This is a genomic window from Streptomyces cavernae (assembly GCF_004023625.1).
Classification (GTDB): Bacteria; Actinomycetota; Actinomycetes; order Streptomycetales; family Streptomycetaceae; genus Streptomyces; species Streptomyces cavernae.
In genome coordinates this window covers 114821-229489 of record NZ_RPDJ01000020.1, presented here as the reverse complement: position 1 = coordinate 229489, position 114669 = coordinate 114821, and the positions used below count along the sequence as shown (strand labels likewise).

The window sequence follows — 114669 nt, the reverse complement described above, 5'->3', positions numbered from 1 at the left end:
CGCGGAGAAGCTGTACGTCGCCAACGAACCGCTGCCGCCGGCCTTCGGGGTCGCGGAGGTCCTCGACGTACTGAACACCAGGCAGGCCATCGGATGATGACTTCGACGAGGTGCGAGCCATGAACAACCCCGCCCTGCTGGCCCTGGGCGCCACGGTCCTGTGCGGCACGCTCGCCGTCGCGGGCGCCCACGCGTACGCCTCCGGCCGGGCCCAGCGCCGGGCGCTGGAGGACCGGCTGGAGGGCAGCCCGCTGCGTGCCGCCGCCGGCCGGGTACGCCGGTTCGCCGCAGTGGACCGCCGGCTGCGCCGCACCCGCCTCGGCCGCGGCATCCAGCTGCGCCTGTCGGCCACCGGACTCGATCTCACGGCGGGCGAGTTCTTCACGTATGTCCTGGCCGTAGTCGTAGCGCTGTGGCTGATCGCGTCGGCCGCGCTGGCCCCCTTCTTCGGCCCGATCGCCGCGCTGATCGGCATCTGGGGGGCCGGAATCTTCCTCAACTGGCAGCGGCAGCGGCGCATCGAGGCCTTCATCAACCAACTCCCGGACGTGGCACGGCTGCTGGCCAACGCGACGGCGGCCGGTCTGGCGCTGCGTACCGCCCTCGCGATGGCGGCGGAGGAGCTGGAGGCCCCGGCCGGGGAGGAACTGGCACGTGTGGCGGACCAGTTGGCGCTGGGTCACTCGATCGACGACGCCCTCGGAGAACTGGCCGACCGGCTCCCCTCTCGAGAACTGGTGGTCCTGGTCACCACGCTGATTCTCTCCAACAAGGCGGGAGGCTCGGTCGTCAGCTCCCTGCGCAACCTCACCACCACCCTGGAGGACCGCAAGGAGACCCGCCGCGAGGTCCGCACGATGCTCTCCGAGGTCAACGCCACCGCCTTCACGGTGCCGCTGCTCGGCCTGGGCTCTCTGCTGCTGATCAACTCGTCGAACGAGGGCGCCCTGGAACGCGTCACCGGCTCCGGCCTCGGCCAGACCCTCGTCCTGATCTCGCTCGGCCTCTACACCGTCGGGTTCTTCGTCATCCGCCGCCTCGGCAAGATCGAAGTGTGAGGGTGAGGGAGCAACGATGACCTCTACGTCCCCTGCCCTGGGCCTGCTCCTCGCGGCAGGCACGGGCCTGGCCGTCGCCGGGATCCTCCTCGGCATCCGGATGTACCGGACCGAGGCGAAACTCCCCGGCGACCTGGCCCTCGCCCTGGAAGTCGGCTCGACCCGCGTCTCCAAGGCCGACTCCGCGATCGACCGCCTGGGCATGCGCTTCGCACCCGCCGTGCTCCGGCTGATGGGCCCGCGCCGGGTGGAGGCCAAACGCCGCCGCATCGACATGGCGGGCAACCCCGGCGGCCTCACTCTGAACCGCTACGCGGCACGCCGCGCGGTCTACGGCATCTTCGGCGTGCTGACCTGCCTGATCTTCCTCACCAACGACAGCCTGCTCTTCGCCCTGCTCGCCCTCGCGTTCGGCCTGCTCGCCGCCGACGCACAGATCTGGCAGGCGATCCGTGAACGCAAGGACGTCATCGACCGCACCCTCCCCGACTTCCTCGACGTCCTCGCAGTCGTCGTCTCGGCGGGGCTCGGCTTCCGGCAGGCCCTGGACCGGGTCGCGGAGAAGTACGAAGGCCCCTGGGCGGACGAACTGCGCATCACCCTCCGCCAGATGGACATGGGCGTCAGCCGCCGCCAGGCCTTCGACGAACTGCGCAAGCGCAACTCCTCCGAACAGGTGGCCCAGTTCGTCTCGGCGCTCCAGCAGGGCGAGGAACTCGGCTCCCCGATCGCGGAGACGCTGATCCAGCTCGCCACGGACATGCGCCGGACGGACGCCCAGAACTCCCGCCGCCGCGCCGCGAAGACGATCCCGAAGGCCACCATGGTGACCCTGGTCTTCATGCTCCCGGCGACCATGATCCTGATCGCGACGGGCATGTTCCTCGGCGCGGGCACCGACTTCGGCTCGATTCTGGGCCGATGAGGCGGGGGACGCCGGTGACGAGGGCGGGGTCGTGGCGTACACGGCTGGGGACAGCCGTGCGGCTGGGGCGGCGCCGCCCGGACGGCGGGCGCCGCGCCCGGGGTGCGCAGACGGATGCGCACGAGCACGCGGCCACCGCAGGGGTCGAGGCTGCCGCCGCCGGGCCCGACCAGGCCGCCGCGGGGCTCGCCCCGGCCACCGACGCGCGCCCCACGGATCCGCGTACAACCGATCCGCGTCCCACGGACCCGCGTCCCACGGACCCGCGTCCCACGGACCCGCGTCCCACGGACCCGCGTCCCACGGACCCGCGCCCGACAGACTCGCGCCCCACGGACCCGCGCCCCACCGACGCCGGTTACCTCGCGGAGGACGCTCCCGCACCCGGCAACGCGCGCCTCCAACTCAGCGCGCTGCAGGCCCTGTGCCGCCAGACCTTCGGCGTGCGCATGGCCACCCTCACCATCGGCACCCCCTTCGCCATGGCCAACGCCACGGACGGCGCGCCCCGCTACACGGTCCTCGCGGTCGCGGTCCTCGCGATCACGGCCTCGCACGCCATGCTCAGGGACTGGGACCGCCTGGGCCCCCAGCTCCTGGCGCACCCGACCCTGATGGCCGTGGACCTCATGTTCGGGGCGGTCCTGCTGATCACGGCGTCCCCGGCCTCACCCCTCGCGTACTCCACCGTCTGCACGCCGCTGCTGTCCGGCCTGCTCTACGGCTGGCGCGGCTCAGGTGTTTTCACCGGCCTCCAACTCGTGGTCCTGGCCATGGCGTTCCGCGCCTGGGAGCACCGCCCCGGAACCGGCACCAGCACACTCCTCATCGCGGGCTTCTGCATCGCCGCCGGCATCATCGGCGTCACCCTGCGCAATCTGATGTTCCGCTTCGGCACGGCCAGCCAGGCCCTGGCGGAGGCCAACTCCCGCCTGGCGGTGGCCGAGGCGATCGAGTCCGAACGCGCCCGCCTGGCCCGCGAGATGCACGACTCGGTGACCAAGACCCTGCACGGCATGGCGCTGGCGGCCGAGGCGCTCGCGGTCTCCACGGACGACGCCGACACGCGCACGCTGAAACACCGGGCAGCACTGGTCGCGGCATCGGCGCGGCGCGCGGCGGCCGAGTCCCGGGACCTGCTGGCGGACCTGCGCCGCCGTACGACACCGAAGGCGCCCACCCCGACGGCGCTGAGCGACCTGAGGTCGGAACTGGCCACGCTGGTCGACGACTTCGCGTCCCGCACGGGCATCCCCACCGTGCTGCACCGCACCGGCCCGGCGGTGGTGCTCCTGCCGTACGAGGCCGCACACCACGTCCTCGCGATCGCCGGGGAGGCGCTGGAGAACGTCCACCGCCATGCGAACGCGGAGGCGGCGTGGCTAGGACTGGACGTCGCGGCGGGCACCCTCCGGCTGACCGTCCGTGATGACGGCACGGGCCTGCCACCCGGCACCACGCTCGACGACCTGGTCGGATCCGGCCACTTCGGTCTGGTGGGCATCACCGAGCGGGCCGAGGCCCTGGGCGCCCGAGTCGCGGTGGGAACCGGAAGCCGGGACCCGGGCACCGAGGTCCGTCTCGAACTGCCCCTGACCAGTCCGACCACCAGCTCGTTCGCCCAGCTCCCGCCCCGAGAGGAGGCCGCTCATGCCGGATGAGACACCCCACGAAACCGCCCGCCCGGCTCCCTTGCGCGTGCTCGTGGCCGACGACAACCCCGTCGTACGGGCGGGTCTGACCGCCCTGCTCGGCGCGCACCCGGACATCCGGGTGGTCGCGGACGCGGCGGACGGCGCGGCGGCCCTCGAGGCCGCGACCCGCACCCGCCCGGACATCGTTCTCCTGGACGTCCGCATGCCGGGCACGGACGGCCTCACCGCCCTGCCTGACCTGGTCCGTTGCGCTCCGGTGCTGATGCTGACGTACAGCCGCGAACCGGAGGTGGTGGCGACGGCCGTACGGCTCGGCGCGGTCGGCTACCTGGTGCACGGCGAGTTCACGGCCGACGAACTGATCGAGGCGGTGCGGGACATGAGGGACGGGAAGGGCACGTTCACCCCTTCGGCGACGCGTTGGGCGCGCCCCGCTGACGCACCGCTTCCGGATGTGTCGGATTCGCTCGTCGTTTCGTACGAACCGAACCATTTATCTTCGCAAATGCAACCAGGTGTGGCACAGTCGTCGGAGAGCCGCACCGGGCACTCCGGGGCGGCTCGTCCGACCGTCCGGGATTTCGGCCTGAGTTCAAGGGAGGTGGAGGTCATGGATCTCATAGCGTCCGGCATGAGCAACCGTCAGATCGCCGCCACCTGCTTCATCACCGAGAAGACCGTGAAGAACCACATCAATCGCATCTTCGCAAAGCTGCACACATCGACACGCAGCGAAGCGATTGCCCACTGGTTGGGGACGGCGCACGGGGGGTGGACCCGATGACCTCCTCGTTCCCGCGACGGGTTCCGCGAAGTTGGGCCCCTGGGCCCACTCGCTGTAGGTGGGGCTTCACGTACGGTGCCCAGGTAGGCAGCCGTACCCGGTGGGAGGGAAGGGAACGCCGTGAAGAAGAGGTTTCTGCGGGGCAGTTGGGCGCGGACCGTGGTCTCCCGGATGCGGGGGCAGGGGCGGGATCGGGGCGCCGGGTTCGTGGAGTATGCGGGGCTGATGATTCTGATCGCGGGGATCTTCGTGATGATCGATGGGTTGGGGCTGGACGGCACGATCTCGGAGGCGATCGGCCAGGCCGTGCAGGATGTGGTCGGCGGAGGCTGATTCGCCGAACCCTGAGCAGTGACCGAGGGCAGACTCTCCCCATCTACATCTGGGTGACGGGGATTCTGCTCTTTGTCGCGTTCGCCTTCTTCGCGTTCGCCCAAGCAGCGTCCGCCCGCAATGGTGCTCAATCCGCGGCGGACGCTGCTGCGTTGGCGGCGGCCCAGAGTGCTCGCGACGACCTGATGGATGGCTTGGAAACAGCCCTCATCGGTGCCGACGACACTTGGCTGGACTGGCTCGACGGCGATCCGGATGTAGGAGACGGGGCCACCGCTGCGGCGCAGGACTTGGCTGCTCAGAACGATGCCACCGTCCTGGGTGGAGCCGTGCCGACGAACCTGGGTGGTTTTCCCGGGTATGAAGTCGCCATCGAGACCAACTACAAAGTGGGCGACACCATCATCCCGGGTACCGAGGACCAGTCGGCCACTGCTGATGCCGCCGCCGTGATCGAGCCACGCTGTGACGTCCCGCCGGGCGCGGATCCGACGCAACTCGTGACGCTGGACTGCAACGGCCAACCCGTCGACATCGACCCCGTAGATTTCAATCCGGCTGACCTCCCGGACGCATCCGTGTTGTTCTCTGTGTATCTGGCTGAGTGAAAGGAAGCCGAACCTATGACCATTCGGCACACCATGAAGGGCCGCACGGTGCTGACCGCAGTGGCGATCACGACTGGGTTGGTCCTCACGGTGGCCGGCTGCGGTGGAGGAGACGGGGGGGACAAGTCGGACAAGGGAGCTTCACCTTCGGCAACAGCCAAGGAATCCCAGAGTTCAGGCGGTAGCCAGGAATCGAAAGCCCCAGAAGAGCAGAAAGTACTCGCCGAGGCCAAGCAGGGCGATATCTCACTGGTCATCACGTCGGCTGTGCGTGACCCGGGTGGCTTTGTGACAATCTCCGGAAAGGTGACGAACGGCGGTTCGCGCCTGTGGGCGGCATCCGACTGGCGTGGTGACGAAAAGGAGTTGTCCAAGAACGCCTCGTCAGTCGCGGGCGCCAGTCTGGTGGACAAGACGGGCAAGAAAAAGTACCTCGTCCTCCGTGACACGGAGGGGCGCTGCCTCTGTACAAGGTTCGAAGGAGGGCTCAAGTCGGGTGAAACCGCCGACTGGTACGCCCAGTTCCCCGCACCTCCAGAAGGCACCACCAACGTTGAGTTCAACGTGGGCTCGATGCCACCCGCTTCCCTCACGCTGACCGAGGGCGAATGACCATGCGCCTCAAGCCTCGTACCGCCACAACGGTCACGGCCCTGGTCGTCCTCGCCACCCTCACCCTGACTCCCGCCTACGCGGACGAGGGCGACCCCAGTGAACCGCCCGGGTCCGTCACCACCTCGGAGCCACCCGAGGTGGACGCCAACAGCCCCAACCTCCAACTGGAGGACGGCGCCACGCTGGCCTCCGCGAAGGTGCTCGACATCAAGTCGGTGGTGGAGGACCTCGGCGGCGAGGAACGCCGTGAGGACACCCCGACGGACGTCACTTTCGCGCTCCAGGCCGAGGTCCTGTTCCCTATCGACAGCTCGAAGCTCAACCCGGAGGCCAAGGCCCGCATCAAGACCATCGCGGACGAGATCGAGGCACAGAAGGCGAAGAAGGTCAGGGTCTTCGGCTTCACGGACAACCTCGGCTCGTACGCGCACGGCCTCACGCTGTCCAAGAACCGGGCCGAGGTGGTCCACGAACAACTGGCGTCCAGTCTGGGCCCCGACATCACCTTCGAGGTGCGTGGCTACAGCGAGGACTACCCCATCGCGGACAACACCTCGGAGCAGGGCCGCAGGAAGAACCGCCGGGTGGAGGTGTCGTTCCAGAAGGGCAGCTGACCCGTGGTCTTCATCGGCGTAGCGCTCACAGCAGGTGGTCGGCCTTGCCTGCCTTGATCTCGCGGATGAAGGCCATGAGGGCTTCATGGCTGTCGGTGAGGTACCGGTCTTCCTGCCCGGCGACGGCGATGTAGGCGTTGCCTTGGTCGTCGGTGCCTATGCGGAAGCAGTTGTTGCCTTCTCCGCAGAAGGGGTTTTCCCAGTTGATGTCGGGCACGGTGGCTCTCCTACAGCTCGCGGGCGACCTTGCGGATGAGCTCGCGGGATGCCCGGGACGGCAGTGCCGCGCGCTCCATCCAGTCCAAGTGAGCACGGTACTTGTTGAGTTGCGCTTCGGCATGAGTGAACTCCGGGCCATGTGCGGAGTCGAGTTGCACCGTGTCGAGTTGGGCCACCACCCCGTCCGCGTACAGCAGGGCGTGCCCGGCCCCGGGGAACCCGCCCACCTGAGTCGGGATGACACGCACTTCGACGCTTTCGCGCTCGGACGCGGCGGCAAGATGCGCCAACTGCTCCCGCATCACGTCGGTGCCTCCGTAGGGCATGCGCAGTGCGGCTTCGTGTACGTACGCGATGTACGGCAGCGGCTCGGGTCGATCGAAGACCTGTTGACGCTCCATGCGGTGGGCGACCCGCAACTCGACCTCAAGTCGTGACAGCGGCGGCAGAACGGCGGCGAAGACCCCGCGAGCGTAGTCCTCCGTCTGCAGCAGGCCCGGTACGTGCATGATCTGCGCGGTCCTGACCCGGGCGGCGTGCCACTCCAACTCGGCGATGTCCAGCAGACCTGCGGGCAAGGTGCCTCGATGGCGTTCCCACCAGCCCTTCTCCGGATTCTTGGCCATGGCGACCAGGGCTGCGACGTACTGTGCGTTCGAGCATGCGTAGTTGCATGCCAGGGTCTGTACGCGCTCGGGCGAGAACGGGCGGATCCCCGATTCCATGTTGGACAGCCGTGTTCGGTCGATCCCGAGCAGGCCGGCCGCGTACTCAGTGCTCGCGCCCGCCGCCGTGCGCATCTTGCGCAACTCGGCGCCCAGCCGTCTTTGCCGCTCGGTCGGCGTGGTCCTCGTCGACATGCTGCCCCTTCTGGTGCTGTGGTTGGTGCTCAGCCCAGCGACACCGTGGGGGTAATTATCTCCACTCGGCTGGACACGTTGACGCTCGCGAGCCTACATTCTGTAGCCATCCGCTTACGTATGGTTTCCGGAAGCGCATCACGCGAGCCTGCCCGCACGCTCCTCCCCCGGGAGGGGTGGGTCCGCGTCGGGGAGACAGGCCACCGGGTCCTGCGAGTACGTACAAGCCCCCACGTCCACCATGGGAGTTGCCAGGCCCGCCACCGGCGCCGCCTGCCTCGTACCCACCCTCGCGGAGACCTCGGTCCCGCCCGGCCCGGAGGAACTGACGTACAGCCTCACTCTCCCGGCAGCCCTGTCGAGCCCGCGCGTCGCCCGTGCGGCGACCCACGCGGTCCTCGCCGTCCACGGCCTGCGGGACATGACGGACGCCGCGGTCCAGGTGGTCGCCGAACTGACGGCCTGCGCCTGCCGGTTCGCGCCGGGAGCGGAACTGTATGTCTCGCTGCGCTACCGGGACGGCACGCTGAGAGTGACCGTCTTCGACACCCACCCGCGCCACATCAACCCGCGCCTCACCGCGGCCTGTGACGCCCGCCGCCGAGCGCACCTGCGCCTGCTCGCCTGCGTCGTACGCGAGGCCGGCGGCGACTGGGGCTTCGAGGAAGCGGCGGAACCGAACACGGGGACCCGGATGTGGGCGACGCTTCCACGGTGAGTGCGTGGGCTCACGGGAGTAGGAGGTTCCAGCACCTCTGTAGGCGTCACGGCCGCCGCCCACGGGAGCACCCTCACCGTTCCGCCGCGCCCGGATTCCCACACTGCGGAACCCGCACTCGCCCCTCAGGGACACCGTTTACGCTGAGCGCCACAACTACCCCTGTGGTACCTGGGATTGGAAAAGGTGACGGCAATGTCGCTGAACTCGGAGGATGGGCAGTCCGTCGGGTCGATAGGCGACTACCAGCTGATCGGCCAGCTGGGCAGTGGCGGCATGGGCGTCGTCTACCTGGGACTCTCGCTCTCGGGCCGGCAGGTCGCGGTCAAGGTGGTGCACGGACAGTTCGCGAAGGACGAGGAGTTCCGGGCCCGTTTCCGACAGGAGGTCGCCGCGGCCCGCCGGGTGAGCGGGGCGTTCACCGCCCCCGTCGTGGACGCCGACCCCGACGCCGAACAGCCGTGGATGGCGACGCTCTTCGTTCCGGGCCGGACGCTGGCGGATCTCGTGGAGGAGCAGGGCCCGTTGAGCGGGTGGAAGCTGCGCTCGCTGGGCCTGGGCCTGGCCGAGGCACTGCGGGACATCCACCAGGCGGGCCTGGTACACCGGGACCTGAAACCCAGCAACGTCCTGATGGCCGAGGACGGACCGCGCGTGATCGACTTCGGCATCTCACGCGCCGCCGACAACGAGACCCTCACCGTCACCGGCCGCCTGATCGGCACCCCGCGCTTCATGTCCCCGGAGCAGTTCGCCGCCCCGCGGGACGTCACCGCCGCCTCGGACGTGTTCTCGCTGGGGTCGGTACTGGTGTTCGCGGCCACCGGCGAGGGCCCGTTCAACGCGGACAGCCCCTACATGATGGGCTACCAGGTGATGTACGAGGCGCCGGTCCTCGACGGCGTCCCGGAACCACTCCGCGGCATCGCCGAACGCTGCCTGGAGAAGGACCCGGCAGACCGGCCCGGACTGGCCGAACTGCAGCGCTTGCTGCAGACACTGCCGGATGACGGCCCGCCGGTCCCACCGGGAGCGGCGCCCGCATCCGCGCCCGCACCCGCATCCGCGCCTGCACCCGTAGCCGAATCCCTCTCAGGGCCGGGTGATCCCCGGGTTTCCCCGCCTCGCCCCGGACCACGACGCGGAGACGCCCACGCGGCGACGGATGACACGGCCTCCGGATCCCGGCCCGGAAGCCGGCGACGGCGGATTCTCATCGCCCTCGCCGCGGCCGTGGCCGTCACCGGGATGAGCATCACGGCGACGAACCTCGCGTCGAGCAGGACCACGGCCTCGAAGGGGCCCTCCGCGTCCGGGCCCCCGTCCGCATCTGCGTCCACATCCGATTCCACCGGCGGCTCGCCCACCGCGGCGCTGCCCGCCGACTGGCGGTCCTGGCGGACACCCCTGGTCCGCGCCGCCGGGGACACCGCCTTCTTCTACGCGGCCTCCTGGTGTGCGACGGGCGGAAACGCTCTGTACTGCGCCGGTTCGAACTTCACGGTCGCCGGGATCGACACCGCCTCGGGCCGTGTCCGGTGGCAGTCCGGCATCGATCTGCAGGCGACGCTGCCCATCGGCGTCCGGGACGGGCTCGTCTACGTCTACCAACTGCCGGATTTCACCGCTGGCACACAGGTCCTGCGGGTGGCGGCACTGGACGCCGAGACCGGGCGACAGCGGTGGTCGCACCGCGTCGGCGGGGAACCGGGTGAGGCGTACCTGTTCAGCCGCGGACTCGTGACGCTGTCGGACTCCGGGAAGGAGTTCGTGGCCTACGGGGCATCGGGCGAGGAACTGTGGAGGTCGTCGGCGTCGGCGCCGGCGGGCTCGTCCTGCGGGCCGGCGGTACTGGGCGACGCCCCGTACGGCCTGTGCATGCCGGACGACGATGCCGGCAAGACCTCGGGCAGCCTGCTGCGGCTCAACGCGACCGACGGCAACCGGCGCGACCTCGCGCAGGTTGCCCCGGCGGCGAAGCCGCTCGGCGTCGTCGGCGGATGGCTCCTGTTCGGCGTTCCCGAGGAACAGAAGGAAGAGACGGGAGCCGGGAGCGTCAAGTACAAGGCACTGCTGCGGGTGCACCCGACCGCAGGCGCCGTCAAGGAGGTGCCGCTGGCGAAAGCACAGGGCGGCACTGCCACCCTGGCCGACGGCGTCGTCTACTTCGTGGAAGAGAACGGAACGGTCACCGCTGTGTCGGCCGCCGACGGCAAACAACTGTGGCGGCAGGTTACGGAGTTGGAGAGCCTGTCGCAGCCGGTGGTGTCGGCGAAGTACGACAGCGTCTACTTCGCCAACCGCTTCGGCCGACTGCTGGCGCTGAACAGCAAGACCGGAGCGGAGCGTTGGCGCACGGCCGCGCTGGACGACCCGGGGGACTCGTCTCAGGATCCGCGTGTGCTGCTCGTCCAGGACGCGATCGTGGCGGTGGCCGGCGACACGGCCTTCTCCGTGAGTCCGGATCGTCCGGAGGCCAAGCCGTCGCCTGCCACCACGAACTGACTGTCTCTGATAGGCGTCACTCAGCTCAGGTGCTGGTGACGGGACGCACCGACGACGCCCGACGCTTGTGGACGGCGCTGACGACCGCGCCCAGGATGCCGGCGTTCACGAGCGCGCCCACCGCGATCCCCAGGTAGAAGGGGGCGTCGGTGGGTATCCAGCCGAGCGCGACCATGAACAGCATGTTCAGCGGGGCGGTCAGCAACAAGGGCACGACATAGGCCATGGAAGCGTCGGTCTGCGCCACGAAAAGGTCCTCGTAGAGCGCGTATCCGGCTGTGAGGACCACTGCGGCCAGGTATCCGCGGGACAGCCAGTTGTTCACGGCGAGAGCGAGGACGGCACGGCTGCGGCTGGAGGAACTCACGTTGTTCTCCGATCTGTTGGTCGAGGATGGGGCCCTTTCCGTGCCGGTGCGCCGGAGGACCGATCACCACTCTGTCGGGGACGCAGGTGACGCGGCATGAGTTGCACTACTCAGATAAGACGGCGGACGCTACTCAGCCCCGGACGAGTGAGGCTGCCCGTCGACCTGCCGTCAACTGAACTGTGCACACGCGAACTTATGGGGCACTTGAGTTCCACGGGAAGGCCGGCGGGTGTGGCGGAACCAGAGGCCTCAGGGATAGCGTCGGGGCCCTTGACGCCACTCTCGTCTCACGGGGAGTCCGTTGTGAAGCGCCGCACTTTGCCCGTTGCTGCCGCACTTGTCGCAACTGCGACCGTGCTACTTGCCGCCTGCGGCGGGAGCGGTGACGGGTCATCGAAGGACAATGACAAGATCGCGGGGGCCGATACGGGGAGCGGGACGTCGAGGTCGGCTTCACCGAGTGCGGGTGGAGCCGCGGAGGCCGGCCGTCCGAAGATCGAGTTGCCGTCGGATCTGAAGTTGACCTTCGAGGACGCGAAGACCGGAGACGAGGTCAAGGACGCCGTGCTGTCGGACAGCGCCGAGCGCATGCGGTCCGTTGACGCCGCTACCACGGGTACCGATCCCAAAGGCGAGGCGATCGCCACCGGCCCGAACTGGACGGCGCCCTCGACTGCGACCTCGGACTGTGCCCGCTCACCAACACCATGCCCGTGCTCCGCCACAGCCTGCACCGCACTCCCGGGGAGCGCGACTTCCTGATGGCCTGGGTGTCCGTCCCCGACCTCACCGTGAGCCCGTCCCCGCAGCGCTACACCCACCTCGCCCCGCACCGCGTCCGCTTCACGTCCCTCGACAGCGACTTCCGCAGCGACCTGACCTTCGATCCGGACGGACTCGTCGTCGACTACCCGGGGCTGGCCCACCGCCTCGGCGACTGATCTCCGTGAGCCGGGCGAAAAGCGGTTGTCCTGCCCGAGCCCCCGGGTTAGGAAGAGTGCATGACTGCCCTCGGTGCCGTGTTCCGGCCGCAACTCCCGCCCGAAAAGCTCCGCGACATCGTGCGTACCGCAGAAGCGGCGGGGCTGGAGGAGCTCTGGCTGTGGGAGGACTGCTTCCTGGAGAGCGGCATCGCCACGGCGTCCACCGCGCTCGCCTGGACCGAGCGGCTGCGGGTCGGCCTCGGACTGGTCCCCGTACCCCTGCGCAACGTCGCCCTCACCGCCATGGAGACCGCCACCCTGGACCGGCTCTTCCCGGGGCGGTTCACGCTCACCGTCGGGCATGGCGTGCAGGACTGGATGGGACAGGTCGGCGCTCGCGCCGCGTCCCCGGTCACCCTCCTGCGCGAGTATCTCGACGCGCTACGGGCCCTGCTGCGCGGTGAACACGTCACCACCGACGGCCGCTATGTGAAGCTCGACGACGTCGCCCTCGACTGGCCGCCCCCCACCGCTCCTGAGGTACTCACCGGCGCCAGGGGCCCGCGCACACTGCGCCTGTCCGGGGAGGCCGCCGACGGCACTCTGCTCGACGCCGTCGCCTCGCCGAACGGCGTATTGGAGGCCCGCCGGATCATCGACGAGGGCCGCGCGGCAGCCGGTCGCACCGATCCCCACCGCGTGGTCGTCTACCTCCTCACCGCCACCGGTCCCGACGCCGCCGCCCGTCTCAGGACCGAACTCGCCGCGATGGGCGTGGACAAGACGCCCGGCCTGGGGGCCGCGGGCGACGCCGGAACGGTCGCCAAGGCCGTCCAGCGCCTGGTCGACGCCGGCGCCGACACCGTGATCCTCCAGCCCACCGCCGACGAACCGGACCCGGAGGGCTTCGTACGTTTCGTGGCTGAGGAGGTCCGCCCCTTGGTGCCCTAGGGGTGTTGTGCGCGACCGGGCGGACCGGCTCAGTGAGGTCCGCCCTGTGGGGCCGGGCGGTGGTCGCCGGTCGAACCGTCGATCAGCTCGCGCAGGATGTCCATGTGGCCGGCGTGCCGCGCCGTCTCCTCCACCATCCGGATGAGGACCCAGCGCAGTGACACCGTGGTCCCGCTCCAGGACGTGCCGACATCGTCCAGCGAGAGTTCGGCGATGGTACGGTCCGCGGCCGCGCGGGCCCGTCCGTAGAAGTCGACTATCCGTGCCGTGGTGTCGCCGGGCCCGGCGCTCATGTCCTCGCTCTTCCACGGGTCGAACCAGAGCGGCTCGGCCTCCCGGCCGAACGTGGTGCAGAGCCACCCGTACTCCACGGACGCGAGGTGCTTGACCAGGCCCAGCAGATTGGTCCCGGACGGCGTCATGCTCCGCCTGACCTGCTCCTCGTCCAGGTCCTCCAGCTTCCACAACACCGTGTCCCGGTGCCGGTCCAGGCTCGCGAGCAGGCTCTCCTTCTCGCCGCCGGTGAACGGGACCTTTCTGACCAGAGGATTCGTCATGACAGGGAACGTAGCAATGGCCACTGACAACAGAGCCGGCGAAGAATCAACGACCGAGACCCCCGCTCGTACCTACCAAGACCTCGTCGCAGAGGCCGAGTCAGAGTCCGTGGACGGCTGGGACTTCTCCTGGTTCGCGGGCCGCGCCACAGAGGAACGGCCGTCGTGGGGGTACGCGCGCGCGATGGGCGAACGCCTGGCGCGGGCCGATGCCGCGCTCGACATCCAGACCGGCGGCGGCGAAGTCCTCGCCTCCGCGCCCCGGCTGCCCCCGCTCACCATCGCCACCGAGGGCTGGCCGCTGAACGTGGCCAAGGCCACCGCCCTGCTGCACCCGCTCGGCGTCGCCGTGGTCGGCACACCCGAGGACGCGCCGCTGCCGTTCGCGGACGAGGCCTTCGACCTGGTGGTCAGCCGCCATCCGGTGTCCACCGACTGGCCGGAGATCGCCCGGGTGCTCCGCCCCGGCGGCACGTACTTCTCCCAGCAGGTCGGCCCGGCCAGCGTCTTCGAACTCACCGAGTACTTCCTCGGCCCGCAGCCGGAGGAGGTACGGCGTGGGCGCGACCCGGAGGCTGCGCGGGCGGCGGCCGAGTCCGCGGGCCTCGAGGTTGTCGACCTGCGCTCCGAGCGGCTGCGCATGGAGTTCCACGACATCGGGGCCGTGATCCACTTCCTGCGCAAGGTGATCTGGATCGTGCCGGACTTCACGGTCGCGGCGCACGAGCCCCGGCTCAGGACCCTGCACGAGCGGATCGAGGCGGACGGGCCCTTCGTCGCGCACAGCGCACGCTTCCTGATCGAGGCCCGCAAACCGGCCCAGGACTGACTAGGCGTGGGGGCCCACCGTCACCGCGCCCAACACCAACTCGGCCCGTGCCTCGAGCACTTCCCCCACCCGCTCGGCCTGCGCCTCCAACTCCCGCCGTCGAGCGCCCGTCAGTTCACCGAAGAGCTCCACGGTCACTGTCGTACGCCGCCCCTGCCGGCGCTGGTGCCACACCCCGGCGACCACCCCGTCCACCAGCACCACCGGATAGTTGCCGGCCTGTCCCCGCGCCAGCGCCCGCTCGTAGGCCACACCGGGGAACAGCGACTCCCGTGGCTGCGCGGCGATCCCGTAGGCGTCGAAGTACGGCAGCAGCCGCACCCCGCGCGGGGCCGACGCGGGGAAGCCGGTGTCGCCCGTGACCACCCACGCCGGCCCGTCGACCGGTGCGAAGTCGACCCGTTCGATCTCCCCGGCGGAGGCGAGCGAGGCGAACACCTCGGCGGCCCAACTCCGCGACGTCCCCAGCCACTTGGCGAAGTGCGCCGGCGTGGCCGGGCCGTAGGACCGCAGATGTTCGCGTACGAGCAGCGAGACGGCCGCGTTCGCGGGCAGCGGGGTGAACCGCGGCGGGCGCGTGTAGGTGACCTTGCGCCCCCGGTTGGGTCCGAAGCACAGCACGCCGGCGTGGCCCGCGAGGTGCATCACCTGTCGCCAGCGCGGCCACATCGTCTGGAACGCCGGCATCACCTCGTCGCCCGCCCAGGGACCGGTGCGTGCCACGACCTCCGCGGTCAGCTCGTCGATCGTCAGCGAAGCCCCCTCCAGCGCGTCACCGATCGCCGCGACCACCTCCTCGGTCTGCCCGGCGGTGAGCCGGATCTCCGGCGCGAACGGGCTCGGCGCCGCCGGAAGCGCGGACAGCGCACCGCTCCAGACGGGGAGCCCGGCGGAGGGCAGGAGGTGGATCGTGCCGCGCGGACCGAACGTCTTCACCAGCGAGCGCTCCTCCCCCAGCGCCGCCCGCACGTCCTGCCGGGTCACCCCGGCGAGGCGTACTCCCACCGAGAGTTCGGCCGCCGACATCACCTGTGCGTGCGCGCCGAGCATCTCCTCGACGACCTCGGCGACCGACACCTTCACCCCCGGGGCGCTCAGGAACTGCCGCTCCAGCCGTCGTGCGCTCGCCTGCTCCCAAGTGATCCTCATGAGGCGCACGCTAACCGCCCAATAGGTCAGTTCCTGACCGCTTTCCCGACGGCTTTCCTGACCGCTTTCCGGTGGCCGGTTCCTCGACCGCTTCCCTGAGCGGTTCCTGGACCGTTTTGGGCGCGACCGTTTTCCGCCGCCCCTCCTGCGCACCCCGGTCCCGCCCCGGCAGCGCAAAAGCCTTCGCGTGCTCCCGCATCGCACCCGTACGGTCGGACCGGACCGTACGGTCCGGTCCAGTAAGTGGCCGACCATGCGACCGACGCCCCGTCAGACGCCATCTTCACTACGGAGCTGACCATGCAAAAGGAAAAAGGGCCCTACAGCTGCGGCCTCGACGCCGCCGTCGACGTCGTCGGAGGCAAGTGGAAGCCGATGATCCTGTGGACCCTGCACGCCGGTGGCACCCTCCGCTTCGGCGAACTGCGCCGTCACATCTCCGGCGTCAGCGAGAAGATGCTGACCCAGCAGCTGCGAGAACTCGAGGCCGACGGGATCGTGCACCGCGAAGTGCACCGCGAGGTACCGCCCCGGGTGGAGTACTCCCTGACCGCGCTCGGCGGGCAGCTCAACGCGGCCCTGGTCCCGCTCGGCGAGTGGGGCGAACGGCATCTGGCCCGGTACATCGCCACCGAGCACGGAGCCGGGCACGGAGCCGAGCACGTACCCGAGCACGGAGATGTCACCGCTGCTCGCTGAGGATCACCCCGGGGCTGGGCCACGAGGGACTGCAAACGATCACAGGGTTTTCACATTGTTATCGAGGGCCCCGCAGACACCCCACAACTCTCACGTAAGCTCTCACCGAGCGAATTCGCTTGGGCAAAGCCGCACGGGCGGCATCGTGCGGTGGAGGGGGCCGCACGGCGTCGCCCCCGGGGCGGCCCGTTCCGTCCGGAGGCCGTCGGCTGCGCCGGGCCCGCCTCACCCGCCCTGCACGGCGATCCGCACTCCCGGCCGAACGCCCCACGAAGTCAGCGCCCCGGCCTCCGCCTCCAGCACGTGCCTGGCCCGTAAGCGGGGCAGCCCAACCCTCCCGGGCCGCATCGTCCGCACGGACAGAACCCGCAAGTCCCGGTCGAGATGGGCGACGTCGATCGCGAAGCGCATTCCCACGGTGTGCACCGAACTCGCCGGGGTCAGCAGCAGTGCCCCCTCCGTGCCCGTGCGTCCGAGCAGTCCACGGCGCCGTGCGCGAGCCGACGCGGCGATTTCCAGGGGGACCGGCTGGGGCCGTTCCGGTGTGGTGAACGTGGCCATGGCCGCGAAGGTAGCGGCCCTCCATTCGAAGGCGTCAAGGACGCGTTCCGCGCCGCGTTCCCTCTTGTGGAGTATTGGCGGGTGCCGCCGACGGTCTCGTGCAGAGGGCTCAAAACGCTCAGTATCTTCCGGAAAGGGAGTGCCGGATCGCCCGAATGGCCTCTGCTGTCCCTCGTATGGCGCTGCGAAACGCCGAGTTCAGGCCATGATCACGTCTCGAGCTGGCCCCGATCGGCCCCTGAAGGGGCCCCTCCGGGCCCATCTGGGTGTCGTCAGGCAACTTCGGAGAGTAGTTGTGGCATGCCGATGCGCGCAGCATCACTTACGAAGGGTTATGGTGGAAACCCCCCCTCGGGCCGGTCCGTCTCCCCCCCACGGACCGGCCCGTTTTCTTTGTCCGTGCGCACCCCGCCCCGCGCCCCTTCCCGCACGGCATCCCGGCCCCGTCACGCACCGCATCCCGCGCCTGTCACGCATCGCCTCCCGGGCCTGCCCCGGTGCCCCGTCCCGAACCCGTCCCCCACCGCACCGCACCGCCCAGCACCGCAAGGAACCCCGAGCTCGTTCCTGTCCACCGTCCGTCCTCCAGCCCTCCCGGCGCACGCACGGGGCGCGCGAAAACCGCACGGGGCGCACACCGGCGACCGCAGCGCACCCCCCGCACGCGGCGAGTGCCCGAGCCGGACAGCGCATCCCCAGCACGCCGTGAGGGCGCGAGTCGGCCCCGGCGCCCGCTGCGAGGCGCCGCCGTCCTCCCGCGGGAATGGGGGGCCGCAGACGGGGAACGCGGCGGTATGAGGGATGAGGCGGGGTACGAACATCTCGGTCGACCCCCGGCCCGCTTCTGCGCTCCACTCGCTCATGTCGAAGGACGCACCCCCGTACAGCGCTTTGCCTGCCGCAACGCCGACCCGCGGGTGGTGTGGGCCGCTCCCGCGAAGTGTCCGGATCGTGGCGGTGCGGGATGCGGTGCGGGATGCGGTGCGGTGCGACACGGGGTGGAGTGGAGGTACGGCGCGGGATGGTGATGGAGGTGCGACGCGGCGTGGGACGGAGGTGCGGCGCGAGGCACGGTACGACGTGCGGCGCGAGACGCGGTACGACGTGCGGCGCGAGACGCGGTACGACGTGCGGCGCGAGGCACGGTACGACGTGCGGCGCGAGACGCGGTACGACGTGCGGCGCGAGACGCGGTACGACGTCTGGCGCGAGGCGCCGTGGAACATGTGGCGCCGGGTGTGGAACCGGCCCGGCGCACCCTCGCCGCGCGGCGACGGCCCAACACCCCAAGGGATGGGGGTCGCCGCACAGCGGTAGGGTGGCGGCCTCGGGACCGCCGTTCGCACGTGCCCAAGGGGCCGACCGCGGACATGTCCGTGAGACCGCGGGGGACCCGGAGACCGCCATCTGCACGGAGAGGCTGACGAACTAGTGAACCTGCGCGACAACCTGCGCCGCTTGCTGGTCAGGTTCTATGCACGCAGGGTGGAAGGCCACCTCGACCACGCCCAGGTGCCCAAGCACGTCGGCGTCATCATGGACGGCAACCGACGCTGGGCGAAGGCCGCCGGCTCCACCACGGTGCAGGGTCACCGGGCCGGTGCGGACAAGATCGAGGAGTTCCTCGGCTGGTGTTCCGAGACCGACGTCGAGGTCGTCACCCTGTGGCTGCTGTCGACCGACAACTTCGACCGCCCGCAGGAGGAACTCGGCCCGCTGCTCGGCATCATCGAGAACGTCGTCAGCTCGCTCGCCGCCGACGGCCGCTGGCGGGTGCACCACGTGGGCACGCTCGACCTGCTGCCCCCCGGCATGCAGACGGTGCTCAAGGAGGCGGAGGAGTCCACCTCCCACGTCGACGGAATACTGGTCAACGTCGCCATCGGTTACGGCGGTCGCCAGGAGATCGCCGACGCGGTGCGCTCGATGCTCCTCGAAGCCCATGAGAAGGGCGCCTCGATGGCGGACCTCGCCGAGAGCCTCGACACCGACATGATCGGCAAGCACCTCTACACGAGTGACCAGCCCGACCCCGACCTCGTCATCCGCACCAGCGGTGAGCAGCGGCTGTCCGGTTTCATGCTGTGGCAGACGGCCCATTCGGAGTACTACTTCTGTGAGGTCTTCTGGCCGGCCTTCCGCAAGGTCGACTTCCTGCGCGCGCTGCGCGACTACGCGGCGCGGCACCGGCGCTACGGCGGCTGACGCCTGCGTCACCCGAACGGCATCCGTACCTCCGATGAGGTGCACGGCACCCCCACTGGGGCGAAAGTAACGCGGAGTTCACCGGCGCGCCGTCATACCGCATGGCATGGCGGCGCTCGTTCGAGGGCATAAGCCAACCAGGTCGACTCCCGAACCACGGGTGTCGTATCTCAGCGGACGGCACGGGGCTGTCCGCCCGGGAGGCCCTTTGCACCAGCCCGACCGTGTGGTCAACACGGACGAGACGGAGGGCCGGTGCTCGGCCCGCGCAGCGTGGTCCGAGCCCGGTCCAGTTCCTCATCGTCGCTCCCCGACCTCATCCGAGGGGGTACGTCCTTCCGTGGTGACCAGCACAAAGCGCCACAAGCCAGACCGGCGCACTTACGTTCTCGACACCAGCGTCCTGCTGGCCGACCCGAACGCCATGAACCGCTTCGACGAGCACGAGGTCGTGCTCCCGATCGTCGTGGTCACGGAACTGGAGGCCAAGCGGCACCATCCCGAACTCGGCTACTTCGCCCGGCAGGCCCTGCGTCTGCTCGACGACTACCGCGTACGGTACGGCCGTCTCGACGCCCCCATCCCGACCGGGGAACTCGGCGGGACCGTCCGGGTCGAGCTCAACCACTCGGACCCCAGCGTGTTGCCCAGCGGCTACCGCCTGGGGGACAACGACTCCCGCATCCTCGCGGTCGCCCGCAACCTGCAGGCCGAGGGGTACGACGTCACGGTCGTCTCCAAGGACCTGCCGCTCAGGATCAAGGCCTCCTCCGTGGGCCTCCTCGCCGAGGAGTACCGCGCGGAGCTCGCCATCACGGACACCTCCGGCTGGACCGGAATGTCCGAACTGACCCTGGCGGCCGAGCAGGTCGACCTCCTGTTCGAGGAGGAGTCGCTGTATGTCCCCGAGGTCGCGGACCTCCCGGTGCACACGGGCCTGATGATCCAGTCCGAGCGCGGCAAGGCACTCGGGCGCGTCACGGCCGACGGGAACGTACGTCTGGTTCGGGGTGACCGGGAGGCGTTCGGCATCAAGGGCCGCAGCGCCGAGCAGCGCATTGCACTCGACCTGCTGCTCGACCCGGACGTGGGGATCGTGTCGATGGGCGGACGGGCCGGCACCGGCAAGTCGGCGCTGGCACTGTGTGCGGGTCTGGAGGCGGTGCTCGAGCGGCGCCAGCACCAGAAGGTGATGGTCTTCCGGCCGCTGTACGCGGTGGGCGGCCAGGAACTGGGCTATCTGCCCGGTTCCGAGGCCGAGAAGATGAGCCCCTGGGCGCAGGCGGTCTTCGACACTCTGTCGGCGGTCACCTCGCGGGAGGTCATCGAGGAGGTCACCGCGCGCGGCATGCTGGAGGTTCTGCCGCTGACGCACATCCGCGGCCGGTCCCTCCACGACGCGTTCGTCATCGTGGACGAGGCCCAGTCGCTGGAGCGAAACGTTCTGCTGACCGTTCTGTCCCGGATCGGGGCGAATTCACGCGTCGTGCTGACCCATGACGTGGCCCAGCGGGACAACCTCAGGGTCGGGCGGTACGACGGAGTGGTCGCCGTCGTGGAGAAACTGAAGGGGCATCCGCTCTTCGCCCATGTCACCCTGACGCGGTCCGAGCGTTCGCAGATCGCCGCGCTGGTGACCGAAATGCTGGAGGACGGCCAGATCTGATCACTTCTGGTCGGGTCTGCTCAACCTCGTAGCGATACGCACCGGTTGGAGGAGCTACCCGACGGTTGGCGCCGTCCGGCAAAGGCAAAGATCTTAGCCGGGCGGCGCCTCTTTGTGTGACCTTTTTGAGGAAACTCCTGGGGCCATCGGGGTGTGAGCTTTCACACCCACCCCAGAATTGCCTTGCGGTCTTTGGTTACGGCAGAGTCTCAGTCCTGTCAGGCCCCGCATACGACACACCTGTATCCCCAGCGGTACGGAACAACAAGAACTTCATAGTGATCGTCGTATGCCGCCCGAGCATCACGCGGCGCTCCCGTACGGGAGTTGCCCACCGGGCCCGTGCTTCCGTGACCCCGCAGTTGGGAAGCCAGCGCCAGGGGCACGATTGCGTCCGCGAGGGTCACCTAAGCGGGCGATGCTGGAAGGAAAACCGTGTGAGCCGGATTTCGGTCCGGGGATTCGCAGTGGCCTCGGCCACGGCGGTCACCACTGTCGGCGCTGTGGTCGGCGTTGCCCAGGGCAGCACCGCACAGCAGGCGAACGATGCCGAGGCGACGGCGAGTGACGCGACCCTCCTCGCGGACATACCGACGGGCCAGCAGGCTCAGGTGCAGACCGCTTCCCTGACGCAGCAGGCCGACGCACAGGCCATCGCCGCGGACGTCACAGCCAAGAAGTCGGCGGAGGAAGCGGCTCGCAAGCAGGCGGCCGAGGACGCGGTGGCCAAGCAGAAGGCCGCCGAGAAGGCCGAGCAGGAGGCCAAGGAGCGCAAGGAGGCGGAGCTGGCGGCCAGCCGCTCCGCGACGCGGGACGCCTCCAGCTTCGCAACGCAGTCGTCGTACACGGCCGCCGAAGTCCAGGCCATGGCACGTCAGATGGTGCCCGCCGATCAGTTCCAGTGCTTCAGCAACATCGTGGAGCGCGAGTCCAGCTGGAACTACCGGGCGGACAACCCCACGTCCGACGCCTACGGCCTCATGCAGGCGCTGCCCGGCTCCAAGATGTCCTCCGCGGGCGCCGACTGGGCGACCAACCCGGCCACGCAGATCAAGTGGGGCCTCAACTACATGGAAAGCCGCTACGGCAGCCCCTGCGGAGCCTGGAACTTCTGGCAGGCCAACAACTGGTACTGAGCCGGCTCGGCCGCGGCCCGTTCAACTCTCTTGACCTGCGATGTCGGAAGGAAACCGTGTGAGCCGGATATCGGCCAGGGGATTCGCCGTGGCCTCGGCCACGGCGGTCACCACTGTCGGCGCCGTGGTCGGTGTCGCGCAGGGCAACACTGCCCAGACCGCGAACGACACCGAGGCGACGGCGAGCGACTCGACTCTCCTCGCTGACTTACCCGCGGGCCAACAGGCTCAGGTGCAGACCGCCTCCCTCACGGAGCAGGCCGACTCGCAAGCCATCGCCGCGGACACCACCGCGAAGAAGTCGGCGGAGGAGGAGGCCCGCAAGCAGGCCGCCAAGGACGCTGTCGCCAAGCAGAAGGCCGCAAAGCAGGCCGAGCAGGACGCCAAGGACCGCCTGGAGGCGCAGCAGAAGTCCAGCCGCGCCGACACACGCGACGCCGGCGACCCCACACCGGAGGCTCCGTCCGCGCCACAGTCCTCGTACACGGTCGCCGAGGTCCAGGCCATCGCGCGCCAGATCGTGCCGGCCGGTCAGTTCCAGTGCTTCAGCAACATCGTGGACCACGAGTCCACCTGGAACTACAAGGCGGTCAACCCCACCTCGGGTGCCTACGGGCTCGTCCAGGCCTACCCCGGCTCCAAGATGTCGTCCGTCGGCGCCGACTGGCAGACCAACCCGGCCACCCAGATCAAGTGGGGCCTCAACTACATGAACGACCGTTACGGCAGCCCTTGCGATGCCTGGGATTTCTGGCAGGCCAACGGTTCCTACTGAGTCGGCCACACCGCGGTCGCTCAACTTTTCGAAGCCCCTCCCCGTCCTAGGGTGAGGGGCTTCGGCCATGTACGGTTCACACCGGACGGCTCCGGGGGAGAGGTTGCGCACGACGGGGGAAGAGGACGGACCATGTCGCGAGTGCCAGAGTGGCTGGGCAGGCTCGGCGCCGGACTGACCGAGTTCAGCAGACGCCTCGAAGCCCGCCGTGCGGAGGTCGAGCGGGAACAGGCAGACGAGGAGGCCGACGCAACCGGCGCCCCCCTCCCCGCGGCGAGCTCCTCCGCCGGCCCCTCGCGTGAGCCCCGTCCCCCACACGAACCCGGTCCTTCGAGCGAGCCCGGCCCTTCGAGCGAGCCTGGCCCTTCCAGCGAGCCCGGTCCCGCGGACACCGCGGAATCCGCCCGCGCCGCCGACTCCGCCGCTCGGGGCGAGGACTCCTCCGCGGAACGCTTCCCGTCCCCCGCCGCCTCGGAACCCCCCAAGGGCCCACCGCCCCCCGGTTACCCGGCCGTCGTACCGGGACCGGCCCGCCCCGATCCGGCCGCCGCCGTTCCGTGGGGCGTACGCGTGGCGGCCGAGGCAGGGTGGCGGATGCTGGTGCTCGCCGGAACCCTCTGGGTGCTGATGCGGGTCATCAGCGCCGTCCAACTGGTCGTCCTCGCCTTCGTCGCCGCGCTGCTCATCACGGCGCTGCTGCAACCCGCGGTGGACCGGCTCAGACGCCACGGCGTGCCGCGCGGACTAGCCACCGCGCTCACCGCCGTCCTCGGGTTCGTCATCATGGGTCTGGTCGGCTGGTTCGTGGTCTGGCAGGTCATGGAGAACCTCGACAACCTCTCGGACCAGATCCAGGACGGCATCGACGAACTACGGCGCTGGCTGCTGAAGAGTCCGTTCCATGTGACCGAGGACCAGATCAACGACATCGCCCAGAACCTGCGCGAGGCGATCGCGGACAACACGGACCAGATCACCTCCGCCGGGCTCGAGGGCGTCACGGTCGTCATCGAGGCGCTGACCGGCATCCTCCTGACGGTCTTCTCGACCCTCTTCCTCCTCTACGACGGCAAGAAGGTCTGGGAGTGGTCGCTGAAGCTGGTACCCGCCGCCGCCCGGCCGGGTGTGGCCGGTGCGGGGCCGCGCGCCTGGGGCACCCTGACGTCATACGTCCGCGGCACGGTGGTCGTGGCTCTGATCGACGCCATCTTCATCGGCCTGGGCATCTTCTTCCTCGGCGTACCGATGGCCGTCCCGCTCGCCGTTCTGATCTTCCTGTTCTCGTTCATCCCGCTGGTGGGTGCGGTGGTCTCGGGCGCCCTCGCGGTCGTGGTCGCCCTGGTGACCCAGGGGGTGTTCACAGCGGTCATGACGCTGGTGGTGGTCCTGGCGGTCCAGCAGATCGAAGGCCACATCCTCCAGCCCTTCATCCTGGGCCGCGCGGTACGAGTCCACCCACTCGCGGTGGTGCTCGCGGTGGCGGCAGGCGGAATGGTGGCCGGAATCGGCGGCGCGGTGGTGGCGGTCCCTCTGGTCGCCGTGACGAACACGGTGGTGTCCTACTTCCAATCCCGCGCGCGGGACTCGCACCCCGGGTAATCCAGCACGATCGCCCACCCCGCAGCCGCGAGGAGCCCACCCGGCAAAGCCGGAGGCCTTTCCTCGTACGACCGTGGCCCGGATCCGGACCCAGGTGCGGTGTTCGGCTACTCGGTCCGCAGGCCCTCCGGACGCATCATCCGCACCAGCGGCGGCAGGCTCAGCAGGGTCACCCCCATGACCACCAGCGCGCCGACACCCGTCATGGACAGCACGCTCATCCAGTCGACGCTCACCGGGATGTCGGACATCTTCAGCAGGACCGTGCCCAGCGTGATGCCCACCACCGCCGCCAGCGTCAGGCCGAGGCCGACCGGGACGGCCGTCTGCCACAGCACCGACATGGTCAGCGTGCGGCGCCGGGTGCCGAAGGCGACCAGCGCCGACAGCAGCTTCCTGCGCTCGCGCAGCTGCTCCAGCTGCGAGACCAGCAGACTCGCACCGATCAGCAGCAGGACGCACGACGCGCCCACGAACAGCCCGACGCGGATGTTCTCGTACTCGTCGCTGCGCTGGCTGGAGGCCCACAGCGAGGGTTCCACGAGCGGATCGATCCTCGCCGCGGTGTTCCGCACCAGATCGCGGACGTCCGGTACGGATTCGTCGAGCTTGAGGTAGAGCTGTCCCGTGACGGCCGGTGCGGCGTGCGCCGGCAGTGCGCTCGGGGTGATCAGGAAGCCGCCGCGCTCGATCCCGGTGGGGTCCATGCGCGGTTGGGCCTGCTTGAGGTCCTTCGGCAGGGTCCAGGCGGCCTCCGTCGACCGCGGCAACCCTGAGTCGGACGGGTCGAGATACAGGGGCCGGCCCAGCTCGACCAGCTTCGCCGTGGCGTCGTCGTCCGCGGCACCCTTGATGGCGAAGACGTCGCCGTCACGGCAGGAGGGCAGCGTCGCCACCTCACGCAGGGACGCACAGTCGCCGACGGTCACCGAGGAGAAGAGCTGGGAGTCCTTGCGCCGCTCGCCGACGTAGCCTTCGGAGTAGGCGATGACCTGCCGTACACCCTTGGTCTCGGTGAACTTCCCGACGGCGGATGCGAGCGGAACGTCCTCCGGCACCGTGAACTGCATCTGCGCCCGCGTGAGGTCGTTCTTCGTGTACTCCGTGTACTCGCCCTCGGCGCCCGTGAACAGCATCTGCAGGGCGATCGCGCCGGCCACCGCCACCGCGATGCCATTGACCATGCGGGCCGCCGTGCCACTGCTCAACTGGAGCCTGCGGATGGCAAGTTGCCAGGAGACGCTGCCGGAGCCGAGCCGGGCGACCACCACCTCGACGGCCCACGGGAGCAGCGCCGTCACACCGATCAGCAGCAGCAGCACGCCACCGGTCACCAGGTACTCGTTGAACTCCCCGTTGTCCCGCCCGTTGCCGATCATCGGGTAGAGCATGGCCAGTCCGCCCAGCGGCAGCAGCAGCCGCCACCACAGCCGGCGCCGCGCGGGCCTGGCGGTCCGCACCACACCGAGCGGCTCGATGACCACGCCGCGCAGCGCGAGCATGGTGACCAGCACGGCGGCCGCCGGGACCGCGACCGCGACCAGGGCGGCGAGCCCGAGCGACGGGTTCAGGTAGTCGGGGAACACACTGATCTCGAAGAGCTCGATATCCGCCGCGAGCTGACGACCTATCAGGAAGAAGCCGGCGCCGAAGCACAGACCGAGCACCGCGCCCGCCAGCGCCTCACCGGTGGCGATCCGCCGGGTCATCCGGCTGTCGGAACCGATCAGCCGGAGCGCCGCGAGCCTGCGGTCGCGCCGCTCGCCGCCGAACCGCACGGCCGCGGCGATGAAGATGGCGACCGGGGTCAACAGCACCACGAAGACGACCAGGACCATCAGCAGAAGCACGGGATCCAACGGGCTGTCCGAGCTGCCGTCGTCCTCCGACCCGAACTTGTCGATGCGGACCACGATGGAGTTCTCGGGATCCAGTACGAGCCCTTCGCCGCCCGCGTAGAAGAGGAGTTCGGCGGGGCCGATGAGCCCGGTGTCGGCGATGGTCCCGACGACGCGGTACCGCAGCCGATCACGCAGGAGCTTCCCCTCGTCCGACCCCAGCAACTCCTTCAGGGCGGGGGAGACCACCATCTCACCGGCGCCGGGGAGCTTGTCGACTCCCACTGGAACCGGTGCCCGGGACCCTTCCGGCTGCAGCAGTGCTCCGCCGACGCTCTCCTCGCGATAGGTGGTCGTGGCGTCGGCGGCCAGGAGGGTGTTGTCGCCCTTGGATACCTCGCGGTCGGTGTAGGTGAAGAGCATGCGGGCAGCCGCGCGCTCGTCCCGCTTCTCCAGCACGTTGGGTATCGCGGCGGTGAGCAACAGCAGCGCCACCCCCAGTCCGACACCGACGGCCGTCAGCAGCAGCCGGCCCCATCCCTCACGCCCGCCGGTGAACGCGAACCTGACCCCCATGGCCAGGTCCCTCGACCACCCCCAAGGTCTCGACTCCGCTCGAGCGGTGGGGTGCCCGCCGCGCGCACTCATACAATGCGCTCCATGTCCCGTGACCTGCCGTCGCGCACCACGATCTCGCGGTCGGAGTAGGCGGCCACCCGCGCCTCGTGCGTGACCAGGACGACGGCGGCGTTCGCGGACCGGGCAGCCTCCGTCAGCAACTCCATCACCCGCTCACCGTTGAGCGAGTCGAGAGCGCCGGTGGGCTCGTCGGCGAAGAGCACCCGCGGGTTGGTGACCAGCGCGCGGGCCACGGCGACCCGCTGACCCTGACCGCCGGAGACCTCGCCGGGCCGCTTGGCCTTGAGGTCGTCGACCTCCAGCCGCTCCATCCACGACAGGGCCGTGCGCTCGGCGTCCTTGCGTCCGGTCCCGTTCAGCCGCAGCGGCAGCGCGACGTTCTCGACGCAGGTCAACTCGGGTACGAGCTGGCCGAACTGGAAGACGAACCCGAACTCGGAGCGGCGCAGCGCGCTGCGCTGGGCGTCGTTCATGGTCGCCATCTCGCGGCCGTCGTACAGGATCGAGCCCGAGTCCGGTGTGACGATGCCGGCGAGGCAGTGCAGCAGGGTCGACTTTCCGGAGCCGGAGGGGCCCATCACGGCGACGACCTCGCCCGGGTGGATGGAGAACTCGGCACCGTCGAGGGCGTTGGTGGGGCCGTACGCCTTGCGCAGGTCGTGGGCCGCGAGCAGGGAGCCTGCAGGAGTCATCGGGTTACCACCTCGGCGAGCTTGTCGAGACGCGCCGCGGTCAGCTCCAGCCACCGCAGGTCGGCCTCCAGATGGAACAGGGCGTGGTCGCAGATCAGTTGGTCCGCGAGGTTGCCCTTGCGCTTACGGTCGGTGAGGATGCGCATCATCCGCAGGTGTTCCGAGCGCTGGGTGTCGAGGATGTCGGACGCGTTGCGGTTCGTCAGCAGCGCGAGGACGACTTTCGTGTACAGGGTCGACTGGAGGTACGGCTCCGGCGCCTCCGGGGTGGCGAGCCACCGCTGGACATCGGTGATGCCCGCGTCGGTGATCGCGTACCGCTTGCGCTCCGGACCGCCGCCCGCCTCGATGCCGTCGACCTCCACGAGGCCGTTCTTCAGCAGCCGGGACATCGTCGAGTAGACCTGACCGTAGTGCAGCGGCCGGTCGTGCCCGAACTTCTCGTCGAAGGCCCGCTTCAGGTCGTAACCGTGCCGGGGCCCGGACTCCAGGAGCCCTAGGAGTGTGTGACCGATGGACATGTCAGGGACTCTACACAGGGCGTATACGCCCCATGTATACGTGTGATTCATAGTCGATCGCGCGGAGATGTGAAGCCCCAGGCCGAGGGTCTTTGTCACGGTTCTGTGACGGCGTCCGGAGCCTCGCCCGCAGCGGTCCAGTCTCCCGCCCGAAACACCTTCCGCGCCCGGGCGCGTGCCTTCCGCCGACGGGCTCGCCTTCCGCCCGAGACGCCTTCCGCGCCCGGGCGCGTGCCTTCCGCCGGCGGGCTCGCCTTCCGCCCGTGGGTTGCCTTCCCGATCCGCAAGGACACCTGCGGTCCGCAGACGCGCTCCGCGAGGACACCTGACCCTCCGTGGTCGGGTTCTGCGAGTACAGCTGGCGTCCTTGGACGGGCTCTGCGGGGACACTTGGCGTCCGTGGACGGCTCGGCTTCCGCCGGTACGTGCCGTCCGTCCGGGGATCCAAGGGTGGACGGCAGGCGCGGCCCCGCGCCGGGTGGAATTGCCGGCGCCCGCCGACCGCGAAGGGGTCGCGCTCGCCCACGAGGGTCGGCGCGGGAGCGGCGGGGTACCCCGGTCGCGTGCGGCGAGGTCCCCCCGGTCGCGCACGGCGGGTTCCCCGGTCGCCCGCCCGCCGCTGCGGGGTTCTCCGGTCGCCCCGCCCGCCGCTGCGGGGTTCTCCGGTCGCCCCGGCCGCCGCTGCGGGTTGCCCGGTCGCCCCGGCCGCCGCTGCGGGCTCCCCGGCCGCCGCTGCGGCGTCCGCAGGGGAGGGGCCGCCCCGAGCTTCGGCCGGGCGGCGCACGAGGGAGAGGCTACGGCTCCGGGTCGCCGGAGGCGGGCGGGCGTCCTCGGCGTGGGATCGGCCCCGCTCCGCCGGGCAGGCGCCCCGCCTCAGCGAGGGCCCTGCGCAGCAGGAACTCGATCTGTGCGTTGGCCGAGCGCAGTTCGTCCCCCGCCCACCGCGCGAGCGCGTCGTACACCAGCGGATCAAGCCGCAACAGCACCTGTTTGCGCTGCTGCGGCCGCCGCTTGGGGTTCTCCCCCGAGGAGGGAGCCGTCACTGGTAGAGCGACCCGGTGTTGAGCACGGGCTGCGGGGCCCGGTCCCCGCACAGCACGACCATCAGATTCGACACCATCGCCGCCTTCCGTTCGGAGTCCAGTTCCACGATGTCCTGCTCGGTGATCCGGGTGAGCGCCGCCTCGACCATCCCGACGGCCCCGTCCACGATCTGCCGCCGCGCTGCCACGACCGCACCCGCCTGCTGGCGCTGCAGCATCGCCGAGGCGATCTCGGGAGCGTAGGCGAGGTGCGTGAACCGCGACTCGATGATCTGTACACCGGCGGCCTCCACGCGCGCGTGGAGCTCCACCGCGAGCTTCTCGGTGATCTCCTCCGCGTTGCCGCGCAGCGACAGTTCCGACTCGTCGTGGGCGTCGTACGGGTACTCGATCGCTATGTGCCGGACGGCGGCCTCGGTCTGGGTGGAGACGAACTCCAGGAAGTCGTCCACCTCGAAGGTCGCCTGGGCGGTGTCCGCGACCTTCCAGACCACGACCGCCGCGAGCTCTATCGGGTTGCCGTAGGCGTCGTTGACCTTGAGTACGGCGGTCTCGTGGTTGCGGACGCGCGTCGAGACGGTGGTGCGCGAGGTGAAGGGGTTCACCCAGCGCAGCCCGTCCTGGCGGATCGTGCCGCGGTAGCGGCCGAAGAGCTGGACCACCCGGGCCTCACCCGGCGAAACCATGTTCAGTCCGCACATCGCGAGGAACGCGGCGAGCCCGACCAGGATGCCGCCGATGATCAGCGCGACCTTGAAGCCGGTCGCCGCGACCAGCGTCCCGCCCACGACCAGGCAGGTGCCGAGCAGCAGTCCGGCCAGGCCCAGCAGTAGGGCGAGACCCCCACCGATGCTGTTCGCGGCGAACTCGCGCACCTGCGGCGAGGGCATCTCAGGGGTTCCGGACGGCATCGCGTCGGAGGGTGCGGTATTGGACATGGGTTCCCCGTTCATGAGTGTGGTCCTGGGTCGTGCGGCAGCGGGCCCAGCACGGCGCGTCCAGGCGGCGCGACCCAGGGTCGGTGTGGCCCGGACCGGGCCTGCCCCCGAGATAACTCGCTGCTTACTAAGTGATATCACAATACCGCGGACTTGGCCCAGGGAAGCAACCTTCTGCCCCTCCCGCTCGTCGGTAATCGGTGGGGAATACTCGTTCCTCTGGGAATTGGGTGCTGATTATCACGTCCGGACAAGTCCGGATTGATGAACTTTTGTCCCCGGCCAGTGGTGTTAGCTTGCAGAGCTGACCTGAACTGCCCGCTGCTGATGACGGGCGAGACGGACGAGGCCGACAAGAGCGAAGCGGAGCGGATCGGATCGATGGGACGAGCGGAAGAGAGACGGGCGCGCCAGCGTGGCGGTCGCAGGGCGGCTCCCAAGCGTTCATCGGGCGGCGGTCGCACGGGCATACGCCGCTTCGTCAACTGGAAGACGATGCTTGGTACGTTCTTCGGCTTCTGCCTGCTCGCGATGGGCGGCTTCATCGCCGTGTACCTGCTGGTGGACGTTCCCAAGGTGGCCAACGCGGACGCCGAGAAGCAGAGCAACGTCTACGAGTACAGCGACGGCACGCTGCTGGCCCGCGTCGGCTTCAACCGCGAGATCGTGGACCTCGACCAGGTGCCCAAGGAGGTCCAGCGGACCTTCGTCGCCGCCGAGAACAAGACTTTCTACACCGACGCCGGCGTCGACCTGAGGGGCACCGCGCGGGGCATCCTCAACACCCTGATGGGCAAGGGTAAGCAGGGCGGCTCGACGATCACCCAGCAGTACGTCAAGAACTACTACCTGACGCAGGATCAGACGGTCACCCGCAAGCTGAAGGAGATCGTCATCTCGCTGAAGGTGGACCAGTCCGAGACCAAGGACGCCATCCTCGCGGGCTACATCAACACCAGCTACTACGGTCAGGGCGCGTCCGGCATCCAGGCCGCCGCGCAGACCTACTACCACAAGGACGCGGTGAAACTGACCGTGGCCGAGGGCGCCTACCTGGCCTCGACTCTCCAGGCCCCGAGCCAGTACGCCTGGTCCACCGCGACACCCACCGGACGGCAGCTGGTGAAGCAGCGCTGGAACTACACGCTGGACAACATGGTCGAGCAGGGCTGGCTGGACAAGTCCGAACGCGACGACATGAAGTTCCCCGTGCCCAAGGCGCCCAAGGCGGCTCCCGGTCTCGAGGGCCAGACCGGCTATCTGGTGGAGGCGGCCAACGACGCGCTGAAGAAGCAGCTCGTCGCGCAGGGTGAGAGCGCGGAGGACGCCGAGGCGCTGGTCCAGAAGGAGCGAGGCTGGACCATCACCCTCAACATCGACAAGAAGAAGCAGAAGAAACTGGCGGCGGCCGTCAAGAACCAGCTGACCAGCAAGCTCAACGCGAAGAAGCGCAAGGTCGACGGCAACGTCCAGGCCGGTGCCGCCTCCGTCGACCCCAGAACCGGCAAGGTGGTCGCCATGTACGGCGGCACGGACTACGTCAAGCACTTCAGGAACAACGCCACGCGCCGCGACTATCAGCCCGCCTCCACCTTCAAGCCGGTGATCCTCGCCGCGGCCCTGGACGAGAAGGCCGAGACGCAGGACGGCGAACCGATCACGGCGGACACCATCTACGACGGCACCAGCAAGCGGCCCGTCGAGCAGAACGGCGAGAAGGTCGGGTTCGCGCCGCCGAACGAGGACGACCAGGACTATGGCGACGTCACCGTCCAGACCGCGATGAACAAGTCCATCAACTCCGTCTTCGCACAGATGGGTGTCGACGTCGGTATGACCGAGGTGATGGCGGTCGCCAAGAAGCTGGGCATGGACACCACGGGCATGGAGGCGGTGCCCGCGCAGACCCTCGGCACCATGGGCGCGAGCCCGCTGGAGATGGCCGGGATCTACGCCACCCTGGACAACCACGGCAAGAAGGTCACCCCGGCGCTCGTCCAGTCGGCCAAGCACAAGGACCGCACGGTCACCTTCCCGGACCCGTTCGGTGCGCAGGTCATCAGCCCCGAGGCGGCCGACACCGTCACCTCGGTGCTGACGGGCGTGGTCGACGACGGTACGGCCAGGGAGTCGGTGCGGAACAACCCCGCCCGCAAGGGGCAGAAGGTCGCCGGAAAGACGGGCACCTCCGACAACAACAAGTCGGCCTGGTTCACCGGGTACACGCCCACTCTGGTCACTTCCGTGGGTCTGTTCGGCGAGGACGCCAAGACCTCCGCGCAGGTCACCCTGCAGGGCGCCACGGGCCGTCTCCCGGGCAAGGGACGCGTCAACGGCGGTGGCTATCCCGCTCAGATCTGGGCGGAGTACACCTTCGGGGTGATGGGCACGGTCACCAAGTTCGACCTGGACACCGAGCAGGGCGCGGCGGTCGCGCCCACCAGCACGCCGACCTCGGCACCGCCCAAGACGTCCGCGCCGCCGAGCAACACGCCCTCGCCGCCTCCGCCGCCGAAGAACGACCCCGCGACGTCCCCACCGCCGAGCAACGACCCCGCGACGTCCCCACCGCCGGACGACGAGCCGGCGAACCCGAGTTCGGAACCCGTCAACACGACGCCGCCGCCCGAGGACGGACCGCCGGAGAATCCCGGCGGCGGGAACGAGCCCAACCAGTAGCCCCCCGCGGCAACGACACAAGGGCGCCCGGAGCCAGACGGCTCCGGGCGCCCTTGTGTGCGGAAGACCCGCAGTCGCCGCTGAGGGTGCCGACGCGGCCGCACCTGCTCGCCGCCGCTGGGGTCGAGGCCGCCGCCGACCAGGAGGACGCGCTCGGCCGCGCGGGCGACCAGGCCGCCGGGGGCGTCGGCCCCCGGCGCCTCATCCCTGGTTCAGCTCGAACCAGACCACCTTCCCGGTGCTGAGCCGGGTCGCGCCCCACCGCCGGGCCAGCTTGTTCACCAGGTACAGCCCGCGCCCGCCCTCATCGGTGGCGCGGGCCTGGCGCAGGCGCGGCAGCTGCGGCACGTCGTCGCCGACCTCGCAGCGCAGCACGTCCGTACGCAGCAGCCGCAGGGTGACCGGCCGCGAGGCGTACCGCACCGCGTTCGTGACCACCTCACTGACGAGCAGCTCCACGGAGTCGCTCAGGTCCTCCATGTCCCAGCGCGACAGCGCCTTGCGGGCCAGCCGGCGGGCCTTGCCGGGTGCCGCGTCCTCCGGCTCCAGGTGCCAGTAGGCCACATCGCTCGGCGCGATCCCGTCGAAGCGGGCGGCGAGCAGCGCGATGTCGTCGTCCCGGTCGCCCGGGCCGAGCATGTCGAGCACCTCGTCGCACAGCGCCTCGAGCGGCGGCGGATGGTCGGCGCCCGTCAGCTGGGCGGTGGCGGCAAGCCGTTCGCGCAGCTGCTCTATGCCCGTCCAGACGTCCCGGAGGCGGGACTCGACCAGGCCGTCGGTGTAGAGCAGCAGCGTGGCCCCGGCGGGCGCGTCCAGCTCCACCGCCTCGAAGTCCACTCCGCCCACGCCGATCGGGGCACCCGGCGGCACCCGCAACACCTCGGCCCGGCCGCCCAGATGCAGCAGCACGGGCGGCGGATGACCGGCGTTGGCGATGGTGATGCGGTGCGAGACCGGGTCATAGACGGCGTACAGGCAGGTCGCCATCCGGTCGGTGCCGAGCCGCTGGGCCTGCTCGTCGAGGTGATGCAGCACCTCCTGCGGCGGCAGGTCCAGTCCGGCCAGCGTCTGCGCGGTGGTGCGCAGCTGACCCATGATCGCGGCGGACGTCATGGAGTGGCCCATGACATCGCCGACGACGAGGGCGACCCGGCTGCCGGGCAGCGGGATCGCGTCGTACCAGTCGCCGCCCACCCGCGCGGTCTCCGCCGCGGGCAGATAACGGGACGCCAGCCGCACGCCCGTGGGGCGCGGCAGCGTCTCCGGCAGCATCGTGCGCTGCAACTCGTCGGCGATATACGCCTCACGGCCGTAGAGCACCGCCTTGTCGATGCCGAGCGCGCTGTGCGTGGCGAGCTGGGCCGCGACCAGCAGGTCGTCCGTCTCGAAGGCCGGACGGTCCGGCCGGCGCAGGAACAGCGCGGCACCGATGACCCGTCTGCGGCCGCGCAGCGGAGCCAGGATGGCCCGCTGACCGCCGGGCACCGCGAAGTCCTCGCCGAGCAGCTCGGGCAGCGCCGCCCGGGCCGTGGGCGCGTCCGCGAAGACGGGCCGTACCCCGCGCAGCACTTCGGCGAGCGCACCGCCGATCCGCACCTCGCACAGATCGGAGCTGACCGCGAGGTCCGGCTCCGGCTGCTGCACCGCGGCCATGAATCCGCCGTCGGTGTCCCGGTCCTCCGGGATCCGGTCCGAGCGGCGCAGCCGCAGCACCATGGGGCCGGTGGGCCGCTCGTCGCCGACCGGCAGCGGATCGCGCAGATAGACCAGGATCGCGTCGGAGAAGGTCGGCACCGTGGCCCGGCACAGCCCCATCACGATCTCGTCGAGGTCTATGCCGCGGGCGATCCGCCTGGTGGCGGCGCCGACGAACCGCAGCCGGTCGCCGTCACGCCGCATCGGCATGGGCCCGGCCGGCAGCGCCTGCCCGGTCCGCCGCTCCAGTCCGCCGGGAGCGTTGCCGTCCGAGTGTTCCGAGTGTTCCGAGTGCTCGGAGTGTCCCGTCTCCGCGCCGGGCTGCACCGGCACTCCGGTGTGCGCGGGCCGCGGCCGGTGCGGGTCGGGTTCGGCGTCCGAGGGCTGGGAGTGCTCCGGGCCGGGCGGCACCGGCACCCCGGACGGGCCCACGGACGCGGGAGCGCCCGACGGGCCGTGGTTGCCGCCTGTGGACGCCCCGGAGGGCGTGTGCCCGCCGGCGGGCACGGCAGCGGCGGCGCCCTGCGCACCGGGCTGGGGGCCCGCCACGACCGGCGTATCGCCCGCGGCGGCCGGTGTGCCGCCCGCGGTGCTCCCGCTCAGCGGCAGCCCCGTGGCGGGGCACTGAGCGGCTTCGGGCGCCGGCTCCCCGGTGCGGGCCTGAGCTGGTAAGGCCGCCGCCGTGGGGGGCATGGGTGGCTCCGGGGTACGCAGGAGCGCCCCGCGGGCGTCCGCGGGGGCGGGGGGCCGCACAGCGCTCGGCTGGCGGTGCTCATGCGGTGTGGGGTGCTCCGTCACGCGTGTCGAATCCATCCGTCCGGGGCTGCGCGCCGTACGCGACTTGTATCAGGTGCGTCGGCAGTTGAGGAACAGCTGGTGCTCAGGAATGGGGTCTCCCCTGCTCACGGGGGTCCCCCCGGTCGAGGGAAGCCGAGAGCTCGGGGAAGCTTGGTTGCTCTCCGGTGCGTAGGCGTACGAGCTCTCCCCGGCGATCTCGAAGCCTGTCTCGCACACGACCCGGCGCAGTTCGTCCCGCAGGAAACCCGATACCCGGACCGTGTGTCCCAGGAACGGAATCTCCGTGTCGTCCAGCTCGGCCTCGACCATCGAGAGCGCGAGCAGTCCTCCGGGCTCGAGCAGCCGGTGGAACTGCCGCAGTGCGTAAGGGATCTCGTCACGGGGCAGCATAAGCAGAGTGAAGAAACAGGTGATGGCGTCGAACCGGCCCAGGCCGCCCGGCCCTTCGGCCCTGAGTGAGGCCACATCGCGGTGCAGCAACTCCGCCTCCGGCACGTTCCTCGCGGCCAGCTCCAGCATGCCGGTGGACAGGTCGACACCCACCACCGAGTGTCCCGTGTCGGTGAGTTGACGAGCCGTCGGCAGTCCCGTGCCGCATCCGACGTCCAGTATGCGCGATCCGGCCGGGAGCGACTCGATGAGCCACCGGCCGGCCGCCAACTGGCCCTCTTTGTGCGGGTATGCCTGGTCGTACCGGGCGCCGATGGCGTCGAAGGCCTCCGCCTGGCCGGTACGGTCCGGTCTCACGCCGTACCCTTCGTACCCCTCGTGCCCGTTGCGCCCCTCGCTCACGTCCCTGCCGCCCCTCGGTGACATTTGGTCAGGCCCAGCGCATGCTCCGGGAGTTGTGCCCTGCAACCCTTTGCGGAGGACGATCCTACGGTTGTACCACGGGGGCGCATCAAGGGTCTCATGAGGCCAGATGCGCCGGTGTGCGATCCCAGTCGTCCGGCAGCGATGGTACAGACCACTCCGGATCGGGACGCCAGTGCTGCCAACCGTCGGAGAACGGCGAGCCCCACGCCTCGATCACCTCGACCGCCGCCAGCCCCGCACGCCGTACCCCCGCCGCGAGCCGGGCGTCCATCAGTCCGGCCCGCTGCGCCTGGTCGAACTCGTCCTCGTCGAGCCACCGCCAGCTGCGGTCCGGGTGCACCGAGATGTCCAGGAAATGGTCCTCGGAGTCCACCCCGCCGGCCCAACGGGCCAACGGCTCCTCGAGGTTGACGTACCAGTTCTTGAACCGCCAGCCCGGTTCCCAGAACAGCCAGACCGACCAGGCGTCGCCCGGCCGGGCCAGCTTCAGCACACCCGCGCCGAACCAGCGGCCGCGCCGCACCGTGCGCGGTTTGGCGTAACGGGACTCCAGCGGCTCCGCCCCCACGGGGGTGCCGTCGGCGAGCACGGGCCTGATGCACTCCGTGCCCGGTGCCATCCACACCGCCAGGAGGTCCGCGGTGTCCTGGACGACGGTCACCGGACGGCAGATGTGGACCTCGGGACCGCCGTTCTCGCGGTACCTCCACAGGATCCGGTCCCCGGGCGCCCAGCGCCCACCCGAATCGGCTCGCTCGCCTTGCGTCACCGTCACCGTCACCGCATCACCGTCCGTCATGACCAGATATTAGGTGCCATGTGCATACGACGCTGCGGTGCACATCGCGGTTGCCCCCTTGGGCCGGAGGGTTTTACGGATGCGTCATCCGCAGGACATCAAGCGCCTCGTCGAGTTGTTCCAGGGTCAGGTCGCCGCGGTCGACGTACCCGGACTCCAGGACCACCTCCCGGATGGTCTTCCGCTCGGCGAGCGACCTCTTGGCGACCTTGGCGGCCTCCTCGTAGCCGATGTACTTGTTGAGCGGTGTGACGACGGACGGCGACGACTCCGCGTACTCGCGGGTCCGCTCCCGGTCCGCGGCGATCCCGTCGACGGTCCGGTCGGCCAGCAGCCGCGAGACGTTCGCGAGCAGCCGGACGGATTCCAGGACGTTCTTCGCGATCACCGGCAGCATCACGTTGAGCTCGAAGTTGCCGGCCGCGCCGGCGGTGGCGACGGTCGTGTCGTTCCCGGTCACCTGCGCGGCGACCATGAGCACCACCTCGGGGATGACGGGGTTGACCTTCCCCGGCATGATCGACGAGCCCGGCTGCAGATCCGGCAGACGGATCTCGGCTAGCCCGGTCCGGGGCCCGGAGGCCATCCACCGCAGATCGTTGGCGATCTTCGTCAGCCCCACGGCGATGGTCCGCAGCTGCCCGCTGGTCTCCACGATCCCGTCCCGGGCGCCCTGTGCCTCGAAGTGGTTGCGGGCCTCGGTGAGCGGCAGCCCGGTGACCCGGGCGACCTCCTCGATCACGGCGGCGGAGAACCCGGGCGGCGTGTTGATGCCCGTGCCCACGGCGGTGCCGCCCAGCGGCAGCTCGGCGAGCCGCGGCAGGGACGCCCGGAGCCGCTCGATCCCGTACCGCACCTGGGCGGCGTATCCCCCGAACTCCTGCCCGAGTGTCACGGGCGTGGCGTCCATCAGATGGGTCCGCCCCGACTTCACCACATCGGCGAACTCCTCCGCCTTGCGCTCCAGGGCGGCGGCGAGGTGCTCCAGGGCCGGGATCAGGTCATGGGTGACGGCGGCGGTGGCGGCGATGTGGATGGACGACGGGAAGACGTCGTTGGACGACTGTGACGCGTTGACGTGGTCGTTGGGGTGGACGTCCCGCCCCAGCCGCTCGGTGGCGAGCGTGGCGAGCACCTCGTTGGTGTTCATGTTGGACGAGGTCCCGGACCCCGTCTGGAACACGTCCACCGGGAAGTGCTCGTCCCACCGCCCGTCGGCGACCTCTGCGGCGGCGTCCGCGATGGCGTCGGCGATGTCCTTGTCGAGCACCCCCAACTCGGCGTTCACCTTGGCCGCGGCTCCCTTGATCCGCGCCAGGGCCTGGATGTGCGCGCGCTCCAGGCGCTGCCCGGAGACGGGGAAGTTCTCCACGGCCCGCTGTGTCTGGGCCCGCCACTTGGCGTGGGCGGGGACCCGGACCTCGCCCATGGAGTCGTGCTCGATGCGGAACTGCTGGTCGCCGTCTTCGGCCTGGGTGGTCATCGTTGTCGTACCTCCGGGGACGTGAGCGCGGTGCTGCCGGGACGTATTCCCCGCTCGGGTTCCCCATCTGTCTTTCCGATACGGAAAATCTTCTGTTGTCGCATCGGAAAGTCAGGGCTAGAGTTTCCGTCATGGAAACCGAAGCGAGCTTTTCCGGCCGTCCCGTCGCTCCGACTCCGGACCAGGCGCGGGCGGCGCTGGCCGACGCGGACCGCGTCCGGGCGTCGACGGCAGCGCTGTCCGCGACGCCGTGGCCGATCTGGTTCGCCACCGTCCTGACCGCCTATCTCGCCGCCTTCCCCTTCGTCTATGGCGGTGTGGTGGCCGAGGGATCATGGCTGCTGCCGCGCTGGGCCTGGGTGACCGCGCTGCTGGTGACCACCGCGGCGTTCTGGGCACTGTTCTCGGTCGCCGCCCACTCCTGGAAACAGCGCACCGGGGTGGCGCTCCGGTTCGACGTGCTGCCCAGGCGGGCTACCGTGCCCCTGATGGCCGGACTGCCCGCCGTGCTCGTGGGCTCGGCCCTGGCGTTCCGTGCCACCGGCCAGGCCTGGCTGCTCGTCGCCGCCTCCGCCGTGGCGGCCGCGGTGTCCGTCGGCTTCCACCTCGCCTTCGTACGACTGCACCGGAAGACCTCGTGACCACCCAGCACACCGACCCGATGGCCGGCTTCGACAACCTCGTCCACGCACCCAACCGGCTGCGCATCTGCGCTCTGCTCGACACCGCGGGCGAAGCGGAGTTCGGCGTACTGCAGGAACAACTCGGCTTGTCCGCATCCGTGTTGAGCAAGCACGCCGGCGCCCTCATCGACGCGGGATACGTCGAACAGCGCAAGGCGGTACGCGACACCCGGCAACGCGTGTGGCTGCGCCTCACCGCACGAGGCAAGGAGGCGTACCACGGCCACCTGGCGGCGTTGCGGGCGATCGTGGGGGAGTGACGGGCAACTCCGTCGTGTGCCAGATGCACCGGGCGGAGCAGATCCCCGGGCTGGTCGCCGAGGCAGGCGGCGTGCTGGTCTCCATGTCGGCTTCCAGCCTGACTGCCAAGAGCCCCCGGCCGACGGCCAGGGGCTCTCCAGCAGGGGTGTCGCTGTGGTGTCAGCCCAGGCCCGGACCCCGTACCGGGATGCTGGTGAACGTCGGTTGCGGCGCCGGGTCCTGGAAGAAGTCGTTGCCCTTGTCGTCGACCACGATGAACGCGGGGAAGTCCTCCACCTCGATCTTCCAGACCGCCTCCATGCCGAGTTCCTCGTACTCGACGACCTCGACCTTCTTGATGCAGTCCTGGGCGAGGCGGGCGGCGGGACCGCCGATGGAGCCGAGGTAGAAACCGCCGTGGGTGTTGCACGCGTCCGTGACCTGCTTGCTCCGGTTGCCCTTCGCCAGCATCACCTTGGAGCCGCCCGCCGCCTGGAACTGCTCGACGTAGGAGTCCATGCGGCCGGCCGTCGTCGGACCGAAGGAACCGGAGGCGTAGCCCTCGGGGGTCTTGGCCGGGCCCGCGTAGTACACGGGGTGGTCCTTCAGGTACTGCGGCATGTCCTCGCCCGCGTCCAGCCGCTCCTTGATCTTGGCGTGGGCGATGTCACGGGCCACGACCAGGGGACCGGAGAGGGACAGCCGGGTCTTCACCGGGTACTTGGTGAGCTCCGCGAGGATGTCGTCCATCGGCTGGTTCAGGTCGATGCGCACGACGTCGCCGTCCTGCTCGAGGTGCTCATCGGTCGTCTCCGGCAGGAAGCGCGCCGGGTCGGTCTCGAGCTGCTCCAGGAAGACGCCCTCCGCCGTGATCTTCGCGACGGCCTGACGGTCCGCCGAGCAGGACACGGCGATCGCGACCGGGCAGGACGCGCCGTGCCGGGGGAGGCGGACGACGCGCACGTCGTGGCAGAAGTACTTGCCGCCGAACTGCGCGCCGATACCGATCTTCTGAGTCAGCTCGAAGACCTTCTCCTCCAGCTCCTTGTCCCGGAAGCCGTGGCCGAGCGGCGAGCCCTCGGCAGGGATCTCGTCCAGGTAGTGCGCGGAGGCGTACTTGGCCGTCTTCAGGGCGTACTCCGCGCTCGTGCCGCCGACCACGATCGCCAGGTGGTACGGCGGGCAGGCGGCCGTACCGAGCGAACGGATCTTCTCCTCCAGGAACTTCATCATGGAGGCCTCGTTCAGGACGGCCTTCGTCTCCTGGTAGAGGAACGACTTGTTGGCCGAGCCGCCGCCCTTGGCCATGAACAGGAACTTGTACGCGCCGCCGTCGGTGGCGTACAGCTCTATCTGGGCCGGGAGGTTGGAGCCGGTGTTCTTCTCCTCCCACATGGTCAGCGGGGCCATCTGGGAGTAGCGCAAATTGAGCTTGGTGTACGCGTCGTAGATACCGCGGCTGAGGGCCTCCTCGTCGCGGCCCTCGGTGAGGACGTTCTGGCCGCGCTTGCCCATGACGATCGCGGTGCCGGTGTCCTGGCACATGGGGAGCACGCCCGCGGCCGCGATGTTCGCGTTCTTCAGGAGGTCGAGGGCGACGAACTTGTCGTTCGCCGACGCCTCCGGGTCGTCGATGATGCGGCGCAGCTGGGCGAGGTGGGCCGGGCGCAGGTAGTGCTGGATGTCGTGGATGGCCTCCTCGGCGAGCTTGCGCAGCGCCTCCGGCTCGACCTTGAGGAACGTCCGCCCGTCGGCCTCGAAGGTGGAGACACCTTCGGCGGTCACCAGCCGGTAGGGGGTGGTGTCCTCTCCCAGTGGGAGCAGATCGGTATACGCGAACTCAGGCATTTCGCCCATTCCTCACTCGACGACGACGGCCGGCCTCCGTTGGCGGCGCGCCCACCAGCGTAGAACCTCACGAGAACGGTCGGCTTGTGAGGTAAGGCTCAGTTCCGCGGGTGGTTGGTGGGGCCGCGGACCGGATGCGGGTTTTCCACAGGGGCGGTCATGGGGTAGTCGCGATCTATCGCGTTTCGGTAGGCTGCTGCCGTGGACCTTCAGAAGCGCACCGACGCCACCCCCGAGCCGACCGCGCCCCGGCCCGCCGCGACGGCCGACGTGCCGCGGTCCGAACTGCGCGCCTCGGACGCCGACCGCGACCGCATCGCGGACATCCTGCGTGACGCCCTCGCGGAGGGCCGTCTCACCGCCGAGGAGCACGCCGAGCGGGTCGAGGGCGTCCTGCGCGCCAAGACCGTCGGCGAACTGGAGCCGTTCATACGCGACTTGCCCGCGGCCACGGCCCCGCCCGCCTACACGCCGCCGCCCACCCGCCCCACGGGCATCCCGGCGGTCGTGGACGACAACGTGGTGGCCGTGTTCAGTTCGGCCAGCCGCAAGGGCCGTTGGCGCGTCGGCCGCCGTACGCATGTGTACTCGATCTTCGGCTCGGTCGAGATCGACCTCAGCGAGGCGATCTTCGAGTACCAACAGGTCGTCATCAAGGCCATCTCCGTTTTCGGCAACGTGGAGATACGCGTCCCGGAGAACGTCACGCTGCGTGGGAACGGCGGGGGAGTGCTCGGTAACTTCGAGGTGGACGCCCTCGATTCGGACCAGCAGGGCGCACCGGTGGTTTATGTGGACGGTATGGCGGTATTGGGCAATATCGAGGCAAAGCCCAAGCGTGGAAAGCTGATAGAGGACCTCCATCGCTACGCGCGGACCCAGATGCGCAAATACCTGAAGCATTGACGACTGCGAATTTCCTGACGGCCGGAGGGGCTTGGTCCGGCGCTGAGCGGCAGCTCCGGGGCGAGAAATCCGGTGCTTCCGAACCCAGTGCATAGGCACGCGCACAGCGGGTAGGCCTTGCTGCATCGTCTCTCGCTCGCGAAGCCGTCGTCAGGAGTAGACCGTGCTGCAACCGCCGCATCAGTCCCTGCAGGTCGCCGCCGTTGTGGCCCAGCGGGTGCCAGTGCGAGACAGGGATCAAGAAGCGCCCTGGCACACCGAAGCCGTGTGCCGGAGGGACGAGGCCGGGCTGTTCTTCGCTCCGTCCAAAGAGCCAACGGCCGCCCGGCTGTCAAGGGAGGAGGCGGCCAAGCGCGTCTGTGCCCGCTGCCCGGTGATGGTCGAGTGCCGCGAGCACGCGCTCCTGCAACCCGAGCCCTACGGTGTCTGGGGTGGTCTCACCGCCGCCGAGCGCCGCGTGGTCCTCGCCCGGCGCCGCCGTCGCGATCTCGAGCTCAAGAAGGCGGCCCGCACGATAGCCGCGGCGGGCTAGTGCCGCAGCAGGCAACGTGCGCCCGGTAAGGAGCGGCGTCCGGTGCGTGCTCTGGGGGTACCCCCTGCTCGAAGAGCTTGGGGGAGTGCCGGCCGGAAGTCCTCGTACTGGATGTACTTGGGCTTTCGGCCGGTGCGGCGAGTGGGGGTCCCCCTGCTCGAAGAGCTTGGGGGAGTGCCGGGCGACGCGACGGGGCGAACGTTGCCTGTTGCGGCACTAGTTCCCGTCCGCGGTGCCGCCGGCGGTACCGGTCGGTCCGTATGCTCACGCGCACGCGAGCTACGCGCGCACACGCGCTGATACGCGTGCCCACGCGCTGATCGCGTGCCCACGCGGATGCGAGCTCACATGGGCGACCACGCGCCGATACGCGGCCTTACGCAAAGGGCGCCCCCTCCGTACAGGGGGCGCCCTTTCGCTGACCGGCGGCACCGTCTGACCGGCGGGACCGCTCGGCGTGCTTGCTACTTGGCGCGCTCGAAGTCGATCGTGCTGTACGCGCGCAGCTTCGACAGCCGGTGCACGGATTCGATGCGCCGGACCGTGCCGGACTTGGAACGCATCACGATGGAGTCGGTCGTGGCCGTCTCGGCGCGGTACCGCACCCCGCGCAGCAGTTCGCCGTCGGTGATGCCGGTGGCCACGAAGAAGACGTTCTCGCCGGAGACCAGGTCGTCGGTGTACAGCACCCGGTCGAGGTCGTGTCCGGCGTCGATGGCGCGCTGCTTCTCCGCGTCGTCCTGCGGCCACAGCTTGCCCTGGATGGTGCCGCCCAGGCACTTCACGGCACAGGCCGAGATGATGCCCTCCGGGGTGCCGCCGACGCCGAGCAGCAGGTCGATGCCGGTGCCCTCGCGCAGCGCCAGGATCGAGCCCGCGACGTCGCCGTCCGAGATCAGCTTGATCCGGGCACCCGTCTCCCGGATCTCCTTGATGACACCCTCGTGGCGCGGCCGGTCGAGAATGACGACCGTGACGTCCTCGGGGGAGGAGTTCTTCGCCTTGGCGACCCGGCGGATGTTCACCGAGATGGGCGCGTTGATGTCCACGAAGTCCGCGGCCTCGGGGCCGGTGACCAGCTTGTCCATGTAGAAGACCGCGGACGGGTCGAACATGGTGCCGCGGTCGGCGGCGGCCAGCACGGCGATCGCGTTCGTCATGCCCTTGGCGGTCAGGGTGGTGCCGTCGATCGGGTCGACGGCAATGTCGCACTCCGGCCCGGTGCCGTCGCCGACGCGCTCACCGTTGAAGAGCATCGGGGCCTCGTCCTTCTCGCCCTCCCCGATGACCACGACGCCGTTCATCGACACGGTGCTGACGAGGGTCCGCATGGCACGTACGGCGGCGCCGTCGGCGCCGTTCTTGTCCCCGCGGCCCACCCAGCGACCGGCGGCCATCGCGGCCGCTTCGGTGACCCGGACCAGCTCGAGGGCGAGGTTGCGGTCGGGAGCCTCGGAAGGGACCTCGAGTTCGGAGGGGAGATGGTGCTCGGTCATCGGAGCGCACCTTTCTGATACGACGACGGCCGGATGAGGGTCTGCGGCCGACTCTATCGTCAGTCCGACAAAATGAGCAGGGGGCCCCACGGATGAGCAGGCCAGTGCACCTGCGACGATAGGGGCGTGGCAGGTACCAAAGGCTTCCAGTCGGTCCGGGACATGATCATCTCTCTGGCGGTGATCGGACTCGTCGTGGGGTTCATCTACATGTTCATTCCTCACGACGACTCGCAGCCTCCCGTGAAGCGGGTGGACTACCGGATCGAGCTGCTCACGGCGCGCCGTGCGGCGGCCTACCCGGTGGCCGCGCCCGAGGGTCTCCCTTCGGCGTGGAAGGCGACCTCGGTGCGCTTCCAGGGCGCCGAGTCCGACCGCTGGCACCTCGGTTTCCACGACCCGGACGGTGAGTACGTGGCGATCGAGCAGTCCACCCAGAAGCCCGCCCGGTTCATCGACGAGGCGAGCCAGGGTGCCACGGAGACCAAGGGCACCGAGCAGATCGGTGGCCGGACGTGGCAGCGCTACGAGGGTGAGAAGTACGACGCCCTGGTCCTGAAGGACGAGGGGTCCACGACGGTGGTGACGGGCACGGCGTCCTTCGAGCGGCTGACGGCGATGGCGAAGGCGCTGCGGACGTCCTGAGTGGTCCGTGCACCGTGCACACGAGCGAGGCCCCGGCGTTGCGCCGGGGCCTCCGTCCGTTCTGCACCGGGTGCTCGGGCCGGGCCATGGTGCTCGGACCGGGGAGACCGTGGGTGCTCGGACCGTGGTGCTCAGACTCAGGGTGCTCGGACTGTGGGTGCTCAGACCGTGGTGACGACCTGGTCGAACGCCAGGCGCGGGGAGCGCGGGAACCAGGCGTCCTCGCCCGGCTTGCCGATGTTGACGACCATCAGCGGGGTGTGGTCGTCGTCCAGGAACTCCTTCTGGACACCCGCGAAGTCCAGGCCGGTCATCGGGCCGGCGGCGAGACCCGCGGCGCGGACGCCGATGATGAAGTACGCGGCCTGCAGGGCGGCGTTCAGGCCGGCCGCGCTCTCGCGGGACGGGCGCTCCGCGAAGAAGGCGTCCTTGGCCTGCGGGAAGTGCGGGAAGAGCTCGGGAAGCTCCTCGTGGAACTCGTTGTCCGCGGAGAGGATCGCGACCAGCGGGGCGGTGGCGGTCTTCGCCTGGTTGCCCTCGGCCATGTGCTGCACCAGACGCTCCCGCGCCTCGGCGGAGCGGACCAGGGTGATCCGCAGCGGCGACTGGTTGAAGGCGGTCGGTCCGTACTTGACGAGGTCGTAGATGGCCTGCACCTGCTCGTCGGTCACCGGCTCGTCGGTGAAGGTGTTGGCGGTGCGGGCCTCACGGAACAGCAGGTCCTGGGCGGCAGGATCAAGAACGAGGGACATGGGACAAACCTTCTGTGTCTTCGCGTTGGATCCCGTGGTGCGCCGGTGGACGCCGGGATCAGCTGGCGACATCGACAGTACGTCGATGAAGTTCAACGTTCAATCAAAACGGGAGTGAAGTGATCCACTTCACAGTGCTCCAGTTTTGAAGCTTCTCCGCCCTGCAGCCGCGAGCCGACTACCCGCGACGGACTCCGGTCGGCCTCAGCCCTACCGGGGCAGGACTCTCCCGCATCGTCGCCGCCGGCCTCGGCCTTACCCGCTCGGCTCTACCGGCCGGACCTGCCCCGTCCTCCTCGCCGCCGACCTTCGGCCCTACCGGCCGGGCCCGCCCCCGTCCTCGCCGGGCCCCGGTTCGTCGTCGTCCTCCGCGAGCGCCGCGTCCAGTCGTTTGCGGGCGCCCTCCAGCCAGGTGCGGCAGACCTTCGCCAGCTCCTCGCCCCGCTCCCACAGCGCGAGCGACTCCTCGAGCGTCGTACCGCCCGCCTCCAGGCGACGCACCACCTCGATCAGCTCGTCCCGCGCCTGCTCGTACCCGAGCGCTTCCTCCACCTTGCTGGTCATCCCCTCACCCTAAGTGTCGACTCGCACCGTGAACTCACCCTCGGCCACCCGTGCCCGCAACGCTTCCCCGTCCGCCACCTCGGCCGGGTCGCGGACCACGTGCCCGTCGGACCTCTGCAGCACCGCGTACCCGCGCTGCAGGGTCGCGGCGGGGGACAGGGCCACCACCCGCGCGTGCGTGTGCGTCAGCTCCGACACGGCTCGGTCGAGGAGATGGCCCAGCGTGCGCCGGCCCCGGTCGAGCAGCGCGGTGACCTGGTCCGCCCGCTCCTCGATCATCCGGTGCGGGTCCTGTATCGAGGGCCTGGCCAGCGCGTTCGCGAGTCCCCGCTCCTCCCGCTCGACCAAGGCCCGGACACAGCGCCGCGCCCGGTCCCGCAGCACCCGCACCCGCTCCAGCTCCTCGCCCACGTCCGGCACGACCTTCTTGGCGGCGTCGGTCGGGGTGGAGGCCCGCAGATCGGCCACGTAGTCCAGCAGCGGGTTGTCCGGCTCGTGGCCGATGGCCGAGACGACGGGCGTACGGCACGCGGACACGGTCCGCACGAGCTGCTCGTCCGAGAACGGAAGCAGGTCCTCGACGCTGCCACCGCCCCGCGCCACGATGATCACGTCCACCTCGTCGAGCGCGTCCAGCTCCTTCACCGCCTGGACCACCTGTGGCACCGCGTGCACGCCCTGGACGGCGACGTTGCGCACCTCGAAACGGACGGCGGGCCAGCGGTGCCTGGCGTTCTCCAGCACATCCCGCTCGGCCGCCGAGGCGCGCCCGCAGACCAGCCCCACGAGCTGCGGCAGAAAGGGCAACGGCTTCTTCCGCTCCGGGGAGAACAGCCCCTCCGCGGCCAGGGACTTCTTCAGCAGCTCCAGCCGGGCGAGCAGTTCACCGATCCCCACCGGCCTTATCTCGGCGGCCCGCAGCGACAGCTGCCCCCGCGGCGCGTACCACTCCGGCTTGGCGCGCACGACGACCCGCGCGCCCTCGCTCACCACGTCGGCGACCGCGTCGAACACCTGCCGGTAGCAGGTCACGCTCAGCGAGATGTCCTGTGAGGGATCGCGCAGCGTCATGAAGACGACGCCCGCCCCCGGCCGGCGCGACAACTGGGTGATCTGCCCCTCCACCCAGACGGCACCGAGCCGGTCGATCCATCCCCCGATGAGCCGCGACACCTCCCCGACCGGCAGCGGGGCTTCAGCGGACGTGTTGAGAGCCATGCGCCCGAGGGTAGTGGTCGCCACCGACAGCGGCCCGGCGCTCGCGCGGGCCGGCAGGTATCGGGCGTCGGCGGGCCCGGGGACCGTGCCGCGGGTGCATGCTGGACGCGGGGGCACCCCGAAGGACGACAGGGGCAGCCCGCGAAGAAGTGATCGAGAATGACCGAGAACCCGCACACCATCCGCAGGATCGCCCATCACCTGGGGCTGCCGGTACGCCGCGACGAGCAGGAAGCCCGGATGCTCGCCCATGAGGCGCGTGCGGCGGCCGAGGACAACCTCACCCCCGAGCAGGCCGACCGGTTCGAGCAGGAGGCCTACGCCATCGTGACACGGCGTGTCTGGCACCGCCCCTATCTCAGGTCCTGACCCTCAGTACCTGGCCGCCCTCAGGTCCAACAGGTCGAAGCTCAGCACAGAATCAGCACGGGCAACAAGATCGCCGTTCATGCCCCCGCGACCAGTCAGCTGCCCGGGACATCAATAAGCTGACCTGCGGCGGCGAACTCGACGTCCACGTGCGGCGCAGCGACCCCACAGCTCACCCTCGCACCGCGCTGTCGTCCCGCCCGCATCAGAACGCCGGCGCAGCTTGCTCCTGCCGCGGTCCCTGACTGCGTGCCTTGAGCAGCGCGTCCCGGAGGCGGTTGTGGGTCATTGCCAGGCAGGCGTGCACCGCGCCGCGTGCCACCGAGAGTCCCAGCACCTGGGAGACGGCGGTGATCCGGGGGATGGCCGGCAAGGTCTGTTCGAGTCGATTGCGTACCTCGGGGAGCACCTGGTCCACCAAGGGGCGCAACCGGCCGACGAAGTAGACGGATTCGGGATCGAGTGTCACGGCGACGATGCTCACGGCGGTCGTGACCGCCGTCGTGAACGCCTTGAGTGTCTCCGCATGGGCTCGATGCTCCTGAGGTGCCAGCCACAGGTCCTCGACGCGTTCGATGTCCAGTCCGTGTTCACGAGCGAGCTTCACAAGACCCGCGGTGCTCAGCAGCCCGTTGAGGGTGCGGTCGTCGATCCCCGAGGGGAGGGAACCGATGTCGCCGAACGCAGGAGTACGTCCCCGAGCCAGTCCCTGGTCCCCGCAGGTGGCGAAACTCAGGGTGCTGCTGACGCTGAACAGGGCAGCGTCATGGATGCTCGCGTCGTCCGTGAGCACCTGGAGCAAGGACGCGTTCGCGTCACTGTCGAAGGTCACTGGGGCATCGACGAGCTTTTCGACGGTTCGGTGGAGGTCTCTGCCGGAGAAGATTTTCATCGCATCGGCAGGCCGAAAGATCTCGGCGCCGTCGCGGACATGGGCGGGCAGTGCCACGACGACCTGGCGCAGTGGCCCTCGTGCGGATGCGCTGGTCTGCGCGATCAGGTCGACCAGCCACCGGCCGGCGGCGGGGACGTCGTGGTGCTCGACCGTCGGAAGGATCACGTGCCCGAGCTCACGGCCGCGTAGGTCGGTCACCAGCACGCCGGTGGTCACGGCGCCGAAGCCGACCCCCACGACATGTCCGGCCGTCTCGGGCACATCAAGGTACGTCGACGGACGGCCACGCCCGGCGACGGCGTCGACGCCCCCGTCCACGACGAACCCGTCGGAGCGCAGTTCCTCCACGGCCCGCGACACCGTCGCCTTGCTCAACCCCGTGAGCTCGATGAGCTTGTTCCGGGTCAACGGCGCATGGGAGAGAACAACGTCAAGGACCCTTGCCTTGTTGTAGTCGCGTGGTGTGGGGTTGATGCTGCTCACCTCATGACCTTAGCGAGACCATGCGCAGCCCGAACCAGTGGTCTCTGCCTGACCTGCCGAACTGCCCTTCGGCGTCGGCGAAGTCGCGGTCGCCGGGGTGACGATCTCGTCGAGTGAGGCCAGGTCGGCCGTGTCGGACGCCGACGAGTGTCGCCTCGTTGGCGCCGCTCAAGGCGTGTCATGGCGGGTGCTCAGCAAGCGGGCCACGACCTCCTCCGTGGCGACGGCCATGGCCCGCTCCACGTTGACCCAGTCGTCTCTGGCGTGCTCGAGCAGGTAGTCGCGACGCTCCGGCACTCGTTCCGCGCGCCAATGGGTGACCAGCGCGCGAAGTGTGAGGCGTGCCAGTGCGGCGACAGGCAGGAGCGGGAGTTCGGTGTCCTTGATCGGCCGGGCCCGCTCGTATCCCGCGACGAAGCTGCATGCCTCACCCCAGGGATCCCGCGGTGTCCGGCCGAGAAGGTTCGCGACAGACACAGCGGGATCGAAGATCAAAGCACTGCGCATGCTGTCACCGAAGTCGATCACTCCTGTGACGAAGCTGTCCGTCCGCGGATCCACCAGCACGTTGTAGGGGCTGTAGTCACCATGGATCACCTGGGTCTCGAGATCACCCAGCCTCGGAACAACGGCCTCGTGGAAGAGGCGGAACACTTCCCGTGCCAGCCGACGGTGCGCGGCGCTGGGCGCGTACTCGATGAGCTCCCGCAGCTGGTCGAAGTGTCGAAGGTCCCACACAAGGCGCCGCTCGTCCGCTGGATGCCTGAATGACCGCAGAGCCAGATCCACTCGCCCGAGCATCTGCCCGGCCTTGGCGAGCTGGTGGGGATCGGGGTTCGTCCGCGCCAGGACGGCACCTTCGACGAAGTCGAAGACGCGCAGGACTCGAACTCCGCCGTTTTTCGTCTCGATCGGTACGTTGTCGCCGCCTTCGGTGGTCTCCTTGACCCGCTGGACGGGGAGATGAGGAGCTTCGGTTTCGAGGTGGCGCATCACAGCCGTTTGCAGAGCTACGACGGATACCGCCTCGTCGGGCGTGGAAACCTTGACGAGATGGTCGGCTGTGCCGGTCCGCAGCCGGAACGTGTCGTCCTTCTCGGTTGCCAGCCGCTCGAGATGGCCGCTCAGCCGGTAGTGCCGGGCGAGGAGGGCGTCCACCACGTTCGTCTCGATGGGCTCGTGGGACGATGCCAGGCCGCTCTCCTCGAACAACTGCTGGGCGATACGTGCGGGGGGCGAGGTGTTCACCGTTCGGTCCCTTCGGCTTTCGGCCTGCTACAGGCGCAACTCGGCGATCTCCGCGAAGGTCTCGAGGAATCGCGTCACGTCGGCCGAGTCGAAGGCCAGCGGCGGTCGGATCTTGAGCACATTGACTGCTTCCCCGGTGCCACTGATGAGGACGCGACGCTCTCGCATGTCGTTGATGACGTGGTCGGCGCGGACACGATCGGGCTCCAGCGACTCCCGGTCCTTCACGAGTTCGACGCCCACGTACAGACCACTGCCGCGGACCTCCGCGACGTGGGGAGACTCCCGAGTGATCTCCTCAAGGCCGGCTCGAAGCGCCCTGCCGTTGTCGAGAACTCGCTGCCGCACGTTCTCCGCTTCGAAGACGTCCAGAACCGCGGCACCGGCGGCAACCGCGATGGAACTGCCCGCAAAGGTGTTGAAATAGCGGACATTCTGTCCGAACTCGTCGCACACCTCGGGCCTGAACACCACACCGGAGATCGGCATGCCATTGCCCATGGGCTTGCCCATCGTGACGATGTCCGGAAGCACCCCATGGCGGCTGAACCCCCACATCGACTCTCCGAGCCGGGCGAATCCCGACTGGACCTCGTCGGCGATGTACACGCCGCCCGCGGCGTGCACCTCCTCGACCATGTCACGCAGGTAACCGACGGGATCGGTGAAGACGCCGTCGCTGGAGTGCGCGCAGTCGGTGATCAGCGCCGCAAGCCTGTAGCCGTGGCGCTCGAGGTCGTTGATCGCGCCGCGCACCTGGCTTCGCATGTAGTCGGGAAGCGATGAACCCGGCGGGACGAGTCGCGGATCAGGCGCATCGATGAGCCGCACGTTCGGCCCGAGCGGTGAGCCCGCGCCGAGCGTCGGCGAGAAGCTCGCAACCTCGCGAGTGAGACCGTGGTAAGCCCAGCGAGTCACTACGATTCCCTCGCCGCCCGTGTGGAAGCGAGCCACGCGCACGGCCAGGTCGTTCGCCTCCGACCCGCTGCACGCGAAGCTGACCCTCGAGAGCGCTTCGGGCATGGTCGCGACAAGGCGCTCGGCGTAGTCGACGAGTGATTCCTGCACATAGCGCGTGTTGGTGTTGACCGCCGCCATCTGGCGGGACACGGCCTCGACAACGTGCGGGTGTGCGTGACCGACGCACGGCACATTGTTGTAGGCGTCAAGGTAGTCATTGCCATCCCGGTCGAACAGGTGAGCGCCTCGGCCGGAGATGAACTCGACCGGCTCCCGGTAGTTCAGCGCGTAACCAGGGCCCAGCACGTTGTTTCGCCGCTTGACGGTGGACTGCAATCGCTCAGGCAGTTCACCGAGCGCTGTGGGGTCGAACCTGTTGGGGTAGTTGGCCAGCGCTCGACCCAGCGTGGAAGTCATCAGCAGCTCCCCTCTTTCATGGCTTGCATCTCGTCGCGGCTGCTTCGGCGGCAGCATAGCAGCTTTTGTTTCAGTTCCAACCTGAAACTTATTCTCCAGGACGGGTCCGGCAGCCCGCGACGGCGGAGAGTGCTGGATGCGGCGCGACCAGGAGGACAGGACTGGCTCGGAACTTCGACCAGCTGATCGTCGATGCCGAGACCAAGCAGGCCATGCGTCCGTAGCGTTCCAGTGAGCGGACGGAGGCGCGGCTCCGGTCGGTCCTGGTTCCGCTGAAGACGGCCCTCGGCTTCCTGCTCGGCGCGCCGGCCGCGCTCGCGGGGAGCGGGCCGGCGCTCGGGGGGGAGCGGGCCGGCGCTCGGGGGGAGCGGGCCGGCAGCAGCCCAGATCCGGCATTCACTTCGGCAGCCCAGGTGGAGTGAACTCATCCCATCAAGACGGCCACCGAGACCCAGGTCTACCGGTACATCGCCGCTGAGCTGGGCCTGGACGCTGACACCGTGGCCACCGCCTGAGGCCTCTCCTGCGGTCCGCACCGCAGCACAGGCCGACCTCCACGAGTGCGCCGTCCCGGAGTCGAGGGCTACTCGACCCTGCTGCTCTACACGTTGAAGCGGAACTCCACCACGTCCCCGTCCTGCATCACGTAGTCCTTGCCCTCCATACGGGCCTTGCCCTTGGCCCGTGCCTCGGCCACGGAGCCGGTCTCCACCAGGTCCTCGAAGGAGATGACCTCCGCCTTGATGAAGCCCTTCTGGAAGTCGGTGTGGATGACCCCGGCGGCCTCGGGGGCGGTGGCGCCCCTCTTGATGGTCCAGGCCCGGGATTCCTTCGGGCCGGCCGTGAGGTAGGTCTGCAGGCCGAGGGTGTTGAAGCCGACGCGGGCCAGGGTCGCGAGGCCCGGCTCCGTGGCGCCCACCGACTCCAGGAGCTCCATCGCGTCCTCCTCGTCCAGCTCGGCGAGGTCCGCCTCCAGCTTGGCGTTGAGGAAGATCGCCTCGGCGGGGGCGACCAGGGCGCGCTGCTCGTTCTTGAAGTCCTCGTCCGTCAGTTCCTCCTCGTCGACGTTGAAGACGTACAGGAACGGCTTGGTGGTGAGCAGGTGCAGGTCGTGGAGCGGCTCGGCCCGCTCCGTGCCCTGGACGATGCCCTGCGAGAACAGCGTGTCGCCCTTCTCCAGGATCTCCTTGGCCTCCTCGACGGCCTTCACCTTCGGGGCGATGTCCTTCTTGATCCGCGACTCCTTCTGCAGCCGCGGCAGGACCTTCTCGATCGTCTGGAGGTCCGCGAGGATCAGCTCCGTGTTGATCGTCTCGATGTCGTTCTTCGGGGAGACCTTGCCGTCCACGTGGACCACGTTCTCGTCCTGGAAGGCCCGGATCACCTGACAGATCGCGTCGGACTCACGGATGTTCGCGAGGAACTTGTTGCCCAGGCCCTCGCCCTCGCTGGCGCCCCGCACGATGCCCGCGATGTCCACGAAGTCGACGGTGGCCGGCAGGACGCGCTGCGAACCGAAGATCTCGGCCAGTTTGCCGAGGCGGGAGTCGGGAACGCCAACGACACCGACGTTCGGCTCGATCGTGGCGAACGGGTAGTTGGCCGCGAGCACGTCGTTCTTGGTCAGGGCGTTGAAAAGGGTCGACTTGCCGACGTTGGGCAGACCGACGATTCCGATCGTGAGCGACACGTTGCGACTTCCCGTACGTGAGGGCTGGGGCTGGGGCTGGGGCTGGGCTGGGCTGCAGTGCGGGTCCGGGTCCGGCGCTTTGTCGCTTGGTGCTCGGTGCGTGTCGTGCGCCGGGGGCGCGGACCGTTCGGCGGCGCTCGGGGTGTTCACCGCCGTACGCCGATCCACCAGTCTACGGTGTGCGCGCCCCGGCCCGGCGGCCCGTCGAATGCTTGGCCAAGCTCTGCCCAAAGTGCGTGTCTCTGGGACGGTTCACCACATAACCAGCTCTAAGTTTGTCCAGTGGAGCAACACAGGAACCGTTCCTCTCAGTACGCGCTTCGGCGCGGAGCATCCCGTCCCCCGCAGGACGGGCCGAGACGACCTGTGCCGCGCCCCGCTGCGGCACCGTCGGCCCAGGCGGTACGACGCCTGCCGAACCCGCGGTTCACCGGGCTCGGCGGGGGGCTGTTCAGCTGCGCGGTGATGTTCGTCCTGGCCTGCCTCGACCGGTGGCTGTTCGACGGCTCGATGGTGGTGTACGGGGTACTGTTCCTGCCCGTGAGCGCCCTCACGGCGCTCTGGGTGCGCCCCGCCGACCTGGTCACCGCGCCGGTCGCCGTACCGATCGCCTTCGCCGTGGGCCTGCTGCCCATCGCCGACAGCGACGGCGGTTTCGGCGGCCGGGTGATGGGGCTGATCACCGCTCTCGCCCTGCACGCCGGCTGGCTTTACGGGGGCACCCTGATCGCCGGGTTCATCGCCAGTGTCCGCAAGATCAGACAGATGAAACGCCAGGTGGTGGAGCGCCGGAACGCCCGGTTGCCCCAGCCGCCCCAGCCGCGACGGCGGCCCTGAGCAGATCCCGGCTCCCGCCAACAGGGCCCCGTCGCGGGCTGACACAAGGTGGCTGGACACGCCGCGCCGCCGGGCCTGCCCCTTCGCCGCCGCCTCCTCGCCGCCGAGGCCTACCCCTTCGCGCCGCCGAGGCCTACCCCTGCTGCGCCGCCCGCATCGCCGCTCCCACGATCCCCGCGTTGTTCTGGAGCTCCGCGGGGACGATCTCGGCCTTGATGCCCTCGATCAGGGGCAGGAACTTGTGGGACTTGCGGCTCACCCCGCCGCCGATGATGAACAGATCGGGGGAGAACAGCATCTCCACGTGGGCCAGGTACTTCTGGACCCGGTGCGCCCAGTGCTCCCAGCTCAGGTCGTGGTCGTCCTTGGCCTTGGTGGAGGCGTGCTTCTCGGCGTCGTGACCGTTCAGCTCCAGGTGGCCCAGCTCCGAGTTGGGGACCAGTTCGCCCGCGGTGAAGACGGCGCTGCCGATGCCCGTGCCGAAGGTGAGGAGGATGACCGTGCCCCGGCGGTCGCGGCCCGCGCCGAACGTCATCTCGGCCACGCCCGCGGCGTCCGCGTCATTCAGGACCGTCACCGGCAGCCCGCCCAGCCGATCGCTCAGCAGTGCGCGCGCGTCGACGTCGATCCAGCGCTTGTCGACGTTGGCCGCCGTACGAATCGTCGACCCGCCGGTGACCACCCCCGGGAACGTGATGCCGACCGGGCCCGTCCAGCCGAAGTGGGCCACGACCTCCCTGACCCCGTCGGCCACGGAGTCGGGGGTCGAGGGATGCGGAGTGAGGACCTTGAAACGCTCCTCCGCCAAATCGCCGCGGTCCAGGTCCACAGGGGCGCCCTTGATCCCGGATCCGCCGATGTCCACGCCGAAGATGTGCATGACCACCACGTTACGGCGTGCGACGCACCCGTCACTTGCCAGGGCCGGACATGCTCCGCGTGACCTTCACTTCTCCGTGGAACCCGCGGCTCCCGTGCGCTCCGCCACCAGCGCCGCCGCCTCCGCCCGCAGATCGCGGCGCAGCTCCTTCGGCAGCGAGAACGTGATCGACTCCTCGGCGGCCTTCACCAGCTCGACGTCCTCGAAGCCGCGCTCCGACAACCACTGCAGCACCTGCTCGACGAGCAGCTCGGGGACCGAGGCGCCGGAGGTCACACCGACCGTCGAGACGCCTTCCAGCCAGGCCTCGTCGATCTCGTCGGCGAAGTCCACCAGGTACGCCTCCCGCGCCCCCGCCAGCTTCGCGACCTCCACCAGCCGCTTGGAGTTGGAGGAATTCCGGGAGCCGACCACGATCACCAGCTCCGCCTCCGCGCCCATCTGCTTCACCGCGAGCTGACGGTTCTGCGTCGCGTAGCAGATGTCGTCGCTCGGCGGGGAGAGAAGCTGCGGGAACTTCTCCTTCAGGGCGTCCACGGTCTCCATGGTCTCGTCGACCGAGAGTGTGGTCTGGGACAGCCAGACGACCTTCGACGGGTCGCGGACCTCCACCTTGGCGACGTCCTCCGGGCCGTCGACCAGGGTGATGTGGTCGGGCGCCTCGCCGGAGGTGCCGATGACCTCCTCGTGGCCCTCGTGACCGATCAGGAGGATGTCGAAGTCGTCGCTCGCGTACCGGATCGCTTCCTTGTGGACCTTGGTGACCAGCGGGCAGGTGGCGTCGATGGTGGCGAGCCGGCCACGGTCGGCCTCTTCGTGCACGGTGGGTGCCACGCCGTGCGCGGAGAACATCACGATGTTCCCCGGGGGGACCTCCTCCGTCTGCTCGACGAAGATGGCGCCCTTCTTCTCCAGGGTCTGCACGACGTATTTGTTGTGGACGATCTCATGGCGGACGTAGATCGGGGCCCCGTACTGCTCCAGGGCCTTCTCGACGGCGATCACGGCGCGGTCCACACCCGCGCAGTAGCCCCGGGGGGCGGCGAGCAGGACACGGCGGCCAGACGAAGCAGTCATGCGACCCATCGTAAGGCCGCCTCCTGACCGTCGACGGACCAGCAACTCCTCGTCGTCCAGGTCCGTGGTCACGGGGCCTCCGTCTCCCCGACCGCTGTTCGGCGGTCCCCCTTCGGCGGTCCCCCATCCCCACTTGTCGACGAACGGCGAAAGCGTTCGCGGAGCCGTTGCGCGAGACCGACGGCCCGGCCACGCGGGGTGCCGTGTGAGACCCCCTAGGGTTTCGACAGTCCGCTCTTCAGTCCGGCTCCGCACAGGGGCACGACGGCCGTACGGTCCCCGAGGGCGCCGTCCCGCACGGCCGCCCAGGACACGACGCCGGTCGACTCGACGTACAGACCACGCGACGCCAGGTCCCGCTGGGCGTCGGCGATCTGGTCCTCGGTCACGGTGCGGAAGCAGCCTCCCGAGTCGCGTACCGCCCGCAGGATCTGGCGGGCTCGGGGCGGGTGCGGCACGGCGATGCCCTCGGCGAGGGTGGGCGCCGCGGGCACCCGGCCGATGAGGTCGTCCGCGCCCTCGCGCCACGCTGATGCCAGGGGGGCGACCGCGGCGGACTGCACCGCGTACAGCGCGGGCCGCCGGTCGATCAGCCCGGCCGCGTGCAGCTCGGCGACCGCGAGGGCCGCGCCCAGCAGCAGGGTGCCGTTGCCGACCGGCAGCACCAGGACCTCGGGCAGCCGGCCGCCGAGGTCCTCCCACAACTCGTGCACATAGGTCTTCGTACCGTGCAGGAAGTACGGGTTGAAGACGTGGCTGGCGTAGAAGGTGCCGCCCGCGTCCGCTGCCTCACGGGCCGCCCGTGCCGCCGCCTCCCGGTCGCCGGGGACGACCTCCAGCCGGGCTCCGTACGCGGCGATCTGCTCCAGCTTCTTCGGCGACGTGCCGTCGGGAACGTAGACCGTGCACGGTAGTTGCGCGCGGGCGCAGTACGCCGCGAGTGCCGCGCCCGCGTTGCCGCTGCTGTCCGCCACCACCCTTCCGCGGACCTGGTCCCGCTCGCCGGGGGGTGTCTGAGCCGGCAGCAGTCGCAGCGCCAGCTCGACCAGGAGTACGGCACCGCGATCCTTGAAGGAGAGCGTGGGCATCAGGAAGTCCAGCTTGGCCGAGACCCGGTCCGTCAGCGGGACCAGCGGCGTCCGACCCTCACCCATGGTGACCGTCGAACCGGACAACGGCAGTGTCTCCGCGTACCGCCACAGCGAATTGACCCGCCCGGCGAGGGACTTGAGCGGGGCGGGCGTCGGCACGAAGTCCAGGTCGAGGGGCCCGCGGCAGGCCGGGCAGCACCAGGCGAGCGAGGCGGTGGCGACGCGGGTGCCGTCGGTCGGGCAGAAGCGGTCCGGCAGAGGTGTCATGCGCGCAGCGTAGGCGCGGGGTGCGGCGGGGCCGGGAGATCACCACGCCGTCGTTGAGCGGCGGACTCAGGACGTCCCGGGGTACGGCGTCGGCTCCGTCACCCAGCCCGCCGCCAGGGCCAGACCGGACTCGCGGTGGACGCAGAGAAAGCCGAAGGGACGGTCGAAGGTCGCGTGTATTCGGGTAGTCGTGTACCGCTTCTGCTGCCGGGACGGAGCCGCCCCGGCCGCCGCGATCATGATCGCGGTCACCGCCGCCGCCTTGAAGCCGTGCTCCGTGAACGACGCGGTCGCGGACTGCTGTGCGGAGCCGACGGCGAGCGGCTGCGCGCTGATGCCGGGGAAGTGACCGGTGTCACGCACGGTCGCGGACCTGAGACCGAACAGTTCGGCGTGCGCCAGCAGGTCGTGCCGGGCCGACACGTCGAAGGCGACCGTGGTGACGTGGAGGGTCGGTGGGGTGGGCGCGAGGCAGGGCACCGTGAGCACTTCCAGGCCGGGCCCGGTGTCCCGCTCCGTCAGCCGGTCGCCCGGCACGGTCGGGAGCAGCCCGGCGAGCAGGTCGACGCCCGCGGCCAGCACCTGGCCGGGCGTCATCCCCTCATCACCGAGCAGGAGATGCACGGCCAGACCACCCAAACCGGTCACCTTGCACTCGGTGACCGAACCTTCGGGCGCACGGGCGAGGCAGCTCTGTTCGACACGGGGCGTGCTGCGGCCCAGCCCGGCCAGCTGCCTGCCCCGCCAGGGACCCGTATGGGGGCGCACCCACCGCGGCTCGAAGGGGTGCACCCAGTCCGTCTCGAGCGCCAGCGCGCTCGCCATCACCAACTCGGTGTCGTCCTCGAGCAGTACGGGCATCTCGCGGATCCGGCCGCCGGTCCGCTCGGCCGCCCAGGCGTCCAACGCCTGCTTGTCCTTGGCGGCCGAGCCGGTGAGCGCTCCGTGCGCGTGCGGCGGCAGTCCGCCCACCCACTGCCGCCGGAGCTCCAGCGTCCGCTTGCTCCACAGGCCCATGGCCGCGTCGACACCCGGCAGTTCGTCCAGCACGCTGAGCACCTCACGCGCCGTGGCCGCCGCCCGCTCGGCCGGCAGACCGATCGCCTCGGCCAGTTCGGCACGGGCCGCACCGCCGGCCCCGTCGGCGAGGAAGCCGAGCAACGGCCAGAGCCCGGCGGCGGAGAAGACCGTGCCCGTGGACGAGTCGCCGTCAGGGCTGGGAGAGGAGGTGGGTCGGTCGGTGGTACTGCCGGTGGCGGGGGCGGTGGAGGGGCCGGTGCCAGGGCCGGCGGACGAGCCGATGGTCTTCTCGGTGTCGGTGCCGGTGTTGGTGCCCGTGTTGGTGCCCGTGTTGGTTACGGTTCCGGGTCCTGTTCCGGTTCCTGTTCCGAGTCCTGTGCTGGTGCCGGTGGCCGCGACGGCCGCCCATCGGGCGGTCAGCTCGTTGACCGCCCGTACCCCGCTCGTCTCCGAACCGACATCCGTGAATCGCATTCCGCCCCCGTTCCGGCGCACTTACGATGCGCGCTGTCGTGCGTCGGTCCTGTGCCAGCCGTGGGGAGCACGCTACTCGTGGACGAACCTCCTCAACCGGGGCCCCACGATCATGCGGGCGGCGAGGTGGTTCTTCGGGGCTGCGGATGTGAGTTGGGTCCGTAGACGGGGAAACCGCCTGCGTAAAGCCCCCCGACAGCAGAAGTCATCACTTCGAGTGATTCCTTGGCCCTCACTTGCATGGGACAACCCACGGTTGCGAGGCTGTTGCTGTCTGTACAACCTGATGGGAGAGCGGCCAGTGACATTCGGTGAGCAGCCGGCATATCTGCGAGTCGCCGGTGATCTCCGCAAAAAGATCGTCGACGGTTCGCTGCCCCCGCACACCCGCCTCCCGTCCCAGGCCCGTATCCGCCAGGAGTACGGCGTCTCCGACACGGTCGCGCTGGAAGCGCGCAAGGTGCTGATGGCCGAGGGCCTGGTCGAGGGCCGCTCCGGGTCGGGCACGTACGTACGGGAGCGGCCGGTGCCGCGCCGGGTGGCCCGTTCCGGGTACCGGCCGGAGACGGGGGCGACGCCCTTCCGCCAGGAGCAGGCCGACGCGACCGTCCGCGGCACCTGGGAATCACGCAGCGAGCAGACCGACGCCGGTGCGGCGATCGCGGAGCGGCTCGGAATCGAGCCCGGGGAACGGGTGATGCGCACGAAGTACGTGTTCCGGGACGCGGGCGAGGCGATGATGCTCTCCACGTCCTGGGAGCCGCTGGCCGTCACCGGCCGCACCCCCGTGATGCTCCCCGAGGAGGGTCCGCTCGGCGGGATGGGCGTGGTCGAACGCATGGCTGCCATCGACGTGGTCGTCGACAACGTCACGGAGGAGGTCGGCGCCCGCCCCGGCCTGGCCGAGGAACTCCTCGCACTCGGCGGTGTGCCAGGCCATGTGGTGATCGTCGTCCAGCGCACGTTCTATGCCTCGGGCCGCCCGGTGGAGACGGCGGACGTGGTGATTCCGGCGGATCGGTACCAGCTGTCGTACCACCTGCCGGTACGGTGACGCCGCGGCTGAGGTTGCGGCTCGGGCCCGATCGGCGGCCGTCGGCGCGGAGCGTACGCGCCTCGCGCCCTGGTCCCCTCGCCCCATGCCGGTGGGCGAGTTCCCGCTGCTGTCCGAGTCCGAGTCCGAGTCTGGAGCCGGAGTCCGTCTCGGCTTTGCCGTTCGCGCTGCGAGCACGGCCCCCGGCCCCCGGACCGCCAACCGCCAACCGCCAACCGCCAACCACCGGCCACCGGCCAACGGCCCGGGGCCCGCGTTGCGGCACTCCGCCCCGCCAGGGCCCGCCCCACCCCTCCCCACCCCGCCCCGCTCCCGGACCAGCTCGACCGGTCAACGCTTCCCCCTGGTCGTCGCAGGCGTGCCCGGGACATTCTCGGCTGCCCACCCTCGCTCGCCGATACCCCTCCATCCCCGCGCTCACGCGGTGTGTTGCGGTACGTGGAGGGCGTTCGACGTGCCAATGCGCCGTTCGAATCTGGCCGTTCTCGGAGGCCTGTCCGGAAGGTCCTCGCAGGGCACGACCGTGCCCAAGTGGTGAGACGGGGCGCATTCGGCGTCGCGCGCCCCTGTTGTGATGGCCGGTTGCCTACCGCTTTGTGAAAAGCCGTATTCGCTGCGTGAAGGTAAGGCGTAGGCTCGGGCATATGCGGAGTGCGGTTTCCCTGGGGTACGGGGCGAAGGCGTTCCCTCCTGCTCGAACTCGGTCGAGAGCTCGGGGGAGAAAGCCGGGAACGGGAAGCGGAGGGGCGCGATGAACGACAGTACGGCCACTCTCCCCTGGCTCGTCATACGGGAGGACGACAACGGCAATCGCTACCGCGTGGGCCGGTACGCGACCCGGGCCGAGGCCGAGAAGATTGCGGACAGCCTCGACAACCGCGGACACAAGCAGCTCTATTGGGTCGAGCGGATCGGCCAGAACGGAACCAAGTGATCCGGTTCACTCGGTCCCAAAGGGTCACCCTCCCGTAGGCTCCGGCGCATGACGGAACGGATCGTGGTGGGCGCCGCCGTGACGAGTGGCGGGCGTCTGCTGGCCGCGCGCCGCAGCGCCCCTGCCGAACTGGCGGGGCGTTGGGAGTTGCCCGGCGGCAAGGTCGAGCCGGGCGAGACCTGCGAGCACGCGCTGGTACGGGAGTTGCGCGAGGAGCTCGGTGTCGAGGCGGAGCCGGTCGAGCGCATTCCCGGCGAGTGGCCGCTGAAGGCGGAACTGGTGCTGCGGGTGTGGACCGCCCGGCTGCTCTCGGGAGACCCGATGCCCCTGGAGGACCACGACGAGCTGCGCTGGCTGGACCCCGACGAGATCTGGGACGTCGAGTGGCTCGACCAGGACGTGCCCGCGGTGATGGAGGTTCTGCGTCGGATGGAGGAAGCCGAGGCGTAGACGGCGTAGACATCGCGGTCGCTGAGCGGGGTCTTTCGGGCTCGGTCTCGCCCGGTCACCCCAAAGGCGGCCCGGACGGCGGGCGCCACGTCACCGACGTCACCAAGGCCGGCCGGACCATCGAAGCCCGTTGGCGTGCGCAGCCGGCTTCCTCTCCGAACGACGTCCACGCGCCCCCATGGGCCCTGCCGCCCACCTGGAGCCGTTCACCAGGTGAGACACGAGGCGGATGTTGTCTCCGGGACTTACCTTGCGTACGCCGTTTGTGCCACAGTGCGCCCCTGTGCGCGGTACTCGGTGGGGGATATCGGGTATGTCGCCATTAACACCGTGATACCGGACATTGGCCTGGGAAGTGATCGGCGTGATCGACACCGAAGGCGACCGCGCTGAGTGGACCTTCCCCGCGGAGCCGGGAGCCGTGCGCACGGCGCGCTCCGTCGTCCGGGAGCAACTGCGCGGCTGGGGCCTCGGCGACCTCGATGACATCACCGCGCTCCTGGTCAGCGAGCTGGTGACCAACTCCCTTCGGCATGCCACGGGCCCCATCGGTGTGCGCCTGGTGCGCGCCCCCGGTCTGCCCCGAACGCTTCTGGTGGAGGTCTCCGACCCCCTTCCCGACCCGCCCCGTGAGCGGGTTGCGCGCCCCGACGACGAGAGTGGTCGCGGGCTGCAGTTGGTGGCCTGCTCCTCGCGCCGATGGGGTACCAGACCGGGGGACACCGGGAAGACCGTCTGGTTCGAACTCGCGCTGCCCGGCTGACCGGGCATTCACGCGGTGACCGCGGTCGTTTGACGCGCGTCAAGGCACTCGCTTGGCGCGCATCAAGGCGCTCGCTCGAAGCGCGTCAAGGCGCTCACTTGAACGCGCACAAAGGTGGCGGCGGTCACGGCTGACCACGTGTCAGGCATGGGCGCGCGTTACTGATGAGGTTCGACCTGGTGCCACCTGGTTAGAAGTCTGGAAGTGTGTCACCGCCGGTCCTGAAAACATCGGGACCGGGCTGTGATCGTGAACACCGTGCTGTGCGGCACCGTAGTGCTGGATACTGCGGGCAGCCGCCCCCGGTGACCGGTGCCGGACGCGGTGAGCTGGAGGGGACGGTTCGCGTGAGCGAGATACCAGCGAGGGCCACGGGGTCCGAGGACCCGTCGGACGGTCGGACGGGCGGGGTCGAGGACGGCGCCGCCGACGCGATATGGCAGAGCAGTCCGCCCGGCTCCATCTACGACTACATCAAGGTGGCCTCGTTCTCGATCGGTCCGGACGGACTGGTCGACCAGTGGAGTCTGCGGGCCGAGCAACTCTTCGGCGTACCGGCTGACCAGGCGATCGGTCTCGATCCCATCGCGGCGTTCGTCGCTCCGGAGATGCGCGAACACGGTCACCGGAAGATGGCCGAGATACTCGACGGCCGGGAGTGGACCGGAATTGTCTCCTTCACGCTGCCGGAGTCCGCGCGCGGCGTGGTGCCGGGGGACATGAAGGAAGGGCTCGCCGAGGTCTATGTGATGCCGACGCGGACCGAGGAGGGCGAGCGGGCGGCCCTGTGCATCGTCGTCGACGTCCATATCCTCCGCCGGATAGAGACGGATCTTGCCGCCTCGCAGGCCATTTTCGGCCAATGTCCTTTCGGATTCCTTCTGCTCGACACCGATCTGAAGGTCCGTCGGGTCAACCAGCGCTTCGCCTCGCTCTTCGGCGGCGCACCCGACGACCACCGGGGCCGCACCGTCCACGACTATCTGACCAGCCCCGAGGCCGAGCGTGTCGTCGCCACCTTGCGCCGGGTGCTGGAAACCGGTGAGTCGGTCACTGAAATGCTGATCACCGGCTCGTTGCCCGGATCGGACGAGCGACGCAACTGGTCGATCAATCTCTATCGCGTACACAGCGGCTCCGGTCGTCCCATCGGGATCGCCTGGCTGGGAACCGACATCACCCAGCGCCGCGCCGCCGCCCGTGAGGCCGCTAACGCCCGGCGCAACCTGGCCCTTCTGAACGAGGCCGGCGCCCGCATCGGCAACTCCCTCGACCTGGAGACCACCGCCCGAGAACTCCTCGACGTCTCCGTCCCCGGCTTCTGCGACCTCGCCGCCGTCGACCTCTACCAGGGGCTCCTGGCGGGCGACGAGACCCCGCCCGGACTGGCCGACGGCAGCGCGGAGTTGCGGCGGGTGGCCTTCGCCAGCGCCGTCTCCGACTCCCCGTCGCTCGGCGGTCCCACGCACGTGTCCGTGGGCGCCGTCCACCACTACCCGTTCAACTCGCCCTGCGCCGACGCCCTGCGCACCGCGCGCCCGCAGCAGATACCCGAGGAGGGCGGGCTCATCCAGTCCACCCTCGCCGTGCCGATGGTCGCGCACGACACCGTCGTCGGACTGGTGCAGTTCTCCCGGACCAAGGGCAGCGAGCCGTTCAGCGAACGCGACCGGGCGCTCGCGGTGGAACTGGCGGCGCGCGCCGCGGTCTGCATCGACAACGCACGGCTCTACCGGCGCGAACACGAGCGCGCGCTGATCCTCCAGCGCTCCCTCCTCCCACCGGGCGACCCCGAGGCCGCCGGTCTCGACATCGCCTGCCGCTATCTGCCCGGGAACGCGGCGACGGAGGTCGGCGGCGACTGGTTCGACGTGATCGAACTCCCCGGCCACCGCACGGCCCTGGTCGTCGGCGACGTGATGGGCCGCGGCCTGCGCGCGGCGGTGGCGATGGGTGAACTCCGCACGGCCGTGAGGACGCTGGCCCTGCTCGACCTGGAACCCGCCGAGGTGCTCTCGGCACTGGACGAGATCGCCCGCGGCCTCGGCACCCCCGGCGGAGTGCAGCAGGCCACCCGTGCCGCCCGGCAGCCGCGGGACGCCGACCTCTCCGAGGTGTACCTCGCGACCTGTGTGTACGCGGTCTACGACTCCGTCACCCGGCGGTGCACCTTCGCCAACGCGGGGCATCTGCCGCCCGTGCTCGTGGAGCCGGGCGAGAGCGCGCTCATGCTCGACGTGCCGCCCGGCATGCCGCTCGGTGTCGGCGGTGAGCCCTTCGAGGAGGTGGAAGTCGAGCTTCCGGAGGGTGCGCTTTTGGCGCTCTACACGGATGGACTGGTCGAATCGCGCGACCATCCTCTGGACGAGGGCCTGCAGGCTTTCGTCGGCGCGCTCACCGATCCCTCCCGTCCCCTCGAGGACGTCTGCGACCACGTGCTCAACACCCTCGACACCCACCACGGCGAGGACGACATCGCTCTGCTGATGGCACGTGTCCAAGGGCTGCCCGCCGAGTCCGTCGGCGACTGGACCCTGCCGCGCGAACCGCGCAGCGTGGGCCGGGCGCGCGAGTACGCGAGGGCACAACTGGTCAGCTGGGACCTCGAAGCGCTCGTCGACACCGCGGAACTCCTCGTCAGCGAGCTCGTCACCAACGCCCTCCGCTACGGCGAGGGGGAGATCAGGCTGCGGCTGCTGCTGGACCGCACCATGGTGTGCGAGGTCTGGGACGCCGGGCTGGTCCAGCCGCGCAGGCGCCGGGCCCGCGACACCGACGAGGGCGGCCGCGGGCTCCAACTGGTCGGCCTGCTGAGCGCGGCCTGGGGCTCACGGCGCACACCACGCGGCAAGACGGTCTGGTTCGAACTCCCGCTCCCCGGCGGCGAACACGGCCTCACGGACCCGGCAGAGGCGTTGCTGAGCCTCTTCTAGGGTGCCTCGGGACCACGACGTGTCCGCGAGTCGCTTCCCTTCCCGGACACGCCGTCGTCGGGAACCAGGGCGGCCGTGCCCGAGGTTTCCCGTGCCTGCGCTTCCCCGAAGCCGCTCGGCCGAGGGGGCAAGGCGGGGCAAGGCGGGGAACTGCAGTCGCTGCGGCGCGCCCTCGGCGCCCGAGCCGAGGGCGCCCATGACCCGTGCGCGGCGGCCGTGGCCGCCGGCGGGGCCACCTTCATCGTGGGCATGCTGACCGGGCAGGCCGGCGCCGGCCTGCCCGGTCAGCAGTCGGCGGCACTCTCGCCGGCGGACCGCTACGAAGAACGCCTGCGGATCTTCGAGCCCAGCCACACCAGCGGGTCGTACTTGCGGTCGACCGCCCTCTCCTTCAGGGGGATCAGGGCGTTGTCCGTGATCTTGATGCCTTCGGGGCAGACCTCCGTACAGCACTTGGTGATGTTGCAGTAGCCGAGGCCGTGCTCGTCCTGAGCCGTGCGTTTGCGGTCCAGGCCGGTTTCCTGGGCCGCGTCGAGGGGGTGCATGTCCAGCTCCGCGACCCGCATCAGGAAGCGCGGTCCCGCGAACGCCGTCTTGTTCTCCTCGTGGTCACGGACCACATGGCAGGTGTCCTGGCACAGGAAGCACTCGATGCACTTGCGGAACTCCTGCGAGCGGTCCACGTCCTCCTGCATCATCCGGTACTCGCCGGGACCGAGGTCCGCGGGCGGTACGAAGGACGGGACCTCCCGGGCCTTGGTGTAGTTGAAGCCGACGTCCGTGACCAGGTCGCGGACCACCGGGAAGGCCCGCAGCGGAGTGACCGTGATCGTCTCCGCCCGGTCGAACACCGACATCCGGGTCATGCACATCAGCCGCGGCCGACCGTTGATCTCCGCCGAGCACGAACCGCACTTGCCCGCCTTGCAGTTCCAGCGCACCGCCAGGTCGGGAGCCTGGGTGGCCTGCAGCCGGTGGATGATGTCCAGCACCACCTCGCCGTCGTTGACCTCGACCTTGAAGTCCTCCAGGCCGCCCCCCTGCACATCGCCCCGCCACACCTTGAAGCGGGCCTCATAGCTGCTCACGGGAACCTTCTCCTTCCCGCTCCGTCTCCGGCTCGACGACCTCCTCCTCGGAGAGGTACTTCACCAGTTCCTCCTTCTCGAAGAGAGCGAGCAGGTCGTCCCTGATGGGCTCGGTGGTCTCCCGCACCAGCTCGATCTGGCCGCTCACGGGATCCGACGCCGCGAGTTCGCCGCTGGGGTCGGCGAGCCGGCACAGCAGGTTCAGGCGCCGCCACTCCCGGTCCATTGCGGGGTAGTCCTCGCGGGTGTGCCCGCCGCGCGACTCGGTGCGCTCCAGGGCTGCCCGCGCGATGCACTCGCTGACCAGCAGCATGTTGCGCAGGTCGAGTGCCAGGTGCCAGCCCGGGTTGAACTGCCGGTGGCCCTCGACGCCGGCCCACCGGGCCCGTACCCGGAGATCGGCCAGCTTGCCCAGGGCCTGTTTCATCTCGGCCTTCCGCCGGATGATCCCGACCAGGTCGTGCATCGTCTGCTGGAGCTCCTGGTGCAGGGTGTACGGGTTCTCCGGTGGGTAGTCGTCGGGGGGCACCTCCGCGGAGAACGGCCGCAGTGCCTCCGCCGCCGCCAGATCCACCTGCGCGTCGTCCACGGGCGGCCGTGCGCCCAGGTCGGCCGCATAGCGGGCCGCGTGCAGTCCGGCCCGCCGACCGAAGACCAGCAGGTCGGACAGGGAGTTGCCGCCGAGCCGGTTGGAGCCGTGCATACCGCCCGCCACCTCACCAGCCGCGAACAGCCCCGGCACCCCACGGGCCGCCGCGGTGTCCGACTCGACGGCGATCCCGCCCATCACGTAGTGACAGGTAGGCCCGACCTCCATCGCCTCGGCGGTGATGTCGACGTCCGCCAGCTCCTTGAACTGGTGGTACATCGACGGCAGCCGGCGCCGGATGACCTCCGCCGGCATCCGTGTGGACACGTCCAGGAAGACACCGCCGTGCGGGGAACCGCGGCCCGCCTTCACCTCGGCGTTGATCGCCCGCGCCACCTCGTCGCGCGGCAGCAGTTCGGGCGGTCGCCGGTTGTTGTCCGGGTCCTCGTACCAGCGGTCGCCCTCCTCCTCGGACTCCGCGTACTTCTCCTTGAAGACGTCCGGGATGTAGTCGAACATGAACCGCTTGCCCTCGGAGTTCCTGAGCACCCCGCCGTCACCGCGTACGGACTCGGTGACGAGGATGCCCTTCACCGACGGCGGCCAGACCATGCCCGTCGGGTGGAACTGCACGAACTCCATGTTCAGCAGGGGTGCCCCGGCGAGCAGCGCCAGCGCGTGCCCGTCACCGGTGTACTCCCACGAGTTGGACGTCACCTTGAAGGACTTGCCGATCCCGCCGGTGGCGATCACCACGGCGGGGGCCTCCAGGACGAAGAAACGCCCGGACTCGCGCTCGTAGCCGAACACCCCGGAGACCCGCTGCCCGTCCTTGAGGACCCGGGTGACGGTGCACTCCTGGAACACCTTCAGCCGGGACTCGTAGTCACCGGTCTCCCGGTGGTCCTCCTGCTGCAGCGAGACGATCTTCTGCTGCAGCGTGCGGATCAGCTCCAGGCCGGTGCGGTCGCCGACGTGCGCGAGCCGCGGGTACTCATGGCCGCCGAAGTTGCGCTGGGAGATCCGGCCGTCCTTCGTACGGTCGAACAGGGCGCCCCAGGTCTCCAGCTCCCACACCCGGTCCGGGGCCTCCTGCGCGTGCAGTTCGGCCATGCGCCACTGGTTCAGGAACTTCCCGCCGCGCATGGTGTCGCGGAAGTGGACCTGCCAGTTGTCGCCCGCGTTGACGTTGCCCATCGCCGCGGCGATGCCGCCCTCGGCCATCACCGTGTGGGCCTTGCCGAACAGCGACTTGCAGATCACGGCGGTGCGCGCGCCGCTCTCGCGTGCCTCGATGGCGGCCCGGAGACCGGCGCCGCCCGCGCCGACCACGACGACGTCCCACTCCTGTCGGTCGACTACGGACATCAGAAGAACCTCGGATCGTCGAAGGCACCGGACGCGACCAGGTACACGTAGAAGTCGGCGAGCGCGACGCTCACCAGGGACGCCCAGGCCAGCAGCATGTGGCGGGCGTTCAGCTTCCCGACGAACTGCCACATCCGGTAGCGCACGGGGTGCTTGGAGAAGTGTTTGAGCTTGCCGCCGACGATGTGCCGGCACGAGTGGCACGACAGGGTGTACGCCCAGATCAGCAGGATGTTGACCAGGAACACCAAGGTGCCCAGGCCCATGTGGCCCCACTGGTAGCTCTCGTCGCGGAAGGCGAGCACGGTGTCGTACGTCAGGATTCCGGCGACGAGCAGCGCGGCGTAGAAGAAGTAGCGGTGGATGTTCTGCAGGACCAGCGGGAAGCGGGTCTCACCGGTGTACTTCTTGTGCGGCTCGGCGACCGCGCAGGCCGGGGGCGAGGCCCAGAAGCCGCGGTAGTACGCCTTGCGGTAGTAGTAACAGGTCAGACGGAAGCCCAGTGGGAAGATCAGGATGATGATGGCGGGAGAGATGCCCCACCAGCTCCCGAAGAGATCCCAGTTCGGGCCCGCGCGCATCTCGGCGCAGTTCTCGGCCAGACACGGCGAGTAGAACGGCGAGACATACGGGGCCGCGTAATAGTCCGCGTTCGCGAACGCCCGCCACGTCGAATAGACGACGAAGGCCAGCAGCCCGGCGGCGGTGGCGGCCGGGGCCAGCCACCAGCGGTCGGTTCGCAGATGCGGCGCGGTGATCGCGGCACGCGTACCACCGCGTACGCCGCCGCTGTTCAGATGTGGCTCGGTATCGGTGGCCAATCTGCTTGACCTCCCCTTTTTTCAGGGCTCGGTTCGCCTCAGGGGCGCCTGTTGTCGGTGTCGAGCTGCCGATCGTGCTCGCCCCTCCGTCTTCGGGGTTCCGCGCTCCCCCAAGCTCTCGACTTCTCTCGAGCAGGGAGATGTCCCGCGGCCCCTCGTCACCGACGCGCCCCCTCTGCTCACTCGCCGGTGGTCGTCGTTGCTCAGGGTGCGTGGCGGTCGCTGGCGCCCAGCCCCTCGTCGTCGGAGTCACGCCACAGCGATTGGTCGTAGGGGTCGTCGGGGATGGTCACAAGGTCGGGGCGTTTGGGCACGGTGTGCCCCTGCGCCGCCTCGCGCAGCAGTGCGACGCTCTCGCGCAGATGGTTGGCGTCGTGGCGCACCCTGCGCATCTCCAGACTCCCGCCCACCTGCTGTTCCAGCCGTGCCACGGAACGGAACAGATCCTCGAGGCAGCGCTGGACCGATGTCAGGTCTTCGCTAACGGACATGAGACTTGCCCTCGCTTCCGGGGGCCCGGCGGCCCCAGTGGCAACGTTCATGCACGTGAGAGTGTCGCGCGTCACATCCGCACTTGTGAAGGCGCGTGCACCGATTCCCGGATCTCACCCCTACGCACGCCCCCGAAGTGGGGTCTGTGCGCCCTTGCGCGCGCCCCATCCGCCCCTTCCGTTCCAGCGGGCGAAAACCCTTGCTCCGGTCGGGTGGGGTTCGGTTCCGCCCCGCCGTGTCGTCACGGCCGCCCTCGAACGCTGGTGCCCCATTGATGTGATCAACATCAGACATCCAAATCGCACCAGACGTGATCATTCCGGCCGGAACCAGCAACCGCGGCCGGGCGAGCCCGGAGGTACCCGTTGATGACCCACGACGGCGTCAGACTGCGCGCCGCCCTGCGCTCCGTCGCCCTCCTCGCGACCGCCGCGCTCGCGATGCCCACCCTCACCGCGTGCAGCGGGGACGAGGAGGCGGGCAGGCCCGCGGCCCCCCAGGACATCGCCCCCGCCGCCCGCGACCGCATCGCCGAGGGCGGCACCCTGCACTGGGCCGTGGACGCCGTCCCGGAGACCCTCAACGTCTTCCAGGCCGACGCCGACGACGCCACCTCGCGCATCGCCGGCGCCGTACTCCCCGCCATGTTCCGGCTCGACGAGAACGGCCGCCCCGAGCGCAATCCCGACTACCTGGAGTCCGCCGAGGTCATCGAGCGCGAGCCGCGCCAGGTGGTGCTCTACAAGCTCAACCAGGAAGCCGTCTGGAGCGACGGCCGCGACATCGGCGCCGCCGACTTCGTCGCCCAGTGGCGCGCCCTGTCCGGCCGGGACACCGCGTACTGGACCGCCCGCAACGCCGGCTACGACCGCATCCAGAAGATCGAGCGCGGCGCCGGCGACCTGGAGGTCCGGGTCACCTTCGACAAGCCCTACGCGGACTGGCGCTCCCTGTTCTCTCCGCTGTACCCGAAGGACGTCATGGGCAGCCCGGACGCCTTCAACGACGACGTCCGCCGCAAGCTGGCGGTCACCGCCGGCCCGTTCACGATCCGCAAGATCGACCGCGCCGCCGGCGACGTCACCCTCGCCCGCAACAACCGCTGGTGGGGCCGTCCCGCCAAGCTCGACGAACTCGTCCTGCGGGCCGTCCCGCGCGGACAGCGCCCCGCCGCCCTCGCCGCCGGCCGGGTCGACCTCGCCGAGCTCGACCCGGAACAGGCGGGCACCCGTGAACTGCGCGGATTCGACGTGCGCAAGTCCCTCGAACCCGCCTACACCCAGCTCGCCCTGAACGGATCCGAGGGCCCGCTCGCCGACGAACGCGTCCGCCGCGCCGTCGCCCGCGCCCTGAACCGCGACGAACTGGCCCGGATCGTCCTGAAACCGCTGGGACTGCCCGCGGCGCCGGTCGGCAGCCACCTCGCCCTCGCCGGGCAGCCGGTGTACGCCGACAACAGCGCGGCCCTCGGCGGCCAGGACACCGACGCGGCGCGGGCACTGCTCGCCGACGCCGGGTGGGTGCCCGGCGGGGCGGTCGACAAGCAGGAGCCGGAGCAGAAGGAGAAGAAGGCGGCAGGAGCCGAGGGACCCGAGGAGGGCGAGGGCCGGACGGCGTCCCCGGACGACGGTACGTACCTCGTCGGCGAAGACGACAAGCCCGGCGAGGCACCCCACGAGCAGTACCCCGGCAGGGCCCCCGAGCCGGGCGCCCCCTCGGCCCGGCCCGACTCCGACGGCGACCAGCCCGACTCCACCGGCGACCAGCCCGGCTCCCCGGGCGACCAGGACGAACGGAACCAGGCCAGGCAGCACGACGCCTGGCAGGACCCCCGCCGGGGCGGCGCCCCCGGCGCGTACGCACCCAAGGGCACGGCGGCCCCCGGCCCCGGCGGCCTCGCCAAGGACGGCAAGCCGCTCAGCCTCCGGTTCGTGCTGCCGTCCGGCCCGGGCACGGAGTCACTGCGCGCGGTCGGCACCCGGATCGTCACGATGCTGGAACGCGTGGGCATCCGCACCGAGGTGACGAAGGTCTCCGACGCGAGCTACTTCAAGGACCACATCGCCTCCGGCCAGTTCGACCTGGCGCTGTACTCCTGGCCCGCCTCCGCCTTCCCGGCCACCGACGCCCGCCCGATCTACGCCAAGCCGGTGCCCGGCGCCGACGGGGCGCTCTCCGTCGAGCAGAACTACAGCCGGGTCGGCACCGACCGCATCGACCAGCTCTTCGAACAGGCCATCGCCGAACTGGACGAAGGCGAGTCCCGCACCCTGATGCGCAAGGCCGACGCCCACATCTGGGCCTCGGCCGGCTCGATCCCCCTCTACCAGCGCCCCCAACTGACCGCCACCCGCACCGACCTGGCGAACGCCGGCTCGTTCGGCTTCCAGACACCGGTCTACGAGGACATGGGCTTCCTGAGGAAGGGCGTGAAGTCATCCGCCGGGACTTCCAAGGCCGTAGGGACTTCCGGATGAGGCCGGGGACTCGTCGGTGAGGGGCGCGGCCTGTCGGTGAGGGCCGGAGACTGTGGGTGACGGCGGAGCTTGTCGGTGAGGTCCGGAGCTTGTCGGTGAGGTCCGGAGCCTGTGGGTGAGGTCCGGAGCCTGTGGGTGATGGCCGGAGCATGTGGCTGAGGTCCGGGGCTCTGCGAGGCTTCGGCCCTCGGCCATGCCTTCCCGGTGGGCACCGTCCGGCTTCGGCCCTCGACCGGGCCTTCCCGGAGGGCACCGTACGATGGGGTGAGGCCGTGGCGTGTCAAGCCCGGCAGTGTCCCGCGCAACACAGTCCGGCGCGGTGACCGTCCGCTCACTCCGGGAGTACGCCGCACTATGGCCGTGTCCGTCCAGCGTCACGACATCCGCAACGTCGCCATCGTCGCCCACGTAGACCATGGCAAGACCACTCTGGTCGACGCCATGCTCAAGCAGGCCGGTGCCTTCGCCGCCCACCAGCTCGAGTCCGTCGACGACCGGGTCATGGACTCGAACGACCTGGAGCGTGAGAAGGGCATCACGATCCTCGCCAAGAACACGGCGGTGAAGTACCACCCCAAGGACGGCGGCGACCCGATCACGATCAACATCATCGACACCCCCGGCCACGCCGACTTCGGCGGCGAGGTCGAGCGCGGCCTGTCGATGGTCGACGCGGTGGTGCTGCTGGTGGACGCCTCCGAGGGCCCGCTCCCGCAGACCCGGTTCGTACTGCGCAAGGCCCTGCAGGCCCGCCTCCCGGTGATCCTGTGCATCAACAAGACCGACCGCCCGGACGCCCGGATCGACGACGTCGTCAACGAGACGTACGACCTGTTCCTGGACCTGGACGCCGACGAGGACCAGATCGAGTTCCCGATCGTGTACGCCTGCGCCCGTGACGGCGTCGCGTCCCTGACCAAGCCGGACGACGGCACGGTCCCCTCCGACAGCACCAGCCTGGAGCCGTTCTTCAACACGCTCCTCGAGCACGTACCGGCGCCGTCCTACGACGAGAGCGCCCCGCTCCAGGCCCATGTCACCAACCTGGACGCCGACAACTTCCTCGGCCGTATCGCGCTGCTGCGGGTCGAGCAGGGCGAGCTCCGGAAGGGCCAGACCGTCGCCTGGATCAAGCGCGACGGGTCGGTCAGCAACGTGCGCATCAGTGAACTGATGATGACCGAGGCGCTGACCAGGAAGCCCGCCGAGAAGGCCGGCCCCGGTGACATCTGCGCCGTCGCGGGCATCCCGGACATCATGATCGGCGAGACCCTCGCGGACACCGAGAACCCGATCGCGCTGCCGCTGATCACGGTGGACGAGCCCGCGATCTCGATGACGATCGGCACGAACACCTCGCCGCTGGTCGGCCGCGGCGGCACCGGCAAGGGCGCCGACGCGAAGGCCGCCGTCAAGGACCGCAAGGTCACCGCCCGCCAGGTCAAGGACCGTCTGGACCGCGAGCTCATCGGTAACGTCTCGCTGCGCGTGCTGGACACCGAGCGTCCGGACGCCTGGGAGGTGCAGGGCCGTGGCGAGCTGGCCCTCGCCATCCTCGTGGAGACCATGCGCCGCGAGGGCTACGAGCTGACCGTCGGCAAGCCGCAGGTGGTCACCAAGGAGATCGACGGCAAGGTCCACGAGCCGGTCGAGCGCATGACGATCGACGTCCCCGAGGAGCACATGGGCGCGGTCACCCAGCTGATGGGCGTCCGCAAGGGGCGGATGGACAACATGTCCAACCACGGCTCGGGCTGGGTCCGCATGGAGTTCGTGGTGCCCTCCCGCGGTCTCATCGGCTTCCGCACGGAGTTCCTGACCCAGACCCGCGGCACGGGCATCGGCCACTCCATCCACGAGGGCTTCGAGCCGTGGTTCGGCCCGCTGCAGACCCGCAACAACGGCTCCCTGGTCGCCGACCGCTCCGGTGCCGTCACCGCCTTCGCGATGACCAACCTCCAGGAGCGCGGTGTGCTCTTCGTGGAGCCCGGCACCGAGGTCTACGAGGGCATGATCGTCGGTGAGAACTCCCGCTCCGACGACATGGACGTGAACATCACCAAGGAGAAGAAGCTCACCAACATGCGGTCGTCCACGGCCGATGTGGCCGAGTCGATCGTCCCGCCGCGCAGGCTGTCGCTCGAGCAGTCCCTGGAGTTCTGCCGCGACGACGAGTGCGTCGAGGTGACCCCGGAGGCCGTGCGCATCCGGAAGGTCAACCTGGACGCGCGCGAGCGCGCCCGCGCCGCCTCACGCGCCAAGCACGCCTGACCCGTCGTCGGGCGTGAGCAAGAACACGCCTGACAAACGTTCACCGGCGATTCGGACACACGTCACTTGGGCCCGGACAGCCCCCAAGCAGGGGGCTGTCCGGGCCTTTTGCAAGTTGTTTTTCGAGCCTCGGTGTCCGAATTACGGAGAGGGGCGCCCGATACCCATGTAACACGCCCGTTTCGCGGCCTTCTTGTGTCGAACTGTTTGTCCATATTTTGGAAGATCTATGCGTCATCTGTGATGGAACCGAGACCTGCAGGCGGTTGGTCGTCGCTCTGCTCATGGCAGATAGTTAGCCGCGTAGCGCTCGGGTCAATGGGTCTCGCACTGTGGGGGCAGTGCCGAGGGCTCACGAGCACCGCGGGGCGTCTGATCTCCCGTCAGCAGCGACGGAGAGCGGTCCGCGCCCCATCTTGTTGGTGAACACGTGAAGTCATGAGGAGGAGCCCCATGAGCGGTGTGGCGAGCACCAAGTGGGACATGTCGTCCGTCGTCCGTGATGATGCCGGTCTGTACGGAGACCAGCTCTGAGCGACTGGCCGGCCGGTCAGCACTGCCTGCGGGCTACGCGCGTCCGGCTGCGGGTTTCCTGAACTCCTCAGGACGCCCGGGCGTTTCTTCATGATCAGGTCGACGATCGAGTGCATCTGTGCCATGTCGTCGGCCCGCACACCCCACACCTGTGAAATGGGCAAACTGTGACAAGTCCGATCGACATTGAGAGCGGCGGGACATCGGTCGTCGTGGACGGCGAGCAAGAGCCGAAGGCGAAGGTCGAGGAGGCCAAGAAGCTGGAAGGCCGCTCTCCCGGCCAGTTGATGTGGATCCGCTTCAAGCGCGACCGCACCGGCGTCATCTCGGCCTACGTCGTGATCTTCTTCTTCCTCATCGGACTGCTCGCCCCGCTGATCTCCATGCTGTACGGCAAGGACCCGTACACCGTCTTCGCGGACGAGCGCCCCGAGTTGTTCGACAGCGCGGGTGTGCCGGTGCAGCCCAACGGCGGTATCAGCGGCGAGTTCTGGTTCGGTCTCGAGCCCGGCAACGGCTACGACGTCTTCACCAAGCTGCTGTACGGCATCCGGAACTCCCTGATGATCTCCCTGGCGGTCACCGTCGCCACCGTCCTGACCGGCATCATCCTTGGTGTCGCGGCCGGTTACCTCGGCGGCAGGACCGACTACTGGGTCAGCCGCGTGATCGACTTTCTGCTCGCCTTCCCCTCGCAGCTGTTCTTCATCGCGAGCATGCCGGTCGTTGTCTCACTGTTCGTCAGCCCGAAGGACGAGACGCCGGTTTACGTGCGGGTGGTCGCGCTCATCGCCGTCCAGTGGTTCCTCGGCTGGATGAGCCTCGCCCGGATCCTGCGCGGCACCACACTCGCCCTGCGAGAACGGGAGTTCATCGAGGCGGCCAAGGTGAGCGGCGCCCCGCCCGGGCGGATCATCCGCAAGGAGATCCTGCCGAACGTGGTCACCCCGCTGCTGGTGCAGTCCACGTACATGCTGCCGAACTTCGTGACCGCCGAGGCCGGACTGTCCTTCCTCGGCGTGGGAATCGTCGAACCGACGCCGGACTGGGGCCAGATGTTCTCCAAGGCGTCGACCGAACTCGTGATGCAGAACGACATCACCTACATGTTCTTCCCGGGCATCTCGATGATCATCTTCATCGTGGCGTTCAACCTGCTCGGGGACTCGGTCCGTGACGCCTTCGACCCCAAGACGGCGCGCTGACCGGCTAGTTGCGGGCGTCCTCGCCCGAAAGACCGGATGACACACCGGACAACACTTCATTGACACTGGTGAAACACAGATGGGTGGGGAACTGAGTGATGGGTAAGGGTGGACGCCGCGCGTACGCCGGACTCTCACTGCTCGCGGCGGGAGCTCTTGTGCTCACCGGCTGCAGCGAGGGTGGCAGCAAGGAAGGCGGCAACAAGGAGGACAAGGAGAACGCCGAGCGCCAGCAGTCGTCCATCGCATTCGGCGACGCCAAGGCCTCGACCGGTCCGGCGGCCGAAGTCTCCGGCGCCAAGCCCGGCGGCACGGTGACGGTCCTTCAGCGCGACAGCTTCGCGCACCTCGACCCGGGCCAGATCTACGTCTCGGACGAGATGAGCCTGTCCCAGCTGATCCACCGGGGTCTGACCGGCTACAAGGCCACCAGCGACGACGGCAAGAAGCACGAGGTCGTCGGCGACCTGGCCACCGACAGTGGCACCACCACGGACGGCGGCAAGACCTGGAAGTACACCCTGAAGGACGGGATCAAGTGGGCCGACGGCTCCCCGATCACCTCCGCGGACGTACGCCACACCTTTGAGCGGACGTTCGCGCCGTTCGTCGCCAACGGCCCGACCTACATCCAGCAGTGGCTCGCGGACAAGCCGGGCACGGAGTACCGCAACCTCCTCAAGGACGGCCCGTACAAGGGCAAGAGCCTGCCGGACAGCATCCTGGAGACGCCGGACGACAAAACGATCGTCTTCCACTTCAAGAAGCCGAAGCCGGACCTGCCGTACGCCCTCGCCATGGCGGGCTACTCCATGGTCTCGAAGAAGAAGGACACCAAGGAGAAGTACGACAAGGCCCCCATGACGGCGGGCCCGTACAAGATCCAGGAGTTCAAGTCCGGCAAGTCGATGGTCCTGGTGAAGAACACCAACTGGGACGCCAAGACGGACCCGATCCGCCACCAGTACATCGACCAGTTCAACTTCCAGTTCAACAAGCAGTTCGAGGACTCCACCAAGGCGATCCTCGACGACAGCGGTGCCAACGCGACCGCCGTCAGCTTCAGCAACGAGGTCGACGCGGGCAACCTGTCCAAGATCCTGAGCGACTCGGCGATGAAGTCCCGAACCATCTCGGGCTACCAGCCGTACGTGGGCCAGATGAACATCAACCTGTCCCAGCCCGAGATGCAGGACAAGACGGTCCGTGAGGCCATCGCCTACGCCCTGCCGATCACGCCGTTCGTGCGTGCCTCCGGTGGCACCCAGGCGAGGGAGGTCGCGGGCGGTCTGATCAGCCCGACCGTCTCCGGGTACAACCCCGAGTTCGACCCGTTCGGCAAGAAGAAGAAGCCCGCCGGTGACCCGGCCAAGGGCAAGGAACTGCTGGAGAAGGCCGGCAAGGTGGGCCTGAAGCTGACCTTCGGCTACATCAACACCCCTGAGGGCCAGCAGTACTCCACCGCCATGGCGGCGGGCCTGGAGAAGGCCGGCTTCGACGTCCAGCGCCAGGAGATCCCGGCCGAGACGTACTACGACCAGGTCAGCAAGGTCAAGAACAACTTCGACATCTTCCACACCGCGTGGGGTGCCGACTGGCCGAGCGCCTCGACCGTGATCCCGCCGCTGTACGACGGTCGCCAGATCGCCGACGGCGCGTCGAACTACTCGCACATCAACGACCAGAAGGTCAACGCCGACATCGACGCGGCCAGCGAGATCACCGACCCCGCCAAGGCGGCGGAGGCCTGGAACAAGATCAACGAGTACATCGTCAAGGACGTCGTCTCCAACATCCCGACGGCGTACTACAAGCAGACCCAGATCGCCGGGTCCAAGATCGGCGGCCTCGTGTACGACGACGTCATCGGTGGCGTCGACCCGCGCAGGCTGTTCGTGAAGTAACTCCCCACCTGAGCGGCGTCCGGTGCGCCCCGTCCCACGACGGGGCGCACCCGGGGGCGTCGTTTGGAGCGTCCCGGGTCCGCGACGCTCTCCCAGCCTGGCGGCTGGGAGGTGCACCAGGTACGGCCTCTCCCACGCTCGGCTTCGCTCGCACGGAGGGGCCCCCACCGCCGCGTTGTGGCATGACCCGGGTACGCCCAGTACGCGGGTCGTGCTCCGCCTTGCGATGCACGGCTCCCCCTGGTTCTCGGCTCCTCCCCACTCTCGGCTCCGCTCGAGCGGGGGCGGGGACTCCATGAGCAGGGGGACCACCTGGCGCCGCGGCCCGATCCGGACTGACCGAACGACCCCTAGCCGCCCGGCTTCCGAGCCCCGAAAGCTGCCCTTAAGATGCTGCGCTTCCTCCTCCGACGGATCGCCGGCTCCGCCGTGATCCTGCTCCTGCTCACCGTCGTCGCCTTCCTGCTGTTCTTCGGTATGCCCCGCGATCCGGCGCTGCTGATGTGCGGCAAGACGTGCACACCCGACGCCCTCGCGAACATCCACCGCACCCTCGGCATCGACAAGTCGATCCCCGAGCAGTTCTGGATCTTCCTCTCGGGTCTCGTCATGGGCCGTGACGACTTCGCCCAAGGGCCCTGTCCGGCCCCCTGCTTCGGCTACTCGTACCACACCAACGAGGCGGTCTGGTCGACCCTGCTGGACCGGCTGCCCCTCACCCTCTCGCTCGCGCTCGGTGCCACCGTTGCGTTCCTGATCGTCGGGCTCGGCACCGGCATGCTGGCCGCGTGGCGGCGCGGCACGGTGATCGACAAGACGTTCACCGCGGGCTCGATGGTGCTCAGTTCGATGCAGATCTACTTCCTGGGGCCGCTGGCCCTCGCGCTGCTGGTGTACCAGATGGACCTCTTCGACGAGCCCAAGTACACCGAGCTCACCACGAACCCCGTCGCCTGGTTCACCGGGCTGCTCATCCCCTGGGCCGTCCTGTCGACGATCTTCGCGGCGCAGTACACCCGTATGTCGCGCTCCGCGATGATCGAGCAGCTCCAGGAGGAGCACGTCCGCACGGCCCGCGCCAAGGGCATGTCCCGGCGCTATGTGTTCTTCCGCTACGCCTGGCGCGGTTCCCTGATCCCGATCATCACCATCCTGGGCATCGACCTCGGCACGCTGCTCGGCGGCGCGATCATCACCGAGTACACCTTCGGCCTGCCGGGCCTCGGGATGCTCGCGGTGGAGTCCGTGAACTTCAGCGATCTGCCATTGTTGCTGGGTGTGATGCTGTTCTCGGCCGCCATGATCCTTCTGTTCAACATCGTCGTGGACGCCTGCTACGCATTCGTCGACCCGCGCGTGCGGCTGTCCTAGGAGCACTGTCGTGACCACTCTGACCAAGGAAGCCGGTGCTCCCGTCCCGGCCGACGAGGGAGCCTTCCTCTCGGTGCGGGACCTGCACGTGACCTTCAAGACCGAGGACGGTCCCGTCCGGGCCGTGAACGGTCTGTCCTTCGACCTCCAGCGGGGCAAGACCCTCGGCATCGTGGGCGAGTCCGGCTCCGGAAAGTCCGTCACCAACCTGACCATCCTCGGGCTGCACAACCCGATGTTCACCACCATCGAGGGTGACATCGTCCTGGACGGCAAGGAGCTGACCACCGCCCGCGAGTCCGAGCTGGAGAAGCTGCGCGGCAACAAGGTCGCCATGATCTTCCAGGACCCGCTGACAGCCCTGTCCCCGTACTACACGGTGGGCCGGCAGATCGCCGAGCCGTACCGGAAGCACACCGGAGCCTCCAAGCAGGCGGCCTGGGACCGGGCGGTGGAGATGCTGGGCAAGGTGGGCATCCCCAACCCCAAGGCGCGGGCCAAGGACTACCCGCACCAGTTCTCCGGCGGTATGCGGCAGCGCGCGATGATCGCGATGTCGCTGGTCTGCAACCCCGACCTGCTGATCGCCGACGAGCCGACGACCGCCCTCGACGTCACCGTGCAGGCGCAGATCCTCGACCTGCTCAAGGACCTCCAGCGGGAGTTCGGCACGGCGATCATCTTCATCACCCACGACCTCGGGGTCATCTCCGACATGGCCGACGACATCATGGTGATGTACGCGGGCAACGCGGTGGAGCGCGGCACCGTCGACGAGGTGCTCCGCTCGCCGCAACACCCGTACACCTGGGGCCTGCTGAACTCGATGCCGCGCATCGACTCCGACCTCAGCGCGCCGCTCGCGCCGATCCCGGGCGCCCCGCCGAGCCTGCTGAACCCGCCGTCCGGCTGCCGCTTCCACCCCCGGTGCACCTTCGCGGAGCGGGTCGGCGGAGCGCGCTGCGTCACCGAGCGGCCGCTGCTCGGCCCGGACCGGGCCTCCGCGTGCCACCTCACGGCGGAGCAGAAACGGACCATCTTCGTCGAAGAGATCAAGCCCAGGCTGGGCTAGGAGGACACGTCATGAAAGAGGACCTCGTCCTCCCCGCTCCGCGTGAGGCCACGCCGGAATCGCCGGGGGAACCGCTGCTGGTGGCGGAGAACCTCACCAAGCACTTCCCCATCAAGGGCGGTTTCCCGATCCGGCGGACGGTCGGAGCCGTCCAGGCCGTCGACGGCATCGACCTGACCGTTCACGTCGGCGAGAGCTTCGGCCTGGTGGGGGAGTCGGGCTGCGGGAAGTCCACCACGGGACGGCTGATCACCCGGCTGCTCGAGCCGACGGACGGCAAGATCCTCTACCGCGGCCAGGACATCACGCACGCCGGCCGCAAGCAGCTGGCGCCCATCAGGTCCGAGATCCAGATGATCTTCCAGGACCCGTACTCGTCGCTGAACCCGCGCCAGACGGTCGGCACGATCATCTCCGGCCCGATGGAGATCAACGGCATCAACCCGCCCGGCGGCCGGGAGAAGCGGGTCCGTGAGCTGCTGGAGATCGTCGGCCTCAACCCCGAGCACTACAACCGCTTCCCGCACGAGTTCTCGGGCGGTCAGCGCCAGCGCATCGGTGTGGCACGGGCCCTGGCACTGGAGCCGAAGCTGATCGTCGCCGACGAGCCGGTGTCGGCCCTGGACGTGTCGATCCAGGCCCAGGTGGTGAACCTGCTGCAGAAGGTGCAGGACGAGCTGGGCATCGCGTTCCTGTTCATCGCCCACGACCTGGCCGTCGTACGGCACTTCTCGCAGCGCGTCGCCGTCATGTACCTGGGCAAGGTGATCGAGGTCGGCGACCGCGAGTCGATCTACACCCGGCCGCGGCACCCGTACACGCACGCCCTGCTGTCGGCCGTGCCCGAGGTGGACGTCACCGGCGACGGCGAGGGCCGACGGGAGCGGATCCGCCTCGCGGGCGACGTGCCGTCCCCGATCGCCCCGCCGTCCGGCTGCCGCTTCCGTACCCGGTGCTGGAAGGCGCAGGACAAGTGCGCGGCCGAGGCACCCCCGCTGGTCCAGATCTCCGGAAACCGTGACGGTCACCTGACGGCCTGCCACTTCCCGGAAGAGCCGACGATCGAGGCACGCGAGGAGGACATCGTCCTGGACCCGGCGCTGGCGGCGCTGGAGGAGTCGGACTGAGGACGGTCGGACGAGGTGCGGTGGCCCCGCCCTCGGGGGTTGGGAGCCTGGTGGCCCCGCCCCTCGGGGCTGCCGGCCCGGTGACCCGCCCCCGGGGCTGCCGGCCCCTGTCGGGGGTTCGGGGCAGCGGGCCGGTCAGGGACCGGTAGGGGCGGCGGGGGGAAACGACCTCGCGCCCGCGCCCGGCGGACCCACCCCGGTTCCCGGGTCGTGTCCCGGAACAGGCGGCCCCAGGCTCGCCACGCCGAGCCATCGCCGCCTCTGGGCTGTGCTGGGTGGCCGGCCCACCGGGCCGGGGTGAAACTGCCGCCGGGGATGGGCGGGGCAGGGCGGCAGCTGAGCCCGGCGTCAGCGCCCCCGGCAGCAGCGTCTGCGTGACGGCGGCGCCCGCCCGGCGGCGGCGTCTGCCTGGCGTCAGCGTCTGCCCGGCGTCAGCAGCGTCTGCGTGACGGCGGCGCCCGCCCGGCGGCGGCATCCCCCGGCGTCAGCGCCCCCGGCGGCGCCCGCCCGGCGTCAGCAGCGTTTGCGTGACGGCGGCGCCCGCCCGATGGCGGCATCCCTGGCGGCAGCGCCCGCCCGACGTCAGCGCCCGCCCGACGTCAGCGCCCGCGCGTCGTCAGTCGATCCGTTGTGCCACCGTGATGATCTCGGGGCCGGTGGCGCTCATGGGCCGTCGGTCCCAGTCGCCGTACTGGGCCTGCACCACGAGCCCCGCCTCACGCACGAACCCGGCGACGGCCTCGGCCCCGAGGAACCGCAGTGTGCTGTGGCTGATCTGAGGGCGAGGCCAGGCGGGACCCTCGAACGTCTCCGCGAAGGTCACCAGCTCACCGCTCACCGGCGTCTCGACCTCGTGCCACACCCGTACGGGCCGGCCCTCGGCGTCCGTGATATCCCGCACCCGGTCGGGAGTCCATTGTTCCCAGGCCCGGGCCGCCGGGTTCCGCGTCTCGAACACGAAGTGTCCGCCGGGCGCGAGCATCTCCCGCACGGCGGCGAGGGCCGTGCGTATCTCGGCGTCGCTGATCAGCACCTGGAACGCGTGGCCGGTCATGGTGGCGAGGTCGAAGCCGCCGTCCCACCGGCCCCGGGCCGACACCAGATCCCCCAGCACCCACTCCACGGCGGGCGCCCGCCGCCGCGCCTGCACCAGCATCGCCGCCGCCGGATCCAGCCCGCACAGCCGCCCGCCGTGCCCCGCCTCCCGGGCACACCGGAGCAGCACCCCGGTCCCGCAGCCGACGTCGAGCACCGCCGAGGCGCCCAGCACCAGCTCCAGGTAGAACGCCTCACCCGCTCCCCAGGGATTGAGCGCGTCGTACAGCCCAGCCAGCGAGGCATCCCCAAACGCACGATCGACCACCGCGAAATTCTGTCAGCCGCCCGGGAGTTGGGTGACATCATCGGCCGAATGCATCCCACGATCCGTCACATCACGTTCGACTGCACGGGTGACCCCTACGAACTCGGTCTGTTCTGGAGCGAGTTGCTCGGCCGCCCGTTGGCCGACGACGACAAGCCGGGCGATCCGGAGGCCCTGATCGCCGACCCCGCCGGCGGTCCGGCCCTGCTCTTCGTCCGCGTCCCGGAGCGCAAGACGGCCAAGAACCGCATCCACTTCGACCTCCGGCCCGGCCGGACCCGCGCGGAGGACGTCGAACGCGCCATCTCCCTCGGGGCCCGCGTCATCGCCGATCACACGCGGCCGGACGGGGGCGGGTGGGTCACCATGGCGGACCCGGAGGGCAACGAGTTCTGTGTGGAACGCGAGGGAAAGCGCGAAGAGGCCGACTGACGACCGCCGACGCGGCATAGTCGCACAAATGCCCGCAAACGTCGTTAACACGCAGGCAACTTGGTGGAAGCGGTTCCGATATACGGACGCGTCAAGGTGAACGACGTACGGCCGTGCGGGTGCCGTAGACGGACCGGGGCGCGCCATGTCGCCCCGGTCCGTCGCCCGTTCCTGAGCCCGTCGGGCACTGGTGCCCCCGTGGCGCTAGGGCCGGGCCAGGGACCGCTTCAGGAAGTCCACCTGCAACAGCAGCAGATTCTCCGCCACCTGCTCCTGTGGGGTCATGTGGGTGACGCCCGACAGCGGGAGTACCTCATGGGTTCGGCCGGCCGCCAGGAGGGCGGAGGACAGGCGCAGGGTGTGCGCGGCGACCACGTTGTCGTCGGCCAGGCCGTGGACGATCATCAGCGGCCGGTGCGGCCCGTGCGGGTCCACCAGGCCCTCGTCGTCGATGAGCGAGCTCTTCCGGTACGTCTGCGGGGACGTGGTCGGGTCGCCCAGATAGCGCTCCGTGTAGTGGGTGTCGTAGAGCCGCCAGTCGGTCACGGGGGCGCCCGCGATACCGGCGTGGAAGACGTCCGGGCGGCGCAGCACCGCGAGGGCCGCGAGATAACCGCCGTACGACCAGCCGCGGATCGCCACCCGGTCCAGATCCAGGGGATAGTGGTCCGCCAGGGCGTGGAGGGCGTCGATCTGGTCGTCCAGGGTGACCGTGAAGTCCTCGTGGATCGCCTTCTCCCACGCGGGCGAGCGGCCCGGGGTGCCCCGGCCGTCGGCGACGACCACCGCGAAGCCCTGGTCGGCGAACCACTGCGACGTCAGATGCGGGTTGTGTGCCGCGACGACGCGGCGCGCGTGCGGGCCGCCGTAGGGATCCATCAACACCGGCAACGGCCCCTCGGTGTAACCCGTGGGGAGCAAAACGGCGCAGGGGACGCGTCGTGCGCCCCCTTGCGTCAGTGAGATGCGCGGGGACAGATCGGGGTGTTCCGCGTACGACGCGATCGTCGCGACCCGCTTACCCTCCCGCAGCACCTGCACCTGGGCGCCCGGCCGGTCCGGTACGGAGGACACGAGCACGGTCACGCCCCCGGCGCGCACCGCGGAGTGCACGCCGGGCTCCTGGGAGACCCGTTCCACGCCGAGTTCGTTGACGCGGTACACATGGACTTCGCCGATTTCGGGCTCGGGGGCCGTCTCACCGGCCGACGCGGACACGAGCGCGTCGTCGTCCGACACGTCCAGCACCGCGCGCACGTGCAACTGAGGTCCGGTCAGGGGCCGTTCGCCCACCGCGAGCACCCGCGCGCCACCCTCGTCCGTGATCCGCACCAGCTGCCCGGACGGGCTCCAGCACGGCACGCCGGGGAAAAGATCCAGCCATTGTGGATCTTCGTCCGCGTGCACCATCCGCGTCGAACCCTCGTCCGGGTCAACGGCCAGGAAGAGCTGGCTCCGCTGGTCCCTCGCCTGTACCAGAAGCAGCGGCGCTCCTGCCGCCGACCAGTGCACATGCGCGAGATAGGGGTAGCGCACGCGGTCCCACACGACCTCCGCGCGCGTCCCGTCGAGACCCAGAACGAACAGCCGTACGTCCGCGTTGTCCGTGCCGGCCGCCGGATACGGGACGTGGTGTGGCTCACGTTCGGGACGCGCGGGATCGGAGATCCACCAGCGTTCCACGGGCGCGTCGTCGGCGCGTGCCACCAGCAGCCGTGCCGAGTCCGGCGACCACCAGAAGCCACGGGAACGGCCCATCTCCTCGGCGGCGATGAATTCGGCCAATCCGTAGGAGACGGTCGGCGCCTCGGGTTCCGCGAGCGCGCCGTCGTCCTCGCCCTCGGCCCCGACGACCCGCAGCGCGCCGGCGGCGACGTACGCGATCCGCCGCCCGTCCGGCGACGGCCGGGGGTCGATCACCGGTCCCGGGACGGCAAGTTCGCGTGCCGTGCCGGCCCGCAGTTCCGCCGTGAAGAGCCGTCCGGACAACGCGAATGAGACGAGTTCGACGGCCGCGTCGGTGGCGTAGCCGACGATGCCCGCGCCGCCCTCGCGACTCCTCTCGCGCCGCGCGCGCTCCTCGGCCGACAGGTTCTCGTCGGCGCCCCCGAGCAGCGCCTTCGGGTCCGCCGCCACTCTCTCCGCGCCCTCGGAGAGGTCCTGGACCCACAGCAGACTGGCCCGGTCGGTGCCGGAGCGGGAGCGCAGGAACACCACGCGGGAACCGTCGGGCGCCACGGTGAACGCCCGGGGCGCGCCGAGCGTGAACCGCTGGGTCCGCGCGTGCCGGCGTGGGAACGAGTAAGGCTCGGTCGTCATGCCTCGACCATATTGGCCATGCGCCCCCTTGTGCGGCCGTGCGCCGATCGATGCGCAGGTACGAATAGTTATGATCCCTAGCGCTGTGTGGGTATGAACCTGCTGGCTGTTGCAAGGCAAGCATTCAGTGCCCCCATGACCGACCCCCCTGTCCCTGGGATCTTTGGAGGTGAACCGCCGTGGCACTCTCGATTTCGGCGGTGGTGCTGCTGGCGATCATCGTCTTCATCCTGGTCAAGAAGTCAGGATTGAAGGCCGGGCACGCGGTGGTGTGCGTGCTGCTCGGCTTCTACTTGGCGAGCTCCTCCGTCGCCCCGACGATCAGCGAACTCACCACGAACGTGGCGGGCATGATCGGCGGCATCAAGTTCTGACCCGGGTGGGACGCTGCTGACCCGGGTGGGAGGCTGCTGATCCGGGTGGGACGCCTCTGACCCGGGGTGCGGCGAGGGCTCCGGGGTGGAGCGAGGGCTCCGGGGTGCGACGACCGGAGCCCGTCGGCGGCGGACCTGTGCCGTACTTCTGATCAGGCCGCCGGGAGGCGCCCGAGCAGGCGTCGAGCACCTCGTAGGGTAGGACCATGACGGAACTGCCCGCCCGCCGTCTGCTGCTGGTGCACGCGCACCCGGACGACGAGGCGATCAACAACGGTGCGACCATGGCCAAGTACGCGGCCGAGGGCGCCCGGGTGACGCTGGTGACCTGCACCCTCGGCGAAGAGGGCGAGGTCATTCCGGACGAGCTGGAGCATCTCGCCCCCGACCGAGAGGACGCGCTCGGCCCGTACCGCGTCGGTGAGCTGGCCGCCGCGATGAAGGAACTGGGCGTCACCGACCACCGCTTCCTCGGCGGCCCCGGCCGCTACCGCGACTCCGGGATGATGGGCGTCCCGCAGAACCACCGGCCGAACGCCTTCTGGTCCGCCGACCTCGACGAAGCGGCCGCGCACCTCGTCGAGGTGATCCGCGAGGTCCGCCCCCAGGTGTTGATCACCTACGACCGGAACGGCGGCTACGGACACCCGGACCACATCAAGGCCCACCGCGTGGCGGTGCGCGCCGCCGAACTGGCCGCAGAACGCGCTTACCGCAGGGATCTCGGCGACGCCTGGACCATCGCCAAGATCTACTTCAACCGCGTGCCGCGCTCGGTCGTCGAAGAGGGCTTCGCCCGGCTCCGCGAGGTCCTGCACGAGTTGCCCTTCCCCGAGTCCGCGACCGTCGCTGACGTGCCCGGAGTGGTCGACGACCAGATGATCACCACTCGGATCGACGGCACCGCCTTCGCCGCCGCGAAAGCCGCCGCGATGCGGGCGCACGCCACCCAGATCGAGGTGGTGGAACCGTGGTTCGCGCTTTCCAACCAGCTCGCCCAGCCGCTCTTCGCCGTCGAGTACTACGAGTTGGTGCGAGGCCCGGTCGGAGCCCTACACGATGCCGGGCCCGGGGCCGTGTCCGGTGATGCACGCGAGGCCGTGTCCGGTGATGCACGCGAGGCCGTGTCCGGTGATGAACGCGAGGCCGTGTCCGGTGATGAACGGGAGGCCGTGCCCGGGGCCGCTTCCGATGCCTGGCGCGGCCCCGCGACCGAGACGGACCTGTTCGCGGGGCTGGATGTTCCTGTGAACGGGGCGGGTCCGGTGAATGGGGCGGCCGTCTGATGCGTACGAGGGGACAGCGGCCCACGAACGGAAGGGCGGTCGTGTGATGAGTACCGGGTCGGGCGCGGGCGGAAGCATGCTCGCGCAGCCGTTGCGGCCCCCGTCCGCCGGGCGGGTCGTCGCGTACGTGGGACTCTTCCTGCTGGGAGCCGTGGTCGGCGCGGCCGGGGCGCTGATCCAACCCGGCTGGTTCCCGGGCGGGTTGCTGCTGGCCCTGCTGGGCGCGGCCGGACTGTTCCTCGGCGGGGCACGGGCCATGAACGCGCGCGCCGGAGCGCTGGCGCCGGCGGCGGGCTGGATGATCGCCGTCATCCTGCTCACCACGAGCCGTCCGGAGGGCGACTTCCTCTTCGGCGCGGGACTCGGCTCCTACCTCTTCCTCCTCGGGGGCATGGGAGTTGCTGTGATCTGCGCCACCTTGGGTCGAGGGCGGCAACCAAGCGGGCCCGACACCCGACTTGGCAAGTGACGTACCACTTCGGCGTATTCGCGGCGTGCGGGTCCCGTGCGGGTTTCCGCGACGGTCGCGGAATGTGGGTCGTAGGCGGCCAGTATGGTGGTGCGCGCCGCCGAGCCGCCCGAAGCTGCGATGGGATCCCCCCGCTCGAGCGAAGTCGAGAGTGGGGGCGGGCGGCGGAGCAAACCGGGAGAACCTGCCTTGAGTCGTGAAACTGACAGTTCGTCCGCCGGCCCCAACGGGCGTGGCGGAGCCGCGTATCCGTCGGGGACGCCGCCGTACGGCATTCCCGCGATCTCCGAGGACGCCGCGGGCCGCCAGGCCGGTGATCCGCCGTCCGAGCAGCCGAAGACCGAGACGACGCTGACGACCCGGATCCGGATCAACATCCCCGGGTCGCGGCCCATTCCGCCCGTCGTCATGCGGACCCCGGTCGCCGACGCCGACAAGAGCGCCGCGGAGGCTCCCGACGGCGCCGCGGAGCCGGCCGGTGCGTCGTCCGTCGTCACCGAGGCGCCCGCTGCCGCTCCGGCTCCCGCCGAGGACAAGACCAGCGACTGGTTCGTGCCCCGCAAGACCAAGGACGGTGGCACGGGCGGCGGTACGAACGGCGCAACCGGCAACGGTGCGGGCTCACCCGGCGGTTCGGGCCCGCGCACCCAGGCGCCCGGTTCCGCGGGCGGCACGGCAGGCCGGTCCGGCGGCGGCAACGGCTCGGGCGCACCCGGTGCGAACGGTGCCGGTCCCGGCGCCCCGGGAACGGCCGGAGCGGCCCGCGGCCCCCGCCCCGGCGGCACCAGCGGCCCGGGCACTCCCGCCGCGGGTGTTCCACGTGCCACGGGCGGTACGAACGGCTCGGGTGTGCCCGGCGTGGGCGGTGCCCGTCCCGGCGCCAACGGCTCCGGCCCCCGGCCCGGTGGTGCCACCGGCTCCGGCCTGGTCGCGCCCGGCCACGGCGGCGGCACCGGCTCCTTCGACGTGTCCGCGGCGCTGGCGGCGGGCCCGCTCGGGGGCAGCGGCGGTACCGGCGGTACCGGCGGCAGCGGCACCCAGACCGGTGGCGGTACCAAGACCGCCGGCCCCAACGGAGCCGGCCCCAACGGATCGGGTCCCAAAGGCACCCCCGGGACCGGCGGCTACCCGGAGTTCGACGGCTTCGGCGAACCGCGCCGCGACGACCTCCCGTACTTCTCGGACGGCGGTCAGGGCGGCCCGCAGGGTTCCGGCTTCCCGGACGCCCACGGGTTCGCGGACGCCCACGGCTTCGCGGACCACGGACCCGGCGGCTCGACCGGCGGCCCCGCCACCGGCGAGACCCGCGTCGCCTCATCCGCGGGCCCCGGCGCCGCCCCGTCCGGCCCGGGCGGACCGCGCCCCGGCCCCGGTGGCGGGATGAGTGACGACACCGCGATCCTCACCCCGCAGAAGCCGGCCTCCGAACCCCCGGGCCCCGGCTTCGGCGGTCCCGGCGACAACCCTTCCGGGCACACACTGACCAGCGGCATCCCCGTCGTGCCGAGCGGGCCGCGCTCCCCGTTCGGGCCCGGCGCGCACACCGACGGCCCGCTGCCGCACACGGCCCCGAAGCTGCCCGAGCCGGTCCAGCCCGCGGCCGCCTCCGCGAAGTCCGCCAAGAAGAAGGGCCGCAACAAGCTGGTCCTCATGTGCGCGGCGGCCGTGACCGTGGCCGGATTCGCCTATGGCGCCGGGCTGCTGATGAATCGTTCGGACGTGCCGCAGGGCACCACCGTGCTCGGCGTCGACATCGGCGGCAACACCCGCGACGAGGCCGTCAAGAAGCTCGACGACGCCCTCGGCAAGCGGTCCGAGAAGGCGATCCAGCTGAGCGTCGACGGCGACACGGTCCAGCTGCCGCCCGACCAGGCCGGCCTCCAGCTCGATGTCGCGGCGACGGTCGACTCGGCGGCGCACAGCGACTACAACCCGGTGTCCGTGGTCGGTTCGCTCTTCGGCCAGAAGCGCGTGGTCGACCCGGTGATGCCGGTCGACGGCGAGAAGCTGCGGGCCGCGCTGGAGCGCGCCGGGGGCGACTCCGGCACGATCACCGAGGGCACCATCAAGTTCGAGTCCGGCAAGGCCGTGGCCGTGTACGGCAAGGCGGGCAAGGGCATCGACCCCGCCCGCTCGATGGAGGCGGTGGAGGAGGCGTACCGCACCCAGGTGGAGACCGGGAAGTCGGGCACCATCCAGGTGCCGACCACCACCAAGCAGCCGACGATCACGAACGCCGAGGTCGACCGGATGATGAAGAAGTTCGCGGAGCCCGCGATGTCCGGGGTCGTCACGATCGAGGTGGACGGCGTGGAGTTCATCCGGTTCAGCCCGGCGAACTCCCTGTGGAAGTTCCTCGGCGTCAAGGCGATCGACGGAAAGCTCGTCGAGTCCTACGACCAGCAGGCGTTGAAGGAGCTGTACGGCACCACCTTCACCGGAGTGAAGATCACCCGTGGCACCGGCCAGAAGACGGACGTGACGCCCCAGGACGTCATCGGCGCGCTGCGCACGGCACTGGTCGGCAAGACGCCCGCCGAGCGGGTCGGTGAGATCAAGACGAACCCCAGCTAGTCCGTACCCCTCCGTCCCTGAAGGGCCGGTCACCGTCATGGTGACCGGCCCTTCGGTGTTGGCCCTCGGCGCGGCCCTCGGCTCTTGTACAGGTCCCGGGCCGGTGTGGCTGGTACGCCGCCGATCCCTGGACGGGCCCACACCGCGACTGACGGTGGCGGACGACGGACGCGGCGGCGCGGGGACCTCGCATGGGAAAGGGCCGACCGGGCTCACCGAGCGGCCTGGCGAAGGCGGGTGCACCGCGGCGTGACCGGGCGGCGCGGAGGGTTCCGGCTGGTGGCGGGGGTCCCCGCCGGGGCACCGAGCACGCCGCTGACGCCTGGGCGTGGCAGCCGGGGGGCCCGGGGCCGAGCCCGGGCCCGAGCGCGATGCGGATCCAGGGAGAGGGGCCGGGCTGTAGCCGGCGCCTGTCCGGTCCGTACGGCGCCTGTCCGGTCCGTACGGCGCCTGTCCGGTCCGTACGGCGCCTGTCCGGTCCGTACGGCGCCTGTCCGGTCCGTACGGCGCCTGTCCGGTCCGTACGGCGCCCGTCCGGTCCGGTGCCGGCGCCTGTACGGTCTGGTGCCGGCGCCCGTCCGGTCCGGTGCCGGACCGGCAAGCATGGGCGAGGCCTCAGTTGAGCAGGGAGCGTGCCGCCCGCGCCTGGAGGCGGACCCGCTCGGCGGCGGCGGCGTCCACCGCCGCCACCACCTCCGCATAGGCATCCAGCTCCGTGGCTCCCCGCAGGAACTCTCCGCGATCGACCAGCAGTTGTGCCCACTCGTAGCGCAGACGCGCCGGATGGGCGGGGAGCAGCAGGGACAGCTCGACCGCCCACAGGGCGACCTCGGACCGCTCGGGACGGGCAGCGGCCCACGCCCGGATGTTGTTGAGTATGCGCAGCACGACATCGAGCGGCCGGGCAGGCACCAGCATCGACGGATCCAGCGGCGCCCCCGTGGCCCCGGCGACCAGCAGTTCCGCGTCACCGCCGGTCAGCACCCGGCCACCGTCGAACGGATCGGCGAGTACCTGATCCTCGGGCGGGCCGAAGCCGACGACGAAGTGCCCCGGCAGGGCGACCCCGTACACCGGCGCCCCGGCCCTGCGCGCGACCTCCATCCACACCACCGACAGCAGGATCGGCAGCCCCCGCCGCCGTGCGAGCACCTGGTGCAGGAGCGAGGACTCGAGCCGCTGGTAGTCGGCCGGCGAGCCGTGGAATCCGCACTCCCCACCGAGCAGTTCCGCCACCGCGGTGGCCCAGGCACGGGGTCCACCGGGCCGGAACGGCAGCCGCCCGGCCAGCTCGTCCAGCAGGATCTGCGAGGCGTCGAGCCCGGCCTCGTTCAGCGACCCGTCCGCCTCCGCCCCGATCAGCAGGCACAGCAAGGACAGATCGGGCCGCTCCGCCCGCGCCTCGAGCCCGAACCGCCGCCGCCACTCGGCGGACTGTTCGGGTTCCGGAGGCCGAAGGGACCGCATAGCAGGCTCGTGCCCTCTCACAACGATCGATACCGCCCGACACCAAAACCGTCGCCGTCCCCACCAGGGTCCCGCTCGGCCCGCGCAACCGCACCAGAGGCGCTCCCCGTACCCGGGCCGCTCACCGAATATGCGGCGCCCGGTAGTGGTGGTACGCATGGTGCGCGGCGAACCCCATCGCGGAGTACAGCCCCCGCGCCCCCGCATTGTCCGCCTCCACCTGGAGCCACCCCGCCGACGCCCCCTCCTCGAGCGCCCGCCCGGCGAGCGCCGCCATCACCGCGGAGGCCAGGCCCCGCAGCCGCTGCTCCGGAGCCACCTCCACCGCCGCGAACCCCGCCCAGCGGCCGTCCACCACGCAGCGGCCGATCGCCACGGGCTCGTCCCGGCCCTCGCCCGGTATGGTCGCGAACCACACCGACGGCCCGCTGCCCAGCACCCGCAGGGCCACGTCGCTCACGCCCTTGCGCTGGTACCGGCCGAGCCACGCCTCGTCCGCGGTCCGCGCCAGCACGACGGACGGCGTCGGCGCATCCGCCACCGGCACATCTGCCACCGGCGCGAGCGCTCCGGTCCACAGCTCCGCCGTCACCTCGCGGGTCCAGCCGCGCGCCTCCAGCTCCGCGCAGAGCGACTCCTGGGTTCCCTCGGCCCCGGTCGCCGTCTGGATGTACGCGGGCAGGCCCCGCTCCTCGTACCACCCACGGACGAGTCCGAGGGCGTCGTCGATCGACATCCCGGGGTCGCCGAGCGGCAGGACGGAGTTGGCGCGGCGCGTGAAGCCGGACGCGGCGCGCAACTCCCAGTCGCCGAGCCATGCGCTCTCCACCGGCTGCCAGGCCCGGGCGGCGACGCGCGCCAGCTCCGTGTACGAGGCCGCGGGACCCCGCCGACGGGCGGGGGCGGGCGGCACGACCTTGCCCGCGACCAGCGAGGACTCCGGGATCCGTACGCTCTCCCCGGTGCGCCGTGTGATCAGCAGCACACCCTCGTCCCATGATGTGAGAACGCCGACCGTGTCGGTGAACTTCTCTCCCGCGTCGTTGCCGTCGAGGAGTCTGCGCACGGAGACGCGTTTGCCCACGTCAGCGGCGTTGATCTGGACTTCGAGCCGTCCGCCTGCCGTGAAATCCACAGGTCAGTTCACCCCTCCTGTTCGGATCATGCCCCGGAACGGAGATACTAGGTGCGGGCATCGACGACGCCGCGCTCCCGCGCGCCAGGCGGCGGAGCCTGAGGAGGCCCGCCAGCGCCCTATCGAGGAGGAACGACAGCGTGACCTACGTCATCGCGCAGCCTTGTGTCGACGTCAAGGACAAGGCGTGCATCGAGGAGTGCCCGGTCGACTGCATCTACGAGGGCAACCGGTCCTTGTACATCCACCCGGACGAATGCGTCGACTGCGGGGCCTGTGAGCCGGTCTGCCCGGTCGAGGCGATCTTCTACGAGGACGACACCCCGGAGGAGTGGAAGGACTACTACAAGGCGAACGTCGAGTTCTTCGACGAGCTCGGCTCGCCCGGTGGCGCCAGCAAGCTGGGGCTGATCGAGCGCGACCACCCCTTCATCGCGGCGCTGCCGCCGCAGAACCAGTAAGCGGCCCGCATCACATACGTGCCGCCTCGGTCCCGTACGGCCCGATCGCCATGATCTTGATCGTGGGTCGCCGTGCGGGACCGCGGCGTACGTACGGGACAGCGAGCAGCGAGCAACAAGTGCTCGTCCGTACGAGAAAGTGAGCCCGATCCCGTGTCCGCAGTCTCCGACCGCCTCCCCACCTTTCCCTGGGACAAGCTCCAGCCCTACCGGGCCACGGCCGCAGCGCATCCGGACGGCCTGGTGGACCTGTCCGTCGGCACGCCGGTCGACCCCGTGCCGGAGCTGATCCAGAAAGCGCTGATCGCGGCGGCGGACTCGCCGGGCTATCCCACGGTCTGGGGCACGCCGGAGCTGCGGGACGCGATCACGGGCTGGGCCGAGCGGCGGCTCGGCGCCCGCGGAGTCACCCACCGGCACGTGCTGCCGGTCGTCGGCTCCAAGGAACTCGTCGCCTGGCTGCCGACCCAGCTCGGCCTCGGTCCCGGCGACCGCGTGGCGTACCCGCGGCTGGCCTACCCGACGTACGAGGTCGGAGCCCGGCTGGCCCGCGCCGAGTACGTGGCCTACGACGACCCCACCGAACTCGACCCCGAGGGCCTCAGCCTGCTCTGGCTCAACTCCCCGTCGAACCCCACCGGACGGGTCCTGTCGAAGCCGGAGCTGACCCGGATCGTCGCCTGGGCGCGGGAGCACGGGGTGCTGGTGTTCTCCGACGAGTGCTACATCGAGCTGGGGTGGGAGGCCGACCCGGTCTCGGTGCTGCACCCGGACGTGTGCGGTGGCTCGTACGAGGGGATCGTCTCGGTCCACTCGCTCTCCAAGCGGTCGAACCTCGCGGGGTACCGGGCCGCGTTCCTCGTCGGCGACCAGGCGGTCCTCGGCGACCTCCTGGAGATCCGCAAGCACGGCGGGATGATGACGCCGGCCCCGACCCAGGCGGCGGTGGTCGCCGCGCTGGCGGACGAGCAGCACGTACGGGAGCAGCGGGAGCGCTACGCGACCCGGCGTGCCGCCCTGCGCGGGGCTCTGGAGAACCACGGCTTCCGCATCGAGCACAGCGAGGCCAGCCTGTACCTGTGGGCGACGCGCGACGAGCCGTGCTGGGACACGGTGGGGCATCTCGCCGACCTGGGCATCCTGGTGGCTCCGGGGGACTTCTACGGGCCGGCCGGGGAGCGGTTCGTGCGGGTGGCGTTGACGGCTACGGATGAGCGGGTGGGGGCCGCGGTGCGGCGGCTGGGGGCCTGAGGGCTCAGGTGGGTCCACTTCATGGTGGGCCGCCGCGCCGTTCTTGAGCCGGTGCGCCTGCTGTCGATGGCTGGGCCCCGTGCCCTTGGTGGGTGGTGCGCCCCCTGTCGGTTCTTGGGGCGGGGCTGCGGGTGCCGGGCCCGGCCGCTTGCGCCTGCCGGTTTTTGGGGCGGGGCCGCGCCGGGTTCTCCGTCCTCGGTCATGGGGGTGCCCCCTGCTCATGGGGGTCCCCCCGCTCGAGCGCAGCCGAGAGTGGGGGAGAAGTCGAGAGCTTGGGGGAGCGTTTCGTGTTTCACGTAGAGGTCTGACTGGTCAGAGCGCCAGCCGCTGCGGGTGGAGAACCCGGCACGTCCCCTTGCGCCGGTGCGCGGCTGCCGGGCGTGGGGGTGCGCGTTCCGTGCTGTTGCTGGGGCTCGGGCTCTGATGCCGGGGGCGTCCCCGGGGCCCGAGATGGTCTCGGGCCCCGGTCACCTCACGGTTGTGGGGTCAGCCGATAGGCAAGCCCTTCTTGGGCAGCGAGGACGGCACCCCGCCCTTGTCGAGGGAATCGGCAACGTCGCCGCGGACCTTTTCGGCGGAGGGCACGGCCTTGCCGTCGGTGAGCCCGGTGACGCTCTTGGTCGCGCCGTCGACCTTGTCGCCCACGTCCGCACCGTCCACGGCGGTCAGCCCGCCGAGTTCGGGGGCGGCGGGCAGGGCGGCCGCGTGCGCGGAGCCGGCCGCACCGACCACGGGCGCCGCTCCCGCCGCGATCAGCAGCGCGGCACGGGCGATCCGGCGGGTCAGGGGGAGGGACATGGTGCTCCTTAGACGGGAGAGGGAAGAACGCTGACCGGACGCGGAGTTGACTGATGGTTGGTCAGCTCGGGTCCGGAACGCCCTGACTAACCGACACCCGGCCCGCGGAGGTTGCGGTGCGCCAACGTAAAGAGTTGGCAATGCGTCGCATTATCGGCTGCGGATGAAAGCGGTCAAAAGGGTCTGCCGGTAGGTGCGTCAGTGGGGCGCGGCTCTTTTCCCCCAAGAGATTCCCGTGCATATGACGATGTGCGCCCGCGAATCTGCAAGGCCCTGACGGAATCCCTTCGTTCGGAGGGGGCTCCGCACGGTTGTGCGTCCGCACGGAGCGGACTCAGCGTGTCACCACGCTGACCGCGTCCGTCGCTGCCTCGCCCCCGGCGGCACGCCACTCGCTGCCGACACCTGCTTTCCATTCGCGGCCGACGTACGACACCCGCTCGATGCGCAGGGCCGAGGCGTTGGCGACCGCCCAGTGGGCGAGTTCCCAGCCGCGCTGGGTACGGGTCTTGTTCGAGCCCGACGCGGGCGGCACCGGGATCGTCACCCGGCTCTTGGCGGCGGGCGACGCGGTGGCGGGCGGGGTTGCGAAAGCCGCCTTCACCTCGGCTCCGGCCGTCTGCACCGCCTCACGCCCGAAGTCGCGCACCAGCGCGGCCCGCACCGCGTCCGGACCGCCCGGACCGGGCTTGACCGCGGGACGTCCCTCGCAGGTGAGCGTGGCCGCGGCCCGCCCGGTCAGCGCCGCGGCGAGCAGCGCGGCGTCCGGCTCGTGCTTCGCGTACGCGTCCGGGAAACCGCTGCGTTGCACCCGCTGCGCGGCGACCGTCAGCGGCAGGCTGGTGTAGTCGGGCACTTTGGCCAGATGCCGGTAGAACTCGCCCGCCGCGTACGCCGGGTCGAGGATCTCCTCCTCGGTGCCCCAGCCCTGCGACGGCCGCTGCTGGAAGAGGCCGAGCGAGTCCCGGTCGCCGTGTTCGAGGTTGCGCAGTTCGGACTCCTGGAGAGCGGTGGCCAGCGCGATGGTGACCGCCCGCTCGGGCATGCCGCGGGTCGTGCCTATCGCCGAGATCGTCGCCGCGTTCACCGCTTGCTCCGCCGTGAACTCGTACGACGCCCCGTCGCCCTTTCCGGAGACGACCGTGCAGCGCGGGGCGCCTCTGCTCCCCGTGAGGTACTGCAAGGTCAGGTATCCCGCGAGCGCGGCCAACACCACGATCGCCCCTGCCATACGCAGGAGGCGACCGCGCCAGGAGGAGGTGGGGGACTCAGACACGCCACACACGGTAGCCGAGGTGACTGTGAGTGCGATTTGAGATTGTGGACAACGTTGGTGTGCGGAAGTGAACAGCATTGCGAATCGGCCATCCGGGCGCGTTAGGGTCTCCCCATGGACCTCGACGCCCCCGCCCTCGACCTCACCCTGGACGCCGCGCGCCTGACCGCGCAGCTCGTCGACTTCCCCTCCGAGAGCGGCAGCGAGAAGCCCCTCGCGGACGCCGTCGAGGCCGCACTGCGGGCCCTGCCGCACCTCACGGTCGACCGCCACGGCAACAACGTCGTGGCTCGTACGAACCTGGGCCGCGCGGAGCGTGTGATCCTCGCCGGCCACATCGACACCGTTCCCATCGCCGGCAACGTCCCCTCCCGTCTCGACGAGGACGGCGTGCTGTGGGGCTGCGGCACCTGCGACATGAAGGCCGGCGTCGCCCTCCAACTGCGCATCGCCGCCACCGTGCCCGAACCCAACCGCGACCTCACCTTCGTCTTCTACGACAACGAGGAGGTCGCCGCGCACCTCAATGGCCTCGGACACGTCGCGGAAGCCCACCCCGAATGGCTCGAGGGCGACTTCGCCGTCCTTCTCGAACCCTCGGACGGACAGGTCGAGGGCGGCTGCCAGGGCACGCTGCGCGTGCTGCTGAAGACGGCGGGCGAGCGCGCCCACTCCGCGCGCTCCTGGATGGGCTCGAACGCCATCCACGCGGCCGCTCCCATCCTCGCGCGGCTGGCCGCGTACGAGCCGCGTCACCCGGTCATCGACGGCCTGGAGTACCGCGAGGGCCTCAACGCCGTACGCATCGAGGGCGGGGTCGCGGGCAACGTGATCCCGGACGCGTGCGTGGTGGCCGTCAACTTCCGCTACGCCCCCGATCGCACCGAGGAGCAGGCCGTCGCCCACGTCCACGAGGTCTTCGCGGACTGCGGCGTCGAGGAGTTCGTCGTCGAGGACCACAGCGGCGCGGCCCTGCCCGGCCTCTCGCACCCCGCGGCGCAGGCTTTCATGAAGGCGGTGGGGGGTACACCGCAGCCCAAGTACGGCTGGACGGACGTCTCCCGCTTCAGCGCGCTGGGCGTCCCGGCCGTCAACTACGGTCCCGGCAACCCGCACTTGGCGCACCGGCGCGACGAACGCGTGGAGACGTCCAAGATCCTCGCGGGTGAGGAACGGCTGCGTGGCTGGTTGACGGCCTGAGTCCAAGGCGGCTCACGGCGGACACGCTCGCGTCCCCCGTCCGTAACCCCCGTGGATCTACGCTGAACTCGAACCACCGGACGGCGGAGGGAGCGGACATGGCTACCGGCAACCCCGAGGGCAAGAAGCAGCCACCGGAGGAGCAGCGGCTGGGACCGGTGCTGCGCAGGCGCGGGCAGGTGCAGGCGAGCACCACGGACCAACGGCTCCTGGACGCGGGCGGCCCCTCCGACTGGGTCCACACGGACCCCTGGCGGGTCCTGCGCATCCAGTCGGAGTTCATCGAGGGCTTCGGGACGCTGGCCGAACTCCCGCCCGCGATCAGTGTCTTCGGCTCCGCCCGCACGCCGGTGGACTCGCCCGAGTACGAGGCGGGCGTGCGCCTCGGACGCGCGCTCGTGGAGGCCGGCTTCGCCGTGATCACCGGGGGCGGCCCGGGCGCCATGGAGGCCGCCAACAAGGGCGCCTGCGAGGCCAAGGGCATCTCGGTGGGCCTCGGTATCGAACTGCCCTTCGAGCAAGGCCTCAACCAGTACGTCGACATCGGCCTCAACTTCCGCTACTTCTTCGTCCGGAAGATGATGTTCGTCAAGTACGCCCAGGGCTTCGTGGTCCTTCCCGGCGGTCTGGGCACCCTGGACGAGCTCTTCGAGGCGCTCACCCTCGTCCAGACCCAGAAGGTCACCCGCTTCCCGATCGTCCTGTTCGGCACGGAGTACTGGGGCGGCCTGATCGAGTGGCTCAAGAACACCCTGATCGCCCAGGGCAAGGCCTCGGAGAAGGACCTCCTGCTCTTCCACGTCACGGACGACGTGGAGGAGGCGGTGGCGCTGGTGTCCAAGGAGACGGGGTTGTAACCGGTCGGGCTACGGGACGGGCAGCGGCGGTGGGGGCGGGGCGGGAACCGCCCCCCGGGCCGCGGACGAGTGACCGTCAGGCCAGCCCCCGTCGGGCCACCGCGGGCTCCCGGTGCCCGGCGATGGACGCGACCATGTCGAGCACTTGCCGGGTCTCCGCCACCTCGTGCACCCGGTAGACCTGCGCCCCCAGCCACGCGGACACCGCGGTCGTGGCCAGCGTCCCGACCACCCGCTCCTTGACCGGACGGTCCAGCGTCTCGCCCACGAAGTCCTTGTTGGACAGCGAGACAAGCACCGGCCAGCCCGTCCCGACCATCTCGCCCAGCCGCCGCGTCGCCTCCAGGCTGTGCCGGGTGTTCTTGCCGAAGTCGTGCCCGGGATCGATGAGTACCGACTCCCGGGGCACACCGAGCTCCACGGCCCGCTCGGCGAGCCCGAGCGTCACCCGCAGGATGTCGGCCATCACGTCCTCGTAAGCGACCCGGTGCGGCCGGGTCCGCGGCTGCGCCCCGCCGGCGTGTGTGCACACGAGTCCGACGCCGTGCCGCGCGGCGACCTCGGCCAGCTTCGGGTCGATCCCTCCCCACGCGTCGTTCAGCAGGTCCGCCCCCGCCGCGCAGACCGCCTCGCCGACCTCGTGCCGCCAGGTGTCCACGCTGATCACCACGTCGGGGAAACGACGGCGCACCTCGGCGACGAAACCGACCGTGCGGCGGGCCTCCTCCTCGGCCGTGACCTCCTCACCGGGACCGGCCTTGACCCCGCCGATGTCGATGATCGCGGCCCCTTCGGCGACCGCCTGCTCCACCCGCGCGAGAGCCGGCTCGTCGCGGAACGTGGCGCCCTGGTCGTAGAAGGAGTCCGGGGTCCGGTTCACGATGGCCATGATCACCTGCTCGTGCGCGGCGAATTCGCGCCTGCCCAGCCTGAGCATCCGCTGTGATCCTCCTGGTGAATCTCGCTCTTCGGCCACCTGCGACCTTAACTGTCAGAGTCGCATGGCACGATCGGACCCTGAGACTTTCCGAACCGAGTCGTCCGGGCACTCCGGATCGACAGCCGAGCGTGGGGACTCCAGAGATGCTCATGTTCTTTTTCCTGGTCGTCGCGCTCGCCGTGGTGGTGGCCGCGGTCACACTGGCCGTGGTGGGCGGCGGCGAGAACGCGGCACTGCCCGAGGCCGCGCCCGAGCGGTTCGAGGACCCGCTGCCGCCGGACCGCCCGGTGAACCGCGGCGACGTCGAGTCCCTGCGCTTCCCGGTGGCCGTCCGGGGCTACCGGATGTCGGACGTGGACGACGCGCTGGGCCGTCTCGGCGCGGAGATCGCCGAACGGGACGCGCGGATCGCGGACCTGGAAGCCGCGCTGGCGGGCGCCCGAACCACGCACGGCCCCCGGCTCGACAGGGACATCGAGCACCTCGACCACAGGGAGGACGAGCGGCCGTGAGCGGCGCGATCGCGGGCACCGACGGGGTACTGCGCTGCCCCTGGGCACTGTCGACCGAGGACTACGTGTCCTACCACGACGAGGAGTGGGGGCGCCCGGTCCACGGCGACGACGCCCTGTACGAGCGGCTGAGCCTGGAGGCCTTCCAGTCGGGCCTGTCCTGGATCACGATCCTGCGCCGGCGCGAGGGCTTCCGGGCCGCGTTCGCCGACTTCAAGATCGCTGCGGTGGCTGCCTTCACCGAGACCGACGCGGAGCGCCTGCTCGTCGATGCGGGCATCATCCGCAACCGCGCCAAGATCGAGGCGACGCTCGCCAACGCGCGCGTGCTGGCGGAGTGGGCGCCCGGCGAACTCGACGCCCTGATCTGGTCCCACGCCCCGTCGTCCCACCCGGTCCCGAAGACCCTCGCCGACGTCCCCCCGGTCACCGACGAGTCGACGGCCCTGTCCAAGGCCCTGAAGAAGAAAGGCCTCCGCTTCGTCGGCCCGACCACGGCATACGCCCTGATGCAGGCGTGCGGTCTGGTGGACGACCACCTGGCGGACTGCGCGGCGCGGGGCCGCTGTCCCCGCGCTCGCGCGGGGAGCGGCCCCCGCCCGGGACACAGGGAGGGCCGGTCGTCAAATTCCCGTCTGCCGCGCGACGCCATGCACGCTCCCCCAAGCTCTCCGAGCAGGGGGACCCCCACTCGCCGCACCGGGCGAAAGCCCAAGTACATCCAGTACGAGGACTTCCGCCCGGCACTTCCCCAGCCTCCGGCCGGGGGTACCCCCAGAGCCCGCTCCCCCAAGCTCTCGACTTCTCCCCCACTCTCGGCTGCGCTCGAGCGGGGGGACCCCCATGAGCAGGGGGGACCCCATGACGCCGCGCGGCCCGCCCTTCGGGCGGACGACGGGAATTTGACGACAGGACCTAGCGGCCCAGGTACTTCGGCCGCTCCTTGGCGATGAAGGCCTTCACCGCGATGCCGTGGTCCTCGGAGGCGCCCGCCCTGGTCTGGAGCTCGTCCTCCTTCTCCAGGGTCTCGTCCAGGGTGTGCGCAAGGGCGTGAGCGAGGGACTCCTTGATGGCCGCGTACGCCACCGTGGGGCCCTCGGCGAGGCTGCGGGCCACCTTCTCGGCCTCCGCGGCCAGGTCCGCGGAGGGGACCACACGGTTCGCGATGCCCAGTTGGTACGCCTCCTCGGCGTTCACGCTGCGCGGGAAGAGCAGCAGGTCGGCGGCGCGGCCGGGGCCGACGATCCGCGGCAGTGTCCAGGAGATGCCGGAGTCGGCGGTGAGCGCGACACCCGCGAAGGAGGTGTTGAAGGCCGCCGTGTCGGCGACGACCCGGTAGTCCGCGGCGAGCGCGAAGCCGAAGCCCGCCCCGGCCGCCACCCCGTTGACCCCCGCCACCACGGGCTTGGCCATCCCGGCCAGCGCCCGCACGATCGGGTTGTAGTGCTCACCCACGGTGTTCATCGTGAGCCGGGAGCCCGTCTCCCGGTCCGCGGCCAGCAGCCCGATGTGCTCCTTGAGGTCCTGGCCCACGCAGAACGCCCGGTCACCGGCGGCGGTCAGCAGCACCGCCCGGACCGCCGGGTCCCCGGCTGCGGCCTGTACCGCGTCCCGGAAGGCGACCTTCGTCTCGGTGTTCATCGCGTTCATCGCCTCGGGGCGGTTGATCGTGATCGTCGCGAGCCCGTCGCTCACCTCGTAGAGCACGGTGTCGGCCATGGGTCCCCTCCGTCGTAGCGGCTCGGTCATCGTTCTGGACGGTCTCACGACAGCATGGCGGAGATCACCGGCGGGGGAGAGGACCGGTCATGTGACCTGGGTCAAGGAATTCGCACACACCGGAAGTCCGTGCGGTCGCGCAGTATCGCAGTCACATCGCCGAATTGAGTGGTTTTGCTCGCGCGCGTTGCCCAAGCGATGCCGACTGATGTTGGTCATCGGGTCCTGAGATGCGGGATAATGGCCTGGAAGCAATGTGTTCGATGCCGGTGACGCGTGCCCCGTGAGGGTTACGTGCCCTTCAGAGGGGCCGTCGGCTTGACGATGAGCTGGTTTCAGGAAGGGGAACGAGCATGGCGGCCATGAAGCCGCGGACGGGCGACGGCCCGCTCGAGGTGACCAAGGAGGGGCGGGGCATCGTCATGCGCGTTCCGCTCGAAGGCGGCGGTCGGCTCGTCGTCGAGCTGACCCCGGACGAGGCCGACGCGCTCGGCGACGCCCTCAAGAAGGTCGTCGGCTGACGCGAAAGCGACGATACCTCTTCGGCTGCCCCGGCATCGTACGCGGATGCCGGGGCGCCCGTTTGTCCCCCGACTTGTCCACGGGACCCCCTGATGTGCCCATGGGGCACCCGCGGCGCCCGCTCGTCCCTGGATACGTGGCCCGTGCGATTCCCGTTCAAGCCGGGTCGCTGTTGCCGCTGTTCCGGGCGTTGTCGCGTTGTTCCGGTGGCATCCGCCGACTGCGCTCCGGCCTCCTCCCCGTGCGGCGCGATCACGCTCCGGCCCCGCCCCCGGGCGCCGCGATCAGCGTTTGACCGCGCAGAGCAGTCCGTCGCCCACCGGCAGCAGCGACGGGATCAGCTCCGCGCTCTCGCGCACCGCGCGCAGCAGCTCCCGCAGCCGCAGCACCTCAGTGGGCTGCGGGCCGGAGTCCACGGTGCGGCCGTTGGAGAAGACCCCCTCGAAACAGACGAGGCCACCGGGCCGCAGAAGGCGCAACGATTCAGCGAGGTAGTCGAGGCACTCGGTGCGGTCACCGTCGCAGAACACCAGGTCATAGCCGCTGTCCGCGAGCCGGGGCAGCACGTCCAGCGCGTGGCCCGGAATGAACCGGGCGCGGTTGCTGGCGAAACCGGCCGCCCGGAACGCCTGCCGGGCGAACTGCTGGCGCTCCGGCTCGGAGTCCACGGTGGTCAGCACGCCGTCCGGCCGCATACCGTGCAGAAGATGGATGCCGGAGACGCCGGTGCCGGTGCCGATCTCCGCCACGGCCTTGGCGTCCACGGTGGCGGCGAGCATCCGCAGCGCGGCGCCCGTGCCGGGCGACACCGAGCGCAGCCCTGCCTCCCGGGCCCGGTCACGGGCCCAGTGCAGTGCGTCGTCCTCGGCGACAAAGGCGTCGGCGAACGCCGAGCTCGTCTGCCGGTTGCCGTGAATGACCCTCTCCTGTCCCCGTAGTGGCCTGGCCGTGACTGTATCCGTTGCCGTCGGGAACCCGCAGATGGGACCGGTCGTTTAAGGGGTGGGAGAGACGGCGGGGGGAAAGAGATGGATCAGGACGTCGAGGAAGTGCTGACGCAGGCGCCGAAGCGCATATCAATTTCGCGTAAAACCGCTTATCCGGAGCTAACGGACGAGGTGGCTATGGTAGGGGCTCCACTGGACACCACCAGAGCCGACAGGGGAGGTGCGGCTGCGCCTGAGGATCGGAGAAGAGGGCTGAGGCGCCTTCTCAGGTCGGCAGGTGAGCCGAAATCCGTGACTGACATCGCTGACACCCACCACGCTGCCGAGACCGCGCAGACCGCGACCTTCGCCACCGACGCGGACTCGCAGGCGTGGACTCCTCCCACCTGGGAGGAGATCGTCAGCACGCACAGCGCCCGGGTCTACCGCCTGGCCTACCGTCTGACCGGCAACCAGCACGACGCCGAGGACCTCACGCAGGAGGTCTTCGTCCGCGTCTTCCGCTCCCTGTCGACGTACACGCCCGGCACCTTCGAGGGCTGGCTGCACCGCATCACGACCAACCTCTTCCTGGACATGGTCCGCCGCAAGCAGCGCATCCGGTTCGACGCCCTGGGCGAGGACGCGGCCGAGCGCCTGCCCAGCCGCGAGCCGTCACCGCAGCAGGTCTTCAACGACTCGCACTTCGACGCGGATGTCCAGCAGGCGCTCGACACCCTCGCGCCCGAGTTCCGCGCCGCCGTGGTCCTCTGCGACATCGAAGGCCTCTCGTACGAGGAGATCGCCGCCACCCTGGGCGTGAAGCTCGGTACGGTACGCAGCCGCATCCACCGCGGCCGTTCCCAGCTGCGCAAGGCCCTCGCACACCGGTCGCCCGAGGCCCGTGCCGAGCGACGGGGCTTCGTGTCCGCTGTACCGGTGCTGGGAGGAGGGGGCGCGACCGCGTGAGTGGATCACGTCCGACATCTGCCGAGCAGCATCTGGGAGACCGGCTCTCCGCCCTGGTGGACGGCGAGCTCGGTCATGAGGCGCGGGAGCGGGTTCTCGCCCATCTCGCGACGTGTCCGAAGTGCAAGGCCGAGGCCGACGCCCAGCGCCGGCTGAAGAACGTCTTCGCGGAGGCGGCTCCGCCGCCGCCCTCCGAGAGTTTCCTGGCCCGGCTCCAGGGGCTCCCCGGAGGAGGTGATCCCGATGGCGGTGGACCGCCTCTTGGAGGGGGCGGATTCGGGTCCTCCGGGGTCTTCGGTATGAGGTCGGAGGACTCCTTCGGCTATGTGCCGACGAGGCCCCACGGCGGCGCGCTGCCGTGGTCCGAGGGGCGGGGCCTGTTCGGCGGGCGCGGTGCTACCGAAGGGCGCGGGTTCTTCGGCGCGCGCTCGCTGTTCGGGGAGCGCGGGTTCACCGGCGGCCGGGAGTTCGCCGACGACAACGGCCGCTCCCGCCCCGACGCCCCCGGCGAGGCCGAGCGACTCTCGGGGGAGCGCTTCCCCGCGGAGCCGGGGCTCTCCGTGGGGCAGCGGCCCTCCCGGGAGCGGGGCCTCGCGGACGAGCGCGGCTTCACGGCCGACGGCGGCTTCACGGCCGACCGTGGCTTCGCCGGGGAGCGGGGCTTTCGGATCCACCATGTGAGTCGGCAGGAGGCGTCCGCATCGAGGGGGCGGCGGTTCGCCTTCGTGGCAGCCGGAGCCGTGTCGCTGGCCGCGATCGCGCTCGGCGGTGTGACGGGCGGGGTACCGGCCGACACCACGGACGCGCGCGGCGGCTCGGGCTCCAACGTCACCCCGTTCCGTAGCCAGGGCTCCGGGTCCGTGGTGTCACCGGACGGGCAGCGGAGGCGGTCGACCGGGCCGCTGCAGACCCCGGGGCACCGGACCGGCGGGGGCGCGCTCTCGGCGCCCGTGGAGCCGACCGAGGCGTCCGCGCCGCTGCTGCCCGGAATGGCCGGACAGACGGGCACGCCGCCGATGCACGAGCTGACCGCGCCTGTTGTGGCCGGGGCGGCCGTCACCTCACCGCTCATACGCACCCCGCTCACCGGTGCTCCTCCGGCCGTGCCGGCCGACTGGTCCACCGATCTGGAGATCATGACGCCTGGGCTGCTCATGGCCCCGGACCAGACCCCCTCCCCCTCCCCGTCGTCCACGACGGCCGCGGCACGGGTCCGCTGACGACGTCATCTGCGCGAGGGCCCGGGAACCTGATTGAATCCAGGGACGGGCCCGTGTCCAACGGCGCGGCCTGAGGAGTCGAACCCGCGGCGACGGTGCTGCCGCGGGCGGGGTGTTGGGAGAAGGATGGACGACGGTAAGTCCGCGAAGGCCAAGTGGTGGAGCCGTCCCCGACACCGAGTCCCGGCGCCGGACACCGAGGCGGGCCCCACGCCCCCCGCCGCCACACCCACGGCCCCCGCTGTCACGGGCGCCGCCCCGTCCACCGTCACCGGCGCCACCCCGCCCGCCGAGGCGGAGGCCGCCCGGCCCGCCGGTCCGCAGCCGTCTCCGTCCGGTCCGCAGCCGTCTCCGTCCGGTCCGCAGCCGTCTCCGTCCGGTCCGCAGCCTACGGCCCCCTCGCACGGGCAGGGGCAGAGCGGCACCCGCGACTCCGGGTACTCCGGGGACTACGAGCTGGACCGGCCGCTCCCGACGGGACCGACGGGACCGGCCGGGCAGGCTGGATCAACTGGACAGGCCGGGCAGGCCGGACCGGCGGGAAACGGTCCGGCCAGTGCTGCTTCAGGCGGTGCTGCTTCGGGCGGAGCACTGACGGCCGGTGCCGACTCGGCCGGTGCCGAGACAGTGGGTGCCGAGAAGGCCGGTGGTGGGACCGGGGAGCGCGGCGCGCCTCTGCACGATCCCGATCCCCACAGCACTCCGCCCTACGGCGAACCGGGGCCGTGGGCGCCCGCCCCGCCTGTGCAGCACCCGGGAACCAGACCCGCGCACGGCATTCCCGCGCACGGTGACCCGGCGCACGACCTGCCGACGCCCGACCTCCGGTCCCCAGGAGCCACGCCCCACGGTGGCCCGCCGCCAGGGGCCGTGCCCGGCGGTGGCGCGGTGCCCGCCTACCCGGGCACGTACAACCCCTGGCAGAACTACGACCCCTGGGCCGTCGCCCCGTTGCAGCAGAACGGCGCCGCCGTCGAGACGACCGTCGGCCGGCGCAGACGCGGCAAGCGGGCCACCGCGGGCGGGGCCGTGCTCATCGCGCTGCTCTCCGGAGGCGTGGGCGGGGCCATCGGTTCCTATCTGGAGCGCACCGGTGGGGTCAGCGACATCCAGTTGCCGCAGGCCGGGGTGGAGGACACCGGGCGGGCCCCGGACAGCGTGGCGGGGATCGCCGCCCGTGCGCTGCCCGGCGTGGTGACCCTGCACGTCAGGGGCGCCGAAGGGCAGGGCACCGGCACCGGCTTCGTACTCGACGACAGGGGCCACATCCTCACCAACAACCACGTGGTCGACCCGGCGGGCTCCGACGGCCGGATAAGCGTCACGTTCAGCGGAGGCGAGACTGCGAACGCCGAGGTCGTCGGCCGGGACAGTGGCTACGACCTGGCCGTCGTCAGGGTGCGCGGGGTGAGCGGGCTCAAACCGCTGGCCCTCGGCAACTCCGACAACGTGCGGGTCGGCGATCCCGTGGTGGCCATCGGTGCCCCCTTCGACCTCGCCAACACCGTCACCTCGGGCATCATCAGCGCCAAGGAACGGCCCATCACCGCCGGGGGCGAGAAGGGCGACGGCAGCGACATCTCGTACGTGGACGCCCTGCAGACCGACGCCCCGATCAACCCGGGCAACTCCGGCGGTCCGCTCGTCGATTCCAAGGCACGGGTCATCGGCATCAACAGCGCCATCCGCTCGGCGGACGGAGGCTCCGACCCGGAGAGCGGTCAGGCCGGCTCCATCGGGCTCGGCTTCGCCATTCCCATCAATCAGGGCAAGCGCGTCGCCGAGGAGCTGATCAACACCGGCAAGGCCACCCATCCGGTCATCGGTGTCACGCTGGACATGGACTACGACGGCGACGGCGCCCGCGTGGGCACCAAGGGGCGGGACGGCGGGGCTCCCGTCAACCCGGGCGGACCCGGCGACAAGGCGGGCATCCGGGCCGGCGACATCATCACCGAGGTGGACGGCCAGCGCGTCCACTCCGGTGAGGAACTGATCGTCAAGATCCGCGCGCACCGTCCCGGCGACCGTCTCGAGCTCACCCTCGAGCGCGGCGGCAGGGAAAGGACGATCACACTGACCCTGGGCTCGGCGGACGGTGGCTGAGCCGGGCGGGCCACGGCGGTGGACTCACAGCAATCCCACGGAAAATGGGCCTGACCGTTCGCGAGCAGGCAAACTTCTCTGAAAACCTGTCGCGTACACCAAGCCGGGGAGTCGGGACGGTACCGGTTGGACGGGATCGCCGGGTACCGTGGATCCGGCCCGGACCACGGATGACCTGCCGGATGCCGAGGAGAGTGCGAGGAGCTGCAAGGTGTTCAATGACATAGGAGCGCTCGAGGTAGTGACGCTCGTTGTCCTCGCCGTGCTCGTCTTCGGCCCGGAGAAGCTGCCGAAGGTGATCCAGGACGTCACACGCACCATCCGCAAGATCCGCGAGTTCTCGGAGAGCGCCAAGCAGGACATCCGTGAGGAACTCGGGCCTGAATTCAAGGACTTCGAATTCGAGGACCTCAACCCCAAGACGTTCATCCGCAAGCAGTTGGACAACGACGAACTGGGGCTGAAGGAGATCCGCAACGGCTTCGACCTGAAGAAGGAGATGGCCGAGGTCACGGACGCGGTGCACGGCCGCGACACCGACTCCTCCGCGTCCGCGGGCTCGTCCGGCGGCTCGGTCGACATGACGAAGAAGCGCGAGAAGCTCAACCCCGGCGAGCGTCCGCCCTTCGACGCGGACGCCACCTGACCGAGCCCCGCACACCGCCCACCGGACACCGCCTCACTCTCCGCGCCGGGTGTGCACACTCCGCTGACGGCTGACGGCTGACGGCTGACGGCTGACGGCTGACGGCTGACGGCTGACGGCTGACGGCTGACAGCCGGACGGTCGACGCCGACGCTCGGCGCGTGCGGGTTACGCCCTGTGTGCCTGCGGCGCCGGGCGCCCGGCCTCATGTGGAACTCATGCGGGAAGTCCGCCCTTCCACGCCGGGCGCACACGCACCCCGCCCCCCGCGTCCACCCGTCCCCGCGTCCACCCCGCCCCCGGCGTAACCCCGCCTCCGCCCCCGCATCGGCGACCAGCCGTGCCCCATGCCGGAGCGCCCCGCGCCCCCCGCGCGCCCTGCCGCAGCCCTCAGGCACCTGCTCGCGCCGCCTGCGCCGGGTTCCGTGCGCGCCCTGCCGCGCCTCCGTGCGCCGCTCCCGTACACCGCTGCGGTGTGCCCAGCCACCCCATGCGGACGAGTCGCCACCCCCCGGCGTACGGCCCTCCGGCGGAGACGGTCCGTCGCGGCCCCCGTACGTCCGATTCCCGGGTCCAAACTGCTATCGGGAACGTGAGTTGAATCTCATCAAGCTCGCACGAGGCCCGTATTTGACGCGTACGCGCTTCAACCCACCCGGCTGGTGTTCCGGCACCTCGGAGCGGTGTGGCTATGCTGCCCTGTTGTTGTGCGGACCATATGAGGGTCCCCAGAGGGGGGCGGGCCGCTCCGGCCCGACGAGAGCGAGGAGGCGTCCGGGCAGATGGAGACGACGAGTCAGGTGGGCGCGCAGGCGCCGGAAGCGGAGGGCGGAGAACCCGCCTCCGGGCGGCGCACGACGGTCGACGGTTACCTGCGGGCGGCCTTCCCCTGGTACGGCCTGGACGAGGCGTTCACAGGGCCGCGCTGGCTGCTGCAGGTGGGCAACGCCGCGGACGGTGCCGTGGAGCACGGCGCGCTCGGGCACGGCGACGAGCCGTCCATGCACAACGAGGCGTCCGAGGACAAGGAACGGTTCGCGGTCGTGGTGACCGTCGCGGCCAACCCCGTGCGCCGCAGCGCGGACGGCACCGGCCTGCTGGAGGCCACATCGGTCTCCTCCGCCGCCTGGCTCGCCGGGATGGGCCTGCTGTCCGTCACCTGGCCCGGCCAGATGGACCACACGCTGCGTGACGACTGGCTGGAGCAGCAGACGGAGACCGCCTGGGTGCTCGCGGACGACCTCTCAGGCTCCGACTGGTCAACGCTGTCCCTGCCCGTGGACGGCCTTCCGACACCCTTCCACTACCGCGAGTCGGAGTTCGGCTGGGTCCTCGCCGGCTCGACCCAGCAGGGCGTCCACCTGGGCGCATACGGCCGCGGCATGAGCGCGTACGGGTTGGGCTTCGCGATGGTCAAGGACATCGAGTCGTACGCCTAGTGAAAGCCGTCACGCGGTGGGGGTGCCGTCCCGCGGAACGGCATCCCCACCCCGACGCTGATCACCGCCGCTCAGAGGCTGTTCAGAGCCGATTGAGGGCCGGCGAGAGCTGGTTGCGTAACTGGTTCAGAACTTGTTCTTCGGGGTGATCCCCAGGGCCATCCCCGCGAGGCCGCGCTGGCGGCCCCCCAGCTTCCCCGCGATGGCCCGCAGAGCGGACCCTGCCGGGGAGTCGGGGTCGGTCAGGACGACCGGCTTGCCCTCGTCGCTGCCCTCGCGCAGTCGGACGTCGATCGGGATCGAGCCGAGAACCGGGACCGTGGCGCCCGTCGTACGGGTAAGGCCGTCGGCCACCACCTGGCCGCCGCCCGTGCCGAAGACGTCCACCATCTCGCCGCAGTGCGGGCAGGGCAGCCCGGACATGTTCTCGACCACGCCGACGATCTTCTGGTGCGTCTGGACGGCGATCGAGCCCGCCCGCTCCGCGACCTCGGCCGCGGCCTGCTGGGGGGTGGTGACGACGAGGATCTCCGCGTTCGGGACCAGCTGGGCCACCGAGATCGCGATGTCACCCGTGCCCGGCGGGAGGTCCAACAGCAGCACGTCCAGGTCGCCCCAGTAGACGTCCGCGAGGAACTGCTGGAGCGCACGGTGCAGCATCGGGCCGCGCCACACCACCGGCGCGTTGCCGGGGGTGAACATACCGATCGAGATGACCTTCACACCGTTCGCCGACGGGGGCATGATCATGTTCTCGACCTGGGTGGGCCGGCCGTCGGCGCCCAGCATGCGCGGCACCGAGTGGCCGTAGATGTCCGCGTCGACCACGCCGACCTTCAGGCCCTCGGCCGCCATCGCCGCCGCGAGGTTCACCGTCACCGAGGACTTGCCGACGCCGCCCTTGCCGGACGCCACCGCGTACACACGGGTCAGTGAGCCCGGTTTGGCGAACGGGACCTCCCGCTCGGCCTGACCACCGCGCAGCGCGGTCGCCAGCTCGCGCCGCTGCTCGTCGCTCATGACGTCGAGCGTGACGTCGACACGGGTGACGCCCTCCACACGGGAGACCGCCTCCGTCACACGCTGCGTGATCGTGTCCCGCATCGGACAGCCGGAAACGGTCAGGTACACGGTGACCGCGACCGCGCCATCCGCACCGATGTCCACCGATTTGACCATCCCCAGTTCGGTGATGGGTCGGTTGATCTCGGGGTCGTTCACCGTCGCCAGTGCCTCGCGCACCGCGTCTTCCGTAGCCATACCGACGATGGTACGGCGACGGCTCCGGGGGCCGGTAAGCCCGTCAGCGGTCACCTCCGTCACGTCCCCGAGGGTGTTCCGCCGGAACTGCCGGGAATCGCACGTGGCCGTCGGTGTGCCGCCCCCCGTCGAGCTCCTTGACCAGGTCCTGCAGCTCGGAACGGATCCAGTCCCTCGTCGCGACCTCGCCGAGGCCCGTCCGCAGTGCGGCGACCTCCCGGGTCAGATACTCGGTGTCCGCGATCGACCGCTCGTTCTGCTTGCGGTCCTGCTCCAGGTTGACCCGGTCGCGGTCGTCCTGCCGGTTCTGCGCGAGCAGGATCAGCGGGGCCGCGTACGAGGCCTGCAGCGACAGCATCAGGGTCAGGAAGATGAACGGGTACTCGTCGAAGCGCAGGTCGCGCGGCGCGAAACTGTTCCACAGCACCCACAGGATGATGACGACCGTCATCCAGACGAGGAACCGTCCGGTGCCGATGAACCGGGCGACCCGCTCCGACAGCTTCCCGAAGGCCTCCGGGTCCCATTCGGGCAGGATCCACCGGCGCGGGGGCAGCGGCTGGTCGAGACGGACCCGGTGCCGGCCGGTGGCGGTGGCCCCCGCGGGCATCCGCTCACGCGTCTCGCGGTCAGGAGCCATCGGGCACCTCCTCGTCCTCCAGATGGAACTCCGTCTCCCGCCAGTCCTCCGGCAGCAGATGGTCCAGTACGTCGTCCACGGTCACCGCGCCGAGCAGCGAGCCGCTCTCGTCGACGACGGGCGCGGCCACCATGTCGTACGTCGCGAAGAACCCGGCGACGACGGGCAGCTCGGCGTTCGGGTCGAGCGGCTGCAGATCATCGTCGATGATCGAGCCGACCAGGGTGTACGGGGGGTCCCGCAGCAGGCGCTGGAAGTGCACGGCTCCCAGGTACTTGCCGGTCGGCGTCTCGTCCGGCGGACGGCACACGTACACCTGGGCGGCGAGCGCGGGGGAGAGGTCCGGTTCGCGCACCCGGGCCAGGGCGTCCGCGACCGTGGCGTCCGGCCGCAGCACGATCGGCTCGGTGGTCATCAGACCGCCCGCGGTCCGCTCCTCGTAAGACATCAGCCGGCGTACGTCCGCCGCGTCGTCCGGGCGCATCAGCGCCAGCAGCCGCTCCTTGTCCGCGTCGGGCAGCTCGGCGAGCAGGTCCGCGGCGTCGTCGGGGTCCATCGCCTCCAGGACGTCCGCGGCGCGCTCCTCCTTGAGCTTGCCGAGGATCTCGATCTGGTCGTCCTCGGGCAGCTCCTCCAGGACGTCGGCGAGCCGGTCGTCGTCGAGCGCGGCGGCGACCTCGGCGCGCCGCTTGGGGGAGAGGTGGTGCAGCACGTTGGCGAGGTCTGCGGGGCGCAGCTGCTCGAACGTGGCGAGCAGGTTCTCGGCGCCCTGGCCGTGCTCCTCCAGGGAGAAGCCGGTGACGGCGGAGAACTCCACGGTCATCGTCTCGCCCTTGGCGCGCCGGAAGGCCCCGCCGCGTCCCTTGCCCTTGCGGACGAAGACCCGGTCGATCTCCCACTCCCGGCGGGCCGGCCGCTGCTGGATGGACACGTCCAGGACGGTCACCTCCTCGCCGGTCTCGACGAGTTGAACGCGCCGGTCGAGGAGTTCGCCGAGCACCAGCCGCTCGGTGGGGCGCTGTTCGAAGCGACGGACGTTGAGCACCCCGGTGGTGATCACCTGGCCCGACTCGATGCTGGTGATCCGGGTCATGGGCAGGAAGATGCGGCGGCGCGTGGCGAGTTCGACGACGAGTCCCAGCAGGCGAGGGGGCCGTCTGCCGACCCGCAGCATCGCGACGAGGTCGCGGACGCGCCCCACCTGGTCGCCGTTGGGGTCGAAGACGGCGACGCCGGCGAGGTGGGAGACGAAGATCCGGGGGGCGCCTGCGGCCATGGCTGCGCGCCTCCTTTTCGTAGGGGGCGTAGGGGGCTGCGTATGGATCCTTTGGCCAGTTATGTCCGCCGCTGTGGGCTTCAGGCTACGTCGTCCTGGTCGGCCCCGCTCTGGTGATCGGTCCGGACGGACCGCCACCGAAGGGCGTAGTCGGCACCGGTACGCTGCCGTACGCCGATGAGGACATCCGCATGAGAGGGCCCCGCCTGTGACTGCACTTCCCCTGGGCCGCACCCGCCGCAGGGCGACGCTGGCGACCGCGATGTGTGCGCTGGTGGTGACGGGGACCGGGCTGACGGGCTGTGGTGAGGATCCGGACGCGGGAACCAACGGTGTGGGGAAGCTGACGCCGGAGCAGATACAGGCAAGGACGCGGACGGTGGCCGAGGCGGCGGACACCGTGCGGCTGTCGGGGGCGGTGGTCGTCAAGGGCAAGACCTACAAGCTCGACATGCGGTTGAAGGGGAACGGCGGCACGGGTTCCGTGACCTCCGAGGGGGACACCTTCCGGTTGCTGAGGGTGGACGAGAAGCTCTTCCTCAGGGCGGACGCCTCCTTCTGGAGTCACGAGGACGCCGGCAAGGCGGACGCGGCGGCCGCCGGCAAGCTCGACGGCATGTACGTCAAGGTCCCCAAGGGCGACCCGGCGTATCAGCGGCTGAGCGGGTTCACGGACAAGGACACGCTGCTGGACGGGCTGCTGACGCTGCACGGCGAGCTCGCGACGGACGGGCGCCGCGAGCAGAACGGCATCCGCACCATCCGTCTCACCGGCGACAACGGCTCCGGGGGCACCCTGGACGTCTCCCTCGAGGGCCGCCCCTTTCCCGTGCGGCTGGTCCGCGCCGGCGGGGCGGGGACGCTTCGCCTGACGGACTGGGGCAAGCCCTTCTCCCTCGAGGAGCCGCAGGAGAAGCAGACGGTCGACTACGGCAGGCAGCTACCGGCGTCCTGACACCGCGCGGGTGGCACCGGGCCCGGGCGGAATGCCAGTGGACCGCGGACCTCGGACCCCGGCCGCGGCAACATCGACCGCGCGGGGACTACCGGCGTTTTCGACGGAAGAGCAGGCGAGGGAGCGCCGCCGGCGCGGGCCGGCGAGTGGTCGCGGGGGTCGGCAGCGGCTGAGCCGCCAGCGAGCCGTCCGGCATGGCCGTCGTGGCGCCCCGGGGCTCGAGCCGCAGCACCCGGCACTCACGGGCCCACCGCTCCGGCATGGCCTCCCCGTCCGGAGCGTTCAGCCGCTTGCCCTTCAGCTCCGCCACGGCCGCGTTCCACTCGTCGGAGCCCGGCGCCAGCTCCACGACCTCGGCCGTCCAGGCCACCAGCCGCCCGCCCTTGTCCTTGCTGCGGACCGTGACGGACGCGGAGCCCCCGTTGACGAGCCCCGGCAGCGGCTGCTCCCCGGGCCCGTCGCCCACCAGACACGCGGCACCCTCGTGCCACACGTGCCACAGCGCCCGCGCGGGCCCGTCGGCCTGGACCCAGATCAGGCCGGACTTCTTGGTGGCTTCCTCGACGAGGGCCTGGTCGAGCAGCTCGCTTGTCATGGGGCAAGACTAACCAGCGCGCTCAAAGCCAGCCGTTCCGCTTCAGCGTGCGGTGGATCCCCAGGCAGATGGCCACCGTGATGCCGACGATCACCGGGTAGCCGTACCGCCATTTCAGTTCCGGCATGTACTCGAAGTTCATGCCGTACACCCCGCACACCATCGTCGGGACCGCGATGATCGCCGCCCATGACGTGATCTTCCGCATGTCCTCGTTCTGTGCGACGGAGGCCTGCGCGAGGTTCGCCTGCAGGATCGAGTTCAGCAGCTCGTCGAAGCCGACTACCTGCTCGTGCACCCGGGCCAGGTGGTCGGCCACGTCCCGGAAGTACTTCTGGATGCCCGGGTCCACCAGCCGCATCGGCCGCTCGCTCAGGTCCTG

The 114669-nt window shown here is 70.2% G+C and carries 104 protein-coding genes and 1 pseudogene (2 of these 105 only partly in view); 59 read left to right on the top strand and 46 right to left on the bottom strand.

What is annotated here, in order from left to right; all coding sequences use genetic code 11:
- The 9 genes from EF387_RS29550 to EF387_RS29510 all read left to right on the top strand — a co-directional run.
- On the top strand, positions 1-97 hold the final stretch of the coding sequence (locus EF387_RS29550) for a TadA family conjugal transfer-associated ATPase (RefSeq protein ID WP_128379677.1). Its footprint begins 1244 nt before the window's first position; only the last 97 of its 1341 coding nucleotides appear in the window; its start codon lies off the left edge, out of view; its stop codon occupies positions 95-97.
- A gap of 22 nt (positions 98-119) precedes the next feature.
- The gene (locus EF387_RS29545; RefSeq protein WP_128379676.1) at positions 120-1058 is read left to right on the top strand and encodes a type II secretion system F family protein; all 939 of its coding nucleotides are present in this window, start codon (positions 120-122) and stop codon (positions 1056-1058) included.
- Positions 1059-1074: 16 nt separating this feature from the next.
- On the top strand, positions 1075-1983 hold the full coding sequence (locus tag EF387_RS29540) for a DUF5936 domain-containing protein (RefSeq protein ID WP_128379675.1): 909 nt from the start codon (positions 1075-1077) through the stop codon (positions 1981-1983).
- Entirely contained in the window at positions 1980-3644 is a 1665-nt protein-coding gene (locus EF387_RS29535) for a sensor histidine kinase (RefSeq protein WP_128379674.1), read from the top strand. The genes EF387_RS29540 and EF387_RS29535 overlap by 4 nt, the downstream gene beginning before the upstream one ends.
- The gene (locus tag EF387_RS29530) at positions 3634-4422 is read left to right on the top strand and encodes a response regulator (protein WP_128379673.1); all 789 of its coding nucleotides are present in this window, start codon (positions 3634-3636) and stop codon (positions 4420-4422) included. The genes EF387_RS29535 and EF387_RS29530 overlap by 11 nt, the downstream gene beginning before the upstream one ends.
- Positions 4423-4542: 120 nt before the next feature.
- On the top strand, positions 4543-4755 hold the full coding sequence (locus EF387_RS29525) for a hypothetical protein (protein WP_128379672.1): 213 nt from the start codon (positions 4543-4545) through the stop codon (positions 4753-4755).
- Complete coding sequence (locus tag EF387_RS29520) at positions 4752-5363, top strand: pilus assembly protein TadG-related protein (RefSeq protein ID WP_338058137.1); 612 nt, start codon at positions 4752-4754, stop codon at positions 5361-5363. Before EF387_RS29525 ends, EF387_RS29520 begins: the two co-directional genes overlap by 4 nt.
- A gap of 15 nt (positions 5364-5378) precedes the next feature.
- The gene (locus tag EF387_RS29515; RefSeq protein ID WP_128379671.1) at positions 5379-5975 is read left to right on the top strand and encodes a hypothetical protein; all 597 of its coding nucleotides are present in this window, start codon (positions 5379-5381) and stop codon (positions 5973-5975) included.
- Positions 5972-6592 (top strand): OmpA family protein, encoded by a 621-nt coding sequence (locus EF387_RS29510; protein WP_128379670.1) that lies wholly within the window; start codon positions 5972-5974, stop codon positions 6590-6592. The genes EF387_RS29515 and EF387_RS29510 overlap by 4 nt, the downstream gene beginning before the upstream one ends.
- 25 nt (positions 6593-6617) lie before the next feature.
- Here the strand turns inward: EF387_RS29510 and EF387_RS29505 are convergent, their stop codons facing one another.
- Together EF387_RS29505 and EF387_RS29500 are read right to left on the bottom strand one after the other, a co-directional pair.
- Complete coding sequence (locus EF387_RS29505) at positions 6618-6809, bottom strand: hypothetical protein (RefSeq protein WP_128379669.1); 192 nt, start codon at positions 6807-6809, stop codon at positions 6618-6620.
- 10 nt (positions 6810-6819) lie between these two features.
- Positions 6820-7671 carry a helix-turn-helix domain-containing protein gene (locus EF387_RS29500; protein ID WP_128379668.1) on the bottom strand — a complete coding sequence of 284 codons (852 nt, stop codon included), beginning with the start codon at positions 7669-7671 and terminating at the stop codon, positions 6820-6822.
- A 241-nt stretch (positions 7672-7912) separates the two neighbouring features.
- Between EF387_RS29500 and EF387_RS29495 the strand changes: the two genes are divergently transcribed.
- Positions 7913-8389, top strand: coding sequence for an ATP-binding protein (locus tag EF387_RS29495; RefSeq protein ID WP_238431766.1), 477 nt, complete (start codon positions 7913-7915; stop codon positions 8387-8389).
- 195 nt (positions 8390-8584) lie between these two features.
- Entirely contained in the window at positions 8585-10894 is a 2310-nt protein-coding gene (locus tag EF387_RS29490; protein WP_128379667.1) for a serine/threonine-protein kinase, read from the top strand.
- Positions 10895-10919: 25 nt separating this feature from the next.
- Here the strand turns inward: EF387_RS29490 and EF387_RS29485 are convergent, their stop codons facing one another.
- Positions 10920-11261, bottom strand: coding sequence for an SCO4225 family membrane protein (locus EF387_RS29485; protein ID WP_128379666.1), 342 nt, complete (start codon positions 11259-11261; stop codon positions 10920-10922).
- Between the two features lie 659 nt (positions 11262-11920).
- On the opposite strand from EF387_RS29485, the gene EF387_RS29480 reads away from it, so the two are divergent.
- Positions 11921-12205: a putative glycolipid-binding domain-containing protein gene (locus tag EF387_RS29480; protein WP_128379665.1), complete on the top strand. Its 285-nt coding sequence runs from the start codon at positions 11921-11923 to the stop codon at positions 12203-12205.
- Between the two features lie 60 nt (positions 12206-12265).
- A complete protein-coding gene (locus tag EF387_RS29475) occupies positions 12266-13138 on the top strand; it encodes an LLM class flavin-dependent oxidoreductase (RefSeq protein WP_128379664.1) in 873 nt (290 codons plus the stop codon).
- A 29-nt stretch (positions 13139-13167) separates the two neighbouring features.
- Here EF387_RS29475 and EF387_RS29470 read toward each other — a convergent pair whose 3' ends face one another.
- On the bottom strand, positions 13168-13695 hold the full coding sequence (locus tag EF387_RS29470) for a DinB family protein (protein WP_128379663.1): 528 nt from the start codon (positions 13693-13695) through the stop codon (positions 13168-13170).
- A 16-nt stretch (positions 13696-13711) separates the two neighbouring features.
- Between EF387_RS29470 and EF387_RS29465 the strand changes: the two genes are divergently transcribed.
- Positions 13712-14524 (top strand): class I SAM-dependent methyltransferase, encoded by an 813-nt coding sequence (locus tag EF387_RS29465; RefSeq protein WP_128379662.1) that lies wholly within the window; start codon positions 13712-13714, stop codon positions 14522-14524.
- Here the strand turns inward: EF387_RS29465 and EF387_RS29460 are convergent, their stop codons facing one another.
- Entirely contained in the window at positions 14525-15673 is a 1149-nt protein-coding gene (locus EF387_RS29460) for a winged helix DNA-binding domain-containing protein (protein ID WP_128379661.1), read from the bottom strand.
- A 300-nt stretch (positions 15674-15973) separates the two neighbouring features.
- Here EF387_RS29460 and EF387_RS29455 point away from each other — a divergent pair, with 300 nt between their 5' ends.
- On the top strand, positions 15974-16372 hold the full coding sequence (locus EF387_RS29455; RefSeq protein ID WP_128379660.1) for a winged helix-turn-helix transcriptional regulator: 399 nt from the start codon (positions 15974-15976) through the stop codon (positions 16370-16372).
- Positions 16373-16597: 225 nt separating this feature from the next.
- Here EF387_RS29455 and EF387_RS29450 read toward each other — a convergent pair whose 3' ends face one another.
- Positions 16598-16933 carry a DUF192 domain-containing protein gene (locus EF387_RS29450; protein WP_128379659.1) on the bottom strand — a complete coding sequence of 112 codons (336 nt, stop codon included), beginning with the start codon at positions 16931-16933 and terminating at the stop codon, positions 16598-16600.
- A 1056-nt stretch (positions 16934-17989) separates the two neighbouring features.
- Between EF387_RS29450 and EF387_RS29445 the strand changes: the two genes are divergently transcribed.
- The 6 genes from EF387_RS29445 to EF387_RS29420 all read left to right on the top strand — a co-directional run bounded on the left by EF387_RS29445 (position 17990) and on the right by EF387_RS29420 (position 24314).
- Positions 17990-18250, top strand: coding sequence for a hypothetical protein (locus EF387_RS29445; protein ID WP_128379658.1), 261 nt, complete (start codon positions 17990-17992; stop codon positions 18248-18250).
- A gap of 114 nt (positions 18251-18364) precedes the next feature.
- Positions 18365-19138, top strand: a complete 774-nt coding sequence (locus EF387_RS29440) for an isoprenyl transferase (RefSeq protein ID WP_128379657.1) — start codon at positions 18365-18367, stop codon at positions 19136-19138.
- Between the two features lie 340 nt (positions 19139-19478).
- Positions 19479-20804, top strand: coding sequence for a PhoH family protein (locus EF387_RS29435; RefSeq protein WP_128379656.1), 1326 nt, complete (start codon positions 19479-19481; stop codon positions 20802-20804).
- 437 nt (positions 20805-21241) lie between these two features.
- Positions 21242-21940 (top strand): aggregation-promoting factor C-terminal-like domain-containing protein, encoded by a 699-nt coding sequence (locus EF387_RS29430; RefSeq protein ID WP_128379655.1) that lies wholly within the window; start codon positions 21242-21244, stop codon positions 21938-21940.
- A 58-nt stretch (positions 21941-21998) separates the two neighbouring features.
- Positions 21999-22715 (top strand): aggregation-promoting factor C-terminal-like domain-containing protein, encoded by a 717-nt coding sequence (locus tag EF387_RS29425; RefSeq protein WP_128379654.1) that lies wholly within the window; start codon positions 21999-22001, stop codon positions 22713-22715.
- A gap of 132 nt (positions 22716-22847) precedes the next feature.
- Positions 22848-24314, top strand: coding sequence for an AI-2E family transporter (locus EF387_RS29420; protein ID WP_128379653.1), 1467 nt, complete (start codon positions 22848-22850; stop codon positions 24312-24314).
- A gap of 107 nt (positions 24315-24421) precedes the next feature.
- Here the strand turns inward: EF387_RS29420 and EF387_RS29415 are convergent, their stop codons facing one another.
- From EF387_RS29415 to EF387_RS29395, 5 genes are all read right to left on the bottom strand, one after another.
- Positions 24422-26728, bottom strand: coding sequence for an ABC transporter permease (locus EF387_RS29415; protein ID WP_128379652.1), 2307 nt, complete (start codon positions 26726-26728; stop codon positions 24422-24424).
- A gap of 68 nt (positions 26729-26796) precedes the next feature.
- The gene (locus EF387_RS29410) at positions 26797-27483 is read right to left on the bottom strand and encodes an ABC transporter ATP-binding protein (RefSeq protein ID WP_128379651.1); all 687 of its coding nucleotides are present in this window, start codon (positions 27481-27483) and stop codon (positions 26797-26799) included.
- Positions 27480-28004 carry a PadR family transcriptional regulator gene (locus EF387_RS29405; protein ID WP_128379650.1) on the bottom strand — a complete coding sequence of 175 codons (525 nt, stop codon included), beginning with the start codon at positions 28002-28004 and terminating at the stop codon, positions 27480-27482. The genes EF387_RS29410 and EF387_RS29405 overlap by 4 nt, the downstream gene beginning before the upstream one ends.
- A gap of 794 nt (positions 28005-28798) precedes the next feature.
- Positions 28799-29047 (bottom strand): type II toxin-antitoxin system antitoxin, encoded by a 249-nt coding sequence (locus EF387_RS29400; protein ID WP_128379649.1) that lies wholly within the window; start codon positions 29045-29047, stop codon positions 28799-28801.
- Positions 29044-30000 carry an SPFH domain-containing protein gene (locus EF387_RS29395; RefSeq protein WP_238431765.1) on the bottom strand — a complete coding sequence of 319 codons (957 nt, stop codon included), beginning with the start codon at positions 29998-30000 and terminating at the stop codon, positions 29044-29046. The genes EF387_RS29400 and EF387_RS29395 overlap by 4 nt, the downstream gene beginning before the upstream one ends.
- Before the next feature lie 366 nt (positions 30001-30366).
- Between EF387_RS29395 and EF387_RS29390 the strand changes: the two genes are divergently transcribed.
- Positions 30367-32664, top strand: coding sequence for a transglycosylase domain-containing protein (locus EF387_RS29390; protein ID WP_128379701.1), 2298 nt, complete (start codon positions 30367-30369; stop codon positions 32662-32664).
- A 201-nt stretch (positions 32665-32865) separates the two neighbouring features.
- On the opposite strand, the gene EF387_RS29385 is transcribed toward EF387_RS29390, so the two are convergent.
- The 4 genes from EF387_RS29385 to EF387_RS29370 form a co-directional block, all read right to left on the bottom strand.
- On the bottom strand, positions 32866-35052 hold the full coding sequence (locus EF387_RS29385; RefSeq protein WP_420802637.1) for a SpoIIE family protein phosphatase: 2187 nt from the start codon (positions 35050-35052) through the stop codon (positions 32866-32868).
- A 153-nt stretch (positions 35053-35205) separates the two neighbouring features.
- Positions 35206-35973, bottom strand: a complete 768-nt coding sequence (locus EF387_RS29380; protein ID WP_128379647.1) for a class I SAM-dependent DNA methyltransferase — start codon at positions 35971-35973, stop codon at positions 35206-35208.
- A 94-nt stretch (positions 35974-36067) separates the two neighbouring features.
- A complete protein-coding gene (gene fomD, locus EF387_RS29375) occupies positions 36068-36772 on the bottom strand; it encodes a cytidylyl-2-hydroxypropylphosphonate hydrolase (RefSeq protein WP_128379646.1) in 705 nt (234 codons plus the stop codon).
- 73 nt (positions 36773-36845) lie between these two features.
- Positions 36846-38255 (bottom strand): class II fumarate hydratase, encoded by a 1410-nt coding sequence (locus tag EF387_RS29370; RefSeq protein WP_128379645.1) that lies wholly within the window; start codon positions 38253-38255, stop codon positions 36846-36848.
- Positions 38256-38386: 131 nt separating this feature from the next.
- Between EF387_RS29370 and EF387_RS29365 the strand changes: the two genes are divergently transcribed.
- Both EF387_RS29365 and EF387_RS29360 read left to right on the top strand, forming a co-directional pair.
- Positions 38387-38896 carry a hypothetical protein gene (locus EF387_RS29365; RefSeq protein WP_128379644.1) on the top strand — a complete coding sequence of 170 codons (510 nt, stop codon included), beginning with the start codon at positions 38387-38389 and terminating at the stop codon, positions 38894-38896.
- The gene (locus tag EF387_RS29360; protein WP_338058135.1) at positions 38893-39198 is read left to right on the top strand and encodes a transcriptional regulator; all 306 of its coding nucleotides are present in this window, start codon (positions 38893-38895) and stop codon (positions 39196-39198) included. The genes EF387_RS29365 and EF387_RS29360 overlap by 4 nt, the downstream gene beginning before the upstream one ends.
- 160 nt (positions 39199-39358) lie before the next feature.
- On the opposite strand, the gene EF387_RS29355 is transcribed toward EF387_RS29360, so the two are convergent.
- Complete coding sequence (locus EF387_RS29355; RefSeq protein WP_128379643.1) at positions 39359-41035, bottom strand: fumarate hydratase; 1677 nt, start codon at positions 41033-41035, stop codon at positions 39359-39361.
- A 192-nt stretch (positions 41036-41227) separates the two neighbouring features.
- On the opposite strand from EF387_RS29355, the gene EF387_RS29350 reads away from it, so the two are divergent.
- Together EF387_RS29350 and EF387_RS29345 are read left to right on the top strand one after the other, a co-directional pair.
- Positions 41228-41932, top strand: coding sequence for a DUF1707 SHOCT-like domain-containing protein (locus tag EF387_RS29350; RefSeq protein ID WP_128379642.1), 705 nt, complete (start codon positions 41228-41230; stop codon positions 41930-41932).
- A gap of 163 nt (positions 41933-42095) precedes the next feature.
- Positions 42096-42464, top strand: coding sequence for a WhiB family transcriptional regulator (locus EF387_RS29345; RefSeq protein WP_128379641.1), 369 nt, complete (start codon positions 42096-42098; stop codon positions 42462-42464).
- A 464-nt stretch (positions 42465-42928) separates the two neighbouring features.
- Here EF387_RS29345 and glpX read toward each other — a convergent pair whose 3' ends face one another.
- Positions 42929-43960, bottom strand: a complete 1032-nt coding sequence (gene glpX / locus EF387_RS29340) for a class II fructose-bisphosphatase (protein ID WP_128379640.1) — start codon at positions 43958-43960, stop codon at positions 42929-42931.
- A 126-nt stretch (positions 43961-44086) separates the two neighbouring features.
- Here glpX and EF387_RS29335 point away from each other — a divergent pair, with 126 nt between their 5' ends.
- Entirely contained in the window at positions 44087-44605 is a 519-nt protein-coding gene (locus EF387_RS29335) for a DUF4245 domain-containing protein (protein ID WP_128379639.1), read from the top strand.
- A gap of 161 nt (positions 44606-44766) precedes the next feature.
- Here the strand turns inward: EF387_RS29335 and EF387_RS29330 are convergent, their stop codons facing one another.
- From EF387_RS29330 to xseA, 3 genes are all read right to left on the bottom strand, one after another.
- Positions 44767-45357, bottom strand: coding sequence for a malonic semialdehyde reductase (locus EF387_RS29330; RefSeq protein WP_128379638.1), 591 nt, complete (start codon positions 45355-45357; stop codon positions 44767-44769).
- A gap of 315 nt (positions 45358-45672) precedes the next feature.
- Positions 45673-45921: an exodeoxyribonuclease VII small subunit gene (locus EF387_RS29325; protein ID WP_128379637.1), complete on the bottom strand. Its 249-nt coding sequence runs from the start codon at positions 45919-45921 to the stop codon at positions 45673-45675.
- A gap of 9 nt (positions 45922-45930) precedes the next feature.
- A complete protein-coding gene (gene xseA, locus EF387_RS29320) occupies positions 45931-47139 on the bottom strand; it encodes an exodeoxyribonuclease VII large subunit (protein ID WP_128379636.1) in 1209 nt (402 codons plus the stop codon).
- Between the two features lie 159 nt (positions 47140-47298).
- Between xseA and EF387_RS29315 the strand changes: the two genes are divergently transcribed.
- Positions 47299-47508 (top strand): hypothetical protein, encoded by a 210-nt coding sequence (locus tag EF387_RS29315; RefSeq protein ID WP_128379635.1) that lies wholly within the window; start codon positions 47299-47301, stop codon positions 47506-47508.
- Between the two features lie 205 nt (positions 47509-47713).
- Here the strand turns inward: EF387_RS29315 and EF387_RS29310 are convergent, their stop codons facing one another.
- From EF387_RS29310 to ychF, 4 genes are all read right to left on the bottom strand, one after another.
- The gene (locus tag EF387_RS29310; protein ID WP_238431764.1) at positions 47714-48886 is read right to left on the bottom strand and encodes an ROK family transcriptional regulator; all 1173 of its coding nucleotides are present in this window, start codon (positions 48884-48886) and stop codon (positions 47714-47716) included.
- 168 nt (positions 48887-49054) lie between these two features.
- Positions 49055-50134 (bottom strand): phosphotransferase, encoded by a 1080-nt coding sequence (locus EF387_RS29305; protein WP_128379634.1) that lies wholly within the window; start codon positions 50132-50134, stop codon positions 49055-49057.
- A 27-nt stretch (positions 50135-50161) separates the two neighbouring features.
- Positions 50162-51511 (bottom strand): aspartate aminotransferase family protein, encoded by a 1350-nt coding sequence (locus tag EF387_RS29300; protein ID WP_128379633.1) that lies wholly within the window; start codon positions 51509-51511, stop codon positions 50162-50164.
- A gap of 601 nt (positions 51512-52112) precedes the next feature.
- A complete protein-coding gene (ychF, locus tag EF387_RS29295; protein ID WP_128379632.1) occupies positions 52113-53201 on the bottom strand; it encodes a redox-regulated ATPase YchF in 1089 nt (362 codons plus the stop codon).
- A gap of 282 nt (positions 53202-53483) precedes the next feature.
- On the opposite strand from ychF, the gene EF387_RS29290 reads away from it, so the two are divergent.
- Positions 53484-54038, top strand: a complete 555-nt coding sequence (locus EF387_RS29290) for a DUF6542 domain-containing protein (protein ID WP_128379631.1) — start codon at positions 53484-53486, stop codon at positions 54036-54038.
- A 133-nt stretch (positions 54039-54171) separates the two neighbouring features.
- On the opposite strand, the gene ppgK is transcribed toward EF387_RS29290, so the two are convergent.
- The 4 genes from ppgK to EF387_RS29270 all read right to left on the bottom strand — a co-directional run bounded on the left by ppgK (position 54172) and on the right by EF387_RS29270 (position 58847).
- Positions 54172-54918 (bottom strand): polyphosphate--glucose phosphotransferase, encoded by a 747-nt coding sequence (gene ppgK / locus EF387_RS29285; protein WP_128379630.1) that lies wholly within the window; start codon positions 54916-54918, stop codon positions 54172-54174.
- A gap of 66 nt (positions 54919-54984) precedes the next feature.
- Entirely contained in the window at positions 54985-56004 is a 1020-nt protein-coding gene (locus EF387_RS29280) for a 4-hydroxy-3-methylbut-2-enyl diphosphate reductase (RefSeq protein WP_202918399.1), read from the bottom strand.
- Positions 56005-56210: 206 nt separating this feature from the next.
- Positions 56211-57353 carry a pyridoxal-phosphate dependent enzyme gene (locus tag EF387_RS29275; protein WP_128379628.1) on the bottom strand — a complete coding sequence of 381 codons (1143 nt, stop codon included), beginning with the start codon at positions 57351-57353 and terminating at the stop codon, positions 56211-56213.
- Positions 57354-57419: 66 nt separating this feature from the next.
- The gene (locus tag EF387_RS29270; protein ID WP_128379627.1) at positions 57420-58847 is read right to left on the bottom strand and encodes a serpin family protein; all 1428 of its coding nucleotides are present in this window, start codon (positions 58845-58847) and stop codon (positions 57420-57422) included.
- Between the two features lie 301 nt (positions 58848-59148).
- Between EF387_RS29270 and EF387_RS29265 the strand changes: the two genes are divergently transcribed.
- The 5 genes from EF387_RS29265 to EF387_RS29245 all read left to right on the top strand — a co-directional run bounded on the left by EF387_RS29265 (position 59149) and on the right by EF387_RS29245 (position 64981).
- Positions 59149-59901, top strand: a complete 753-nt coding sequence (locus tag EF387_RS29265) for a GntR family transcriptional regulator (RefSeq protein ID WP_128379626.1) — start codon at positions 59149-59151, stop codon at positions 59899-59901.
- A 751-nt stretch (positions 59902-60652) separates the two neighbouring features.
- Positions 60653-60835, top strand: coding sequence for an SPOR domain-containing protein (locus tag EF387_RS29260; RefSeq protein WP_128379625.1), 183 nt, complete (start codon positions 60653-60655; stop codon positions 60833-60835).
- A gap of 48 nt (positions 60836-60883) precedes the next feature.
- On the top strand, positions 60884-61285 hold the full coding sequence (locus EF387_RS29255; protein WP_128379624.1) for a (deoxy)nucleoside triphosphate pyrophosphohydrolase: 402 nt from the start codon (positions 60884-60886) through the stop codon (positions 61283-61285).
- 355 nt (positions 61286-61640) lie between these two features.
- The gene (locus tag EF387_RS29250; RefSeq protein ID WP_128379698.1) at positions 61641-62048 is read left to right on the top strand and encodes an ATP-binding protein; all 408 of its coding nucleotides are present in this window, start codon (positions 61641-61643) and stop codon (positions 62046-62048) included.
- A 347-nt stretch (positions 62049-62395) separates the two neighbouring features.
- Positions 62396-64981 carry a SpoIIE family protein phosphatase gene (locus EF387_RS29245; RefSeq protein WP_128379623.1) on the top strand — a complete coding sequence of 862 codons (2586 nt, stop codon included), beginning with the start codon at positions 62396-62398 and terminating at the stop codon, positions 64979-64981.
- Between the two features lie 317 nt (positions 64982-65298).
- Here the strand turns inward: EF387_RS29245 and EF387_RS29240 are convergent, their stop codons facing one another.
- The 4 genes from EF387_RS29240 to EF387_RS29225 all read right to left on the bottom strand — a co-directional run bounded on the left by EF387_RS29240 (position 65299) and on the right by EF387_RS29225 (position 69338).
- Positions 65299-66069, bottom strand: a complete 771-nt coding sequence (locus EF387_RS29240; RefSeq protein WP_128379622.1) for a succinate dehydrogenase/fumarate reductase iron-sulfur subunit — start codon at positions 66067-66069, stop codon at positions 65299-65301.
- Positions 66056-68026 carry a fumarate reductase/succinate dehydrogenase flavoprotein subunit gene (locus EF387_RS29235; protein ID WP_128379621.1) on the bottom strand — a complete coding sequence of 657 codons (1971 nt, stop codon included), beginning with the start codon at positions 68024-68026 and terminating at the stop codon, positions 66056-66058. The genes EF387_RS29240 and EF387_RS29235 overlap by 14 nt, the downstream gene beginning before the upstream one ends.
- Complete coding sequence (locus tag EF387_RS29230) at positions 68026-68847, bottom strand: hypothetical protein (RefSeq protein WP_128379620.1); 822 nt, start codon at positions 68845-68847, stop codon at positions 68026-68028. The genes EF387_RS29235 and EF387_RS29230 overlap by 1 nt, the downstream gene beginning before the upstream one ends.
- 203 nt (positions 68848-69050) lie before the next feature.
- Entirely contained in the window at positions 69051-69338 is a 288-nt protein-coding gene (locus EF387_RS29225) for a hypothetical protein (protein WP_128379619.1), read from the bottom strand.
- A 369-nt stretch (positions 69339-69707) separates the two neighbouring features.
- Here EF387_RS29225 and EF387_RS29220 point away from each other — a divergent pair, with 369 nt between their 5' ends.
- The 7 genes from EF387_RS29220 (at position 69708) to EF387_RS29190 (ending at position 81300) form a co-directional block, all read left to right on the top strand.
- Positions 69708-71816: an ABC transporter family substrate-binding protein gene (locus EF387_RS29220; RefSeq protein ID WP_128379618.1), complete on the top strand. Its 2109-nt coding sequence runs from the start codon at positions 69708-69710 to the stop codon at positions 71814-71816.
- A gap of 354 nt (positions 71817-72170) precedes the next feature.
- Positions 72171-74087 (top strand): translational GTPase TypA, encoded by a 1917-nt coding sequence (gene typA, locus EF387_RS29215; RefSeq protein ID WP_128379617.1) that lies wholly within the window; start codon positions 72171-72173, stop codon positions 74085-74087.
- 701 nt (positions 74088-74788) lie between these two features.
- A complete protein-coding gene (locus EF387_RS29210; protein WP_128379616.1) occupies positions 74789-75826 on the top strand; it encodes an ABC transporter permease in 1038 nt (345 codons plus the stop codon).
- Between the two features lie 98 nt (positions 75827-75924).
- Positions 75925-77730 carry an ABC transporter substrate-binding protein gene (locus EF387_RS29205; RefSeq protein ID WP_128379615.1) on the top strand — a complete coding sequence of 602 codons (1806 nt, stop codon included), beginning with the start codon at positions 75925-75927 and terminating at the stop codon, positions 77728-77730.
- 390 nt (positions 77731-78120) lie between these two features.
- A complete protein-coding gene (locus EF387_RS29200; protein WP_128379614.1) occupies positions 78121-79101 on the top strand; it encodes an ABC transporter permease in 981 nt (326 codons plus the stop codon).
- Positions 79102-79111: 10 nt separating this feature from the next.
- Positions 79112-80173, top strand: coding sequence for an ABC transporter ATP-binding protein (locus tag EF387_RS29195; protein ID WP_128379613.1), 1062 nt, complete (start codon positions 79112-79114; stop codon positions 80171-80173).
- A gap of 11 nt (positions 80174-80184) precedes the next feature.
- Positions 80185-81300: an ABC transporter ATP-binding protein gene (locus EF387_RS29190; protein WP_128379612.1), complete on the top strand. Its 1116-nt coding sequence runs from the start codon at positions 80185-80187 to the stop codon at positions 81298-81300.
- Between the two features lie 616 nt (positions 81301-81916).
- Here EF387_RS29190 and EF387_RS29185 read toward each other — a convergent pair.
- Entirely contained in the window at positions 81917-82663 is a 747-nt protein-coding gene (locus EF387_RS29185; protein ID WP_128379611.1) for a class I SAM-dependent DNA methyltransferase, read from the bottom strand.
- A 48-nt stretch (positions 82664-82711) separates the two neighbouring features.
- Between EF387_RS29185 and EF387_RS29180 the strand changes: the two genes are divergently transcribed.
- The gene (locus EF387_RS29180; RefSeq protein ID WP_128379610.1) at positions 82712-83095 is read left to right on the top strand and encodes a VOC family protein; all 384 of its coding nucleotides are present in this window, start codon (positions 82712-82714) and stop codon (positions 83093-83095) included.
- A gap of 204 nt (positions 83096-83299) precedes the next feature.
- Here the strand turns inward: EF387_RS29180 and EF387_RS29175 are convergent, their stop codons facing one another.
- Positions 83300-85414, bottom strand: a complete 2115-nt coding sequence (locus EF387_RS29175) for a S9 family peptidase (protein ID WP_128379609.1) — start codon at positions 85412-85414, stop codon at positions 83300-83302.
- A gap of 179 nt (positions 85415-85593) precedes the next feature.
- Between EF387_RS29175 and EF387_RS29170 the strand changes: the two genes are divergently transcribed.
- The 4 genes from EF387_RS29170 (at position 85594) to EF387_RS29155 (ending at position 90117) form a co-directional block, all read left to right on the top strand.
- Complete coding sequence (locus EF387_RS29170) at positions 85594-85788, top strand: hypothetical protein (protein WP_128379608.1); 195 nt, start codon at positions 85594-85596, stop codon at positions 85786-85788.
- Positions 85789-85994: 206 nt separating this feature from the next.
- Entirely contained in the window at positions 85995-87074 is a 1080-nt protein-coding gene (gene mshB / locus EF387_RS29165; protein ID WP_238431762.1) for an N-acetyl-1-D-myo-inositol-2-amino-2-deoxy-alpha-D-glucopyranoside deacetylase, read from the top strand.
- A 46-nt stretch (positions 87075-87120) separates the two neighbouring features.
- A complete protein-coding gene (locus EF387_RS29160; protein WP_128379607.1) occupies positions 87121-87543 on the top strand; it encodes a DUF6113 family protein in 423 nt (140 codons plus the stop codon).
- 189 nt (positions 87544-87732) lie between these two features.
- Positions 87733-90117, top strand: coding sequence for a hypothetical protein (locus EF387_RS29155; RefSeq protein ID WP_128379606.1), 2385 nt, complete (start codon positions 87733-87735; stop codon positions 90115-90117).
- Between the two features lie 615 nt (positions 90118-90732).
- Here the strand turns inward: EF387_RS29155 and EF387_RS29150 are convergent.
- Positions 90733-91584, bottom strand: a complete 852-nt coding sequence (locus EF387_RS29150; protein WP_128379605.1) for a transglutaminase-like domain-containing protein — start codon at positions 91582-91584, stop codon at positions 90733-90735.
- Positions 91585-91705: 121 nt separating this feature from the next.
- Positions 91706-92719, bottom strand: a complete 1014-nt coding sequence (locus EF387_RS29145) for a GNAT family N-acetyltransferase (RefSeq protein ID WP_128379604.1) — start codon at positions 92717-92719, stop codon at positions 91706-91708.
- A 140-nt stretch (positions 92720-92859) separates the two neighbouring features.
- Between EF387_RS29145 and fdxA the strand changes: the two genes are divergently transcribed.
- Together fdxA and EF387_RS29135 are read left to right on the top strand one after the other, a co-directional pair.
- Entirely contained in the window at positions 92860-93180 is a 321-nt protein-coding gene (gene fdxA / locus EF387_RS29140; RefSeq protein ID WP_128379603.1) for a ferredoxin, read from the top strand.
- A gap of 153 nt (positions 93181-93333) precedes the next feature.
- Positions 93334-94431: a bifunctional succinyldiaminopimelate transaminase/glutamate-prephenate aminotransferase gene (locus EF387_RS29135; RefSeq protein ID WP_128379602.1), complete on the top strand. Its 1098-nt coding sequence runs from the start codon at positions 93334-93336 to the stop codon at positions 94429-94431.
- 486 nt (positions 94432-94917) lie between these two features.
- Here the strand turns inward: EF387_RS29135 and EF387_RS29130 are convergent, their stop codons facing one another.
- Positions 94918-95229: an ATP-binding protein gene (locus EF387_RS29130; protein ID WP_128379601.1), complete on the bottom strand. Its 312-nt coding sequence runs from the start codon at positions 95227-95229 to the stop codon at positions 94918-94920.
- 334 nt (positions 95230-95563) lie between these two features.
- Positions 95564-96460: a heavy metal transporter gene (locus EF387_RS29125; protein WP_128379697.1), complete on the bottom strand. Its 897-nt coding sequence runs from the start codon at positions 96458-96460 to the stop codon at positions 95564-95566.
- Positions 96461-96619: 159 nt separating this feature from the next.
- On the opposite strand from EF387_RS29125, the gene dapE reads away from it, so the two are divergent.
- Both dapE and EF387_RS29115 read left to right on the top strand, forming a co-directional pair.
- The gene (gene dapE, locus EF387_RS29120; RefSeq protein WP_128379600.1) at positions 96620-97705 is read left to right on the top strand and encodes a succinyl-diaminopimelate desuccinylase; all 1086 of its coding nucleotides are present in this window, start codon (positions 96620-96622) and stop codon (positions 97703-97705) included.
- A gap of 98 nt (positions 97706-97803) precedes the next feature.
- Positions 97804-98562, top strand: coding sequence for an LOG family protein (locus EF387_RS29115; protein WP_128379599.1), 759 nt, complete (start codon positions 97804-97806; stop codon positions 98560-98562).
- Positions 98563-98638: 76 nt separating this feature from the next.
- On the opposite strand, the gene folP is transcribed toward EF387_RS29115, so the two are convergent.
- Positions 98639-99499: a dihydropteroate synthase gene (gene folP, locus EF387_RS29110; RefSeq protein WP_128379598.1), complete on the bottom strand. Its 861-nt coding sequence runs from the start codon at positions 99497-99499 to the stop codon at positions 98639-98641.
- A 146-nt stretch (positions 99500-99645) separates the two neighbouring features.
- On the opposite strand from folP, the gene EF387_RS29105 reads away from it, so the two are divergent.
- Together EF387_RS29105 and EF387_RS29100 are read left to right on the top strand one after the other, a co-directional pair.
- A complete protein-coding gene (locus EF387_RS29105) occupies positions 99646-100014 on the top strand; it encodes a DivIVA domain-containing protein (RefSeq protein ID WP_128379597.1) in 369 nt (122 codons plus the stop codon).
- Positions 100011-100574, top strand: a pseudogene (locus tag EF387_RS29100) (DNA-3-methyladenine glycosylase I); the annotation flags it as partial. The gene EF387_RS29105 and the pseudogene EF387_RS29100, both read left to right, overlap by 4 nt.
- Positions 100575-100929: 355 nt before the next feature.
- On the opposite strand, the gene chcB reads toward EF387_RS29100, so the two are convergent.
- A complete protein-coding gene (gene chcB, locus EF387_RS29095) occupies positions 100930-101733 on the bottom strand; it encodes a 2-cyclohexenylcarbonyl CoA isomerase (protein WP_128379596.1) in 804 nt (267 codons plus the stop codon).
- Between the two features lie 353 nt (positions 101734-102086).
- Here chcB and EF387_RS29090 point away from each other — a divergent pair, with 353 nt between their 5' ends.
- Positions 102087-102254: a DUF3117 domain-containing protein gene (locus EF387_RS29090; protein ID WP_003966491.1), complete on the top strand. Its 168-nt coding sequence runs from the start codon at positions 102087-102089 to the stop codon at positions 102252-102254.
- Positions 102255-102539: 285 nt separating this feature from the next.
- Here EF387_RS29090 and EF387_RS29085 read toward each other — a convergent pair whose 3' ends face one another.
- On the bottom strand, positions 102540-103172 hold the full coding sequence (locus EF387_RS29085) for an O-methyltransferase (protein ID WP_128379595.1): 633 nt from the start codon (positions 103170-103172) through the stop codon (positions 102540-102542).
- A 207-nt stretch (positions 103173-103379) separates the two neighbouring features.
- On the opposite strand from EF387_RS29085, the gene sigE reads away from it, so the two are divergent.
- The 5 genes from sigE to EF387_RS29060 all read left to right on the top strand — a co-directional run bounded on the left by sigE (position 103380) and on the right by EF387_RS29060 (position 109561).
- Entirely contained in the window at positions 103380-104150 is a 771-nt protein-coding gene (sigE, locus tag EF387_RS29080) for an RNA polymerase sigma factor SigE (RefSeq protein WP_202918398.1), read from the top strand.
- Positions 104147-105370, top strand: coding sequence for an anti-sigma factor family protein (locus tag EF387_RS29075; RefSeq protein ID WP_128379594.1), 1224 nt, complete (start codon positions 104147-104149; stop codon positions 105368-105370). The genes sigE and EF387_RS29075 overlap by 4 nt, the downstream gene beginning before the upstream one ends.
- Before the next feature lie 126 nt (positions 105371-105496).
- Positions 105497-107476, top strand: a complete 1980-nt coding sequence (locus EF387_RS29070; protein ID WP_128379593.1) for a trypsin-like peptidase domain-containing protein — start codon at positions 105497-105499, stop codon at positions 107474-107476.
- A 211-nt stretch (positions 107477-107687) separates the two neighbouring features.
- Complete coding sequence (locus tag EF387_RS29065; protein ID WP_128379592.1) at positions 107688-108122, top strand: sec-independent translocase; 435 nt, start codon at positions 107688-107690, stop codon at positions 108120-108122.
- A gap of 782 nt (positions 108123-108904) precedes the next feature.
- Positions 108905-109561, top strand: a complete 657-nt coding sequence (locus EF387_RS29060) for a hypothetical protein (protein WP_128379591.1) — start codon at positions 108905-108907, stop codon at positions 109559-109561.
- Positions 109562-109687: 126 nt separating this feature from the next.
- On the opposite strand, the gene EF387_RS29055 is transcribed toward EF387_RS29060, so the two are convergent.
- From EF387_RS29055 to EF387_RS29045, 3 genes are read right to left on the bottom strand one after another with little or no spacing between them, the layout of a single operon-like run.
- Positions 109688-110821 (bottom strand): Mrp/NBP35 family ATP-binding protein, encoded by a 1134-nt coding sequence (locus EF387_RS29055; protein WP_128379590.1) that lies wholly within the window; start codon positions 110819-110821, stop codon positions 109688-109690.
- Positions 110822-110864: 43 nt separating this feature from the next.
- The gene (locus tag EF387_RS29050; protein WP_128379589.1) at positions 110865-111461 is read right to left on the bottom strand and encodes a DUF1003 domain-containing protein; all 597 of its coding nucleotides are present in this window, start codon (positions 111459-111461) and stop codon (positions 110865-110867) included.
- The gene (locus EF387_RS29045) at positions 111451-112737 is read right to left on the bottom strand and encodes a magnesium transporter MgtE N-terminal domain-containing protein (protein ID WP_128379588.1); all 1287 of its coding nucleotides are present in this window, start codon (positions 112735-112737) and stop codon (positions 111451-111453) included. Before EF387_RS29045 ends, EF387_RS29050 begins: the two co-directional genes overlap by 11 nt.
- Positions 112738-112945: 208 nt before the next feature.
- Between EF387_RS29045 and EF387_RS29040 the strand changes: the two genes are divergently transcribed.
- Positions 112946-113692, top strand: a complete 747-nt coding sequence (locus tag EF387_RS29040; protein ID WP_128379587.1) for a hypothetical protein — start codon at positions 112946-112948, stop codon at positions 113690-113692.
- An 88-nt stretch (positions 113693-113780) separates the two neighbouring features.
- Here EF387_RS29040 and EF387_RS29035 read toward each other — a convergent pair whose 3' ends face one another.
- A complete protein-coding gene (locus EF387_RS29035) occupies positions 113781-114287 on the bottom strand; it encodes a hypothetical protein (protein ID WP_128379586.1) in 507 nt (168 codons plus the stop codon).
- A gap of 22 nt (positions 114288-114309) precedes the next feature.
- Positions 114310-114669: the final stretch of a magnesium and cobalt transport protein CorA gene (locus EF387_RS29030; protein WP_128379585.1), read on the bottom strand. The gene runs 762 nt beyond the window's last position; 360 of the gene's 1122 nt are visible here — the last part of the coding sequence; its start codon lies off the right edge, out of view; the stop codon is at positions 114310-114312.

Excerpts from the sequence above, each read along its gene's own strand:
- EF387_RS29125 (WP_128379697.1), bottom strand. The coding sequence starts at position 96,460 with ATGGCAGGGGCGATCGTGGTGTTGGCCGCGCTCGCGGGATACCTGACC.
- EF387_RS29380 (WP_128379647.1), bottom strand. The coding sequence starts at position 35,973 with ATGTCACCGAGGGGCGGCAGGGACGTGAGCGAGGGGCGCAACGGGCAC.
- EF387_RS29385 (WP_420802637.1), bottom strand. The coding sequence starts at position 35,052 with ATGCCCCCCACGGCGGCGGCCTTACCAGCTCAGGCCCGCACCGGGGAG.
- ppgK (WP_128379630.1), bottom strand. The coding sequence starts at position 54,918 with ATGCACATCTTCGGCGTGGACATCGGCGGATCCGGGATCAAGGGCGCC.
- EF387_RS29200 (WP_128379614.1), top strand. The coding sequence starts at position 78,121 with ATGCTGCGCTTCCTCCTCCGACGGATCGCCGGCTCCGCCGTGATCCTG.
- EF387_RS29465 (WP_128379662.1), top strand. The coding sequence starts at position 13,712 with ATGGCCACTGACAACAGAGCCGGCGAAGAATCAACGACCGAGACCCCC.
- mshB (WP_238431762.1), top strand. The coding sequence starts at position 85,995 with ATGACGGAACTGCCCGCCCGCCGTCTGCTGCTGGTGCACGCGCACCCG.
- EF387_RS29190 (WP_128379612.1), top strand. The coding sequence starts at position 80,185 with ATGAAAGAGGACCTCGTCCTCCCCGCTCCGCGTGAGGCCACGCCGGAA.
- sigE (WP_202918398.1), top strand. The coding sequence starts at position 103,380 with ATGGTAGGGGCTCCACTGGACACCACCAGAGCCGACAGGGGAGGTGCG.
- EF387_RS29175 (WP_128379609.1), bottom strand. The coding sequence starts at position 85,414 with ATGACGACCGAGCCTTACTCGTTCCCACGCCGGCACGCGCGGACCCAG.
- glpX (WP_128379640.1), bottom strand. The coding sequence starts at position 43,960 with ATGACCGAGCACCATCTCCCCTCCGAACTCGAGGTCCCTTCCGAGGCT.
- EF387_RS29150 (WP_128379605.1), bottom strand. The coding sequence starts at position 91,584 with ATGCGGTCCCTTCGGCCTCCGGAACCCGAACAGTCCGCCGAGTGGCGG.
- EF387_RS29460 (WP_128379661.1), bottom strand. The coding sequence starts at position 15,673 with ATGAGGATCACTTGGGAGCAGGCGAGCGCACGACGGCTGGAGCGGCAG.
- EF387_RS29205 (WP_128379615.1), top strand. The coding sequence starts at position 75,925 with ATGGGTAAGGGTGGACGCCGCGCGTACGCCGGACTCTCACTGCTCGCG.
- EF387_RS29280 (WP_202918399.1), bottom strand. The coding sequence starts at position 56,004 with ATGGGTCGCATGACTGCTTCGTCTGGCCGCCGTGTCCTGCTCGCCGCC.
- EF387_RS29535 (WP_128379674.1), top strand. The coding sequence starts at position 1,980 with ATGAGGCGGGGGACGCCGGTGACGAGGGCGGGGTCGTGGCGTACACGG.
- EF387_RS29515 (WP_128379671.1), top strand. The coding sequence starts at position 5,379 with ATGACCATTCGGCACACCATGAAGGGCCGCACGGTGCTGACCGCAGTG.
- EF387_RS29470 (WP_128379663.1), bottom strand. The coding sequence starts at position 13,695 with ATGACGAATCCTCTGGTCAGAAAGGTCCCGTTCACCGGCGGCGAGAAG.
- EF387_RS29365 (WP_128379644.1), top strand. The coding sequence starts at position 38,387 with ATGGAAACCGAAGCGAGCTTTTCCGGCCGTCCCGTCGCTCCGACTCCG.
- EF387_RS29260 (WP_128379625.1), top strand. The coding sequence starts at position 60,653 with ATGAACGACAGTACGGCCACTCTCCCCTGGCTCGTCATACGGGAGGAC.
- dapE (WP_128379600.1), top strand. The coding sequence starts at position 96,620 with ATGGACCTCGACGCCCCCGCCCTCGACCTCACCCTGGACGCCGCGCGC.
- EF387_RS29105 (WP_128379597.1), top strand. The coding sequence starts at position 99,646 with ATGCTCATGTTCTTTTTCCTGGTCGTCGCGCTCGCCGTGGTGGTGGCC.
- EF387_RS29325 (WP_128379637.1), bottom strand. The coding sequence starts at position 45,921 with ATGACCAGCAAGGTGGAGGAAGCGCTCGGGTACGAGCAGGCGCGGGAC.
- fomD (WP_128379646.1), bottom strand. The coding sequence starts at position 36,772 with ATGACGGACGGTGATGCGGTGACGGTGACGGTGACGCAAGGCGAGCGA.
- EF387_RS29070 (WP_128379593.1), top strand. The coding sequence starts at position 105,497 with ATGGACGACGGTAAGTCCGCGAAGGCCAAGTGGTGGAGCCGTCCCCGA.
- EF387_RS29540 (WP_128379675.1), top strand. The coding sequence starts at position 1,075 with ATGACCTCTACGTCCCCTGCCCTGGGCCTGCTCCTCGCGGCAGGCACG.
- EF387_RS29510 (WP_128379670.1), top strand. The coding sequence starts at position 5,972 with ATGACCATGCGCCTCAAGCCTCGTACCGCCACAACGGTCACGGCCCTG.
- EF387_RS29475 (WP_128379664.1), top strand. The coding sequence starts at position 12,266 with ATGACTGCCCTCGGTGCCGTGTTCCGGCCGCAACTCCCGCCCGAAAAG.
- EF387_RS29060 (WP_128379591.1), top strand. The coding sequence starts at position 108,905 with ATGGAGACGACGAGTCAGGTGGGCGCGCAGGCGCCGGAAGCGGAGGGC.
- EF387_RS29490 (WP_128379667.1), top strand. The coding sequence starts at position 8,585 with ATGTCGCTGAACTCGGAGGATGGGCAGTCCGTCGGGTCGATAGGCGAC.
- EF387_RS29495 (WP_238431766.1), top strand. The coding sequence starts at position 7,913 with ATGGGAGTTGCCAGGCCCGCCACCGGCGCCGCCTGCCTCGTACCCACC.
- EF387_RS29160 (WP_128379607.1), top strand. The coding sequence starts at position 87,121 with ATGAGTACCGGGTCGGGCGCGGGCGGAAGCATGCTCGCGCAGCCGTTG.
- EF387_RS29315 (WP_128379635.1), top strand. The coding sequence starts at position 47,299 with ATGACCGAGAACCCGCACACCATCCGCAGGATCGCCCATCACCTGGGG.
- EF387_RS29220 (WP_128379618.1), top strand. The coding sequence starts at position 69,708 with ATGACCCACGACGGCGTCAGACTGCGCGCCGCCCTGCGCTCCGTCGCC.
- EF387_RS29035 (WP_128379586.1), bottom strand. The coding sequence starts at position 114,287 with ATGACAAGCGAGCTGCTCGACCAGGCCCTCGTCGAGGAAGCCACCAAG.
- typA (WP_128379617.1), top strand. The coding sequence starts at position 72,171 with ATGGCCGTGTCCGTCCAGCGTCACGACATCCGCAACGTCGCCATCGTC.
- EF387_RS29370 (WP_128379645.1), bottom strand. The coding sequence starts at position 38,255 with ATGACCACCCAGGCCGAAGACGGCGACCAGCAGTTCCGCATCGAGCAC.
- EF387_RS29530 (WP_128379673.1), top strand. The coding sequence starts at position 3,634 with ATGCCGGATGAGACACCCCACGAAACCGCCCGCCCGGCTCCCTTGCGC.
- folP (WP_128379598.1), bottom strand. The coding sequence starts at position 99,499 with ATGCTCAGGCTGGGCAGGCGCGAATTCGCCGCGCACGAGCAGGTGATC.
- EF387_RS29090 (WP_003966491.1), top strand. The coding sequence starts at position 102,087 with ATGGCGGCCATGAAGCCGCGGACGGGCGACGGCCCGCTCGAGGTGACC.
- EF387_RS29235 (WP_128379621.1), bottom strand. The coding sequence starts at position 68,026 with ATGTCCGTAGTCGACCGACAGGAGTGGGACGTCGTCGTGGTCGGCGCG.
- EF387_RS29300 (WP_128379633.1), bottom strand. The coding sequence starts at position 51,511 with ATGACTTCCACGCTGGGTCGAGCGCTGGCCAACTACCCCAACAGGTTC.
- EF387_RS29355 (WP_128379643.1), bottom strand. The coding sequence starts at position 41,035 with ATGGGCGAAATGCCTGAGTTCGCGTATACCGATCTGCTCCCACTGGGA.
- EF387_RS29255 (WP_128379624.1), top strand. The coding sequence starts at position 60,884 with ATGACGGAACGGATCGTGGTGGGCGCCGCCGTGACGAGTGGCGGGCGT.
- EF387_RS29405 (WP_128379650.1), bottom strand. The coding sequence starts at position 28,004 with ATGTCCATCGGTCACACACTCCTAGGGCTCCTGGAGTCCGGGCCCCGG.
- EF387_RS29045 (WP_128379588.1), bottom strand. The coding sequence starts at position 112,737 with ATGGCCGCAGGCGCCCCCCGGATCTTCGTCTCCCACCTCGCCGGCGTC.
- EF387_RS29390 (WP_128379701.1), top strand. The coding sequence starts at position 30,367 with ATGGGACGAGCGGAAGAGAGACGGGCGCGCCAGCGTGGCGGTCGCAGG.
- EF387_RS29275 (WP_128379628.1), bottom strand. The coding sequence starts at position 57,353 with ATGACACCTCTGCCGGACCGCTTCTGCCCGACCGACGGCACCCGCGTC.
- EF387_RS29455 (WP_128379660.1), top strand. The coding sequence starts at position 15,974 with ATGCAAAAGGAAAAAGGGCCCTACAGCTGCGGCCTCGACGCCGCCGTC.
- EF387_RS29410 (WP_128379651.1), bottom strand. The coding sequence starts at position 27,483 with ATGACTCCTGCAGGCTCCCTGCTCGCGGCCCACGACCTGCGCAAGGCG.
- EF387_RS29450 (WP_128379659.1), bottom strand. The coding sequence starts at position 16,933 with ATGGCCACGTTCACCACACCGGAACGGCCCCAGCCGGTCCCCCTGGAA.
- xseA (WP_128379636.1), bottom strand. The coding sequence starts at position 47,139 with ATGGCTCTCAACACGTCCGCTGAAGCCCCGCTGCCGGTCGGGGAGGTG.
- EF387_RS29500 (WP_128379668.1), bottom strand. The coding sequence starts at position 7,671 with ATGTCGACGAGGACCACGCCGACCGAGCGGCAAAGACGGCTGGGCGCC.
- EF387_RS29420 (WP_128379653.1), top strand. The coding sequence starts at position 22,848 with ATGTCGCGAGTGCCAGAGTGGCTGGGCAGGCTCGGCGCCGGACTGACC.
- EF387_RS29270 (WP_128379627.1), bottom strand. The coding sequence starts at position 58,847 with ATGCGATTCACGGATGTCGGTTCGGAGACGAGCGGGGTACGGGCGGTC.
- EF387_RS29395 (WP_238431765.1), bottom strand. The coding sequence starts at position 30,000 with ATGAACGGGGAACCCATGTCCAATACCGCACCCTCCGACGCGATGCCG.
- EF387_RS29180 (WP_128379610.1), top strand. The coding sequence starts at position 82,712 with ATGCATCCCACGATCCGTCACATCACGTTCGACTGCACGGGTGACCCC.
- EF387_RS29545 (WP_128379676.1), top strand. The coding sequence starts at position 120 with ATGAACAACCCCGCCCTGCTGGCCCTGGGCGCCACGGTCCTGTGCGGC.
- EF387_RS29115 (WP_128379599.1), top strand. The coding sequence starts at position 97,804 with ATGGCTACCGGCAACCCCGAGGGCAAGAAGCAGCCACCGGAGGAGCAG.
- EF387_RS29130 (WP_128379601.1), bottom strand. The coding sequence starts at position 95,229 with ATGTCCCTCCCCCTGACCCGCCGGATCGCCCGTGCCGCGCTGCTGATC.
- EF387_RS29055 (WP_128379590.1), bottom strand. The coding sequence starts at position 110,821 with ATGGCTACGGAAGACGCGGTGCGCGAGGCACTGGCGACGGTGAACGAC.
- EF387_RS29225 (WP_128379619.1), bottom strand. The coding sequence starts at position 69,338 with ATGTCCGTTAGCGAAGACCTGACATCGGTCCAGCGCTGCCTCGAGGAT.
- chcB (WP_128379596.1), bottom strand. The coding sequence starts at position 101,733 with ATGGCCGACACCGTGCTCTACGAGGTGAGCGACGGGCTCGCGACGATC.
- EF387_RS29415 (WP_128379652.1), bottom strand. The coding sequence starts at position 26,728 with ATGGGGGTCAGGTTCGCGTTCACCGGCGGGCGTGAGGGATGGGGCCGG.
- EF387_RS29330 (WP_128379638.1), bottom strand. The coding sequence starts at position 45,357 with ATGTCCCTCGTTCTTGATCCTGCCGCCCAGGACCTGCTGTTCCGTGAG.
- EF387_RS29050 (WP_128379589.1), bottom strand. The coding sequence starts at position 111,461 with ATGGCTCCTGACCGCGAGACGCGTGAGCGGATGCCCGCGGGGGCCACC.